General features: G+C 43.5%; 108 protein-coding genes, 1 tRNA gene and 3 pseudogenes (2 of these 112 only partly in view). 49 read left to right on the forward strand and 63 right to left on the reverse strand.

The genetic code is table 11. The features are described 5' to 3' along the window. The 3 genes in view from ACVW0P_RS10780 to ACVW0P_RS10790 are tightly spaced (at most 24 nt apart) and all read left to right on the forward strand, a layout consistent with a single transcriptional unit that may run on beyond the window. Window positions 1-372: the 3' end of a VCBS repeat-containing protein gene (locus ACVW0P_RS10780; RefSeq protein WP_457132098.1), read on the forward strand. Its footprint begins 3,204 nt before the window's first position; 372 of the gene's 3,576 nt are visible here — the last part of the coding sequence; its start codon lies off the left edge, out of view; its stop codon occupies window positions 370-372. 15 nt (window positions 373-387) lie between these two features. Beyond that, window positions 388-1,707, forward strand: a complete 1,320-nt coding sequence (locus ACVW0P_RS10785; RefSeq protein ID WP_457132099.1) for a vanadium-dependent haloperoxidase — start codon at window positions 388-390, stop codon at window positions 1,705-1,707. A gap of 24 nt (window positions 1,708-1,731) precedes the next feature. Continuing rightward, the gene (locus tag ACVW0P_RS10790) at window positions 1,732-3,294 is read left to right on the forward strand and encodes an FG-GAP repeat domain-containing protein (protein WP_457132100.1); all 1,563 of its coding nucleotides are present in this window, start codon (window positions 1,732-1,734) and stop codon (window positions 3,292-3,294) included. A 55-nt stretch (window positions 3,295-3,349) separates the two neighbouring features. Here ACVW0P_RS10790 and ACVW0P_RS10795 read toward each other — a convergent pair whose 3' ends face one another. Next, entirely contained in the window at window positions 3,350-4,570 is a 1,221-nt protein-coding gene (locus ACVW0P_RS10795; RefSeq protein ID WP_457132101.1) for a multiheme c-type cytochrome, read from the reverse strand. Between the two features lie 261 nt (window positions 4,571-4,831). Here ACVW0P_RS10795 and ACVW0P_RS10800 point away from each other — a divergent pair, with 261 nt between their 5' ends. Then, the gene (locus ACVW0P_RS10800; RefSeq protein ID WP_457132102.1) at window positions 4,832-5,203 is read left to right on the forward strand and encodes a hypothetical protein; all 372 of its coding nucleotides are present in this window, start codon (window positions 4,832-4,834) and stop codon (window positions 5,201-5,203) included. 1 nt (window position 5,204) lies between these two features. Here the strand turns inward: ACVW0P_RS10800 and bla are convergent, their stop codons facing one another. Further along, a complete protein-coding gene (gene bla, locus ACVW0P_RS10805) occupies window positions 5,205-5,930 on the reverse strand; it encodes a subclass B1 metallo-beta-lactamase (RefSeq protein WP_457132103.1) in 726 nt (241 codons plus the stop codon). 1 nt (window position 5,931) lies between these two features. After that, window positions 5,932-6,582: a beta-phosphoglucomutase gene (pgmB, locus tag ACVW0P_RS10810; protein WP_457132104.1), complete on the reverse strand. Its 651-nt coding sequence runs from the start codon at window positions 6,580-6,582 to the stop codon at window positions 5,932-5,934. A 99-nt stretch (window positions 6,583-6,681) separates the two neighbouring features. Here pgmB and ACVW0P_RS10815 point away from each other — a divergent pair, with 99 nt between their 5' ends. Both ACVW0P_RS10815 and ACVW0P_RS10820 read left to right on the forward strand, forming a co-directional pair. Further along, entirely contained in the window at window positions 6,682-7,047 is a 366-nt protein-coding gene (locus ACVW0P_RS10815; protein WP_354431224.1) for a hypothetical protein, read from the forward strand. A gap of 125 nt (window positions 7,048-7,172) precedes the next feature. Next, complete coding sequence (locus tag ACVW0P_RS10820; RefSeq protein ID WP_354431223.1) at window positions 7,173-7,703, forward strand: ferritin; 531 nt, start codon at window positions 7,173-7,175, stop codon at window positions 7,701-7,703. Here ACVW0P_RS10820 and ACVW0P_RS10825 read toward each other — a convergent pair. Continuing rightward, on the reverse strand, window positions 7,700-7,954 hold the full coding sequence (locus ACVW0P_RS10825; RefSeq protein WP_354431222.1) for a (2Fe-2S) ferredoxin domain-containing protein: 255 nt from the start codon (window positions 7,952-7,954) through the stop codon (window positions 7,700-7,702). The genes ACVW0P_RS10820 and ACVW0P_RS10825 overlap by 4 nt on opposite strands. Before the next feature lie 89 nt (window positions 7,955-8,043). On the opposite strand from ACVW0P_RS10825, the gene ACVW0P_RS10830 reads away from it, so the two are divergent. The 8 genes from ACVW0P_RS10830 to ACVW0P_RS10865 all read left to right on the forward strand — a co-directional run bounded on the left by ACVW0P_RS10830 (window position 8,044) and on the right by ACVW0P_RS10865 (window position 16,112). Beyond that, complete coding sequence (locus tag ACVW0P_RS10830; RefSeq protein WP_457132105.1) at window positions 8,044-8,397, forward strand: VOC family protein; 354 nt, start codon at window positions 8,044-8,046, stop codon at window positions 8,395-8,397. A gap of 53 nt (window positions 8,398-8,450) precedes the next feature. Further along, window positions 8,451-9,653, forward strand: coding sequence for a carboxypeptidase-like regulatory domain-containing protein (locus ACVW0P_RS10835; RefSeq protein ID WP_457132106.1), 1,203 nt, complete (start codon window positions 8,451-8,453; stop codon window positions 9,651-9,653). Window positions 9,654-9,655: 2 nt separating this feature from the next. Beyond that, window positions 9,656-10,831, forward strand: a complete 1,176-nt coding sequence (locus tag ACVW0P_RS10840; protein ID WP_457132107.1) for a carboxypeptidase-like regulatory domain-containing protein — start codon at window positions 9,656-9,658, stop codon at window positions 10,829-10,831. A gap of 19 nt (window positions 10,832-10,850) precedes the next feature. Beyond that, window positions 10,851-12,014 carry a carboxypeptidase-like regulatory domain-containing protein gene (locus tag ACVW0P_RS10845; protein WP_457132108.1) on the forward strand — a complete coding sequence of 388 codons (1,164 nt, stop codon included), beginning with the start codon at window positions 10,851-10,853 and terminating at the stop codon, window positions 12,012-12,014. 22 nt (window positions 12,015-12,036) lie between these two features. After that, window positions 12,037-12,600 carry a thermonuclease family protein gene (locus ACVW0P_RS10850; RefSeq protein ID WP_457132109.1) on the forward strand — a complete coding sequence of 188 codons (564 nt, stop codon included), beginning with the start codon at window positions 12,037-12,039 and terminating at the stop codon, window positions 12,598-12,600. A gap of 147 nt (window positions 12,601-12,747) precedes the next feature. Then, the gene (locus ACVW0P_RS10855; RefSeq protein ID WP_457132110.1) at window positions 12,748-15,180 is read left to right on the forward strand and encodes a penicillin acylase family protein; all 2,433 of its coding nucleotides are present in this window, start codon (window positions 12,748-12,750) and stop codon (window positions 15,178-15,180) included. Window positions 15,181-15,182: 2 nt separating this feature from the next. Continuing rightward, entirely contained in the window at window positions 15,183-15,521 is a 339-nt protein-coding gene (locus tag ACVW0P_RS10860) for a hypothetical protein (protein WP_457132111.1), read from the forward strand. Window positions 15,522-15,572: 51 nt separating this feature from the next. After that, window positions 15,573-16,112, forward strand: a complete 540-nt coding sequence (locus tag ACVW0P_RS10865; RefSeq protein WP_457132112.1) for a hypothetical protein — start codon at window positions 15,573-15,575, stop codon at window positions 16,110-16,112. Between the two features lie 115 nt (window positions 16,113-16,227). Here ACVW0P_RS10865 and ACVW0P_RS10870 read toward each other — a convergent pair whose 3' ends face one another. Together ACVW0P_RS10870 and ACVW0P_RS10875 are read right to left on the reverse strand one after the other, a co-directional pair. Further along, window positions 16,228-16,902: a lipid-binding SYLF domain-containing protein gene (locus ACVW0P_RS10870; protein WP_354431216.1), complete on the reverse strand. Its 675-nt coding sequence runs from the start codon at window positions 16,900-16,902 to the stop codon at window positions 16,228-16,230. A 76-nt stretch (window positions 16,903-16,978) separates the two neighbouring features. Then, entirely contained in the window at window positions 16,979-17,461 is a 483-nt protein-coding gene (locus tag ACVW0P_RS10875) for a DUF1203 domain-containing protein (protein ID WP_457132113.1), read from the reverse strand. Window positions 17,462-17,590: 129 nt separating this feature from the next. Here ACVW0P_RS10875 and ACVW0P_RS10880 point away from each other — a divergent pair, with 129 nt between their 5' ends. Beyond that, window positions 17,591-18,577: a LuxE/PaaK family acyltransferase gene (locus ACVW0P_RS10880; protein ID WP_457132114.1), complete on the forward strand. Its 987-nt coding sequence runs from the start codon at window positions 17,591-17,593 to the stop codon at window positions 18,575-18,577. A 103-nt stretch (window positions 18,578-18,680) separates the two neighbouring features. After that, window positions 18,681-19,340 carry a PH domain-containing protein gene (locus tag ACVW0P_RS10885; RefSeq protein WP_457132115.1) on the forward strand — a complete coding sequence of 220 codons (660 nt, stop codon included), beginning with the start codon at window positions 18,681-18,683 and terminating at the stop codon, window positions 19,338-19,340. 85 nt (window positions 19,341-19,425) lie between these two features. Here the strand turns inward: ACVW0P_RS10885 and ACVW0P_RS10890 are convergent, their stop codons facing one another. From ACVW0P_RS10890 to tyrS, 3 genes are read right to left on the reverse strand one after another with little or no spacing between them, the layout of a single operon-like run. Further along, window positions 19,426-19,878: an RES family NAD+ phosphorylase gene (locus tag ACVW0P_RS10890; protein WP_457132116.1), complete on the reverse strand. Its 453-nt coding sequence runs from the start codon at window positions 19,876-19,878 to the stop codon at window positions 19,426-19,428. Further along, window positions 19,879-20,373, reverse strand: coding sequence for a type II RES/Xre toxin-antitoxin system antitoxin (gene parS / locus ACVW0P_RS10895; RefSeq protein ID WP_457132117.1), 495 nt, complete (start codon window positions 20,371-20,373; stop codon window positions 19,879-19,881). A 37-nt stretch (window positions 20,374-20,410) separates the two neighbouring features. Next, window positions 20,411-21,694 carry a tyrosine--tRNA ligase gene (gene tyrS, locus ACVW0P_RS10900; protein WP_457132118.1) on the reverse strand — a complete coding sequence of 428 codons (1,284 nt, stop codon included), beginning with the start codon at window positions 21,692-21,694 and terminating at the stop codon, window positions 20,411-20,413. A gap of 240 nt (window positions 21,695-21,934) precedes the next feature. On the opposite strand from tyrS, the gene ACVW0P_RS10905 reads away from it, so the two are divergent. From ACVW0P_RS10905 to ACVW0P_RS10925, 5 genes are all read left to right on the forward strand, one after another. Then, on the forward strand, window positions 21,935-22,612 hold the full coding sequence (locus ACVW0P_RS10905; protein ID WP_457132119.1) for an ACP phosphodiesterase: 678 nt from the start codon (window positions 21,935-21,937) through the stop codon (window positions 22,610-22,612). A gap of 213 nt (window positions 22,613-22,825) precedes the next feature. Next, entirely contained in the window at window positions 22,826-24,835 is a 2,010-nt protein-coding gene (rpsA, locus tag ACVW0P_RS10910; protein ID WP_354431208.1) for a 30S ribosomal protein S1, read from the forward strand. A gap of 69 nt (window positions 24,836-24,904) precedes the next feature. Beyond that, window positions 24,905-25,717 (forward strand): RNA 2'-phosphotransferase, encoded by an 813-nt coding sequence (locus ACVW0P_RS10915; RefSeq protein ID WP_457132120.1) that lies wholly within the window; start codon window positions 24,905-24,907, stop codon window positions 25,715-25,717. A gap of 129 nt (window positions 25,718-25,846) precedes the next feature. Further along, window positions 25,847-26,395, forward strand: coding sequence for a bifunctional pyr operon transcriptional regulator/uracil phosphoribosyltransferase PyrR (pyrR, locus tag ACVW0P_RS10920; RefSeq protein ID WP_457132121.1), 549 nt, complete (start codon window positions 25,847-25,849; stop codon window positions 26,393-26,395). 120 nt (window positions 26,396-26,515) lie between these two features. Then, window positions 26,516-27,439, forward strand: coding sequence for an aspartate carbamoyltransferase catalytic subunit (locus tag ACVW0P_RS10925; protein ID WP_354431206.1), 924 nt, complete (start codon window positions 26,516-26,518; stop codon window positions 27,437-27,439). Between the two features lie 13 nt (window positions 27,440-27,452). Here the strand turns inward: ACVW0P_RS10925 and ACVW0P_RS10930 are convergent, their stop codons facing one another. After that, the gene (locus ACVW0P_RS10930; protein WP_457132122.1) at window positions 27,453-27,806 is read right to left on the reverse strand and encodes a hypothetical protein; all 354 of its coding nucleotides are present in this window, start codon (window positions 27,804-27,806) and stop codon (window positions 27,453-27,455) included. 90 nt (window positions 27,807-27,896) lie between these two features. After that, on the reverse strand, window positions 27,897-29,198 hold the full coding sequence (locus tag ACVW0P_RS10935) for a flavin monoamine oxidase family protein (RefSeq protein ID WP_457132123.1): 1,302 nt from the start codon (window positions 29,196-29,198) through the stop codon (window positions 27,897-27,899). A gap of 298 nt (window positions 29,199-29,496) precedes the next feature. Between ACVW0P_RS10935 and ACVW0P_RS10940 the strand changes: the two genes are divergently transcribed. Further along, on the forward strand, window positions 29,497-31,803 hold the full coding sequence (locus ACVW0P_RS10940) for a family 65 glycosyl hydrolase domain-containing protein (protein WP_457132124.1): 2,307 nt from the start codon (window positions 29,497-29,499) through the stop codon (window positions 31,801-31,803). 140 nt (window positions 31,804-31,943) lie between these two features. Further along, on the forward strand, window positions 31,944-33,653 hold the full coding sequence (locus tag ACVW0P_RS10945) for an alpha-amylase family protein (protein ID WP_457132125.1): 1,710 nt from the start codon (window positions 31,944-31,946) through the stop codon (window positions 33,651-33,653). Here the strand turns inward: ACVW0P_RS10945 and ACVW0P_RS10950 are convergent. Next, window positions 33,650-34,306, reverse strand: a complete 657-nt coding sequence (locus ACVW0P_RS10950; RefSeq protein ID WP_457132126.1) for a hypothetical protein — start codon at window positions 34,304-34,306, stop codon at window positions 33,650-33,652. The two genes, ACVW0P_RS10945 and ACVW0P_RS10950, sit on opposite strands and share 4 nt — an antisense overlap. Window positions 34,307-34,575: 269 nt before the next feature. Here ACVW0P_RS10950 and ACVW0P_RS10955 point away from each other — a divergent pair, with 269 nt between their 5' ends. The 6 genes and pseudogenes from ACVW0P_RS10955 to ACVW0P_RS10980 all read left to right on the forward strand — a co-directional run bounded on the left by ACVW0P_RS10955 (window position 34,576) and on the right by ACVW0P_RS10980 (window position 41,943). After that, a complete protein-coding gene (locus ACVW0P_RS10955) occupies window positions 34,576-37,056 on the forward strand; it encodes a glycoside hydrolase family 31 protein (RefSeq protein ID WP_457132127.1) in 2,481 nt (826 codons plus the stop codon). Window positions 37,057-37,236: 180 nt separating this feature from the next. Beyond that, window positions 37,237-37,653: a hypothetical protein gene (locus tag ACVW0P_RS10960; RefSeq protein ID WP_457132128.1), complete on the forward strand. Its 417-nt coding sequence runs from the start codon at window positions 37,237-37,239 to the stop codon at window positions 37,651-37,653. Window positions 37,654-37,768: 115 nt separating this feature from the next. After that, window positions 37,769-39,919 carry a 1,4-alpha-glucan branching protein GlgB gene (gene glgB / locus ACVW0P_RS10965; RefSeq protein ID WP_457132129.1) on the forward strand — a complete coding sequence of 717 codons (2,151 nt, stop codon included), beginning with the start codon at window positions 37,769-37,771 and terminating at the stop codon, window positions 39,917-39,919. A gap of 14 nt (window positions 39,920-39,933) precedes the next feature. Beyond that, window positions 39,934-40,125, forward strand: coding sequence for a hypothetical protein (locus ACVW0P_RS10970; RefSeq protein ID WP_354431196.1), 192 nt, complete (start codon window positions 39,934-39,936; stop codon window positions 40,123-40,125). Between the two features lie 144 nt (window positions 40,126-40,269). Further along, window positions 40,270-41,169: a helix-turn-helix domain-containing protein gene (locus ACVW0P_RS10975; RefSeq protein ID WP_457132130.1), complete on the forward strand. Its 900-nt coding sequence runs from the start codon at window positions 40,270-40,272 to the stop codon at window positions 41,167-41,169. 51 nt (window positions 41,170-41,220) lie between these two features. Next, window positions 41,221-41,943 (forward strand): annotated as a pseudogene (locus tag ACVW0P_RS10980) (SDR family oxidoreductase). A gap of 108 nt (window positions 41,944-42,051) precedes the next feature. Here ACVW0P_RS10980 and ACVW0P_RS10985 read toward each other — a convergent pair. The 5 genes and pseudogenes from ACVW0P_RS10985 to pfkA form a co-directional block, all read right to left on the reverse strand. Beyond that, complete coding sequence (locus tag ACVW0P_RS10985) at window positions 42,052-42,930, reverse strand: polyphosphate kinase 2 family protein (protein ID WP_457132131.1); 879 nt, start codon at window positions 42,928-42,930, stop codon at window positions 42,052-42,054. 117 nt (window positions 42,931-43,047) lie between these two features. After that, window positions 43,048-45,065: pseudogene (locus ACVW0P_RS10990) on the reverse strand (M13 family metallopeptidase). A 135-nt stretch (window positions 45,066-45,200) separates the two neighbouring features. Next, window positions 45,201-46,196, reverse strand: coding sequence for a type I glyceraldehyde-3-phosphate dehydrogenase (gap, locus tag ACVW0P_RS10995; RefSeq protein ID WP_354431191.1), 996 nt, complete (start codon window positions 46,194-46,196; stop codon window positions 45,201-45,203). 5 nt (window positions 46,197-46,201) lie between these two features. Continuing rightward, window positions 46,202-47,050, reverse strand: a complete 849-nt coding sequence (locus tag ACVW0P_RS11000; protein WP_457132132.1) for a hypothetical protein — start codon at window positions 47,048-47,050, stop codon at window positions 46,202-46,204. Continuing rightward, the gene (gene pfkA, locus ACVW0P_RS11005) at window positions 47,050-48,036 is read right to left on the reverse strand and encodes a 6-phosphofructokinase (protein ID WP_354431189.1); all 987 of its coding nucleotides are present in this window, start codon (window positions 48,034-48,036) and stop codon (window positions 47,050-47,052) included. Before pfkA ends, ACVW0P_RS11000 begins: the two co-directional genes overlap by 1 nt. A 129-nt stretch (window positions 48,037-48,165) precedes the next feature. On the opposite strand from pfkA, the gene ACVW0P_RS11010 reads away from it, so the two are divergent. Continuing rightward, window positions 48,166-48,861: an NUDIX hydrolase gene (locus tag ACVW0P_RS11010; protein WP_322231570.1), complete on the forward strand. Its 696-nt coding sequence runs from the start codon at window positions 48,166-48,168 to the stop codon at window positions 48,859-48,861. A 102-nt stretch (window positions 48,862-48,963) separates the two neighbouring features. Here ACVW0P_RS11010 and ACVW0P_RS11015 read toward each other — a convergent pair whose 3' ends face one another. Continuing rightward, on the reverse strand, window positions 48,964-49,824 hold the full coding sequence (locus ACVW0P_RS11015; RefSeq protein WP_354431188.1) for an N-acetylglucosamine kinase: 861 nt from the start codon (window positions 49,822-49,824) through the stop codon (window positions 48,964-48,966). Between the two features lie 453 nt (window positions 49,825-50,277). Between ACVW0P_RS11015 and ACVW0P_RS11020 the strand changes: the two genes are divergently transcribed. Both ACVW0P_RS11020 and ACVW0P_RS11025 read left to right on the forward strand, forming a co-directional pair. Then, the gene (locus ACVW0P_RS11020; RefSeq protein ID WP_457132231.1) at window positions 50,278-50,457 is read left to right on the forward strand and encodes a BLUF domain-containing protein; all 180 of its coding nucleotides are present in this window, start codon (window positions 50,278-50,280) and stop codon (window positions 50,455-50,457) included. A 293-nt stretch (window positions 50,458-50,750) separates the two neighbouring features. Beyond that, window positions 50,751-50,824, forward strand: a tRNA-Arg gene (locus tag ACVW0P_RS11025). 523 nt (window positions 50,825-51,347) lie between these two features. On the opposite strand, the pseudogene ACVW0P_RS11030 reads toward ACVW0P_RS11025, so the two are convergent. From ACVW0P_RS11030 to ACVW0P_RS11045, 4 genes and pseudogenes are all read right to left on the reverse strand, one after another. After that, window positions 51,348-52,346: pseudogene (locus ACVW0P_RS11030) on the reverse strand (recombinase family protein); the annotation flags it as partial. Then, a complete protein-coding gene (locus tag ACVW0P_RS11035; RefSeq protein WP_457132133.1) occupies window positions 52,343-52,504 on the reverse strand; it encodes a hypothetical protein in 162 nt (53 codons plus the stop codon). The pseudogene ACVW0P_RS11030 and the gene ACVW0P_RS11035, both read right to left, overlap by 4 nt. A gap of 321 nt (window positions 52,505-52,825) precedes the next feature. Continuing rightward, a complete protein-coding gene (locus tag ACVW0P_RS11040; protein WP_457132134.1) occupies window positions 52,826-52,966 on the reverse strand; it encodes a hypothetical protein in 141 nt (46 codons plus the stop codon). 15 nt (window positions 52,967-52,981) lie between these two features. Further along, a complete protein-coding gene (locus tag ACVW0P_RS11045) occupies window positions 52,982-54,337 on the reverse strand; it encodes a HEPN domain-containing protein (protein WP_457132135.1) in 1,356 nt (451 codons plus the stop codon). A 138-nt stretch (window positions 54,338-54,475) separates the two neighbouring features. Between ACVW0P_RS11045 and ACVW0P_RS11050 the strand changes: the two genes are divergently transcribed. After that, window positions 54,476-54,847 carry a helix-turn-helix domain-containing protein gene (locus tag ACVW0P_RS11050; protein ID WP_457132136.1) on the forward strand — a complete coding sequence of 124 codons (372 nt, stop codon included), beginning with the start codon at window positions 54,476-54,478 and terminating at the stop codon, window positions 54,845-54,847. Between the two features lie 15 nt (window positions 54,848-54,862). Here ACVW0P_RS11050 and ACVW0P_RS11055 read toward each other — a convergent pair whose 3' ends face one another. From ACVW0P_RS11055 to ACVW0P_RS11115, 13 genes are all read right to left on the reverse strand, one after another. Continuing rightward, window positions 54,863-55,501 carry a zeta toxin family protein gene (locus ACVW0P_RS11055; RefSeq protein WP_457132137.1) on the reverse strand — a complete coding sequence of 213 codons (639 nt, stop codon included), beginning with the start codon at window positions 55,499-55,501 and terminating at the stop codon, window positions 54,863-54,865. 3 nt (window positions 55,502-55,504) lie between these two features. After that, entirely contained in the window at window positions 55,505-55,846 is a 342-nt protein-coding gene (locus tag ACVW0P_RS11060) for a hypothetical protein (RefSeq protein WP_457132138.1), read from the reverse strand. A gap of 49 nt (window positions 55,847-55,895) precedes the next feature. Further along, window positions 55,896-57,203 (reverse strand): relaxase/mobilization nuclease domain-containing protein, encoded by a 1,308-nt coding sequence (locus ACVW0P_RS11065; protein ID WP_457132139.1) that lies wholly within the window; start codon window positions 57,201-57,203, stop codon window positions 55,896-55,898. Further along, complete coding sequence (locus ACVW0P_RS11070) at window positions 57,190-57,546, reverse strand: plasmid mobilization protein (RefSeq protein ID WP_457132140.1); 357 nt, start codon at window positions 57,544-57,546, stop codon at window positions 57,190-57,192. The genes ACVW0P_RS11065 and ACVW0P_RS11070 overlap by 14 nt, the downstream gene beginning before the upstream one ends. Window positions 57,547-57,641: 95 nt before the next feature. After that, window positions 57,642-57,773 carry a hypothetical protein gene (locus ACVW0P_RS11075; RefSeq protein ID WP_457132141.1) on the reverse strand — a complete coding sequence of 44 codons (132 nt, stop codon included), beginning with the start codon at window positions 57,771-57,773 and terminating at the stop codon, window positions 57,642-57,644. Window positions 57,774-58,431: 658 nt separating this feature from the next. Continuing rightward, window positions 58,432-61,134: a carboxypeptidase regulatory-like domain-containing protein gene (locus tag ACVW0P_RS11080; protein ID WP_457132142.1), complete on the reverse strand. Its 2,703-nt coding sequence runs from the start codon at window positions 61,132-61,134 to the stop codon at window positions 58,432-58,434. Beyond that, window positions 61,121-61,987, reverse strand: a complete 867-nt coding sequence (locus tag ACVW0P_RS11085) for a GLPGLI family protein (RefSeq protein WP_457132143.1) — start codon at window positions 61,985-61,987, stop codon at window positions 61,121-61,123. The genes ACVW0P_RS11080 and ACVW0P_RS11085 overlap by 14 nt, the downstream gene beginning before the upstream one ends. Window positions 61,988-62,003: 16 nt before the next feature. After that, window positions 62,004-62,294, reverse strand: coding sequence for a hypothetical protein (locus tag ACVW0P_RS11090; protein ID WP_457132144.1), 291 nt, complete (start codon window positions 62,292-62,294; stop codon window positions 62,004-62,006). A gap of 610 nt (window positions 62,295-62,904) precedes the next feature. Further along, window positions 62,905-66,441 carry a response regulator gene (locus ACVW0P_RS11095; RefSeq protein WP_457132145.1) on the reverse strand — a complete coding sequence of 1,179 codons (3,537 nt, stop codon included), beginning with the start codon at window positions 66,439-66,441 and terminating at the stop codon, window positions 62,905-62,907. Between the two features lie 981 nt (window positions 66,442-67,422). After that, on the reverse strand, window positions 67,423-67,803 hold the full coding sequence (locus ACVW0P_RS11100) for a hypothetical protein (RefSeq protein ID WP_457132146.1): 381 nt from the start codon (window positions 67,801-67,803) through the stop codon (window positions 67,423-67,425). Window positions 67,804-67,845: 42 nt separating this feature from the next. Then, window positions 67,846-68,547, reverse strand: coding sequence for a hypothetical protein (locus ACVW0P_RS11105; protein WP_457132147.1), 702 nt, complete (start codon window positions 68,545-68,547; stop codon window positions 67,846-67,848). Beyond that, window positions 68,519-69,157, reverse strand: coding sequence for a hypothetical protein (locus ACVW0P_RS11110; RefSeq protein ID WP_457132148.1), 639 nt, complete (start codon window positions 69,155-69,157; stop codon window positions 68,519-68,521). Before ACVW0P_RS11110 ends, ACVW0P_RS11105 begins: the two co-directional genes overlap by 29 nt. A 363-nt stretch (window positions 69,158-69,520) precedes the next feature. Further along, window positions 69,521-70,048: a hypothetical protein gene (locus ACVW0P_RS11115; RefSeq protein WP_457132149.1), complete on the reverse strand. Its 528-nt coding sequence runs from the start codon at window positions 70,046-70,048 to the stop codon at window positions 69,521-69,523. Window positions 70,049-70,299: 251 nt separating this feature from the next. On the opposite strand from ACVW0P_RS11115, the gene ACVW0P_RS11120 reads away from it, so the two are divergent. Next, window positions 70,300-71,040: a hypothetical protein gene (locus ACVW0P_RS11120; RefSeq protein WP_457132150.1), complete on the forward strand. Its 741-nt coding sequence runs from the start codon at window positions 70,300-70,302 to the stop codon at window positions 71,038-71,040. Between the two features lie 20 nt (window positions 71,041-71,060). Further along, the gene (locus ACVW0P_RS11125) at window positions 71,061-71,576 is read left to right on the forward strand and encodes a hypothetical protein (protein WP_457132151.1); all 516 of its coding nucleotides are present in this window, start codon (window positions 71,061-71,063) and stop codon (window positions 71,574-71,576) included. A gap of 112 nt (window positions 71,577-71,688) precedes the next feature. Here ACVW0P_RS11125 and ACVW0P_RS11130 read toward each other — a convergent pair whose 3' ends face one another. The 7 genes from ACVW0P_RS11130 to ACVW0P_RS11160 form a co-directional block, all read right to left on the reverse strand. Beyond that, window positions 71,689-72,135, reverse strand: coding sequence for a hypothetical protein (locus ACVW0P_RS11130; RefSeq protein ID WP_457132152.1), 447 nt, complete (start codon window positions 72,133-72,135; stop codon window positions 71,689-71,691). A 4-nt stretch (window positions 72,136-72,139) separates the two neighbouring features. Continuing rightward, entirely contained in the window at window positions 72,140-72,502 is a 363-nt protein-coding gene (locus ACVW0P_RS11135) for a hypothetical protein (protein WP_457132153.1), read from the reverse strand. 273 nt (window positions 72,503-72,775) lie between these two features. Then, window positions 72,776-73,036 (reverse strand): hypothetical protein, encoded by a 261-nt coding sequence (locus ACVW0P_RS11140; RefSeq protein WP_457132154.1) that lies wholly within the window; start codon window positions 73,034-73,036, stop codon window positions 72,776-72,778. 104 nt (window positions 73,037-73,140) lie between these two features. Continuing rightward, a complete protein-coding gene (locus tag ACVW0P_RS11145) occupies window positions 73,141-73,683 on the reverse strand; it encodes a hypothetical protein (protein ID WP_457132155.1) in 543 nt (180 codons plus the stop codon). A gap of 155 nt (window positions 73,684-73,838) precedes the next feature. Continuing rightward, the gene (locus tag ACVW0P_RS11150; RefSeq protein ID WP_457132156.1) at window positions 73,839-75,170 is read right to left on the reverse strand and encodes a hypothetical protein; all 1,332 of its coding nucleotides are present in this window, start codon (window positions 75,168-75,170) and stop codon (window positions 73,839-73,841) included. Between the two features lie 22 nt (window positions 75,171-75,192). Further along, a complete protein-coding gene (locus ACVW0P_RS11155) occupies window positions 75,193-76,320 on the reverse strand; it encodes a hypothetical protein (RefSeq protein ID WP_457132157.1) in 1,128 nt (375 codons plus the stop codon). A gap of 27 nt (window positions 76,321-76,347) precedes the next feature. Next, window positions 76,348-76,674: a hypothetical protein gene (locus ACVW0P_RS11160; RefSeq protein ID WP_457132158.1), complete on the reverse strand. Its 327-nt coding sequence runs from the start codon at window positions 76,672-76,674 to the stop codon at window positions 76,348-76,350. A gap of 50 nt (window positions 76,675-76,724) precedes the next feature. On the opposite strand from ACVW0P_RS11160, the gene ACVW0P_RS11165 reads away from it, so the two are divergent. The 5 genes from ACVW0P_RS11165 to ACVW0P_RS11185 all read left to right on the forward strand — a co-directional run bounded on the left by ACVW0P_RS11165 (window position 76,725) and on the right by ACVW0P_RS11185 (window position 80,189). Continuing rightward, a complete protein-coding gene (locus ACVW0P_RS11165; protein ID WP_457132159.1) occupies window positions 76,725-77,393 on the forward strand; it encodes a hypothetical protein in 669 nt (222 codons plus the stop codon). Between the two features lie 18 nt (window positions 77,394-77,411). Further along, a complete protein-coding gene (locus ACVW0P_RS11170) occupies window positions 77,412-77,666 on the forward strand; it encodes a hypothetical protein (protein ID WP_457132160.1) in 255 nt (84 codons plus the stop codon). Between the two features lie 6 nt (window positions 77,667-77,672). Then, entirely contained in the window at window positions 77,673-77,804 is a 132-nt protein-coding gene (locus ACVW0P_RS11175; RefSeq protein ID WP_457132161.1) for a hypothetical protein, read from the forward strand. A 477-nt stretch (window positions 77,805-78,281) separates the two neighbouring features. Continuing rightward, window positions 78,282-79,313: a hypothetical protein gene (locus ACVW0P_RS11180; protein ID WP_457132162.1), complete on the forward strand. Its 1,032-nt coding sequence runs from the start codon at window positions 78,282-78,284 to the stop codon at window positions 79,311-79,313. Between the two features lie 24 nt (window positions 79,314-79,337). Then, window positions 79,338-80,189, forward strand: a complete 852-nt coding sequence (locus ACVW0P_RS11185; protein ID WP_457132163.1) for a phosphatase PAP2 family protein — start codon at window positions 79,338-79,340, stop codon at window positions 80,187-80,189. Between the two features lie 14 nt (window positions 80,190-80,203). Here ACVW0P_RS11185 and ACVW0P_RS11190 read toward each other — a convergent pair whose 3' ends face one another. The 7 genes from ACVW0P_RS11190 to ACVW0P_RS11220 all read right to left on the reverse strand — a co-directional run bounded on the left by ACVW0P_RS11190 (window position 80,204) and on the right by ACVW0P_RS11220 (window position 88,665). Further along, window positions 80,204-83,254, reverse strand: a complete 3,051-nt coding sequence (locus ACVW0P_RS11190) for an efflux RND transporter permease subunit (protein ID WP_457132164.1) — start codon at window positions 83,252-83,254, stop codon at window positions 80,204-80,206. Continuing rightward, entirely contained in the window at window positions 83,254-84,186 is a 933-nt protein-coding gene (locus tag ACVW0P_RS11195) for an efflux RND transporter periplasmic adaptor subunit (protein ID WP_457132165.1), read from the reverse strand. The genes ACVW0P_RS11190 and ACVW0P_RS11195 overlap by 1 nt, the downstream gene beginning before the upstream one ends. 3 nt (window positions 84,187-84,189) lie before the next feature. Next, window positions 84,190-85,428: a TolC family protein gene (locus ACVW0P_RS11200; protein ID WP_457132166.1), complete on the reverse strand. Its 1,239-nt coding sequence runs from the start codon at window positions 85,426-85,428 to the stop codon at window positions 84,190-84,192. Window positions 85,429-85,588: 160 nt separating this feature from the next. Then, window positions 85,589-86,029, reverse strand: a complete 441-nt coding sequence (locus tag ACVW0P_RS11205) for a PepSY-like domain-containing protein (RefSeq protein ID WP_457132167.1) — start codon at window positions 86,027-86,029, stop codon at window positions 85,589-85,591. 76 nt (window positions 86,030-86,105) lie between these two features. After that, window positions 86,106-87,353, reverse strand: a complete 1,248-nt coding sequence (locus ACVW0P_RS11210; RefSeq protein ID WP_457132168.1) for a sensor histidine kinase — start codon at window positions 87,351-87,353, stop codon at window positions 86,106-86,108. Beyond that, entirely contained in the window at window positions 87,350-88,027 is a 678-nt protein-coding gene (locus ACVW0P_RS11215; protein ID WP_457132169.1) for a response regulator transcription factor, read from the reverse strand. The genes ACVW0P_RS11210 and ACVW0P_RS11215 overlap by 4 nt, the downstream gene beginning before the upstream one ends. A 53-nt stretch (window positions 88,028-88,080) precedes the next feature. Continuing rightward, window positions 88,081-88,665, reverse strand: a complete 585-nt coding sequence (locus ACVW0P_RS11220) for an HD domain-containing protein (RefSeq protein WP_457132170.1) — start codon at window positions 88,663-88,665, stop codon at window positions 88,081-88,083. Window positions 88,666-88,921: 256 nt separating this feature from the next. Between ACVW0P_RS11220 and ACVW0P_RS11225 the strand changes: the two genes are divergently transcribed. Beyond that, window positions 88,922-89,404: a hypothetical protein gene (locus ACVW0P_RS11225; protein WP_457132171.1), complete on the forward strand. Its 483-nt coding sequence runs from the start codon at window positions 88,922-88,924 to the stop codon at window positions 89,402-89,404. A 140-nt stretch (window positions 89,405-89,544) separates the two neighbouring features. Here ACVW0P_RS11225 and ACVW0P_RS11230 read toward each other — a convergent pair whose 3' ends face one another. The 5 genes from ACVW0P_RS11230 to ACVW0P_RS11250 form a co-directional block, all read right to left on the reverse strand. After that, window positions 89,545-89,961 (reverse strand): hypothetical protein, encoded by a 417-nt coding sequence (locus ACVW0P_RS11230; protein ID WP_457132172.1) that lies wholly within the window; start codon window positions 89,959-89,961, stop codon window positions 89,545-89,547. A 15-nt stretch (window positions 89,962-89,976) separates the two neighbouring features. Continuing rightward, window positions 89,977-90,393, reverse strand: coding sequence for an SH3 domain-containing protein (locus ACVW0P_RS11235; RefSeq protein ID WP_457132173.1), 417 nt, complete (start codon window positions 90,391-90,393; stop codon window positions 89,977-89,979). 2 nt (window positions 90,394-90,395) lie between these two features. After that, window positions 90,396-90,740 carry a hypothetical protein gene (locus ACVW0P_RS11240; protein ID WP_457132174.1) on the reverse strand — a complete coding sequence of 115 codons (345 nt, stop codon included), beginning with the start codon at window positions 90,738-90,740 and terminating at the stop codon, window positions 90,396-90,398. Window positions 90,741-90,823: 83 nt separating this feature from the next. Beyond that, entirely contained in the window at window positions 90,824-91,468 is a 645-nt protein-coding gene (locus ACVW0P_RS11245; RefSeq protein ID WP_457132175.1) for a PRC-barrel domain-containing protein, read from the reverse strand. A 24-nt stretch (window positions 91,469-91,492) separates the two neighbouring features. After that, window positions 91,493-92,125: an OmpA family protein gene (locus ACVW0P_RS11250; protein WP_457132176.1), complete on the reverse strand. Its 633-nt coding sequence runs from the start codon at window positions 92,123-92,125 to the stop codon at window positions 91,493-91,495. 297 nt (window positions 92,126-92,422) lie between these two features. On the opposite strand from ACVW0P_RS11250, the gene ACVW0P_RS11255 reads away from it, so the two are divergent. Beyond that, window positions 92,423-92,965, forward strand: a complete 543-nt coding sequence (locus ACVW0P_RS11255) for a hypothetical protein (RefSeq protein WP_457132177.1) — start codon at window positions 92,423-92,425, stop codon at window positions 92,963-92,965. Between the two features lie 142 nt (window positions 92,966-93,107). Then, window positions 93,108-93,356 (forward strand): hypothetical protein, encoded by a 249-nt coding sequence (locus ACVW0P_RS11260; RefSeq protein WP_457132178.1) that lies wholly within the window; start codon window positions 93,108-93,110, stop codon window positions 93,354-93,356. Between the two features lie 145 nt (window positions 93,357-93,501). Here the strand turns inward: ACVW0P_RS11260 and ACVW0P_RS11265 are convergent, their stop codons facing one another. Further along, a complete protein-coding gene (locus ACVW0P_RS11265) occupies window positions 93,502-94,149 on the reverse strand; it encodes a hypothetical protein (RefSeq protein WP_457132179.1) in 648 nt (215 codons plus the stop codon). 201 nt (window positions 94,150-94,350) lie between these two features. On the opposite strand from ACVW0P_RS11265, the gene ACVW0P_RS11270 reads away from it, so the two are divergent. Next, complete coding sequence (locus ACVW0P_RS11270; protein WP_457132180.1) at window positions 94,351-95,220, forward strand: glycoside hydrolase family 25 protein; 870 nt, start codon at window positions 94,351-94,353, stop codon at window positions 95,218-95,220. On the opposite strand, the gene ACVW0P_RS11275 is transcribed toward ACVW0P_RS11270, so the two are convergent. Beyond that, on the reverse strand, window positions 95,210-96,241 hold the full coding sequence (locus ACVW0P_RS11275; protein WP_457132181.1) for an LLM class flavin-dependent oxidoreductase: 1,032 nt from the start codon (window positions 96,239-96,241) through the stop codon (window positions 95,210-95,212). The two genes, ACVW0P_RS11270 and ACVW0P_RS11275, sit on opposite strands and share 11 nt — an antisense overlap. Before the next feature lie 151 nt (window positions 96,242-96,392). Here ACVW0P_RS11275 and ACVW0P_RS11280 point away from each other — a divergent pair, with 151 nt between their 5' ends. Next, window positions 96,393-96,677 (forward strand): hypothetical protein, encoded by a 285-nt coding sequence (locus tag ACVW0P_RS11280; RefSeq protein WP_354431690.1) that lies wholly within the window; start codon window positions 96,393-96,395, stop codon window positions 96,675-96,677. Between the two features lie 65 nt (window positions 96,678-96,742). Here ACVW0P_RS11280 and ACVW0P_RS11285 read toward each other — a convergent pair whose 3' ends face one another. Beyond that, window positions 96,743-97,573 carry a hypothetical protein gene (locus ACVW0P_RS11285; protein WP_457132182.1) on the reverse strand — a complete coding sequence of 277 codons (831 nt, stop codon included), beginning with the start codon at window positions 97,571-97,573 and terminating at the stop codon, window positions 96,743-96,745. 562 nt (window positions 97,574-98,135) lie between these two features. Between ACVW0P_RS11285 and ACVW0P_RS11290 the strand changes: the two genes are divergently transcribed. From ACVW0P_RS11290 to ACVW0P_RS11300, 3 genes are read left to right on the forward strand one after another with little or no spacing between them, the layout of a single operon-like run. Continuing rightward, a complete protein-coding gene (locus tag ACVW0P_RS11290) occupies window positions 98,136-104,831 on the forward strand; it encodes an amino acid adenylation domain-containing protein (protein ID WP_457132183.1) in 6,696 nt (2,231 codons plus the stop codon). 1 nt (window position 104,832) lies between these two features. Further along, window positions 104,833-108,867, forward strand: coding sequence for a non-ribosomal peptide synthetase (locus ACVW0P_RS11295; protein WP_457132184.1), 4,035 nt, complete (start codon window positions 104,833-104,835; stop codon window positions 108,865-108,867). Window positions 108,868-108,876: 9 nt separating this feature from the next. Beyond that, window positions 108,877-109,608: a 4'-phosphopantetheinyl transferase family protein gene (locus ACVW0P_RS11300; protein ID WP_457132185.1), complete on the forward strand. Its 732-nt coding sequence runs from the start codon at window positions 108,877-108,879 to the stop codon at window positions 109,606-109,608. 187 nt (window positions 109,609-109,795) lie between these two features. On the opposite strand, the gene ACVW0P_RS11305 is transcribed toward ACVW0P_RS11300, so the two are convergent. The 6 genes from ACVW0P_RS11305 to ACVW0P_RS11330 form a co-directional block, all read right to left on the reverse strand. After that, on the reverse strand, window positions 109,796-109,993 hold the full coding sequence (locus tag ACVW0P_RS11305) for a hypothetical protein (protein ID WP_457132186.1): 198 nt from the start codon (window positions 109,991-109,993) through the stop codon (window positions 109,796-109,798). Then, on the reverse strand, window positions 109,980-111,443 hold the full coding sequence (locus ACVW0P_RS11310) for an alpha-L-fucosidase (RefSeq protein WP_457132187.1): 1,464 nt from the start codon (window positions 111,441-111,443) through the stop codon (window positions 109,980-109,982). Before ACVW0P_RS11310 ends, ACVW0P_RS11305 begins: the two co-directional genes overlap by 14 nt. Before the next feature lie 147 nt (window positions 111,444-111,590). Next, window positions 111,591-112,280: a ClpP family protease gene (locus tag ACVW0P_RS11315; protein ID WP_457132188.1), complete on the reverse strand. Its 690-nt coding sequence runs from the start codon at window positions 112,278-112,280 to the stop codon at window positions 111,591-111,593. 20 nt (window positions 112,281-112,300) lie between these two features. Then, complete coding sequence (locus ACVW0P_RS11320; RefSeq protein ID WP_457132189.1) at window positions 112,301-112,570, reverse strand: hypothetical protein; 270 nt, start codon at window positions 112,568-112,570, stop codon at window positions 112,301-112,303. Continuing rightward, window positions 112,551-113,072 (reverse strand): RNA polymerase sigma factor, encoded by a 522-nt coding sequence (locus ACVW0P_RS11325; protein WP_457132190.1) that lies wholly within the window; start codon window positions 113,070-113,072, stop codon window positions 112,551-112,553. The genes ACVW0P_RS11320 and ACVW0P_RS11325 overlap by 20 nt, the downstream gene beginning before the upstream one ends. 220 nt (window positions 113,073-113,292) lie before the next feature. Continuing rightward, window positions 113,293-114,702: a phosphoglucomutase/phosphomannomutase family protein gene (locus tag ACVW0P_RS11330; protein WP_457132191.1), complete on the reverse strand. Its 1,410-nt coding sequence runs from the start codon at window positions 114,700-114,702 to the stop codon at window positions 113,293-113,295. 88 nt (window positions 114,703-114,790) lie between these two features. On the opposite strand from ACVW0P_RS11330, the gene ACVW0P_RS11335 reads away from it, so the two are divergent. After that, window positions 114,791-115,343: the start of an aspartate kinase gene (locus ACVW0P_RS11335; RefSeq protein WP_457132192.1), read on the forward strand. The gene runs 758 nt beyond the window's last position; the window shows 553 of its 1,311 coding nt (coding positions 1-553); its start codon is at window positions 114,791-114,793; the stop codon falls past the right edge of the window.

Below are 115,343 nucleotides of genomic sequence, written 5' to 3' on the forward strand. Positions count from 1 at the left end.
ATTTTGAAAGGGGATGGCAAAGGGGGGTTTAAACCGCAAACCATTATGCAGAGTGGTATTTATATCCCCGGCGATGGTAAGGCACTTGTTAAATTGCGTAGCGCAAAAGGTGGTTACCTGCTTGCTGCCAGCCAGTATAAAGGCGCCTTAAAAGTTTTTGAACTGAAAAAGCCTGTAAAAACCATCAGTCTGTTGCCTTTAGATATGTTTGCCACCATCAAATATAAGAATGGTAAAACCGCCAAACAGGAGTTTTATAATGGAGGATCTTTCTTGTCGCAATCTGGCAGATTTTTTAAACTTGATGCTACAATGCTGTCGGTAACTGTAACCAACAATACGGGCCAGGCCAGAGATATACCCTTAAATTAATTTTATAGCCGAAACATGAAAAAGTATAAGTTTTTAGTTGCAGCCACATTTTGCCTTTTGGCAATAAGCTGCAAGCAAAAGCAAAAAATAGCACTAAAAAGCGATGCAGATGTGCTGCACGAAAACGTTGACCAGCTTACACAAGTAATAATATACGATGTGTTTAGCCCGCCTGTTGCAAGTCGCATTTATGGATATACCAGTTTGGCGCAGTATGAGGCTATGCGTTTTCAAGATCCAAAATATAATTCAATAGCCGGGCAGCTGCACGGTTTTAAAGCCATCCCCCAGCCAAAAAAAGGGGTTAAGTATAATTTTACACTTGCAGCTACCAAGGCGTTTTTTACCGTAGCGCATAAAGTAACATTCTCTGTAGATACGCTTAAAAAGTATGAGGATAAGGTATTTGCCATGTACGCAAGCAACCTTGATGACAGTACCTTTGCCCGCTCTGTGGCCTTTGGCGAGAGTGTTGGTAAAGCGGTATTAACCCGTGCCAAGGCAGATAATTATGCTAAAACACGTGGTAAGCCAAGATTTTTGGGTAGCAATGATAATGGTAAATGGCATGCAACCGCGCCCGATTATTTAGATGGTGTGGAGTTTTGCTGGGGCACTATGGAAACCTTTGTGGTAAAATCATCATCGGATTTTACGTTGCCGCCACCACCGCCGTTTAGCGAGGAAAAAAACAGCGAGTACTTTAAACAAAACCTTGCCGTATATGACAAAAGCAAAAGCCTTACAAAAGAAGAGATCACTATTGCTAAATTTTGGGATGATAACCCTTTTGTGATACAACATAACGGGCATATGATGTTCGTAAACAAAAAGATAACACCCGGCGGGCACTGGATAGGTATTACTGCTATTGCCTGTAAAAAAACTAAGGCTGATGCGGTTAAAACAGCACAGGCTTATGCCTTAACATCAATTGCTTTGTATGATGCCTTTATTTGCGGCTGGCAGGTTAAATACACTACCCAATATATAAGGCCGGTTACGGTGATAAATGATAAGATAGACCACACCTGGCTGCCATTGCTGCAAACCCCGCCATTCCCCGAATACCCAAGCGGGCACAGCGATATTAGCGGCGCATCGGCAGTGATATTAACACATTTGTTTGGCGATAACTTTTCTTACCAGGACACCAGCGACCTGCGTTACATTGGTATGCAGCGCCATTTCGATTCGTTTTTGAAAGCGGCCGACGAAACATCTATTAGTCGTTTTTATGGCGGTATCCACTACAAAAACAGTGTAGACCAGGGCGCGGTTCAGGGCCGACAGATAGGCGAATACATTTGGAATAATTTAAAGTTACAGAATTAAGAAAGCGGCATCAGCAATATATCCATGAAACTAAAGCAGACCTTCGTATTTACTTCTCTTATATTATCAGGGGTTGCATTACTATCATTAAGCACAGTGCTTGAAGGGTGTAAAAGCAAAACGGGCGGCACATACAAGCTTACGGGCAATGTAGTTGCCGATGGCGAACACCTTGTGAAAATACACTGTACCAAATGCCACGAACTTGTACCCGCTAATGCGCTTACAAAAGACGTATGGCGTGTACATTCGTTGCCATCTATGGCGCATTACTTTGGGATAGGCACCTACGGGCAGTCGTTTTACAAAGAAACTGGTAAAGAAACCAAAGATACCACCCTTATAACCATTGTAGAGTGGCAGGCCATGGTAGATTATTATCAGAAAATAGCCCCGGATACCCTAACACCCGCTAAACGCCCAAGCCCGTTATTAAATGATTGGGCGGGTTTTACGCTTAAAAAATCTGCAGCCAATAATGATATTGCCTTTACAACTATGGTTGCTCCAAACCCAACCACCGGTAATATTTACACCAGTGATGTAGTTGCTAACACCCTTACCGAGTGGGATAGCAACCTGAAGGTAAAAGCCGTTACCAGCGTACCATCGGCAGCGGTACATGCCAATTTTACAAAAGACGCAACCGGTGCGGATATGGCCATACTATCGTGCATTGGCCGGATAGACCCCGTTGATTTTGCAAGCGGTAAAATTTACAGCGCGAAACTAAATGATAACCTAAACGCGCAGGAAGTTGCTATCGATATGCCAAGACCGGTGCAAACCCTAAGTGTAGATCTTGACAAAGACGGTAAGAACGAATTGGTTGTTTTAGGCCAGGGTTTTACCAAGGGTGGCGTTTTCCTGGTGAAGTTAGGCGCTAATGGTAAGGCCGAAAAGCAATTCACCATAACCGACAGGCCCGGCGCTGTACAGGCCGTTGCCCAGGATTTTAACAAAGACGGATACCCCGATCTGATGGTGCTGTTTGGCAGTGGCAATGAAGGCCTGTCGTTATTTTTGAATGATAAAAAGGGCGGTTTTACAAGCAGGGAGTTGTTGCGTTTCCCATCGGTGTATGGTTCAACAAGCTTTCAACTGGCAGATGTTGACCATGATGGCAACCCTGATCTGGTATACACCTGTGGGTACAACTTCCGCGATTCGCGGATCTTAAAGCCTTACCATGGGCTGTACATCTATAAAAATACCGGTGACTATAACTTTAAACAAACCTGGTTTTACCCTATAAATGGTGCCACGAAAGCCATAGCTGCCGATTTTGACAAGGACGGCGATCTGGATATTGCTACCATAGCCTTTTTTGCTGATATGAAGAGTAACCCTGCCGAGGAGTTTATTTACTTTGAGCAAAGCAAACCTATGGAGTTTAAAGCCCACGCCATACCCGTTAGCCAATACGGCCGATGGATGAACATGGACGTTAGTGACCTGAATAAGGATGGCAAGCCCGATATTATACTGGGGAATTATGCAAGCGGCTTTTTATTCCAGCCAAACTTTGCACCCAATTGGGACGAGCACCAGCCGTTTATTGTATTGCAGAACGATATAAAGAAGTAACCTTAAGAAGTAGATATAGATGATGCTTATGCTACCCAACAGGGTAGGGTAAGCATCATTTTTTTTTTAGGTAGGCCGCTATTTTAGTAATGTTATCCGGGTAGATGCCAATATGATGGGTATGTATCATTACGGATTGATTATCGTTTATGATAGCCTTAGACGGCAATGCCGGCATATGGCAGGAGATACATTTGGCCTGTAATGTCGTAGCATCAAGCTTGCCTGTTAACTTACAAAGGTTATGATCTGCTGCCTTGTGGCAGGTTTGGCAGCGTTGGGCAAAAAGGGTCATATTACCACGCTCGTTTTGATGCGTATTGTGGCAGGTATTACAATCCATTTTACTGCTGATGTAACACTTGCTTGTTTTAAGCATATCCAGCTGGTCGCCGTGTACATCAAGGTGGGCAAGGTCTAAAGGCCCGGCAGATGGTGCGTGCCTTTTAAAGTCGGTTAGTTTATCACCCGGTTTAAAATCAAATATCGACCCTGTGTTTTGTGTTTGGGTGCCCGAGTGGCAGGTACCGCATAGGTCAACCTTTTGCTCGCGGGTAAGTTCGCTTATGCGGGTAATGTACTTAGCAGTTTTAACTGTAGGGTTTGCTGTTTGGAAATCTACATGCTGTTTAGCCCCGCCATGGCAGCGTTCGCAATCGATACTCATAATGATAGAGTTTTTATCAAACCCGATGGCATCGCCTGCAAAACTTGGTGCTTTCCCCGGCTCCGTTTTTGCAAACGAGGCGTGGCATTCCATACAACGGATGTTGATCATCCTGTCGAAACTGGCCATAGTGGTATCGTAACCGGGGCTCACAATCCAATGGTCTTTGGAATTATCGAACGATACCGGCAGTTGAAAAAGCTCGTTCTCTTTCCAGTACAAATAGCTTTCGCCTTTAACGCCACCCATCGCAATAGCAATTCGCGCTATTTCCACCTTTTCGCCGTTAACGTAATTGGTCTGGAACAGGCCGCTATCGGTTTTGGTCATTAACAGCTTAGTATGATCGTTATAAGTTACGCTATTTTGCCCTGCCGAAAAGCTGCCGTGGATGCTGTTTACCGATGCCCACGACGATGCAATACTATGCGCCATGTGCGGGTATGTATTGGCGATGTTACTATGACAACTTACGCATGTTTTAGCCCCGACATAAGCATCGCCCCGCGGGTCTTCAGCAATTTCTTTTTTGGTATTTAAGCACTGCGTTAATATCATTACCAGCGGGAATAGAAATACGGGTAACAGCAGTAACTTTTTATTAGACATCGAGCTTATTGATTTATCAGCGGCAATAGCAGGCGAGGAGTGCTGCTATTACACTTCTAAAATAGCGTTTTTATTGCAAAGGGCAAGGTTTTAGCAGGAATTGTGTTTGAGTAATGTTGTGATAGATTATAATGAATTTTTTAAAAAAACCCCGAAAAATAAATTTATATAGTTGATTAAAAACTATTTGAATATAATGATAGTACTATGTATTGCATGATACCATGTAATGTTTATATTTGCTTATTCAATTAAAATAACATGAACCGAATAAATAAAACGGTAGCAAACATAGCCATGGCGCTTTTTATGCTTGCAGCAGGTACAGCTTGTGATTTTGATAAGGCCACCACCATCGTTAATAAGACCGATAATCTTTATCAAAGGATAAAATATTCTGGCAAGGTGGTTTTTGCTGAAGATGGAAAAGATATCGACCGTATATCTGACCATGGCTATCTGGAGTTTGAACAAAACAACCGCAGGTTTAAAGCACAAGATAACGGCCACGTGAAAATAGCCTACGAGTTTGACGGCGAAAGCGCAATTACAGAATTAGACCTTCACCAAAAAGAATTTGTAGCCGAGGCCGTAACGGAGATTATTAAAGCGCGGGGCAAATTGCGCAAATAAATTACGGTGCCGCAATAATTTGCAGGGTGTGCTCCATTTGTTTTGTCCCGCCCTGCCATCCCAAGTGGCCCGGGATAACGTATTGTGCTTTGCTGTATAAACGTGCAACGTTATTTACTGCTGTAGGCCAGTTTTTAAGATCGGCATCACCTATAAAGCCCTTTGTATCTGCATCCAGGCTTTTTAAAAGGCATCCGCCCAACAGTGTTTTGTATTGGGGTAACCAAACCACAATATTATCTTTGGTGTGGCCGGCGCCTGGGAAGTAGGTTTGTAATATTAAACCCCCAACGTTAAACGTGGTATCGCGCGTAAAGGTGTATTGCGGCAGGCTGTTTTTTTCCTTTTTTGCAAGGGCAAATGTTTGTTGGCTGCTGTAGGTTTTAGCGCCGTGTTTAATCAGCACATCCATGCCACCAATTTTATCGTCGTGGAAATGAGTGGCTACGCAAAAGATGATCTTTTTATTGAAACGACGCCTAACACTGTCTAATAATTGCTGAGTTTGCTCGTTACCCCAGGGAGTATCAACCAACACTATACCGTTGGCCGTAACTGCAAACAGGCTATTAGCCGGGTAAGCCGGGGAATTTTGATCGGGGTACCCGTAAGACGTGCATACATGCAGATTTTTGGTAAGATGTGTTATGCTGATCTTTAACGCAGGCTTTTGTGCGACTGCTACAGCTGAAAATAACAGACAAATAAGCAAGGTTCTTATTTTCATTCTATAATTCCTCCAACATATCCAACGTCATTTTATCCAATCCGCTAACAACGATTTGCGCCTTGGTAAGGGTATCTGCCGAGCCGATACCTACGGTTTTCATGCCGCCGTTTATGGCAGCTTCTATCCCGGCAACGGCATCTTCAAATACTACGCATTCGGATGGAGCAACACCTACGGCCCCGGCACCTTTCAGGAATACTTCAGGGTCGGGTTTGGGGATGCTAACGCTATTGCCATCTACAATGGCATCAAAAAGTTGAGTTAATTGCAACTTATTTAAGATGGCGGGCGTGTTTTTACTGGCCGATCCTATCGCAGTTTTTAACCCGGCATCGCGGCAGGTTTGTACAAATTCGCGGGCACCGGGCAGGATCTCGGCAGGCGTCATCTTGCCGATCATCTCGGTGTACCAGGTATTTTTCTGTGTAGCCAAAGCTTCTTTTTCTGCTTCGGTTTTGTTGGTAATGTTGCCCCAACCTAAGATAAGGTTAAGCGACGCCATACGGCTTACACCTTTAAGCTGCTCGTTTTGTTGTTCGGTAAAATCGAAACCCATTTCATTAGCAAGGCGTTTCCAGGCTTCGTAATGATACACAGCGGTATCAACAATAACACCGTCGAGGTCAAAAATGCAGGCTTTGATATTCATAAGGGTAAAGGTATAAGTTGCCTTGTTAATAATCATTATAAATAAATTTCTAACATTATTTGGATTAATTATAAATAATGGCGTCTTTTGTATGGTCTGATGATTACAACTCTTACAACTCCGCAAACAAATACCTGGATAGATGTATTTAGCACCGTAAAAGGCGCTGTATATCAAAGCGATGAAGATCGTTGCTGGTATGTCGATTTTGCCGATAAGGTTGCTAAATTTGATTACCGTTGTTTACTTAAACTAAAAAAAGCAGTTTACAACGTCAATATCGAAGCGAAACTGTTAGACGCTAAAGACCCCGACGTAGAAATTATCTTTATCTGCGCCTGCGATCATACTTACATCCTTACCCTTTTACAGATCATCGCCCTTAAAGAGCTGCTTGAAGGCACGTTTGTAATGCTGCAATTGAACAGCATTTTACAAGATCGCCTGTATCGTATTGCAGTTTAGTAATTTAGACTGAATTCATATTGCCATTATATTCTTTACACTGTGTATTATAGCTATATTATTGTATAATTATTTAAGTCGGCACGCTTGTTGTTTTGCTTAAATAGTTCTAAAATAATAACACCATGAAAGATCTTATCCGTATAAGAAGCCTGATCTCTGCCGATGTAGAATCACTTTTAAACCAACAAGTTAAAAAAGAAGCAACTTCCTCATCCATATATTTAGCCATGGCATCATGGTGTAACCGTAACGGTTTCGATTACTCGTCCGATTACTTTTTTAAACAGGCCGAAGAGGAAAGACAACACCAGCTTAAATTTTACAAATATATCCTGGATATGGGCGGTAACGCGATTTCACCCGAAGTAACCGGTATCAAACAGGAGTACAACTCGTTCCGCGAGGTTTTTGAAGATGCGCTTGACCAGGAAGTCAGTGTAACCCAATCTATCAAAAATATATACGCACGTTGCTTAAGCGAGCAGGATTATGTAACCAACGAATTTTTGAACTGGTTCCTGAAAGAGCAGCGCGAAGAAGAATACAAAGCCCGCCGTGCGCTCGAACTATTTGAGGTTATTGGCGAAGACGGCACGGGTAACTGGGAAATTGATAAGCACGTTGGTAAAATAAAATACGACAGCGAAGCTTAATCCTTATCAAGCAACAGCTTTAAAACATCCTTCTCCGAGTATTCTTTTAACCAAACGTTACCCGGAGAGAACGTACAGACCGGTGCCCAATCGCACCGGTCTGTGCATTCAATACGTATCACTTCTATATCTCCTTTGCCGTGCTTGGCAAACTTTTCTGCAGTTTTATACATGGCTTTGCCACCACGTTTAGCACACTTGCTCCCTGTACATACAAACAGCACCTTATCCGGTACAGTAAATTTCCCCATCTATTTTTTTTGAAATTATTTAATACAAATATCAAATTTATTTTTTGATAGCTATATTACAGGCATCAACAAGTAAAACCAATAATTGTATGAACGCTATCGAACTTATTTCCATCCCCGTTACCGATCAACAGGTGGCCAAAGAGTTTTATATTAAATTCGGCTTCACGCTAATGATGGAAAACCCATTTCAGGGCGAATCCAAATGGATCCAGTTGGGGCTGCCGGGCGGCGGCACATCCATTACACTGGTAAACTGGTTCCCTAACCTTACGCCGGGTTGCATCCAGGGCTTCGTCATCAAATGCGACGACCTCGACGCTACCATTTCCGAACTTGCGGCTAAAGGAATTACCGTTGGCAATGCCGATAAAACCCCCTGGGGCAGGTTTGCCACTGTTAAAGACCCCGACGGAAATAGTTGGAGCTTGCATAATAAATAGGCCGTATTGTAATTGAAAAGTTACATAAAGCTTGTTAACTCATAAGCCCACTTATGATAAATTTGGATATGCGCCGCTACCTGCTGTTGTTAACCTTTTTTATCTCTTGCTCCTTATCGGCACAAACTACGATAACCGGTAAAGTAGCCAGCCTTGCCGATAAAAAGCCTATTGGCGATGCCAGTGTTTTCCTGAGTAACACGCGAGTAGGCGCTAAAACAGAAAGTAACGGTATTTATAATATGTATTCTGTTAAGGATGGGCAGTACGAGCTTGTAGTGTCGTGCATTGGCTTCGAGCCTTATCACTTACCGGTATCGGTAAAAGGGAAAGATATCGCCTTGCCCAATATTGAATTAATGCCCAGGATGAGTTTAATGCGAGAGGTAAACATCAGGGCAAAAAGAGGGATGAAAGGCAACAAACGTGATTATAAGCGGGACCGCTATATCCGCATTTTTACTGAACAGTTTTTAGGCCGCACAAAAAACGCCGATAATTGTAAGTTGCTAAACTCCAATCTGCTGGAGTTTGAGTATGATGATAATATCGACAAACTAAATGCTACCTCGTCAGATTTTTTGATAGTAGAGAATAAGTCGTTAGGGTATCGTATTAAATATCTGTTAAGGACGTTCGTTTACAATCCAAGGGTTGCTGTGGCGGCATACACAGGCTGGTCGGTGTTTGAACCTTTGGCTGGCAACGCGGTGCAGCAACTTTCCTGGGCAAATAAACGGGCAGATGCCTACAAAGGCTCCGAAATGCATTTTTTACGTTCGTGCATTGCAGATGCAGTGATATTCGACGAGTTTTTTGTACGCAAGTTGTACCGTAAACCCAACCCGCTGCGTTTGCCCGATAGTGTGATCTATGATAAAATAAAGTATTTGAGTTCGCATCCAACAGAATTTGGTATTAAAGATTCTACAAAATATTGGAGCGCCCAATATAAAATCCCGGCATATCAGGAAACCGCAAGTAAAGACCCGATCAAACTTAAAGAATTTGTAAAGCTTACCGATGGAAAAGGCATTTATGCCATAGGCAACGTTAAACCTTTGATGATAAATTTCCGTCAAAAAGAGAGCAATTCTAACTACCGCACGTCGTACTTTATTTTTAAGGAGCCTTATACCTATTTTGATAGTAACGGTGTGATATTTACGCCAGACAATTTTATTATCGAAGGTTATTGGGCAACCTTACGTGTAGCCGACCTGTTGCCGGTAGATTATGAATTGCCAAATTTATAGCCATGTACAAATACCTTATCCTTTTATTATTTTTTGCCCCCATCGCCTTATCCGCCCAGGTTACCATAAGTGGTAAAGTAACCAGCCTGGTCAATAAAAAAGGTGTGGCTGATGCTACCGTGTTTTTGAGTAATACACGGGCCGGTACCAAAACAGATAACGACGGAAGTTTTAGCCTTTATGGTGTAAAGGATGGTAAATACGATATGGTAGTATCTTGCATAGGGTACGAAAAGTATTACAAGCAAATAACGGTAAAGTATAACGATATCAAATTATCGGATATTGAACTGATTCCCCGTGTAAATCAATTGCATGAGGTAAACATTCGCCCGGCAAAAAAAATAAAACGTGATTACAAACGCGAAAACCAGGTCCGGACATTTACAGACGAATTTTTGGGCCGCACGGCGAACGCAAGCCAGTGTAAAATATTAAATAGCGAAGTGCTCATTTTTGAGGATGACGAGAAAACTTTTAAATTTACAGCCACTACAAACGACTTTTTAATCATCGAAAATAAGGCACTTGGGTACCGCATTAAATACCTGGTGAAGAGCTTTTTGATAGATCGGCTTAACGGCATTATATCCTATACGGGATCGTCGGTATTTGAGGCCTTGCCGGGAAATGAGATCGAACAAGCTGTTTGGCAAAAGAACAGAACTGCCGCTTATAAAGGCTCTACAATGCACTTTTTGCGTTCGTGCATAGCCGACGCTACATCAGGGAATAATTTTTACGCCTTCGGGTTAAACCGCAGGCCTACGGGTGGCAGGCTATCTGACAGCGTTATCAATGCTAAAATAAGGGAGCTTACCACTACAGGTGCTGCGTCGCAAGGCACTAATTCTTTGGCATATTATAAAAAAGAATTGAGCAAGCCGCAGTATGAACAATGGGCGGATGAGAAGCCACTGGTTACCGCCGAGTACACCAAATTAACCGATGAAAAGGGGATTTATGCATTAGAGTATGGAAAAATATTAATGGTAAATTACAAGCACAGGCAAAATGGATCAAACAGCCGTACATCGTATATCGCATTTATAGAACCCGATATTTATTTTGACAGCAACGGCGTGATCTTCACCCCCAAAAGTGCTATGATATCGGGCTACTGGGCAACCCTCCGCGTAGGCGATCTGCTACCGGTAGATTACGAGCCGGGCAAATAAAGTACTTGCAAAAAATATTATGTATAAATACCTGATCGTTTTTTTATTTTTTGTACCGGTTAGCCTTTTTGCACAAGTGAATATCACCGGTAATGTTCTTATCGAGGGAACCAAAAAACCTATCCCTGATGCTACAGTGTTTTTAAGCCAAAGCCGTTCGGGCACAAAAACAAATAGTGATGGCACATTTAAGCTTTACCAGGTAAAGGATGGGGAGTACGATGTTGTGGTATCCTGTATTGGATATGAGCCTTACTTTGGGCATGTATCCGTTAAGTACAGCGATGTTAAAATACCAGATGTTAAGTTAGCCCTTCGCACAAATCAGTTGGCGGAAGTTAAGATCCGCCCCTCGAAAAAGATAAAACGCGATTATAAACGTGAGAATCAGGTAAGAATGTTTACCGACGAGTTTTTGGGCCACACCTCAAACGCCAGCGATTGCAAAATATTAAACACAAACCTGCTCATATTTGATTTTGACGAACAAACCCGCAAACTCACCGCTCATACCAACGATTTTTTAATAATCGAAAATAAGGCACTGGGTTACCGCATCAAGTATCTTGTAAAGACATTTTTGATAGATCAACTAAATGGCATCATATCCTACACCGGTTCATCAGTATTTGAGGAGCTGACAGGAAATGAAGATCAGCAAGCATCGTGGCACCGAAACAGGGAGAGGGTATATAAAACATCTTCTATGCGATTTTTACGTGCCTGTATAGCCGACAATCTCGAAAATAACGATTTTTATGTATTTAAGCTGATTAGGACCCCTACCTCACGCAAGCCCGATAGCCTAATCAATTTAAGGATAAGGCAGCTCGAAAATCTCCGAACCGACTCTTTAAGATACTACCGTAACGAATTGGTGATGCCAAAATTTGAACAAAACACAAGTGGCAAAATACTAAAAACTGAGGAGTTTGTAAAGGTAACAGGCGAAAGGGGGGTGTTTGATCTGAATTTTGAAGGTGGAACACCCTTGGTTGTATTTTACAAAAAGAAAAGCGGTATTTCTGACAAATACACATCTTACATCACTTTTGTAGATCCTCATGTTTACTTTGATAGCAACGGAGTAGTCTTTACACCTAAAAACACCACTATTGAGGGCTACTGGGCAACCCTCCGCGTAGGCGACCTGCTCCCGGTAGATTACGAGCCGGGCAAATAGCTATTCTTACTATCTTCGCCCCATGTTAAAAAGATCGTTCGTTTTTTGCCTGTTTGTTTTTGCGCTTGCTTTAGGGTGTAATAAAAACGAGACGCTTTACAAGGTAGTAGGGGTGAAGGATGGCGATACAGTAGTGCTGCTCTCGTCCGATAACCAAAGCATCACCGTAAGGCTTGCCGAGATAGATTGCCCCGAAAAAAGCCAGGCGTTTGGGCAGGCTGCAAAGCAATTTACATCTAATCTTTGCTTCGGCAAAAAGGTAAAATTGATAGGCAATCAAAAAGACCGGTACGGCCGCACCGTTGCACAGATAGAACTGGAGAGCGGCATAAACGTAAACCACGAAATTGTAAAGCAGGGTTACGCCTGGCAATACCGTGCCTACTCAAAAAGTATGGAGCTTGCGATGTTAGAGCAGCACGCCCGCGAAGGCCACCTTGGCCTGTGGCAGGATGCTAACCCAACCCCGCCATGGAATTTTAGGACAGAAGCCAAAGTTCAAAGTGCGGAAAAGAAACTAACCAAAGCTAAAAGGCCATACAAAAAACGAAAAACACGTAAAAAGCGCGATACGGTAGAATTTTAGATTTTATAACTTTCAAAAGTTGTAAAATCTTTAACTGCTATTTATGTAACTTGCCTTAGATATTTATGCGGCACCAATTAGTTGGGCATCGTTTCAGATAATCAATATCCCGATAGCTATCGGGACACTAAATCACTAATTGTCTACATGAAAGTATTTAAGGCCATCCTTTCCGTCATATTTACAATAGCGCTTATCTGGGCGCTGCAAACCAAATTTGGGGACATCCCGCCGCTTGGCGAGTTCCTGAATCCATCCACAGGTTTTTGGCAAAACGCCGAAAGCAAGAACATTATCCCCACAGAAAACCTGAAACTAAAAGGCTTGCAAGGCAAGGTTACCGTTAAGTTTGACGAGAACATGGTACCCCATATTTTCGCGGAGAACGACCACGACCTGTACTACGTCCAAGGTTATTTAACCGCCAAAGCCCGCCTTTGGGAAATGGATATCCAAACCCGCAGCGCGGCCGGCAGACTATCGGAAATTGTTGGTCCCAAGGCTTTGGATATAGACCGTTACCACCGCCGCATGGGCATGACCTACGGCGCCGAACACACATTGCAAGGCATCATGAAAGACCCTGTAATGAGCAAGGTGATCAATGCCTATAGCGATGGGGTTAACGCATACATCAAGCAACTTAAGCCCGGTGGTTACCCTATTGAATTTAAATTGCTTGCCTATGCGCCCGAGGAGTGGAAGCCCATCAATTCGGCATATCTGTTAAAGTTAATGAGCGAAACACTGGCCGGCGGCTCAAACGAACTGGCCATGACCAACGTGCTGGATAAATATGGCGCGAAGGTAACCAAAGATCTGTTTCCCGATTACCCGATGCACGAAGACCCCATCATCCCTGCAGGCACAAAATGGGATTTTAAACCCTTGCCCATCCCGCAGCCACCTGCCGCTTTTAAAGCGCAGATGCTGGCAAGCATGCGCGATAAGGAAAAGATAGAAGGTATTGGCAGTAACAACTGGGCGGTAAGCGGCTCCAAAACGGCGTCGGGATACCCCATATTAGCAAACGACCCCCACCTGAATTTAACGCTGCCATCTATTTGGTACCAAATGCAAATGACCGCCCCCGGCGTAAACGTGTACGGCGTTACCCTGCCCGGTGCGCCTTGTGTGGTAATAGGCTATAACCAAAAAGTAAGCTGGGGCGTAACTAATGTAGATGCCGATATTTTAGACTGGTACCAGGTTAAATTTAAAGATGCCAGCCGCACCCAATATTGGTACAATAACAAATGGAATAAGGTAGACCGTAAGATAGAAACGATAAAGATTCGCGGAGAAAAGCCATTGATTGATACCGTTTTGTACACACACCACGGCCCTGTTGTTTATGACAATGCCGATATGGCTAAAAAAGGGCGCGGTAATGTGCCCGTAGGTAACGCCCTGCGCTGGATAGCGCATGACGAGAGCGACGAGTTCAAGACATTTTACTTATTAAACCGCGCTAAGAATTACTCCGACTATCGCGAAGCATTAAAATACTACACCGCCCCTGCGCAGAATTTTATTTTCGCATCCGCAGATAACGATATTGCCATTACGCCCAACGGTAAACTGCCGCTGAAGTATAAAGACCAGGGTAAATTTATTATGGATGGCGGCGACCCTGCTAACGACTGGCACGGCTGGATCCCGTCAGAGCAGAACCCAACGGTTAAGAACCCGCAGCGTGGTTTTGTAAGCTCGGCAAATCAATCGTCTACAGATCAAACTTATCCTTATTACATCAACTGGAAATTCGAAGGTTACGAACGCGGTAAACGCATTAACGACCGCCTTGGTGCTATGACAAAGGCTACCGCCGATAGCATGCGCGTTTTACAAACCGACGATTATAGCATCCGCGCGCAGGATATACTGCCAACCATGCTTAAATATCTGGATGCATCTAAACTGGATGACAACCAACTGGCCGCTTTAGATACTTTAAAAAAGTGGGATAAGTTTTGCGGAGCAAAATCGGTAGGGGCAAGCATATTTGGCAAGTGGTGGGTTAGGTTTTATACTTTTACCTGGCGCGATAGTTTCGAGGAGAAAGATAAATTATTGTACTTCCCAACCATGGATAGGACAGAGGCCCTGTTGATAAAAGAGCCAAACTCCAAATGGTTCGATAATGTCACAACCCCCGTAACCGAAACAGCAAGCGATGTGTTGATGGGCTCGTTTACTGCGGCTGTAAACGAATTGGTTAAGGAGCATGGCAATATGGGCAAAGCATGGCAATGGGGGCACGTAAAACCATTTGAGGTGAAGCACCTGGGTAATGTTCCGGGCCTGGGCTCGGGTAATTTTGTAAGCGGCGGCACAGGCTCAACTGTAAACGCGCTTATAGATGGGCACGGCCCGTCGTGGCGGATGGTAGTGCAGCTTGGTCCGCAGGTAAAGGGGTACGGCATAATCCCCGGCGGGCAATCTGGCAACCCCGGCAGTTTTTATTATGACGATATGCTAAAAACCTGGCAAGATGGTCAGCTGAAAGAACTGCTGTTCCTGCAATCGGCCACCCAAAATTCTAACAGAATAAAACGAACGTTAACCTTAAGCAAATAAGTATGTTATTCCCCGTAATATTATTACTCACGTTTATTTGCGGTTACCTGTTCCCCTGGTGGGTAAGCTGCATTATGGCGTTTGGCGCAGCCATCATTTTCGGTAAAAGATCAAGCTGGGCGTTTTGGTGCGGCTTCTGCGGTATTTCGCTGGCATGGGTAGCACTTGCCTTGCTAAAAAGTTTCCCTAACGAGCATATCCTGGCAACCCGCGTAGCCCATGTTTTCCATTTACCAAACTGGGGTTTGCTTCTGGTAGTAACCGCGCTCATCGGTGGCCTGGCAGGGGGGATGTCGGCATTGTCGGGGTGGTTGGTGAGGAGAGTTTTTGAGAAGGGGTGAGTATGGTAGAAAACAACAAAGAGACTTTTAACAGATTTAACCTATTATCTAATGCTTATAATTGAACCAGTAACTGATATAAGCTTTCCTTTCCACTGGGTTGATTTAAATTGTTACCCGGATAGTGATGCAAAAAGGGTAGAAATTTATTTGCCCGACGGCGAAGAACCAATAACCGGGATGGCCGATATGTTTGCAGAATTATTTTCGCCGATAGAAGAAGCAATATTTGTTTACAGCAAGGGATGGTGGGATTTTTGCCTCGATACATGGAATATTCATACAGACGTATACAGTTATGAGTTAGAAGATAAATCGATGCAAACGCAGCAATACCTCTCAATGCTTAACGATTCCAAAGTCCCCATCGGTTACAGCGGAGTTTGTAAGATGCTTAACTGCAAAATTTTTTTAGCGAAGATTTTGCCTTGTATAACAGATCATATTGCACCTTATAGCCCCATCTTTTTCTCCTCCAAATATCAACTGTTTTTTTATTTCCATCACACAGGCAGCATTGGGTTATATTACCGTGAAGAAGAACAGGTATTTCAAATACTTGAAAGGGCAAAACTTAGATATGTTGGGTAGCCCGTTCACTGGACGCAGTTTATAACTTATTCCCAAAATGTTGGGTTTTTCAACTTAAACAAAAAAGCCCAAACCATTATCTGGTCGGGGCTTTCAATTAAATATTATCGTCTAATTACAAAGCGCTTAAAGTAGCTTTCAAGTTTGTAACCGCAGGCGTTTTATCTGCTGCCCTTGCAAAGATATCTGCAGATGCGGTTGCTTCGCCGTAGTAAGCTTCGTTAGCGCTTTTGTTGATAGCCAGGTTTGATCCGTTTATGCTAATCCCTGCAAATAAACCTTTGCTGCGCGAGTAAGAGTAAACTTCGGCCTGTAATTTATAGTCTGTGCTGGCGGTACTGCTGCGGCCAACCGGCCCCGCTGCTGCCGATACATCGCCGCCAATAGTAAAGTCGCCGCTTTCAACCTTGGCTAAAACGCCCTTGTTGCGGAACACCAATACCATATCAACCGATTGTACACCTATCTGGAAACCGATGCTGCCACCGGTAAGAGTAATAAATACCGGGTCGCTCCATTTACCGTCAGCCAATTTAACCATGGCAACGCCTTGTCCGCGTTTGCCGCCAATACCAAAGCCCGCATTGATTAATTTGGGGATGATAACAATGCCCTCGTATTCCTCAATCAGTTCATGCGGGATACTTTCCTTCATCTTACTGAATTCTTTAATAACCTTAGTAGCATCGTTGATTTTCGCTATGCCTTTATCGTCGGCAGGTTTGGCAGATGCCAGTATAAAAAACGCGCTCAGTAAAAGCGGTAATGTTAAAAATTTTAATGTTTTCATTGTCGTGTCTGTTATAGATTTATGTTTCTATAACTCCAATCCGGAATATTTGTTGCAGTATTTCTTACAAAGCCTATTATACACGCTCAATTTTACATATATAACAGCATGCCCTCGAATTGCGGGCGTGCAAATATTCTACATCCGGTCGCTGTTCAAATATTTCGGCTATTAGTTCGTCTACATCTTTGTTACCTACGGGCTCAGTCAGCACCATCATTTGATCCTTGCTGTAGCCGATGAGTGTTAGAGGAAAACTTATAATGTCGGCTTTGATCTCGGGCGGGAAGCGGTAAATGTCACTATACTCCTCTACATCTTTTTTCTGGATAAACACCGGCCCGGGCTGGTTGTAGGCATTTTCAAGTTCGAACGGAGAATGTTTGAAAAGTAGCCGGGTATCAACACCTTTTTCAAATGGTTTTAATGAAACGCGACACGGGCCACGCCCGGTTGCCGGTTGCGCTATCACAGGGTTATTAAAAGCGTCAACCATGGTTTGCCTGATTTTTCGGGCCAAAGACGCATGCAGCGGTACAATTTTAAATATGTTCATCATGTTTTTTATTTAAATCAAAAGTGCAGCTACCCAAACTCAGGGAAAACCCGATACTTGCGCAATTATTTACATTCGTCTGCAAAATGCCAGTCCGCACATGTGCATAATCGCGCTATCTTTGTCCTCAACATGACAAAGCCCGGTAAACAGCAGGTATTCGCAATAAACAATGAGGATCGTTTTAACCAATTTGCTTTACAGATATTCCAATATCAGGCGGCGAATTGTGGCGTTTACAAGGCGTTTATTGGTGGTTTAAAGCTAAATCCGGCTACAATAAAGTCGGTTGAAGATATCCCGTTTTTGCCCGTTGAGTTTTTTAAAGCGCATAATATAGTTACTTCTACCGAGCCCGACGAGGTGGTTTTTACAAGTTCGGGCACCACGGGGATGATTACCAGCAGCCACCACGTAACGGATGTAAGCTGGTATGAACAGAGTTTTCGCCGGGCATTTCAATTGTTTTATGGCGACATAAAGGATTATACCGTGCTTGCCCTGTTACCCGCCTACCTGGAGCGCGAAGGTTCGTCTCTTATTTATATGGCGCAAGATCTGATCACGCAATCTGCAAATGCCAATAGCGGTTTTTACCTGTATAACCACGCAGAACTTTATGCCAAGCTTCAACAACAAAAAGAAGTGGGTAAACCCACTTTGCTTATCGGTGTAACGTTCGCTTTGTTAGATTTTGTTGATACATATAAAATAGACTTTCCCGAACTGATCGTAATGGAAACCGGCGGAATGAAGGGCCGCCGTAAAGAGATGATCCGCGATGAACTGCACAGCAAGCTTTGCGCAGGTTTCGGTGTAAACGCTATCCACTCAGAATACGGCATGACAGAACTTTTATCGCAAGCCTATTCAAAAGGAGAGGGGATCTTTAACTGCCCGCCCTGGATGCGCATCATCACGCGCGATACCAATGATCCGCTTACTTTGATAGGTGGAGGTAAAACAGGCGGCGTAAACATCATCGACCTGGCTAACATCAACTCCTGCTCTTTCATTGCCACGCAAGATCTGGGTAAGGTTTATGACGATGGCTCATTTGAAGTATTGGGGCGTTTTGATAATTCGGATATCCGCGGCTGTAATTTGCTGGTTGGGTAAGGCCTTTAATAAATACTTTACAGAACCTTCTCGTTTGGAGAGGGCATGGTGAGGCTACTCGATAAATATTATTAATTTTGCCCCAATTAAGAGCATTAATATCATGATAGATAAATTCTTACGCGACGAACAAGACCCTAAAACCGTTGAAAAAGTGTACAGCCGTTTGGTTGATCTGCTTACCACCGGCGAAGAAATTATATATATAGCTGTACAAAAAAAGCCGATAGTTAACCTATTCCCGGATTGTATAGCCATCACCAACAAACGCCTTTTATTTTTCACCCCGGCAAACCTTGGCCTGTCCATCAAGTTTGTGGATTTTGTGTGGAAGGATATTGTTGACGTTTTTACCAAAGAGGAGATTATTGGTGCGGTATTTAGTGCCAAAACCACCATCGGTACCGAAATGGGTGTAGATTACCTGCCCAAAGTACAAGCCCGCAAACTATACCAATACGCCCAGGAACGTAAAGAAGCCGAACGTGAAGCCCGCCGCCTGCGCGACCTGGAAGAAAAACGTGCCGAATCGGGTTCGTTAAATATCGACCATGCATCACCAACAGCCTTCCAGCCGGTTGCACAGCAGCCCGTTGCAGCCCTAACCCCGCCGCCTGCTCCGATAGCGCCACCCGTTGCCGAAGAGCCAAAAAAAGATGAACTTACCGAAAAACTAAAAAGACTGAAAACCCTATTCGAGAACGGACTGATCTCGCAGGAAGAATATAACCACAAGAAATTAGAATTGCTGAGGGATTTTTAGGAGGCCCCTGTAAATCTTCCCCGTAAGGGGAGACTTAGAATAAGTTTCTTAAGCCCTCCCTCGGGGAGGGTTTGGGTGGGGCTTGTTACAGCAACCTGTCATCAAAGCTAAAAGGGTGAGTACTAATAATACTCACCTTTTTTATGTCGGGGTGCCAGGGATTTAGTAAGTAATTGTATTCTTCGGGCACTACGGATGATGGTACTTTCATCATCAGGTACTTGGTTTCTTTAATGAACTGGTTACCCAGCGTTTTGAGTTCTGCGGGTGATGATGCATCCTGCCAATTGGCAGGTAGGGCTTTTACATCGAGCGTAAGGATGCTATGTTCAGGTGCTTCAATTTCAGCAATGCAAAAATTATCGGGCAATAAAAGAGGGGGAAGGTGCACCAATACTTCCAGCACTGCCAATGCCCGCGATGATGCCAGGTAAACCATCGATTTTCCTTCGCTGTTCCAGCGGCCACCATATAAGCGCGCGCCGGTGCCGTTAAGATCCTTGATGTAATTGCAGTTAGAGATCCGGTAGAGTATCATTTAAGCGAAAACGCCGTACTCTATGCGGCCAAGCTCTTTAAAAACCATATCAAACCCTGCGGATGTATCTAAAAAAGTAACCGGGGCCTCGCCATTAAATATCAGGCCCGGGGTTTTCATCCAAAGCTTAAACTTATCCATCGAGCCAAATACTTCTTCGCCGCGGGTATATAGCCTAACAAGCTCAACGGCTTTTTCGGCATACTCTGTTTTAATGATGGCATCATCCTCGTAACGTTGCAGTGTACGCTCTGAAATGTGCAGAATAGCGGCTAACTCCTGGATGTTAAGGGATATCTTTTTAGCTAATGCAAGCAAAGCTTTTTTAGGAAAGCCCTGGCGCGCCAGTTTAATGATGTCAAAATCTGAGGAAGTAGTTGCAGTTTTTGCACCACCTAACAAATTATAAAACGGGGTTGATGATACCTGGGTAATGTACATTGCCATAGGTTCATTAACCTCGTTTTTTACTGTATGTTTTATTTTGTACGACATTTATCCAAATATAAATACAATTTGTCGTATCTCAAAATTATTCTACAACAATTAAAAAATAATTCTTCTTGCCTTTTTGTGCTATTAAGTATTTGTTATTGATGAGTTTATCGCTTGCGTAAACATCATCGGCAGTGTTGACTTTTGCTTTGTTGATAGCTACGCCACCGCCCTGTATCATTTTCTTAGCTTCGCCTTTTGATGGGAACACGGTGGTTTTTACAGCTAACAGGTCTGATACGTTCATGCCTGCTTCCAAATCGCTTTTTGCAACGGCAAAGTTTGGCACTCCGCTAAATATGGCTAACAACTCGTCGTCGTTTAATTCGCTTAAAAACTCAATGCCTGTGTTGCCGAACAAAAACTCGGTAGATTTAATTGCCTTCTCAAAGCCTGCCTCCCCATGTACACGCAAGGTAATATCTTTCGCCAAAGCTTTTTGCAATACGCGGGTATGCGGTGCCGCATCGTGCTCTGTTTCCATAGCCTCGATAACCTCGCGCTCAAACAGTGTGAATATGCGGATATACGCCTTGGCGTCGACATCTGTAGTGTTTAGCCAAAACTGGTAAAACTGGTAGGGCGAGGTACGCACAGGGTCAAGCCACACGGCGCCGCTTTCGGTTTTACCGAATTTGGTACCATCTGCTTTTTTAATCAGTTGCGTGGTAAGGGCAAAAGCTTCGCCCTGGTCCTTACGGCGGATCAATTCTGTACCGGTAACAATATTGCCCCACTGGTCGCTGCCGCCCATTTGTAGCACACAGTTGTTGTGCTTCCACAAATAGTAAAAATCGTAACCCTGCACCAGTTGGTAAGTAAACTCTGTAAACGACATCCCGGTATCGCCCTCCAGGCGTTTCTTAACCGAATCCTTAGCCATCATATAATTAACGGTAAGGTGCTTGCCTATGTCGCGGATGAAATTTAAAAACGTGATGTTTTTGAACCAATCGTAATTGTTAACCATCTGGGCGCTATTGGCGCCGCTGTTAAAATCAAGGAATTTCTCCAGCTGCGCCTGTACCGATTTTAGGTTGTGGTTTAGCACATCCTCGCTCAGTAAATTACGCTCGGCAGATTTGCCCGACGGATCGCCCACCATGCCGGTAGCGCCGCCAACCAAAGCATACGGTTTATGCCCCGCGCGCTGAAAGTGAATCAGCGTCATGATCTGGGTGAGGTGGCCTACGTGCAACGAATCGGCAGTAGGGTCAAAACCAATATATCCCGACGCCATGCCTTTATTCAATAGTTCTTCGGTGCCGGGCATAATATCGTGCAGCATGCCCCTCCAGCGTAGTTCTTCAACAAAATTCATATTATAAATGTGCAAATGTGCGAATGTGCAAAGCTATAAATAATGTGCAGATGTGCAGATTTCAGATATGCAAATGTTTTGATTTGGCACACAGCTTTATTGATGATCTGCACATTTTAAATTTGCACATCCGCACATCTGTATTTCGTCATTATATTAATAATATCTGTGGATTGGTTTTACGCTTTAGCCCGATTTTTTGTATTTTGTTCAAATACGCCAGACGTACAAACGCCGTTTATGAATTTTTTATCGCACTATTATTTCGACCGGGACACCAACAACTGCTACTTTACCCTCGGTACTGTACTGCCCGATCTTTTAAAAAATGCCGATAAAGCCATCATCCTGCACCCCGAGAAACTGGTACATGCAAACCCACAAGTAAATGCAATTATAGCGGGCTGGAACAAACACTTGCTGGTTGATAAATACTTCCACTCGGCGAAATTTTTTTTGACACATTCCCACAATCTTAAAAACCTGCTGGCGCCGGTAATAACCGAATCGCCGGTTAAGCCTTTCTTTTTAGGGCATATCGCTATCGAGCTGATATTGGATAACCTGCTCATCACCACCAACGAAATAAACGTGAGCCAGTTTTACGACCATTTGGATAGCTGCGACGAAGCCATAATAGCGGAGTTCCTGCAATTTGCGGGCATGCTTAACCCGGAAGTTTTTTTTAAATTTCACGCCGAATTTAAACGCAGCCGATACCTTAATACCTATGTAAACATCCAGCAGATAACTTATGCCCTCAAGCGTATTTGCATGCGGGTATGGCGAAACCCTTTTACGCTGGAGCAGGAAGCACAGATGACCACCATCCTTTTAGATTACCGCCTCGAGCTGATGGATTTATTTATGAGTATTTATGATGAGATAGCGTATAAGCTTAATTCATCGGAACAATAAACCAGTTTCTTGCTTTACTTTGGAGGGGGTATCTTGCAAACAATCAGCGTATTTAGCTTGCATCTGTCGAAAAAACACCCAAAAGTTCCGCTTTTTATCCAAAAAGTGCTTGAAACCTTATAATTATCAGTAAAAAAGTTTTTACCAATAAAAAATATATACCTACCTTTGCAGTCCCAAACGAGTGTTGGGAAAAAGGAGTAAAATTTATTAATGGCAAAAAAGCAAGAAGCAGAAAAAGAATTACAAGCTAAGGAAGCTGAACTGGGTACAGTTACGGCAACCGCAGAAAAAGAAACAATTGAATCAGAAGCTGATTCAATATCAATCGAAGAGATTAAATCTCAGATCGCAGTAACACCAGACCAAGATTTTGACTGGGATGCAGACGACAAAAAATTTGGTAACTACAGCGATAGCGACCGCGAGCAATTAGAAAAACTTTACGACGGGACATTCAGTTCTATCACTAAAGGCGAAATTATCTCGGGTATTGTTGTAAACATCAATAACAAAGATGTGGTATTAAACATCGGATTTAAATCTGACGGTTTGGTATCTGTTTCTGAGTTCCGTGATACACCTGATCTTAAGATTGGTGATAGCGTTGAAGTATTTGTAGAATCACAAGAAGATGCTAACGGACAGTTGGTATTATCTCGTAAACGTGCAAAAACTCAAAAATCATGGGAGCGTATTAATTCGGCACTGGATAACGATGAGATCATCACAGGTTTTGTAAAAAGCCGTACTAAAGGTGGTTTAATTGTTGATATAATGGGCGTTGAGGCCTTTTTACCAGGTTCACAGATTGATATCAAACCTATCAGGGATTACGATATCTATGTGGGTAAAACAATGGAATTCAAAGTTGTTAAGATAAACCACGAGTTTAAAAACGTTGTGGTATCGCACAAAGTGCTTATCGAAGACGATCTTGAAAACCAAAAAACTGAAATTGTGGCCAAACTTGAAAAAGGCCAGGTATTGGAAGGTACCGTTAAAAACATTACCGACTTTGGTGTATTTATTGACCTTGGTGGTGTTGACGGTTTACTTCACATTACAGATATATCTTGGGGCCGTATCGAGCATCCGAGAGAAGTTCTTGCATTGGATCAGAAGATCAACGTTGTTGTTCTTGATTTTGATGACGAGAAAAAACGTATCGCTTTAGGTTTAAAACAACTTACGCCACACCCTTGGCAGTCGCTTGATACCGAATTGGTTATCGGCTCTAAGGTTAAAGGTAAAATTGTAACTGTTGCAGATTACGGCGCGTTCTTAGAAATTATCCCGGGTGTTGAAGGTTTGATCCACGTATCAGAAATGTCATGGTCTCAAAACTTACGTAACCCACAGGAATTCCTTAAAGTTGGCGACGAAGTTGAAGCTCAGGTATTAACCTTAGATCGCGACGAGCGCAAAATGAGTTTAGGTATCAAACAATTGACTCCTGACCCATGGCAAAACGCAGGCGCTAAATACGCCTCCGGCACTCAGCACATCGCTACTGTTAAAAACATGACCAACTTTGGTGTGTTTGTTGAACTGGAAGATGGTATTGACGGCTTGATCCACATCTCTGATCTATCATGGTCTAAAAAAGTAAACCACCCTAACGAATTTACTAAGGTAGGCGAAAAATTAGACGTAATAGTTCTTGAGCTTGATATCGATAACCGAAAATTAAGCTTAGGCCACAAACAGCTTGAAGAAAACCCTTGGGATACTTTTGAAACTATCTTCACTATCGATTCGATCCACGAAGGTACTGTGATAAAAGTAACTGATAAAGGTGCTATCGTAGCTTTACCTTACGGTGTGGAAGGCTTCTGCCCAACCAAACACCTGGTTAGAGAAGACGGTAAATCTGTAAAAGCTGAAGAAACTGCTGAATTCAAGATTATCGAATTCAACAAAGAAAACAAGCGTATTGTAATTTCACACTCACGTATATGGGAAGAAGCTCGCACTGATGCCCGTGTTCAGGAATTCGAAAACCGTAAAAAAGAAGCAAAATCTGCTAATAATGCGGTTAAGAAAGTGAAAGAATCAGTAGAGAAATCAACTTTAGGTGACCTTAGCGTTCTTGCTCAGTTAAAAGAGCAAATGGAAGGTGCAGAAAGCAAAGCGGCTAAAAAGCCGGCTGCTGCTCCTGCTGCTAAAAAAGCAGAACCAGAAGCTGAAGCTCCTGCTGCTGAAGAAACCGAAGAAGTTTAATCTTTTAAAGTTTATATACAAAAGCCTCCCGATTAATCGGGAGGCTTTTTTTGTACCTTGTGCTATAATATGAGCAAACTGCAGAATGCAAGTAAATTAATTAGCTACTGGCTTAGACATAGCCCCGCTGATGCAAATTTATCTGCCAATGAATTTGGATGGGTTAGCCTGCCCGGCTTGATAAACGCATTAGAAGCTAACGGCGTTAATTTAACTGTTGATGAGATTGTAATACTTAATTTATCGTTTGATAAAATCAGGTGGGAGTTCGATAATGTAAAGCAGCTAATACGCGCAACACATGGCCACTCCATCTCAGTTATTGTTAGCGAAAGTCAGGCTGTTCCCCCCGAAGTGCTCTATCACGGTACTACAGTAGATAGCCTCACTAAAATAATTTTAGAAGGCTTGAAACCAATGGGCAGGCAGTATATACATCTTTCATCAAGTAAAGATGTTGCAATTGATGTTGCCCGTCGCCATGGCAAACCGCTTATTATTGAGATTGCTGCAAAAGATATTCACGATAATGGAGACATATTTTATAAAACCAGCGATAATGTTTGGCTTGCACTTCATGTGCCATTACCAAATATTAGCATAAGCGGCTGGCATGGGGTAACCAGAGATGAAAAAGAGCGATTACTTAAGGAATTAAAGCGCGAACTTAGTTATAACTACAACATATTGAGGGGAGTTAACGATCTTACATTGATTCTTCGTCGTCACGACTTGGATGATTGCTTGTTTTTACACATGCCAACAGGAAAAGTGTACGAATTGCACCTCATCTGGAATATAGAAGAGTCACCTAATTTTCCGAGCACGGTTGAATTTCAATCTTTAGCAGCGTGGATAAACTCCAGTATCTTCGAAGAATAATGGTTCTGTGATCGGTGTTATCACCGTACCAATTCCTGATTGACTTCTACAGCTTATTTACCAACTAATCGCAAAACGCTATTCGCTACTCACTAAAAATTAGTACTTTTGCCCAAATCCACCCATACGATGCAAAACTTAACGCTGCTCGACGGTCAAAAATTCCAAATCACTATTCAGCGTTTATGTCGTCAATTGATCGAAAACCATAATGATTTTTCGAGCTCGGTTTTAATTGGCATACAGCCACGCGGCATATACCTGGCTAAACGGGTAGCCGACGAATTAAGAAAGATTTTACCGGATAGCAAAATTGAACAGGGAGACCTGGATATTACCTTTTACCGCGACGATTTTCGCCGCCAGGGTTCGCCATTAGTGCCCAACCAAACCAAGATAGATTTTATAATAGAAGGTAAAAAGGTAATTATGATGGATGATGTGCTGTGGACAGGCCGCACCATCCGCGCCGCTATGGATGCCATGCAGGCATTTGGCAGGCCCGAAAAGGTGGAACTGCTGGCGCTTGTAGACAGGAGATACTCGCGCCACATACCTGTTTCGGCAGATTATGTTGGGATAGAGGTAGATTCCATCGCATCGCAAAAAGTAGTGGTGAGCTGGAAGGAAACTGACGGCGAAGACAGAATTGTGCTGGTATCGGATAGCCTCACCTAAATCCTCTCCGAGGGAGAGGACTTAAAATCAGGCGTCATTGCGAGGAACGAAGCAATCTCCAGATAGAAGGAAATGAATATTAAGGGAAATAAATTCGAAATTGAACATTCGAAATAATATATGGCATTAAGCACAAGACATCTGTTAGGAATTAAGGACTTAAATAGGTCGGATATCGAACTGATATTTGAAACAGCCGATAATTTTAAAACGGTGCTGAACAGGCCGATCAAAAAAGTGCCGTCGCTGCGCGATGTTACCATTGCCAATATCTTCTTCGAGAACTCGACCCGTACCCGCCTTTCGTTTGAACTGGCCGAAAAGAGGCTATCTGCCGATGTGGTGAACTTTGCTGCTTCCTCCTCATCGGTTAGCAAGGGCGAAACCCTGATTGATACCGTTAATAATATACTCGCCATGAAGGTTGATATGGTGGTAATGCGCCATCCATACGCAGGGGCGGGCATCTTCCTGCAAAAACATGTAAAGGCCCAGATAGTAAACGCCGGCGATGGCGCACACGAGCACCCGACACAGGCACTTCTCGATGCCTTCTCTATCCGGGAACGTTATGGCGATGTAGCCGGTAAAAAGGTAGTGATAGTGGGGGATATATTGCACTCGCGCGTGGCGCTGTCAAACATCCTTTGCCTTAAACAGTTAGGCGCCGAAGTAATGGTTTGCGGGCCAACAACGCTCATCCCTAAATACATTGGTTCGCTTGGGGTTAAGGTGGAGCACAACCTGATCAAAGCCCTAAACTGGTGCGATGTCGCCAACATGCTGCGCATTCAGCTGGAGCGCCAGGATATTAAATATTTCCCGAGCTTGCGAGAATACACCATGATGTTTGGCCTTAACAAACAAATACTGGACAGCCTCGATAAAGAGATAACCGTAATGCACCCCGGGCCCATAAACCGCGGTGTGGAAATTACCAGTGATGTTGCCGACAGCAAACAATCCATCATACTTGACCAGGTAGAGAATGGCGTAGCCATCCGCATGGCAGTGCTTTATCTGTTGGCCGGGCAAACACCGTAAGGTTTGTGCTAAGTTATATCTGGCGGTTTAAGTCCAGATCGAGCCACAGAAAGGTTTCCGGCTTGTCGTCCTGGCCCCAAAATGTGACTATCTCCATCACCGTGTCTACAGTGATTTTGTAGATGTACCGTGCGCCATTGCGTTCCCATTGGCTGGCTACACTGCCATCGCCGTTATAAGCAACAATAACAAAGGCATCGCGGTTGTCCTGGTATCCGTAAATCACGTAAAGGTAGCCTTGCCAAATCAAAACTGGCGACAGGCGATCGTACATTTTGCCGCTTTCGGCCTCAACTACAGTCAGATGCAAACCCTCGTAATGTGCAGGTAATCTTTTAGCAAGTAGGTATTCAGCAACAGGTTCCATAAATTTTGATAAGGTTTAATTTATTGCAATTTAATACACTGCTCTTTTGAGCACAAGTTGTTTTTAGCTTTTTAATACCCCTCTTTTCACCTATTTCAATATTTTCTCTGCCACTTTCAACCCACTCGTGAGTGCCGCCTCAACCGTACCCATCGCTGTGCCATCATAAAGGTATTCGCCGGCGAAGAAGATAGTATCTTCAATAGGTGTGTTCAATACCTTGCGTGCTTCGGGGGCTTCAACAGTATCGTAGGCGTAGGAGCCACGGCTAAAGGGATCAGCAGTCCAGTTCATGATGCGGTAGGCGATGAGTTTTCCTTTCAGTTCCACAAGATCCACCTTAAAAATATTAGCTAACGATCGCAGGCCTTGTTCCATAATTTCTGCATCAGGAGTGTTGATCTTATTAGCTGCTGCGGGGCCTCCTATCCAGCCGGTGAGTACGGTGGAGTGGTTAGGTACTTGGGTCCACCAGGTCGGGATCTCTTCATCGCTGAACAGGTAGCCCATTTTATCAACGTTTTTACCCGCCATCTTCTGCGTTTTAGCATCCAGCCAAAAGGCGGTATCAAACTTAAACAAAAGCTTTATTACTGAACCAAAACCCATTTGCTGTATAGCTTTACTATGTTCAAATATCGGCGGGCTAAAACTTATCGTCCCACTTTCTCTTTCTGCTGCCTTTAATACGCCCAAGGGCATTGCTATCAATAGTTGCCCGGCTTCGTAGATGGCGCCATCGTCAGTAGTGGCTTTAACGCAACCGTTTTCCCATTCGATGGAGTTAACAACCGCGTTTAGGTAAATTTGCCCGTTCTTACTTTTGCATTCGTTAGCCAGGTAGGTTATCATGCTGCAATAGCCGCCCTTCAGCCTGTGCTGGGCATCCATGTCTTCGTGCTCCCATTCTGTACGCAGGGCAAAGGTGCTGGCATCTCGCGGGTCGGCGGTATCGTATCCGGATACATAACTCCATACGGAGTTGCGCAGCTCCTCATATTTATCTCCCGGAAATTCCCTGTTCAAAAACTCCCAGATGTTGGTGTCTTCCTTCAGCTCGTTGAGGCGTTTGATGAGCAGGTCCCAATCTGCTATCACCATACTGTTCTCCTCGAACTTGCCATTTTTATAACGCCACATTTCGGCATTGGCGCTATGGTATTCGATGCCTGCTTCTTTTAACAGGTTTAGGGTTGTTGGCAGGTCGCCGTGTATGAATTCGGCACCAAGCTCGGTATCCTTAAAAAATAGCTCGTCGCTTAAAGTGTGGATGCGGCCACCTGTGCGGTTGCGTGCTTCCAGCACTGTGACTTGTTTGCCGCCATTGCTAAGGGTGCGCGCAGCCATTAAACCGGCAGCGCCTGCCCCAATAATTAAGATGTTGCTTTTCATACGATAGTAACGCAAGGTAAAAATTATGGGTGGAAGAGGCAAGGGGCCGGGTGAGGCCATCTGCGATTTACTCACCCGTCATCGCTACGCTCGACTGCCCTCTCTTCGCTACGCGCAAAGAGGGCTTTATAAAAGAGCAATTTCTTACACTCTCTGCTTCTCAAAGAGGGTAAAAAGGAAAATCCGACTTCCTTTCCTTTGGAGAGGGCTGGGGAGAGGCTACATTTCTACACCTACTTATCTATGTTTCTCTTATTTTAGCGAAAACTATCTGCAGGTTGCTCTGTACCCCTATAACATGAAACAATATTTTAAGGTTGACGAGTGGAAGATCATCGAGGAAGGGTTCGACCCGGCGTATCACAAGGTTGCCGAAAGCGTTTTTAGCCTGGGCAACGGACGTATGGGGCAGCGCGCCAATTTTGAGGAAGCCTACAGCGGCGAAACCCTGCAGGGCAACTATGTGGCGGGCGTTTATTATCCCGATAAAACCCGTGTAGGCTGGTGGAAAAACGGCTACCCCGAATACTTTGCGAAAGTTTTAAATGCCGCCAACTGGATCGGGATCGATGTTTGGATAGGTGACGAACAACTCGACTTGGCCAAATGGGAAGTGCTCGACTTTAAGCGCGAGCTAAACATGCAGGAGGGGTATCTGCACCGAAATACGCTGGTTAAAAGCCCAAAAGGTATAGTAGTACGGATAGAAAGCACCCGCTTTTGTAGCATTGTGGATGACGAGATGGGGGCAATCTCTTATACGGTAACCTGTACTGATAATTCTAACCAGATCAGACTTATACCCTTTATCGATGGCGATATCATCAATGTGGATTCGAACTACGGCGAGAAGTTTTGGGATGAAGTTAAAAAGGAAGCAAGCAATGATACGGGCTTGTTACAGATGCGCACCAAAAAGACGGGATTTGAGGTGGCAACTGCTATGAAAGTTTCGCTTTACAGGGGTGGTAAGCCCGAAGCGTTTTTATCAAAGTCCATCCAAAAAGAAAAATATATTGGCGCGGAAATAACTGTAAATGCGGTGGGAGGGCAACCTATTTCTTTATATAAGTATGTAGCTAACCTATCATCGCAAAACCACAACGCTGAAGAACTTGCCCGGAATGCACTTGCTAAAGTTGAGTCAGTCGGCAAAAAACATTTTGCTACCCTGCTCAACCAACAGCGCCTGGCGTGGGAAGAAAAGTGGAAACAGAACGATATAATAATAGAAGGCGATGCCGCCGCCCAGCAAGGCATCCGCTTTAACATATTCCAGCTTAACCAAACTTATACAGGTGAGGACGACCGGTTGAACATCGGCCCCAAAGGCTTTACCGGCGAAAAATACGGCGGATCTACCTATTGGGATACCGAGGCGTATTGTGTGCCTTTTTACCTTGCCACGGCAGATCAAAAGGTTGCCCGCAATTTGCTTTTGTACCGTTATAAACAATTGGGCAAGGCCATTGATAACGCCAAACTTTTAGGTTTTAAGGATGGCGCGGCGCTATACCCTATGGTTACTATGGATGGCACCGAATGCCATAACGAGTGGGAGATTACCTTCGAAGAGATTCACCGCAACGGGGCTATCGCATTCGCAATTTTTAACTACGTGCGCTATACAGGTGATGAGGCTTACCTAACCGATTACGGGCTGGAAGTGCTGATCGCTATTTCGCGTTTTTGGGCGCAGCGAATCACTTGGTCGGCAGATAAACAGCAGTATGTTATGTTGGGCGTAACCGGGCCAAACGAATATGAGAACAACGTTAACAACAACTGGTACACCAGCACCATCGCCGTATGGTGTTTAAAATATACCATCGACGCAATTGGCAAGGTAAAAGACGCCAACGCCGCAAAGTATAAAGACCTTATAGCTAAGATAACTTTCCGCGAGGAGCAGGAATGCGAAAAATTTGCGGATATCATCGACAAGATGTATTTCGGGCATGATGATAAATTGGGCATCTTTTTACAACAGGACGGCTACCTGGATAAAGAACAGATCCTGGTAAAAGATTTAGCCGCTTCTGAGCAGCCGCTGGTAAAAAAATGGAGTTGGGACAGGATACTGCGCTCGGTTTATATCAAGCAAGCTGATGTGTTGCAGGGTTTATATTTCCTGGAGGATAATTATGACATCGATACCATCCGCAGGAACTATGATTTCTACGAACCACGAACGGTGCACGAGTCGTCGCTCTCGCCCTGCGTGCATGCTATATTAGCCGCCAAACTGGGCGATGTTGAGCGCGCCTACCAGTTTTACCTACGCACCTCAAGGTTGGATATCGACGATTATAATGACGATACCGACGATGGCTGCCACATCACGTCCATGGCAGGCACCTGGATGAGTGTGGTAGAAGGTTTTGGCGGGATGCGCGTTAAAGATGGCATGCTGTCATTCAACCCTTTGCTACCTGCCGAATGGAAAGCGCTGTCGTTTAAGGTTGGGTTTAGGGGCGTGCTACTTGATGTTAAAATAATTAAGGGGAAGGTATCTGTCAAAAATAATTCGGATAGGGACATTGTAATTAAAGTTTTCAATGAAGAGCATGCTATAGGAGCCAACGCTGAAAAATCAATAACATAACGCCCGTTCAAGCGTCCACGCTTGAATGATAGATGATATGAGCGTCCACGCTCACGAAACACAGCAGCATGGACGCTGCAAAAGCCTTAAAGTCAAGCGTGGACGCTTGATTCGGCCAAAAAATCTTTAAAAATACTTTAATGCCCAATCATAAATTAACGATATACCAACTGCTGCCACGATTATTCGGCAATAAAAATACTACCAACAAGTTTTACGGATCGGTTGAAGAGAACGGCGTTGGTAAACTTAACGGTATTACAGATAAAGCCCTTTTCGAGATCAAAGCAATGGGTTTTAGCCACGTTTGGTACACGGGTGTTATCGAGCATGCCACCATGACGGACCATTCCGCTCAAGGCATAAAAGCCGATGACCCCGACGTGGTGAAAGGCCGCGCCGGCTCGCCGTACGCCATTAAAGACTATTACGATATTGCTACAGACCTTGCCGTAAACCCGGAGTTCCGAATTTCAGAATTTAAGGAATTGGTTGGCCGTTCGCATAAAAACGGGCTGAAAGTTATTATCGATTTTGTGCCCAACCACGTTGCCCGTACGTACGCATCAGACGTGAAGCCCGATGGCGTGAGCGATATTGGCGAAGACGATGACAACAGCCTGCACTTTTCGCCAGATAACGATTTTTACTATATCCCCGGTCAGCCGTTTGTAGTGCCGGGTGGCTATAACCCTGGTGGCGATGAATTTACTTCGCCGCTAAAGGATGGTAAGTTTGACGAGTTCCCGGCGAAGGCAACTGGCAACGATGTTTTTAATCCTGCGCCATCCATCAATGATTGGTTCGAGACCATTAAACTTAATTACGGTGTTTATTACCTGGATGGAAAGAAATCCTACTTCGACCATATCCCGCCGCTGTGGCTTAAAATGCTGCACATATTAAGCTATTGGGCAGATATGGGAGTAGATGGTTTCCGTTGCGATATGATAGAGATGGTGCCTGTTGAGTTTTGGGCCTGGCTTATCCCGCAGTTAAAGGGAACTTATTCCGGTCTTATTTTCATCGGCGAAGCTTACGATAAAAACCAATACAATAACTATATCCATAACGGCGGGTTCGATTACCTTTACGATAAGGTTGGTTTATACGATGCCATCCGCAGGTTAACCTGTGCAGAACCCGGTGCATCCACCTGGGAAATCAACGCCGTGTGGAACAATCATTGCAAAGGCATCGATCAGCACATGCTGCGCTTTATGGAAAACCACGATGAGCAGCGCATAGCCGGTAAAGATTTTGCGCATGATGCCAATTACGCCATACCGGGGATGATAGTGAGCGCTACTTTGTCAACCGGCCCGGTGATGATATACAGCGGGCAAGAAGTAGGAGAGCCGGCCGCGGGCGCAATGGGGTTTAGTAGTGACGACAGCCGCACCACCATATTTGATTATTGGGGTGTGCCCGAGCACCAAAAATGGATGAATAACGGCGCGTTTGATGGAGGAGGCTTGTCTACGGAACAAAAAAAAATGCGTGGTTTTTACAGCAAGTTGCTCAATATCATTAAAGACAACGAGGCCTTTGCCGGGGGCGAGTTTTACGAACTGATGATAGCCAACGAGCAGCAACCCGGTTTTGATACCATGCTGTATATTTACCTGCGCTATACATCCAGCCAAAAAATACTGGTTGTAGCTAATTTTAACCGTACCGAACGTGCCATCAGTATAAAAATACCTGTGGAATTGCTTTCACAATTTGGCCTTACGGGCGGGGCAAGTTTTACAGAAATGTTAACCGGCGATATTATAAATACAGCCGATATACATAGCGGCATCCCTGTTTTATTAAAAAGCAGCAGTGGGTTATTATTGCAATTTTAAACTTTACGGAAACAGGCGTGCAGGTACTGGTTGCCATACAGTACCTCGATTTTTTCGGGTTTCCCGGCTAAAAATTCATCACAGGCTAATTTAACGCCGGGGGCTACATTGTGGGCAACGCCATTTTCTACGGGGTCGTTGTAGTCCATCAAGATACAAACGGCGCCCTGGGTCATTCGTGGGTATATGCTTTCAAGGCAGTGCAACATCACCTTTTTATGTGCTTGTGGGTCGCCGCCAAAACCGCAGTCGATATGTATAAACGATAGTTTTTCGGGCAACTTCACGGGTAGCGTGTCAAAAAAATCACCCTTATGTATTATTGGTAGCTGCAGGCCGGCGTTGCCGAAATTCTCTTTCAGTTTATCTTCAATATCGCCCTTAAATTTAAACGATACACCAAAGGTATCATACACATGCAGCTTTTTATCAGACCCGCGTAACTCGATAACCTTTTCAAAAAGCACTGCGCACTGGCCCGTAAATGTGCCCAATTCTATCACGTCGCCAGAGATATTGTTCAAAATTACGTTGTTAAGCAAATGATAGTAGTTTATCCGTTGCTCAACTGTATTCATGTCAACGCTGGTATCAAGCTGTTGTACATTATAGCCGGTTTTTAAATACCTTAATCCCTTGTTAACGAAATTCATTAACGGCGAATTTTTTCGCCTGTTAACAGAGTAGGGTGGCTGAGTGATAAAATAATTATTCATTTGGCAACTGGTTGGGTTGTTTAGCCTAAGTTATTAAAATATTCCTAAAAACATTAACTGACAGCAAAAAGCTGATAATTGGCGCAATTATGGCATACAATTTCAGGAAATAATCGTTTATTAGCTGTTACCAAAATTAATTAGCTGATATATTAATCGTGCTTTGCAGGGCTTTTAGGCCCGGCGGCATATTGAATACATAGAACATGGCAGAAAACGTACCTGACCCAAACCCGGAACTTTTAACGGCGAAATTGCTGCAGGTGGAGGATTTGATAGAAGAGGATGAAGAGTTTCACCACTTAAATAACCCCGCCGATGGTATAAAACCCATTGTTAAAAAGTACCTGGGCATCCCCAACCACGCAGAACAATCAGGCAACAAAATATTTTTTACCGATGGCGATGCCAGGGTAGAGGTTACCATAGTGACCAGCGAGATCATCCGTGTGCGTTTAGCGCCACACAGCGTTTTTCTTGAAGAATTTTCGTATGCCGTGCCCGAGCTTCCAAGTAAGCCGGTGGAGTTTACCTTGCTGGAAAACGAGCATGAATTTAGGGTTGCTACACCGGCCGTGAATTGTCACATCCGCAAGCAGGATTTCTTTATCTCGTTTTCGGATAAGAATGACCACGTAACCAGCGCCGATGCGGTGCCGATGCACTGGGAAGAGAATACCCAGTTTGGCGGTTACTACGTGTTTTGTACCAAAACCTGCGAGCAGGAGGAAAGCTTTTTTGGCCTTGGCGATAAGGCTACCGAATTTAACCTGCGTGGCAAACGCTTAAAAAACTGGAATACCGATGCCTATTCGTTCGGTTTTAACCAGGATCCTTTGTACCGCTCTATTCCGTTTTACATCAGCGTAAGCGATAATATTGCCCACGGCATTTTCTTTGATAATACCTTTAAGGCACACTTTGATTTTGGCGCCGAAGACCCAACCAAGGTGAGTTTTTGGGCTGATGGAGGCGAGTTGCAATACTACTACATCCACGGCCCGCACATGATGGATGTGGTGAAAAATTACCACCTGCTTACCGGTACGCACCCTATGCCGCCGCTTTGGGCGCTGGGTTACCACCAATGCCGCTGGAGCTATTATCCCGAAAATAAAGTAAGGGTAATTGCCAACGGGTTCCGCCAAAACAGGATCCCTTGCGATGGTATTTACCTGGATATCGACTACATGGACGGCTACCGCTGTTTTACATGGAGCCCTAAATATTTTCCTAATCCTAAAAAAATGATAGCCGACCTGGCTGCCAACGGGTTTAAAACGGTTGTTATTATTGACCCCGGCATTCGTGTGGATGATAATTATTCGGTTTTTAAAGAGGGTAAGGAGAAGAAATATTTCTGCCGCCGTTGCGACGATTACTTTATGGAGGGCCACGTTTGGCCGGGCCGCTGCCAGTTCCCCGATTTTACCAATCCAGAGGTACGCGCCTGGTGGGGCGACTTGTTCGACGAATTGGTTGAAACAGGCGTTGCCGGTGTTTGGAATGATATGAACGAGCCGGCCGTATTCGGGTCGGGTACATTCCCGGATGATGTACGCCACCAGTATGACGGCTATCGTGGGTCGCACCGTAAGGCGCACAATGTTTACGGGATGCAAATGGTACGCGCCACTTACGAAGGTTTGCGCAAGCAAATGAAAAACAAGCGCCCGTTCACCATTACCCGCGCGGGTTACTCGGGCGTTCAGCGTTACTCATCCGTTTGGACGGGGGATAACGTAGCATCGTGGGAGCATTTGAAACTGGGTAATATCCAGCTGCAAAGGCTTTCGATATCTGGTATCTCTTTCTGCGGAACAGATATTGGCGGTTTTAGCGGCGAGCCGGATGGCGAACTATTTACCCGCTGGATCCAGATGGGGACTTTCTCGCCGTTTATGCGCGCACACTCGGCAGGTGATACCAAGGAACGCGAACCATGGAGCTTTGGCGAACCATTTACTGCCATCAACCGTAAATACATTGAGCTGCGTTACAAGTTGCTGCCATATTTATATTCGGCATTTTGGGAGCACCACCGTTACGGTTTTCCTATATTAAGGCCTGTGGTAATGCAGGAGCAGGAAGTGGCATCAAACCATTTCCGCCAGGATGAATTTACTTACGGCGATAAGATCCTGATCTGCCCTGTACTGGAGCCGGGCCAAAAAAGCCGCAAGGTGTACCTGCCAAAAGGTAAGTGGTACGATTTCTGGAGCCTGGAGATGGTAGATGGCGGCACCGAAGTGAGTGTTGCCACCCCGCTGGATATTATGCCGATCTTTGTGAAGGCAGGGTCGGTTATCCCAGAATATCCCGTAATGCAATACACCGGCGAAAAGGAAATTGAGGAAGTAAAACTGAATATCTACTACAGCGATTACGAGGTAAACTCGTTCCTGTTTGAAGATTATGGCGAAACCTTTGCCTACGAGCAGGATATTTACCTGGAGAAGAAATTTGTAGTAAATGGTGATGCAGGCAAGATGACCATTAAGCAAAGTATGGAGGGTTTATACACCCCACGCTACGAGGGCTATCATATTAAACTGAATGGCTTGCCGTTTAGTCCATCAAAAATTGTGGCCGATGGCAAAGAAGTTGCGACCATCAACTTTAATCCCGATAAAACCTACGAGTTTAAATTCAGTAAGAATTTTAAACAGATTGAGATATTTAAATAGGCACTTAGCAGGTTTGCAACAGAAAACTTTGGAGATGTTAGTGGAATGACTATCGAGAGTAAGCTTTATATTGTTGACATACCTAATAAAACAGGTGTAATTTTTTTTATAGTAGAAGGGCAAAAATATATTTAGTCAGGAATATTAAGTTGTTAGCTTTTGATTTTATTCATGAGAAATATGAGCCAGATACACCAACGATATAATTTATTGTTTGCTAATGGAATTTTTAGAAGTCATGTTTATAAAACTTGTGAGCTAATAAATATTAACGCCAATCCTACATACGTTAATTTAAGTACATATCTGCTTTATTTGCAATTTATTGAAAATATAAATGAATTTGCACTACCTGAAATTGAAAAATTCTTAAATGGACTTCCTTACGATAACATTAGTCAGGAGACAGTCGAAATTGTATTAGGGCAAAAGAATGTCGAGATACGATGGAATAGTACAACTGAAACTGTTCCTATGAACGATTTTAAAGATGTATTAAAAGAGTATGCTGATTTTTTACAGGCACCCCCATTAGATGGCTCGGCTGTATGTTTTTGGCGTGCACTTTTTGGTCAAATCTTAAATAGCCAAGGGTAATTGTTTTTATATAAACATCTGCGGTTATTGTACGTTCAATAATGATATATTTGGATGCAGGGGAATTACCAATTCCCTTACCTAATTTAAACCGGCGAACCAACGGCTATCTACTATGGCAAAAAAAACTGTAAAACCCGATACTGAAATAACGGAACCAAAACCTGTTAAGGCAAAAAAAGAAACCAAGCCAAAAGCCGTTAAAACAACCGCCCCAAAAGCGGATGAAGCTCCGTTAGCCAAAAAAGCATTAGCGACAAAACCGGCGGAAAAAAAAGCAGTAACAACAAAAAAGTCAACAACTTTAGCGATCATCGCGAATACCGAGGTTAAAGCCGTTGAGCCATACAGCCGTTTTACCGATTTTGATATCGACCTGTTTAAATCCGGCAAGCATTATAAGCTTTACGAAAAACTGGGATCGCACGTGGTGGAGCATAAGGGTGTTGTGGGTACTTACTTTGCCGTATGGGCGCCAAACGCGCAATACGTAGCCGTAATAGGTAACTTTAACGGCTGGAACAAAGCTTCACACTCGCTGAATTATCGATGGGATGCCTCAGGTATCTGGGAAGGTTTTATCCCGAACATCGGCGTAGGCGAAACCTATAAATATTACATCAAATCATCAACGGGTGAAGACCTTGAAAAAAGCGACCCGTTTGCCCTGCGTTGGGAATTGCCCCCGCGTACCGCATCCATAGTTGCCGATACCTTTTACGAGTGGAAGGACCAGGACTGGATGGCAAACCGTTACCAGTACACCGCGTTAGATAAACCATATTCTGTTTACGAGATGCACCTTGGCTCTTGGGCACGTAGTCCCGAAAGCCCCGAAGAATTTCTAAGTTATCGCCAACTGGCAGATACTTTGGTGCCTTATGTGAAGGAAATGGGTTTTACGCACGTGGAGTTTATGCCTTTGATGGAGCACCCGTATTACCCGAGTTGGGGCTACCAGATCACGGGTTTTTTTGCGGCATCGTGCCGTTACGGTACCCCGCAGGACCTTATGTTCTTGATAGAGGAGTTCCACAAAGCAGGCATCGGTGTGATACTGGACTGGGTGCCGTCGCATTTCCCCGGCGATGCGCATGGGCTTTATAACTTTGATGGTACGCACCTTTACGAGCATGCCGACCTGAAGAAAGGCTTCCACCCGGATTGGAAATCATACATATTCAACTATGGCCGTAACGAGATCCGCGCGTTTTTAATAAGCAACGCGCTGTTTTGGCTGGAGCGTTACCATATAGATGGGTTACGTGTGGACGCCGTAGCATCTATGCTTTACCTGGATTACTCGCGCAACCACGGCGAGTGGGACCCTAACGAATTTGGCGGTAACGAAAACCTGGAGGCGATTTCTTTCCTGAAAGAACTTAATGCCACTGTTTATAGCAACTTCCCGGATGTGCAAACTATCGCGGAGGAATCTACCTCGTTTAAAGGTGTTAGCCGCCCGGTTTACACAGGCGGCCTGGGCTTTGGTATGAAATGGATGATGGGCTGGATGCATGATACGTTGGATTATTTCGCGCACGATCCCATCCACCGCAAATACCACCAAAACCAGCTAACGTTTAGTATGGTATATGCCTTTACGGAAAACTTTATGTTGCCATTCTCGCACGATGAGGTGGTTTATGGTAAGGGGTCTATGCTGAACAAAATGCCCGGCGATGATTGGCAGAAATTTGCCAACCTGCGCCTGCTTTACAGCTTTATGTACACGCACCCCGGCACTAAACTGCTGTTTATGGGCAGCGAATTTGGGCAGGTTGCCGAGTGGGATTACAAAAAATCGTTAGACTGGCACTTGCTGGAGCATACAAGCCACAACGGGATTAAAGAAGCGGTTAAAGCTATTAATAAACTCTATAGATCTGAACCTGCGCTTTATGAAAAAGCCTTTGACTGGAACGGGTTTGAGTGGATAGATGCCGGGAATATGGATGATTCAGTCATCGTTTACACGCGTAAAGGTGTAGAAAGGGATAACGATCTGGTGATTGTGCTAAACATGACCCCGGTTGTGCATCATGATTACCGCATAGGTGTACCCGCAGCCGGCCAATGGCAAGAAGTATTTAACTCGGACGCCGAAAAATTCTGGGGGACGGGCCTCATCAACTTCGACCCGATAACTACTGAAGAAAAATACTGGCACGGCAAAGATAACTCGATGCTGGTGAAAACGCCGCCGTTGGGTTCCGCGATATTTAAGCTCATAACAGCGCCTGCATCAACAGAAACAAAAATCTAAAAAGCTGAAATAATATGGCCGGTAAGTTTTTTTATTTATACCTGATAGGGGGTACCGTTGCCCTTGCTTTACTGATCTATAGCATCATAGCCGCCTATCCGGATTTTAACCGCAACGGCGCGTTCTTTTACGTGATACCAACGCTGCTGCTTTATTACATGGCCTATAAAACCTGGCATGTGAAGAATGATAGCGAGTTGATGTAAGTAGTCGCGGCTGCGTTAAGTGTCCACACTTAACGCAATGTTCGGGTAACGTCCACGCTTACGTTAGAAACAGCGTAGGACGCTGAAATTGTTTAGGTTTAAGCGTGGACGCTTTAACCGGCGTTGCTCAAAAATATCGTCATCGTGCCCACATTAACCGCACCGGAAAAACATATCATCACCAGTTACCCCTTAATAACCATTGATGGCGGCAAGCCCACCATGATAGAGGTCCACGAGGCTAATGGGGTTGACGTCATCATAGAGGATGCTTTCCTGCTTCCTCACCGCAAGGATTATTATTTTTTCGCTTTTGTAGAAGAAGGCCACAGCCGCCATTGGATCGATTTTACATCGTACACCGTAAAGCCGGGGCATTTCTATTTCACTGTTCCGCAACAGATCCACTTAAAGGAAGAAAGCACTCCCGTTAAAGGCTACATCGCCGGTTTTACCGAGAAGTTTTTATCGCTGGAAGAGAACCGCATGCTGCGACAATTACCTGTTATACAAAACCCTGCCGGCGCGCACGAACTGGCGTTAAACGAAGCCCACGTAGGCTACATAAGCGACGTTATGCGCAAGATGACGGATGAATATAAGACGGGTGGCGCTTGGCAAAATCAAATGCTGGCTTCATGGCTTAGGGTGCTTGTTATTTACCTCAGCAGGATCTATACCGAGCAGTTCGGCGAAAGTAAAATAACAAAAAACCATTGCCTGCTCAAAAACTTCCAGGAACTGATAGGGGAGAACCATACCCAACTACATGATGTTGCCGCTTATGCCAACTTGCTTAACCTTACGCCCGGATACCTTAACGATGTGGTTAAACAACAAAGCGGCAAAACCGCCATCAGCCATATTCATAACCGTTTGGTGGTAGAGGCGAAACGTAAACTGCTTCACACCGATCTATCTGTTAAACAGGTTGCCGATGAGTTGGGTTTTGAGGACGCGGCATACTTCAATCGCTTTTTTAAACGACTAACAGAGAGTACCCCGATAGCGTTTCGGCAGCAAATCCGTGAAATGTACAGTTAATGCCCTGCTATGTGCAATGGTTGTGGGCTACCACCGCCGTACATTTGTGCTATGGAAAAACAGACAGTATTAATAACCGGCGCCAATAAAGGTATTGGCCTGGAAACCGCCCGCCAACTGGCAACCGCAGGTTACCATGTTTTTTTGGGTTGCCGCGATAAACAACGTGGCGAGGAAGCTGTGTCGCTACTGCACAGTGAAGGTTTAAATGATGTTGAATTTGTTCAGATTGATGTGGTAAGCTAAGAATCTGTAAAGCAGGCATTTGATAGTTTGTCTAAAAAGATCGATCATCTGGATGTGCTGATCAATAATGCAGGCATCCCCGGCAGTTTCCCGCAACCTGCTACAAATACCGCTACCGATATTTTCAGGGAAGTATTTGAAGTGAACGTTTTTGGTGTTGCCCGTGTGTCCAGGATTTTTGTTCCGATGATGCAAAGCGCGCCAAACCCAAGGATAGTGAATGTAACGTCAGACCTTGGCTCGCTTGGCCTGCATACCGATAAAACATGGAAGCATTATGATGTGAAAACAGCTGCTTATGGCCCGTCTAAAAGCGCATTAAATGGTTATACCATTGCTTTAGCTTATGAGTTGAAAAACTTTAGGGTAAACGCTGTTAATCCGGGTTACACCGCAACAGATTTTAACAACAACCAGGGCTATAAAACAGTGGCGGAAGGTGCCGCGCCAATTGTGCAGTACGCCATGATAGATAAAGATGGCCCAACCGGTGGCTACTTTAGTGATTATGGTGTTACGCCGTGGTAAGGTAAATTAACCATAACCGTCATTGCGGGGCACGAAGCAATTCCCTACTGACAGAGCCGCTCTGCATAGCAAATAGATTGCTTCGTGCCTCGCAATGACGTTTTTTTACTACTCGTCTTCTAACAATCTTTTCGTTTCCTCCAGCCTGGCTATCTCTTCTTTTGGCAAAACGGGGTATTGCAGCTTAAGGTCCTTAAGTGTTTGCAATATTATTTTAGATATGGCTATCCTGGTAAACCATTTTTTATCGGCAGGTAAAACATACCATGGGCTATCGTTAGTGCTGGTTTCTTTAATAGCAGTTTCATAGGCCTTCATGTAATCATCCCATAATTGGCGCTCCTTGATATCGCCAGATGAGAATTTCCAATTCTTTTCAGGGTCTTCTATACGTGCCAAAAAGCGTTCTTTTTGTTCGCTTTTAGACAGGTGTAAGAAAAACTTAATAATCACGGTTCCGTTGGTGCTTACATGCTTTTCAAAATCGCGGATGCTATCATATCGTCGTTCCCAAAATTTTTTGTCAATACTTTTCACATCTGCAACACCCGGGATGTTCTCTTTCAGGATAAATTCGGGATGAACTTTGGTAACCAATACATTTTCGTAATGCGAGCGGTTATGGATGCCAATTCTACCACGCTCTGGCAGGGCCTTATAATGCCGCCATAAAAAATTATGTTCGTAATCCTCCGTGGTTGGTTGCTTAAAGCTGTACACCTGGCAACCCTGGGGATTTAAGCCCGACATGGTGTGTGCTATCGCGCTATCTTTACCCGCAGCATCCATCGCCTGGAAAATCACCAGCAGGGAGTGGCTGTTGGCTGCATATAATTCATTTTGTAATTTAGCTGTCTCTTTAATAAGCTCCGTTAATAACTCCTCGGCTTCGTCCTTGTCGTAACCAGCCGTATCATCAGTGTCAAAATCTTTTAGCTGAAATTTTTTGGTGTTGGTTATTTTAAAGCGGTTTACAATATCTTTCATAGGTAAGGTTATAAGCAAAAAATCGGGAAGAATGTTTGAACTCGGTTAGTGTTGAAAAATCAACCCCTCAAAACCATTTGTTTTGAGGGGTTAGAAGCAAGGCTTGTGATCTTCAAATTACCAGATCCTTATCCGCTCGTTTTCGGCTTTATAGTTTTTATCGCCGGGCTTAATATCAAATGCCTTGTAAAAAGGGGCAAAATTCATCAAAGGTCCGTTTACACGCCATGTGGCCGGTGAGTGGGGATTGGTGTTTACGTAGGTGCGCAAAAAGGCATCCCTTGTTTTAACCCGCCAGATCCGGGCTATCGACAAAAAGAAACGCTGATCTGGCGTAAAGCCATCTATCTTATCACCGCTTTTACCTTGCTCTGTCATTTTAAACGCATCGTACGCGATAGCTACCCCGCCGTTATCTGCCGTGTTTTCACCCAATGTTAACGGCCCTTTGATGTGTACCGTGTCTAATACAGTGAACGAGCTGTACAAGTTAGAAAGCTGGGTGTTTTTTCTTTAAACTTTCGGAGATCTTCTTTAGTCCACCAGTTTTTTACGTTGCCATCTTTATCAAATTGGGCGCCCTGGTCGTCAAATGCATGTGTCATCTCATGGCCGATCACCATACCGATCCCGCCGTAATTGATAGCATCATCTGCCGTGAAATCGAAATAAGGATATTGAAGGATGCCCGCCGGGAATACAATTTCGTTTACAGGTGGGTTATAATAAGCCGTTACTGTTGATGGCGTTGTTCCCCATTCTGTTTTATCAACCGGCTTATTTAGTTTTGCCAGCTCAAATTGATAATCATTTTTATTAAGCGATAATATATTCTCAAAGAATTTTGTCCTGCTAATCTGTACCTTATCGTAGTTGCGCCACTTATCCGGGTAACCTATCTTCTTCGTAAAAGTATATAGTTTCTCTATGGCTTTTTTCTTTGTACTATCACTCATCCAGTCTAACTGGTTGATCCTGTTTTCGAAGGCCTTTTGCAAATTGTTAACCAATGCGAGCACGCGCTTTTTGGCATCTTCATTAAAATAGCGCTTTACATACAGTTGCCCTAAAGCCTGCCCTAAAAGATTATCTACGTTGGCCGTCATGATCTGTCTGCGGGATTTTTGTGTATCCTCTCCGGACAAAACCTTATTGAATGCAAATGACGCGTTAACAAAAGGCTGGCTAAGCTTGTCGGCATAGTTTTGAAGTGTGGCGGCTTTTAAATAAGCTTTCCAGTTGGCAATGCTTACAGTTCTGAGCATTGCATTCAGCTTATTATAATAAGCGGGTTGGGCCATATCCATAGAATCTGTTTTTGCCCCCAACTTCGCCAGTAAAATCGGCCAGCCTATATTAGGCTGGGTTTTCGTTATAGCAGTTATGGCTACTTTATTGAAATTCGCATTTATATCCCTTAGTTCGACATTGGTTTTACTGCCCAAAGCCAATTGTTTTTCAATGCCGTAAACGATACTTGAATTTTTGATCGCTAAGGCACGGGCACTTCCCGTTAATTGAAACAAAGTTTGAAGATAAGTTTTATAGGCTTTTTGAACCTGAAGCGTTGCCGAATCGGTTTTTAAATAATAACCCTTTTCAGGTAAACCGGTACCGCCCTGGTAAACGTGGGCAATATTTATCGAGCTGTTTTTATTATCGGGAGATATGCCGAAGCTGATCACCGACCGGTTGCCCGAAGCCATCTCCACAGCTACAAACTTAAGAAGTGCCGGTATGCTGTTTATAGCATCGATACGCGCCAGTATGGATTTGACGGGCTCGTAGCCCCTGCGGTTAATAGTTGCCATATCCATACCCGAAGCGTAAAAATCTCCTACCTTTTGTTCTATGCTGCCTGATGTGTTCTTAGCTTTTGAGGCGCTATCCAGAATGTTTTGCAATAAGCGCTTTTGGGGAATGTTCAGAAAGGAGTAGGAGCCCACACCTGCCTGGTCATTATCTATCTTTACGGTATCGTACCAGCGCCCGTTTACGTATCTAAAGAAATTGTCGCCCGGCTTAATAGCGGGGTCCAGGCCGGGTACATCTACAAAAGCTTTGTGCTGGGCCATTGCATATTGGCTTACGCTAAAAAGCGTTGATATTAAACATAACGTAAATAGTTTTTTCATAAAAAAGATTTGCTTAAAGGTAATGAATGTAGATGAAGCCGCAAATAGTGACCCATAAGGTACACGAATATTATAAACAAAAGAGCCCTCACAACAAACGTTGGGAGGGCTCTTTAATATTAGGGTTGGCTAAACTTACAGTTTACCAATTTCCTGAACAAGGTCAATCAGTTTGTTTGAGTAACCCCATTCGTTATCGTACCAAGATACAACCTTCACAAATTTATCGTTAAGCGCGATACCTGCTTTTGCATCAAAAATTGATGTGCGTGCATCACCTTTAAAGTCTTCAGATACAACTTCATCTTCGGTGTAACCAAGTATGCCTTTAAGCTCGCCTTCTGAGGCTTCTTTCATTGCATTTTTAATATCCTCGTAAGTAGCAGAAGTTTTTAAACGTACAACCAAGTCAACTACAGAAACGTCAGCAACCGGAACACGGAATGACATACCTGTTAATTTGCCTTTTAATTGTGGCAACACTAAACCAACCGCTTTAGCAGCACCAGTTGATGAAGGGATGATGTTTTGGTAAGCACCACGGCCACCTCTCCAGTCTTTTGCAGACGGGCCATCTACTGTTTTTTGAGTAGCTGTAACCGCGTGTACGGTAGTCATCAAACCTTCTTCGATACCAAATTTATCATCCAATACTTTAGCGATAGGCGCTAAACAGTTGGTAGTACATGATGCATTTGAAACGATAGTTTGATCTGCTTTCAATAATTTATGATTAACACCCATTACAAAAGTAGGCGTGTCATCTTTTGCGGGTGCGCTCATAACCACTTTTTTAGCGCCGGCATCAATATGTTTTTGTGCTGTATCTATGGTTAAGAATAAACCGGTAGATTCGATAATAACTTCTGCACCTACTTCATTCCATTTAAGGTTTGCAGGGTCTTTTTCGGCAGTTACACGGATGGTTTTACCGTTTACTACCAAATGGCCGCCTTCTACAGCGATAGTGCCTTTGAACTGGCCGTGGGTTGAGTCATACTTCAACATGTAAGCCATGTAATCTGGCTCAACTAAATCGTTGATACCTACAACTTCAACATCTGGTCTTTCAATTGCGGCCCTAAAAGCTAAGCGACCGATACGGCCAAAGCCGTTGATTCCTATTTTCATGATTTTTAATTTTTATTAGAATAATACGTCAATAAATGGTTTATGGGTTCTTTTATTATATCCGTTACCGTTATCCCGGTACCCTCGGCAGCCTCATACAGGTATTCCTGAAAGTTGGCTGCTACCGATCCTGCAAAATGTACTGAAGCTCCCGGGTGCTGTTTATTCAGAGGTACCAGGTAAGTTTGTATCAGTTTGCTAAAGCCTGTAGTTATAACGTTTTTTATGTAAAGGTCTTGTTTGTTCTCCAGGAAAAAATCGCTGAACGAGCTCAGGAACAATGCCGGCTGTTTTTGGCGATATACTTTTTCCAGTAGGGTTTTACGGTCGGCATCGTACTTCTGCACAAACTTTTTGCGGATGTTTGCCGGCAGGGTCTCGTTCATAAAACCTTTTATGAGCTGCCTGCCCAGCCAGTTTCCGGATCCTTCGTCGGCCAATATATAGCCTAAACCGTAATTGTTTGGTTTTACCTTTTTGCCATCGTACCAGGCGGCGTTGCTTCCGCTTGCGCAGATGCTTACAATGCCCGGCGCATTGCGGCAGCAGGCTATGGCCGCGGCTTCAATATCGTGCCCAACGGTAATTTTGGCAAACTTAAAAAATGCCGCGAACGCGTTGTGCACCACCTGCTTCAACTCGTCAGACGAGGCGCCTGCACCAAAAAAATAAATCCGTTTTATTTCTTCGGCGTGGTGTATAAGGTTTATGTTTTTGTTGAAGAGTTGTACGATGTACTTTTCGTCGTTAAAATAGGGATTAATGGCATTGGTATTGAACGATGCAACCGTCCTTCCCTTGTAGGCTAATCGCCAGCCGGCATTGTTAGATCCACTATAAACAACTGCAATCATTAAATTGATAATATATCTGCCATTTGCATCAGGTCGTCTTCTAACTTAAACTGATGCTGGGTTAAGGCCTCTTCAAGGCTTGTTAATTTTATGTGATTGGCTTCAAGGCCAACCATTTTTTGTGTTTCGCCATTTATCATAGCGTTAACAGCGGCAAAGCCTAAACGGCTGCCCAGTATGCGGTCAAATGCCGATGGGCTACCCCCCCGTTGCAAGTGGCCTAATATAGTAACTTTTATATCGTAAAACTTGATTTGTTTTCTAACAACCTCGGCAAGGTCATAAGCGCCACCGCTCTTATCTCCCTCGGCCACAATTACAATACTCGATGATTTTTTGTTATACTGGCCGGCCTTTAAGTTCTCTATCAGGTTCTCTATAGCGGTATCGCGCTCGGGTAATAAAATAGCCTCTGCTCCGCATGAAATTCCGGCGCGCAGGGCAATAGCTCCAGAATCGCGGCCCATAACTTCGATAAAGAACAGGCGGTCGTGTGCGTCGGCAGTATCACGAATTTTGTCGATAGCTTCTATCACCGTATTAGTAGCGGTATCAAAACCTAAGGTGTAAGTAGAACCGTAAAGGTCATTATCTATAGTGCCGGGTACGCCAATAACGGCAATGTCCGGGTATTTTTTAGAGAAACGCAATGCACCGGTAAAAGTACCGTCGCCACCAATAACAACTATGCCATCGATGCCGTTAGCTTTAGCATTCTGATAAGCCAATTCCATACCTTCATCGGTACGAAAGGGTAAGCAACGTGCTGTTTTAAGTATAGTGCCACCAAGATTTAAGATATTACTTACCGAACGGGTGTTCATATCGTACATGTTATTGTCGATAAGGCCCTGGTAACCCTGGCGGATACCTGCAACCTGCAGGCCATTGTATATAGCGGTACGCACAACAGCTCTTATACAGGGGTTCATGCCTGGTGCATCGCCGCCCGAAGTAAGAACTGCTATTTTAGAAATTTTTTGCATTATTTACTTAGGTAAATTTGTAGGTGCGAATATAGTGTGTCAAATTTACACCATTAAATTTATTTATTTATTTTTACATTAAAAATTAAGCAATATATTTAAGCACAATTATAATTAAATACATTTCCCTTGGAAGTAAAGTTACCTACATTTAACTCAGTTTTTTCTATAGACTGTGTCATATTTGGTTTTGAAGCCGGTGAGCTGAAGATATTACTTATAGAACGTAACGAAGAGCCCTTTAAGGATTGGCTTGCGCTGCCCGGATATATTGTTGAGCAAGATGAGAGTATTGACGACGCCGCCGAGCGTATTTTATACGAACTAACCGGCCTGCGCGACCTGCACATGCAGCAGTTTCATACCTTTGGCGAAGTTAACCGCCACCCGCAAGGCCGCGTAATTACCGTTGCTTACTACGCGCTTATCCGTATTAACGGGCAAAAAGAAGTAAAACCTGTTACTCAATATGCTAAAACCGCGTTTTGGCACCCGGTAAACGAATTGCCTAAGCTGGCTTTTGACCACAGCGAAATCTTTGAAACTGGCTTTAACAAAATTCGACGCAGGCTTAATTATCAGCCTATCGCGTTTGAGTTATTGCCGGAGAAATTTACCCTAACCCAACTACAATCGCTTTACGAAGCAGTGCTTAACAAAAAGCTGGACAAGCGTAACTTTCGCAAGAAAATGCTGAGCTATGGATTTTTGAAAGAACTGGACGAGAAGCAAAAAGGCGTATCATACCGTGCCGCCAAACTCTACAAATTCGACAGAAGGAAATATACCAAGATCTTCCAGAACGATCTGAATTTGGATAAATAGTTTGCAGTTGCCGGTTGGCAGTTTGCAGTAAAAAAAGCCGGTAAGTTAATTACCGGCTTTCTTTTTGTTTTTTAAGCGTGCAAACTGCAAACTCAAAACTGCCTATAACTGGCTTGGCGCCAATTCTAAGTGGTATTTAACCAGGTTATCTATAGGTGAGCGGATAATGTTACCAACCGTCATTCCGTTTTCGGTACAAACCTCTTCCAACACATTACGGAAATTGTAACCAACAGATCCTATACAGTTGAAGGTGTATTTTTGATAATCAGGGTAGTGCACAACCAGGTTTTTAAAGAAATCTTCGAAAGATGTACGAACCAGGTTGCGTGAATATTCGATATTTACAATGTTGTCATAAACAAACTTGCTGAAACTTGCGCAGAAACGGTTTGCACGTGGTTGTGTGTAAACAATCTCGTTGATATCATCGGGAGTAAGTTTAAAGGTTTCCCAAAAGTTTTTACGCACAGCCTCCGGCATGTAACCACGCAGGTAATCAACCAATAGTTTTTTACCAATATGGCAACCGCTGCCTTCATCGCCAAGGATGTAAGCACCCGAGTCGATGTTATTGATCACTTCTTTACCATCGTAAAGGCAGGTGTTTGTACCTGTGCCTAAAATAGCGGCAAAGCCTTCGTTGTTGCCAAGCAAAGCTCGGGCAGCAGCAAGTAGGTCGTGGCCAATGTTGATTTTAGATTTTGTGAAAACTGCCGACATGGCATCCTCTACGATCTTTCGCATCTCGGGGGTAGAACAGCCTGCGCCGTAATAATTCACCTCTGTAATGTTGTCTTTCTCAAGATCGGTTGGCAGGCTCTCATTCAACGATTGAATGATGTACTCAGTGCCCGAAAAATAAGGGTTGTAACCCTCGGTGTTGAAATACACCTTTTTACCTTCTTCGGTAACCAAACACCAGTTTGTTTTGGTGGAGCCACCGTCAGCAATTATGATCATAAAATAAGTTTTAGAAAAAAAATTGGGTTAAAAGTATGATTAACTTATTGTAAAAAAAACACTTCCTAACTTTAAAAAGTAAAATGGTTGTAAAGCCTAAGTTAAATCTATGTATATGTGCACAATACTTAACTTTTTTACCAAAAAATAAATTATGGTAAACGGCCTTATTAATAAGTTAAATCATAAAAAAATACTTGTCAGTTTTACATATAAAGCACTGTGTTAATTGCACAACGCCGGTTTATAATTGAATGCAATTATATGTAATATTTAACAAAAAATAATGGGTGGTTTTTTTTGTGACGATAAATATATATAATAATGGAAACAGGTATAGTGCTACTTACCCGTCTTACATAAAACAATGCGTTGCGACCATTTGATTTTTGGCGTGGAGTAAATAGGTTTGGTTACAGTTTTTGTACCTAACTGCCATTGTTATGCAGTACATTGTTTAATAAGCGCTACCCTAAAGCCATTTACAGACAAGGAGTTATAAGATTTGATAAAGGAAGGCAGGATAACAACACACGCGTTGGTACAACCGGCCTGCTGCTGTATTGCGATGGTGTTTTTATGCAATTTTTAGAAGTATTAGAAGGCCCCTTGCACAAGGTTACAGGAGAATAGAGATAGATAAACGATATAGCTATGTGCTAAAAATTGCGGAGGGGGTAGCATGAAAAGGCGCATTTTCCCCGACTGGGCGATGGCGTTCGAACGCAGAAAGGATGTCGATTTTGCAAAAGTTAAGCCTTTATAAGCCCGCGCAATATTAATTATGATGCTAACGACCGCCTCGAACCTCGAAATAATGTTAAAGGCCTTTCTAAACAGCCGCAAACCATAAGGTGCTAAATTGAATTTAGCTATTGCCTTTCCCAACCATTTTTAGCATATTTGCACCGCGAAAAAAACGCGATGGTCCCATAGCTCAGCTGGATAGAGCAACAGATTTCTAATCTGTAGGTCATAGGTTCGAATCCTATTGGGATCACCTCTTGGGACAAGCGATAAAATTTATCACTTGTCCCATTTTTTTTGCCATATAACTCCTTGTTTATCAGGTAAATAAAACTGAATATCTCCCCAGTTTTAGCGGTTCGAACTTTCAAATCCTCAAATGTGAACTTTTCGGGGTATATCGAACCAATCAATTTCCGTTTTCCGTAATGGTCAGACTCACAGTATATTGTATTGATGCAGGTTAGCTTTAATAACGCTGCATCCAACGTTTTATCGACCTCGCTCACGCTCATCTGATTATCCCGCAGATCACTTATCTTACTTTCCAGCACCATGATCTCCCGATCTGCTTCCACTTTTACTGCCCGGAAATCCGAGGCTTCTATATCATCATTCAATAACAATTCCCTGGCCTTGGTTACCTTGTTGTTTAATGCGGTTATCCGGTCGATGTACTGCTTTCTGCTGCTGCCTGTAGTTTGATGTTCGTTCTTATAAACGTCCAGTATAACTGATTTAAACAGCTCTGCGGCATCAGGATTTAATACGTACTGTTTTAAATGCTCCTCGAAGATGCTGTTTGCTTCTTCTGCCCTTGTCCTATAACCGCAAGTGGAATTGCAATGGTAATAATGATAATGAGCGGTTCTACCTTTTGATGCGCTCCCTGTCAAAACCTTTCCGCATTTAGGGCAAGTAATAAAGCCTTTTAAAGCCAGCATATCCTGGGTCACTATCTTGGTCTTTAATCTTCTTTTACGGCCTTCCAGCACATCCTGAACCTCGTAAAAAACACTTGGTTTGATTAGTGGCTCATGTAAGCCGTCTACCATATAGCTTTCTTCTTCTTTCAGCTGAGGGATAACGATCTTACCGATGTAAACGGGGTTCCGTAAAGCATGCCAGAAGTTATTCTTGCTGCAAGGCAATCCTTTGGCCTTTGCCTGCCGGTAGATTTCCACTACGGTGTTTTGACCGATGCTTAACTCATCAAATGCCCATTGCAGCACCGATGCTGCCGGTTCATAGGGTACGATTGTTTTCCTGCCGCCATCTAAAGTCCGGTTCTTGTAACCTATGGGTGCAGTGGCCATGTAACGGCCTTCTTTCCTCGCCCTGCGCATCCCGTAGAAGACGTTCAAGGCCCGCCTGTCGTTCTCAATTTCAGGAGCTGGTAAATAGATCGCCAGCATCATTTTATTCTCGGGAACTTCCATATCGAGCGGCTGCTCGATAGCCTGCGGTTCTACACCCAACTTCTTGAGAGTGGCGATCATTTGGTAGGCATCAGGCGCGTTACGGCTAAATCGGTCCCATTTGGTGAATAGCACCAGGTTCGTCTTATTCTTCTGCTGGCGCAGGAAACCCAACAACTTTGTCCATTCCGGGCGGATGAACGTTTTGGCAGAATGATCCTCAAAAATGATCTTTCGTACCTGTATCTTGTTGATCTCACAGTATTTCAACAATACTTCTTCCTGGTTACGTTGTGAGTAACCTTTGTCAGCCTGTTCATCGGTGCTGACACGTATATATAAATCTGCTATTTTCATGTCTTAAAGTTCTGATTTACAAGTAATTTAGCTAAAAAATACATCATATCCAAGACTTCTTCCGCTTTTTTTTCATCAATATCGAGCCCTGATTTTTTCAGGATCTTTACCGCTTCAGTTGAAGTTATTTTCCGCTTTTCCTTTGTTGCTCTCTCCATTGCTTCCCGTTAAAAGGAACAATGATGGCGGATTTAGGATATGCGGTATGACAAGCTTTTCGGTACTACCGATTAATAAAGTTTGGTTACGGCCTTTTAACACAGGTAGCCATTACTCCGCTTAAACAACCGGGAGTGCTAAGCCGCTAAATTGTCAAGGGTGGCCGCCATACCCCAAAATAACAATCGCCATTTACATGCCCTTTACGATTTTGGGGCTGAGCTAACTTTGTGAGTGCGGTGTAATGCAACGATAGGGATTCATAGCAGCTTTCTTTATTAGTTTAGCTTATAATTTATAAGCTTGGGTTATAGGATTTGTCACTCTTTTCTTTTCAGCCAGCTTTCGGGGTTTGCAGGGGTAACGAGGTAGGAGTTACTCCTGCTTTCGCAGCGAGGCTGGCGGCGAATGAATATAGCGTGGATACGCGTGATGTAATAAGCCGCTTGCCGCAGCTGCATTACTCCAAAGAATAACTACAAAGTATTCATCGACAAATGTTTTTCATAAACTTGCTCTACCACGACCAATAGCCGTTTAATATAAGGCAATAGCGTAGCTACAGAATGATCGTCTATCTCGTAGCTGTCTTTATACCTCACATTGATGTAGGCATGTTTTAAAACATTAAAAAGTTGCAGGCCCTCCTGGTTGCCCAAATCAAAAACAGCTGCTATATCCTGCGTAAACATCCTTGTAATGTTCACTAATGTAGAGAGGTTATGGATGTTAGTCGTGTAACCGTTTACGACCCTGATAATGGCAATCAAAAAACATTCGGCGGCTTGTTCTAATGAGAAAAGTGCAGGCTTATCAGCTCCGATTGACAGGTAGTATTCCGCACCTTTCAAAAAACCTTTGCCCTGCTCCATCCACCGCTGCCAGATGAATAGTTCTTTTTCCCTTAAGCCGCGAGCCATTACTGTTACAGAAGGTAAAAGCAATTCACCTGAAAGGTAAATTACAGGACATCGTAAAGCATTGCTAAAAAACAAATTATCGCCACTGTATCTATTCAGTCTTGAAGGGCGATGCACTAAAGCGCTAACAGATGTGATTTGACGGCAGCTTTCCTCAATGGTGCTTGCTATGCATTGTAATTGCCTTTGCTCGTTATCATCGATTAACACCAAAAGAAAGATGCTTCCTTGTGCCACCGGCGGCTGGCCTAAATAGATGATCGCCTGAACAGAGGAAATTTTATGCTTAATTTTTGCCACAAGGCTGCTCATCGTTTCCTGCTGATGGCTTCCAATAGCTCTATTTAGATGGTAAAGGTTTACACCATTATTGTCTATTAGATTATCATCGCCCTGGCCAATAGAATCTTTAATTTGTAGTGAAGATACACCAGCAGATTGCTGATGGATTTGCCATGCCGCATTGTAAAGCTTTTGCAGGTTTTCATATACCCTGATTAAATCTTTTGTATCTATGAACTCATTGGCGGCATTAGCAGATAATCCAAATTCAAGCCATTGGTACAAGATCGCCCGGTAGGTTGAAAGGTTGTAATCTTCATAAACTTGTTTAAAGTCAAGGTAAGGATTGTCCGCTTTTTTAAAAAATGGGTAACTTTTGTCTTTTAGCAGATAAGCCGCTTCGAGCAGGCAAATATTTAGCTTGTAGAAATGAAGTAATTCAGAGGGGCTTCCCTTGTCACCCTTAAAGTATTGGTCTTCTAATATGCACTTACGCCATGTCTCCAACCTTTCCAGGTGGCCGGGCAAACCGTCCACATCGAAGAAATCAGCGAGTACAGTAAAAGGGTTGATTATTTCAGCAGGCTTAAGATTAAGGGTTTCATTACCGCTATTTTCATTGCATACCATGATTACAAGATTAAACAGGCCAGTATTAACCTGTCAATCAAAGTACGTGCATGATCTCACCGTACCGAACCATAGCAAATTGTATTTTACAATGGCACTGTTGTTTGTTACATTTACATTTTAAAATACATTTGACCTATGGCAGAAGCAACTATACATATCGGCAGAAAGATCAGTAAAATCCGGGAATTGCGCGGAATGAAGCAGGAAGCTCTTGCCGCTGAATTGGGTATCAGCCAACAGGCTATATCTAAAATTGAGCAAAGTGCTGAAGTAGAGGATAGTGCGTTAGAAAAGATAGCTAAAGTATTGGGGGTTATGCCGGATGCGATTAAGAATTTCAGCGAAGAAGCAGCTCTTAACTATTTTAATACATTCAATGATAACAGCACAGGTGCTTTTAATAATTTCAATTGTACATTTAATCCGATTGATAAGGTTGTGGAATTATATGAGCGTTTACTTGCCAGCGAACGTGAAAAAATCGAGCTGCTGAAAAAACGACAATAGATACTCCTGGTTCTATTATCTCTTTCGTCCTTTAGATACCTGTTTATGTGCGGTGGCGGCCTCCATGGCGTCAACTACCTCTGCGCACCAGTCAGGGATTTCTTCCGCTGTATGAATGGTTATTCCATTGGCAATATTTATCAGTACCTGCGGCTGTGTCTCTAATTGCGGTTTATTATTTATACCAGAAATGAGCATCACCCGGTCGAAACGATCTGCTATTTTAAGTAGATTTTTGGGGCCTTCTTCAAAATTGAACTTGATATTTTCTGTGTCTACAAAGTGCCCTTTTTGTTTTACCCGTAATGCTACCCTATCTATCGAAGTAGCTATATTAGGTAGAAGCATATAGATCAAACGCGTTTCGTAACCGGCCTGCTTGAATATTCCCACGCTACCAAGCAAATAATCAGTTTGCAGGTTTGTCTCCACGGTTAGGTGCAGCATTTTTCCAAGTGCTTTACCTTGAAAGTTGATGTATTCCTTAGTAAGTACAGACCCGATTGCATCATCCGAAATATCAGGATATTGCTTTTCTATTTTATATTTCTGTACGTCAGGGTCGAAGATTAACGCGCCAGGGCGCGAAAAAATCGCAGAAAACGTGCTTTTACCGGCACCATTCGGGCCCGCTACTACAGTGAAAATTGGCATTAACTATCGTTTATTAATCAAATGCTCTTTGCCGGTTTGTAAATCATATTGTACTACTTCCTGGCTGCCGTCTTTATACTGATGAACAAAAGTGTTTGGAGTTCCTGCGGGATAAGATAGATACAGCCCATTGTCCAGTGCATTTTTTACTACCTGTTGTGCAGGCGATGCCAAATATTGTGAAAACTGTGCAGGGCTCATTTCGAAAACATCCGGGTGGCTGAGATCATCCATTAGCTTATAAAGCTCACTGGCTTTATTAATGCCATATTTTAGTGTTTCCCATTCTTCTAACGGAAGGAACACGCCTCGTGGCTTTTTCCCATTATCAAGTATTACTTCCATATGAGTGTTTTTAGATAATAGTCAAATATAATCATAATTAACAAATGCTTTAACGTCTGTTCGTTCGTGCCTGCTTTTGTTTTCTACGATTCCGGCCCAGAATTGCCTCATCATCAATATCGTCACTTATTTGAATGCCGCCTGTAATATGCTGATCGAAATCCATATCAGCACCAGTATGGTCAATATCCAGATGACCCTCATTTGCTTTTGATTCATCAGTTCTACGCTCGATAGTTTCCTCTTTACCTCCGCTAAGGCCTGTTGGTCGTCCAGCGACAGTTGATGTATCTGGTGCAAGGTTTTCAGGAAGTCCGTCACCTCGTCGTTCATTACCGGCGGATGGTTGGGTTTCCCCGTATCTTGCTTTTGTTCTGTCGTTTGCAAGGCTAACCGCCTGGCTATCTCGGTCTTGCTCATAGTCGATATATTTGATCAGTTCCGCCCATTTAAAGCGGTTGCCTAATGCTTGTCCCTTGATCTTAAAGTCATTGATAAAATAAGTGATACCGCTAATCCTTCCGGTACTTGCCTGGTTAAATAAAAGGTAGATGCCACGCTTTTCACATTCTTCGATAAAGCGATGTAACGGTACGCCGTGGGTGCCTACTAATGGATTAAGTAAAGCCTGCAATACACTTTTATCAGATGGATGGCCTGTCCTGATCGACTTTTCAATTTCGTTTTTGGTTAATGAACGCTGGGTTGCCAGTACGGGCTTGCCATTTGTTACATGGTTACTGTGTCCTATTGCTTTGTTGTTACCTTGTTGCTTTGATCTGTTGGTATTAGTGTCTAATGATCTATTGTTAGGGTGATCTTTGGGTATATTGTTACTCCGTTCTGAGGATATGTTGGTATGGCTATACTTTGTTATACCGTTATGCTGATCAAATGGTATAAGGTTATATTGCTTTTCTAACCTGCGTAAAGTTGACTGGCTTTTATGATAGTTATTACTGTCGGATACCACTTTGCCGTCGTAGGTGATCCGGTTAACCAACAGGTGGACGTGAGGGTGGTCTGCATCATGGTGCCGCACGATCAGGTATTGGTTATCTTCATAACCCATTGCTTTCATATACGCCAAAGCCATATCCAGTAGGCATTCATTAGTTAATTTATCCGGGCGTTCTTCTTTGGAAAAATTAAGGCTGGTATGCCACACGTATTTGGATAATGCCGGGCGTAATTCCCGGATCAGTTCAACTTCCTTTTTAATCATACCCGGAGACAGAGAAGAAAAGCTGGTTGCCAATAGTTCGGCACGTTGCCTCATGTCAGGGTGATCCATTTTCTTTAAGTTATAGCCTAACGCGCCCATAAAGTTGGAACCGAACTTTTCAACTGCGACCATCTAACAAATGGCCAATGATAGATTGTTGTTGAACCAATAACCGGTTGAGCAGATCTAATAGTAACTGCGTGTGGCCTTTGTACATGAACCCGCTGTTGGCTCTACGGGCGAGCTGGTTAAGATTATTCCCAATACGGTTTAATTCTGCATAAAGCTGTAGGTCTGATTTCGGCATCAGCTGCCTGGGAAAGTTTCCTGTGAATAATTTATCCCTGACCATGACACCAATGGGTTTGCCACTGCTTTCGCTATACGCCTCCAGTTTTTTATGTTCCGTCTCCGTCAACCGGAAGACGATTACTTTTGACAGCTTATGTTCTTTATCTTTCCTCGGCCTACTCATTACTAAATGATTTAGGCCAAAGCTGCGGGATTGAGCAAGGTATAGTTGACAAGGTGTTAGGTAGTACCGATAAATAAATTACGGCAGAACACAAATTAAAGTGCTTCTATATGGAATGCTGAACCTGGTGAAGTATTTTCCAACCCGATGATAAGTGAAGCGAACCCATCGGCAAGTCGTTTTGGTATCACCAAAACATAACTTGCTTTGCCTTTGAAGGTTAGCATTTTACCGTATTTGCAATATTGTAAAATTGACTGTGATTGTTTAATTTTTAAAAAATAAAAACCTTGTCCATCAGCTTTCACAATCCAGTTAGACAATCCAATTTTCAAGGCAGACTTTATCACAGGACAAAAAACGCGTTGAATTTTTCATTTCAGCAAGGTGTCCTTAGGCCCGTCGAAAGTTGAATACATCGACAACACCCCGTGTCAGACTTTTCATTGATGATAGCTTAGGATTGAAAGAAGAAATTTGGCATCTGGTTTATTGAGAGTATAAAAATTCAAATCCGATCATTTTGCACTGTTACAAATTGGTCGACACGAGCGAAAATCTTGTTCATTATCAACCCAAGGAGGGGTAATAATAAAGTTTTAACTCATATCTATTTGTTGACTTATACGCCGATTTTTGATTTAATCTTTAATATGGCAGGAATTGGTAAATTATAAAAAGACATTGCTTCTGGGCTTGTTAGAATAAGGGAGAATTTAGACAACAAGTATTTTAACGATGCGAGGGTTTTCTCGTTTTTATGATTCCTAAAAGCCAAACACGTGTCCAGGACGTAAGCCAAAAATGTGCTTTGGATTGCCACTCGCCGCCCTTAAGACCTGTAAAGTTAAGTTACAATGCGGTAAAATGGTTTCTATTAAAAAGTCAAAATTTATAATTTACTTCAAATAAGATGAAGCGTCCCAAAAGGCGATATTGTTCAACCTGTTTTGAGTAAGCATTAATATTTGCACTGACATAACGATCACTGTTTAATAAATTTTTTCCTTGCAAACCTAATGTCAATTTACCTCTCATTACTTCATACTGTCCCTTCGCGTTTATAAAGAAGTTTTCATGAGTTTGCGCTTGATCTGAAACAAAATGGTAGTTTTCCAGATTGACTTGACCCGTAAAAGACGAAGATAAGTTGAAATAGCAATTCATAAAGCTTCGAAACGTATGGGCTTTTTGAAAATTATTATTCAACTCTACGGATGTACTGTTGTATCTGCTGTACACCAACCCTATCTCGGAATTAAAAAATCCTTTGAAGGCTGTTTTTAATGAAATGTCGCTTATTAAAATATTTGAACGGTTATGATAAATATCTCCGTTTGCTTGATAAGCACTATTGGTTGTTGTATAATTTTCTCTCAATTTGATGGTTGAAGAAAGTAAAGGCAGGAATTTATTAACTCCTATAGCATAAATATAATTAGATAGATCATTTTCTAGTGGTGAGCGACTAATTACATCGAAGATATTGCTTAACTGTACTTCTGTCAGATAACCGCCCTTTGTGCGTAAATAAACAAGCGTAGAAAATGCCGTAAACCCATTTAGAACATCGTTATAGTTATATGTGAACGTACTGGTTAGTGTATGTATAGGAGATAATGGAGCCTCGCTGCTCTTTAAAGTTCGATAATCAGTCAATACATAACCGTTAAACAATGATGTTATTTCTTGAAGCGTTGCATTGTAACCAATCAATGTTGAAATTGAATGGTACCCTCCTTTCCAGGCGAGGCCTAATCGCGGCGTTAAAAAAAAGTAATTTTTGTTAATCTGATTTTTTTCGCCTTGATTAAAATTAATGTTTTCCATTGTTGCTTCCGCTTTTCCAACAATTTTGAAGTTTTGCCAAATAGACTTTATCGTAGAAAGTGAACCATAATAACTAGTACGATCAAGTATTATATTATTTTGAAATGGATTTAATAGGGGCGTTGGACTAGTCTGTGTTCCGTTTGTATCTGCAAAAAGATTGGATAGCAGCTTTGAACTTTTATACCTAGTTCCAACTTCTATCCCATAGTTGTCTGCGTCGCCACCAGAGATAAGCCTGGCGACTGCATTACCCATTTTAACAGGGTATGAGGCAAATTGCTGCAATCCAATCTCGCGTAAATTTGATAGCGGTAGCGATCGGGTGGCTGTATGAATAACGTCGAATTGTTGTGAATCTTTTACAGTATAAAATGAACCCGCAAAAGAAAAAACTTTTGTGTCTGAAATTCTATCGGTAAGTTCCAACCGGTGGCTTAACGTTTGGTTTAAATCATATAATGAATTACTGAATTGATTTGAATTTGATGCAATTATACTTTCACCATTTGTTCGGTTGTATTTAGCATTAAAGGCATAGTTAAAAAGAAAATTGCTTTTAGGCTGATAGGTTACATTAAGATAGCCATTTGCCCGTAATGGCAAAAGCTGAGTTTTGCTGTTTTCAAAATAGTGTATAACCGAATCATTAAGAACGTAAAATTGGTCGCTAGTCCGATCAAACGAATTTTTATCTCCAATAAGATACATCAATCCCTTTACGGTTATTTTGGTGCTTAATCTCGAAAGGAAAGTAATGGAACCTAATTTAGTCCTGTTGAGGTTGGTCTGATCATCTTGAAGGCCTTGGGGCTTGGAAATTCCTGATTGGCTAATTAGTTTCTCTGTGCCACGGTCTTGTTGATTAAAGTTATCAGCGTTTGTTTGTCCGTTAACGATAAATGGTAGGGGATCACGCCCGATATTGTTAGAGTTTAGAAAAAGAAATGCCTTAGTTTTTTTATAAAAAGATATACCATTTGCGTTAATCTCGTGTCTTTTACTCGTTCCACCAGCAATATCTAAATCTCCGAATATTACTTTTTTTCGATCTTTTTTAATGGTTACATTAATAACTTTGTCATTTGAATTTACAATGCCTTTTAGAAGTGGATTTTCAGTATAGCGATCAATTATTTCTACTCTGTCAATTACGTCCGCAGACATATTTCTTGACAGCAATGTATAATTATTATCAAACATATTGTCACCTTCCACCAATATAGTTTTTATTGATTGGCCATTTACTGTTATTTGACCATCTCTCGAAACATCAACACCAGGTATGCGCTTGAGAAGGTCTTCTGTAAGTCTTTCATTTTTATTTCTAAAAGAATCGGCTTTAAAAGATATCGTATCTCGACGTAAAGATACTTTTGGCGGTGGCGCAGTTATTCTTACCTCCCGAAGCTTAAACGAATTGGATAGTAGAATGAAGTTTTTTTGAAAATTGTTCATACGACTAAGCCCCATTACGGTAAAGCTACTTTTGTTGTAGCCCAAATAAGTGACGCTAACTATGATCGTATCTTGATTTTTTGGAACATCAAGAGAATACGAGCCGTTTGCATCCGTATTACCGTAGAGAATTATTGAATGATCGTCATGTCTGCTTACAGTTACTGTTGCACGGCTTAGCCCTTTTCCGGCAGAATCAGCAACAGTACCAGTTATCTTAAGGATGCCTTGTGCGCTACTTCCAAAGCTAAAGAGGCATAATATAACAAGATATAAGTATGGCTTTTTACTTGTTTTCAAAAACAGTTTCAATCGGGTGATAATTAGAGTTGACTTCGGTCTGTATGCCGTTATTGCCGGAAGATTGCATGAACTTTGCTACTTTTTTGCCTTGAACGTCCCAAGCATTGCGATATTCATCTAAGGGAATACGTTTGCCCTTTGCTTCAGATAGTGGCGGTATGACTGGCTGCTGAATAAGTGGAATTTCAACCGATTGAAATAAGAATCGTACTTGCTTGGTGCTGTCGTTTGCTTCAATAATTAAACCAGGCAACCCCTGTAACTTCCATGGGCCGGCGGATACGGGTATTTCTTCGCAGAACCAAGCCTCATAATTACGACCTCTAAAATTACAAATAGCTTTGATACAATTTAATTTACCAATGTCTTTTTTATCTTTTGTTATTTTCCATGAAATTCTTGGAAGATTCTCTTCGCTCATTAGAGGTCGACTAAAGACAAATTCTCGCATGTAAAGTTGCCTTTTTACGAAATCAGTATAAAATACTTCCCCCGTTAAATCAGTATGCGGCGGTAAGGTTATTGTGCCCCGTTGAACCTTTTCTGTTGTCAAAGCTTTAGGATTAGGCTTTGGCATTGTAAAAGGAGAAAACTTATTGTCAGAATTCAATAAAGAGCTGCGGTAAACAAAATAGGATTGCTCCTGATTAAAATATAGTAGGGATTCTTTACCGACAGTATCAATTTCTCTCACTGCCGTGTCTAAGTTAAGTACAAACTTGTAGGTTATTTTACCGCTCCAGGTTTGTGCAAAAGTTTCTTTAAAAGAAGAGCAGAGTGCAATAACAAAAATTAAATAATATTTAGGTACGAACTTTTTCATCAAAATATAAAGTAAAACAGCAGCCATCACTCTAAGGCGTTAATTACGCAAGACTAGCAGCGAATTTAAGTGCATCGATAACCTGTCCTGCTGTGGTAATAGCGTTTTGTTCGGCAGCTGCACAAGTATCGCCATATCCTCTAACAGTTATGCTGAAAGTGTCAGTCATTCTAACTGTTAAAATAAAGATGCAATCTTGAACAACTTGCTTTGATTTTACTTCGCTCTTTGGAGCAACATATTTAATGTTATGTTTGGTAGATGTGGTTGATTTAGCAAAAGATGTACCCAATCCAACTAATAAGAATGATACTAAAAGAATAATTTTTTTCATAAGATTTGTTTTAAAGTTTAAGTGAATTTCGCTTTTGAGCGATGGCTGTCGCTGAAAGCAAATATAATAATTAAATTTTAAATTATAGGCAATTTCAACTAATTATAGATCAGTTTTTTAACTGCCAAAATAAAATACACCTAAAAATATATACGTTCGATTATATTCTATATTTTGTTATTAAGAGATTAATTAATGAAAAGTTGTAGCCCTAACTAACATAGGTTAGGTTACCTGATCTTCAATTTCACCGCAATTTATCAAATCTTCATAAACAATGTGTTACAACAATAACCATATAAGAAGTGCACGGATTCGATACAGTTATGTTCGTAATTATTACACCCTGATTAAACTGTGAGCCCTAAAATTTAAAAACTGATCCTGCTTGAAATTTTTTTAGGCGATAGAAAAATGGAATCTCAATTTTACAGCATTAAAAATCGTATAATAATTTTAATTGTTTAACGAAATGGTTCGAATTATGTCCAGTCTGGGGATGAAACCTTAGCTTGTCGAATATAAAATCTTACTATATATCATAACATTGAGCCCTCTTTTCCCGATATTGTAAATAACTGCTGTTTCTTCGCCCTGCAAGCCTATCATGTCATGCCATTAAATTTAATATGATCGAAATTTCATGCTTGCATGCTGAAAAAACTGAATTTGCCTGCTCGCTATCAAATTCTTCTAATTTTTCCAATTGCATAGCGATCCCGCCAAGTATCTGGAGCCCTGCCGATACGGCAGTTCCGTATAGTTTGTGGCCCATATTCTTGATACCTTTCATGTCTCTTGCACTGATCTGCTTTCCCATGACCTCCAGCGATTGAGCCAGTTCCACTCTAGTCAGATCAATGACCTCTTTCATCATTGCCTGGTCGTCTCCTATATATTTCCGGATCTGTTCCCGGTCGAAATGAACTTCTTCTTTAACTGATCCGTCAGCCCGTTGAGGTGATAATTTGTTTTGTCCAAAGTTCAGCCATTTATTCATGACCGTTGCGATCATTTCTTCCACCACCGGCTTTACAATGAAATCATCCATACCTGAGGCAAAACATTTTTCCTTTTCACTTTTAACATTGCCTGCAGTAAGCGCAATAATGGGCACGTGCGTGCCGCGTTCCATCAGCCTGATCTTTTCCGTAGCCTCGTAACCATTCATTTCCGGCATCTGTACATCCATCAAGATAAGGTCGGGCAACTGTTTTTTACAAAAGTTCAATGCTTCTATCCCATTATGGGCCTCCAGCAAAACGGCGTTAGGTGCGATCCTTCTGACAATTGTACGGGCCAGCAGCATATTGACCGCGTTATCCTCTGCCACCAGGATGGTGATGCGGTTTTGGGTTGTCTCCATTTTTGGTTGGTTAGGTTCTGTTTCGGAGAGCGCCCCTGCTTTTTTATACAGGCGGGATAGGGTACTGTACAAGTCCTGCATTTTGATTGGTTTTACCATCCGGTGGCTGACCTGAAACTCTTCGCATGCCCTGATCACTTTCTCGTCGTCTGAAGAGCTATATAACAGCATGATCGGCTGTTCATCAGCAGTAGCATAAAAGTTCTCCCTGATTTTTCTGATCGTTTCCAGGCCGTCCATATAAGGCATGTGGTAATCCATTAAGATCACATCATAATGTCCGCCTGCTGCGATCATCTGTAAGGCTTCCAGCCCGTTTGTCGCTGGGGTGCTTTCAATGCCTTTTAATAAAAGCATTTCCTGGAGGATCAGCCGGTTATTGGCATTGTCATCTACGATGAGCACGTTTTTGATGAGTTCCAGGTTTTCCCAATGTTCCGGCTCGCCTTGCTCTGCTTTAAGGTTAATATCAAAATAAAATATACTGCCTTTTCCTTGCGTACTTTCCAGTTGCAGCCTACTGCCCATTAGGCCCAAAAGTTTGTTGGAGATCGTCAACCCCAGCCCTGTACCGCCATGTTTCTTGGTCGTAGAACCATCTTCCTGAGAGAAGGCATCGAATATCTTCAGTTGCTTGTCCGGTTTAATCCCGATCCCGGTATCGCGTACAGCAAATCGCATGGTAACCTGATCGGTCTCCATAGAGAGTGCGGCTATTTTTAATTCGATCTCGCCGTGTTCTGTAAATTTAGAGGCATTGCTTAATAAGTTGATCAAAATTTGCTTGAGCCGCACAATATCTGTCCAGATGAACCGCGGCAGATCTGGCGGAATATTCAGCAACATTTCCAGGCCCTTGGTCTGGATCTGATAGGTGATGATATCGGTTGCCTGTGCGCCAAGTTCATACAGATCACACTTTTCAATTTCCAGTTCCAGCTTACCGGCTTCGATCTTTGAAAAATCGAGGATATCATTAATGATGCTTAATAAGGCATTGGCTGATTGGTTTACAATGGTAAGATACTGTTGCTGGATCTCGTTCAACTGCGTTTTTAACATCAGGTCGGTAAAACCAATCACGCCATTCAGCGGTGTCCGGATCTCATGGCTCATGTTTGCCAGGAACTCCGATTTCGCCACGCTGGCTTGTTCTGCCAATATTTTTGCGTTCTTAAGTTCTTCCTGCTGCTCGACCATCTTGGTAATGTTTTGCGTATACACCATCGCACCACCTATAGCGCCGCCAGCCTTGTACCAAGGTCGCATTTCCCAGGTAATGTACCGGTTTTGATCTGTTCCGGCAGTCGTAAAGAATTCTCCTTCTTTTTTTTCAATCGCGCCGTTCAGGATTCTTTGATGCCTTTGCCTGGATTCGGGGCCCAGATTAGGGAACGCTTCATAATAAGACATGCCTATAATATCGCGATCCTGAAGTTTATAATCTTCCAGCCAACAATTACTGACCGCGACGAACCGCATGTCGTTATCCAGCATGGCCACCGCAGCGGGAGCATGCTTTACGAAAGCAGCCAACCTGGATTTTTCGGTCAGCAATTCGTTTTCGATCTTTTGCCTTTCGGTAATGTCTATGGCATTGCCGATCACATAAGGGTCCCGTCCGGGGTTGTTTTCTAAAACATTATTGAACATCCAGGTATGCAGCGCGCCGTCTTTATGACGTGTAATCATTTGCGCTTCCAGGTGACCTTTAGCTTGAATAGCCAGAAGATAACCTTCTAAAAGATGATGCCGCTCTTTTGGAATAATATCGAATAGGCTCATCTGCATAATTTCTGACGTTGTATAACCGAGCATAGCTGCGCCGGAAAGATTAACGGTCAGGAAATTGCCTCGTATGTCGTGTGTACACATCAGTCCCTGGGAATTCTCAAAAAAAGCCCGTAGCTTTTCTTCGCTGATCGCCAATTCCTTTTCTCTCGCCTTTTCATCGGTTATATCCCGCCCGATCGCAAACAGGTTGTCCTTACTCCGTTCCGGAGTCACCGTCCATGCCAGTAACCGGTAACCGTTATCTTTGCTCTGTATACGAAGGAGAAAATTGATCGTGCTTATTCCGGTAGTGAGCTTAAGGAGCTCGGCCCTGGTTAATTCCAAATCATCCGGATGAATGAATTCAAAAAAAGATGTTTCAAGTAAAAACTGCCGGTCCCAACCCAAAATTTTAGTGAAGGCGGGATTTACTTTTTTCAAGTTACCGTCCGCTCCGGTGATACAGATCAGATCGTCAGAGAACAGGAATAATTTTTCAAAGTTTCGCAACTCTTCCTTTCGCCGCCTTTCGATGATCAGCATCATTACTTCCTCCGCAAGAAGTTGTAACGATCTTCTTTGTTTAGCTTTTAATTTATTGGGGTTGCGGTCGATCACGCAGAGCGTACCCAATGCAAAGCCATCGGGATCAATCAGCGGATACCCGGCATAAAACTGAAGCTTAGGCCCGGCAGTAACCAGTTCGTTTTCTTCGAACCGCTCGTCTTTAGCAGCATCTTCCACTTCAAATAAGCCCTCACCCATAATCGTATATTGGCAAAATGCCAGTTCCCGGGGTGTTTCGTCGATATCAAGGCCGATTTTGGATTTAAACCATTGCCTGTTTTCGTCAACCAATGACACGAGGGCTATCGGAACGTCACAGATCAGAGATGCCAGTTCTGTGATCCGGTCAAATTCTTCTTCGCTCAGGGAATTAAGTAGCTCATAACTGTGAAGCGCCTTTAATCTTTCCTTTTCGTTATGGGGTATCGGTCTTTTATTCACAGTATGTGTTTTAATTAGTAGGTGTTTCAGGAACTGTTAGCGGAAGATAAATCCGCCGTAAGGTTTAAAGTACTTTAAATGCTGATCTATCCTCCAGCGTACCCATTCTTAAACAATACCTGATTTCTATAAATGTAATAAAGAAATTTAGCTATCTGTTAAGAATGACTAAGAGCCTGTTTAAATTTTGTTCAATAGCAATTTTATAGCGGATATTTTAACTATGTTTTCAGACGTTTCCATCAGGAGTTCATGGCTGCTGCATAGTCTTCGGTCATTGTCGAACCAAGCAAACGTTCTTTCGATCACCCATCTTTTATGGACGGGCTAAAATCAGTCGATCTTCTCATCAGTTCGCATAACAACCTGAATTATGTACCCGAACTTGTTCTTTATCTGGTCGGCAATCTCCCCCCGATATCCACCGTCAGCAATAATAACCCGGATACTACACAGCATGTCTTTCAATATTCGCATTAGAAATATTACTGCTTTACTATCGTGGACATGGGCTACAGTAAAGCAGTTCCAGCCGTTTGATGTTATCCTGGCATGCCAAAGAAAGATCATTTGACGAGGAATCTCTATCTATGTAATTTACTTTTAATGGCTCATGTACTTTTTCAAAAAATCTAAATGAAAAAATTCAGCCTTCATATAATGTGATTTATAATCTTTAATAACCAAGTACTTTCCGAGTAGATAAAAAAATCAAATGCAAAATTCAGTTTAATGACATAGTAATTAATAAAATAACTACATTTTTATAAACTTAATAACTCAAGTACTTTTCAATAATTAGTGAAAATTTAAATTCGGCTTTGGTTATTATCAAAACGCAAGCAATTCTTTTAAAAAAATTTGATAAACTGAATATGCATGGTCTAATGCCGTCAAAGGCTGTAATCCACTGTCAAAAGTAAGATAGATCTGATTACCTGCCCAAAATGTCTTTTTGCAGCTAATATCCCTTATGCTTGTTTAGGGTACAAAACTAAGGGGGCCCGCGTCCATGCCCAGCTTACTTGCGCCGCTGCCTTTTGGTATTTCCCGATTATGAAGTCCTTTGTTATCCAACCTGGCGCGTTCTACACCAGCTGAGTATTTGATAAAAAAGTAGCCTCCAGCTACAAAGCCAATGTCAAAAGCAAGCTTCAGGAGCGAGAAAAGAAAATCACCAATACTTTTAAAACTGATAAAAATCCATTGCAGATTATCCAAGAGGGAATTTTTAAGGTCGAAACCGATAAAATTTAGCGCAATGCCAAAAGCTATCAAAATAATGCCTACAGTCATAGAGCGCCATCGTGCAAGATAATAGCTCTTGGTTGTTTCCGAAATACTGGCGTTTGGGTGTTTCATAAAAGGTTGTGTCGGCAAAAACAGGATCAATTATTCGAAAACTTACAGTGGCTCAGAGTTATCTTTAAGATACCAATCTAATTGCCTGAAAGAGATCCAATCTTTTCCAAATTGCGTTGCCTTTTTTACCACTATGAGTTCGATGTTCAAAGCTTTTCCCGATCCGTTTTCGGTGAGGTAATATTTAATTCCGGTGCTTTTATTTTCCCATACGCGATAGGTTAGCCTTAAACTATTTTCAGGTTTGACTTCGTTACCGTTCACATCTAGTTCAATAGAACCTTCGGGAACGTGTGTTCGTTTGAAAACCAAACTACCAATTTTCCCCACCAGCTCAATCAATTGATTGGTCTGTTTTTGATCATAAATGGTCAACTCGTAACCAACCAGGGTCTTTTTATTTTCAGCATAATGGAACACAACATGATCTTTATGCTGACCAGAATTACCCGAAAAATCTGTATTTTCAAAACGGAGCGCTTTCGGGTCGCTCGTTTTAAAAACTTCGTAGTTCAACAAAGTCAGATCTGAAGAATCTTTGGGTTCTCGTTTTATACCTTGTACTTTCATTAATTCCGGCAGGTTTTCCGTAAATAATAATTTGGCAAGATCAATCGGCCCGGTATAAGTATTAAATGCCTTCGTCGGGTTTTGCGTTTGTGCACTGCTCTGAGGGTTTTGCCCGCAGGCTGTTATCATCAGGAGGATACTTAAGCTAATCAATGTGTTCTTTAGTGTAGACATTGTTCGTTGGTTTAAATAGGTTTAAAATTTCCGCTTCAGTAGGGTTCATGTTTCGGAACATACCCAGATCATTCCAGGTAAAGCTGGTTGATGTATCCGACTCGCGGTTTTTACCGGTCACTAATACATGTTCCTGCCATTTAATTAGGTTACGGTTATTACGATAATAACTGACCGTTTTATCAGTTACCTGCCGGTCTTCTATATTCAGATAGCATTGCATGGCGGCAGCCGCGTCGCCGCGATAAGTGATCTTTTTACTAAAGCGGATAAGTTTACCGTCGGCGGCACTCGCCGCAGTAAGCTTACCTTTTTTGTTATAACGATACGTACATTTCCAGGTGTCGGTCATGTCGGCCTGGCTGCGCTGCGTGACTATGGTAGCACGTTTAACATATTGATTAACCTGAGGGGTATAACCTACTAAGGGTAAGGCATCCGCTATCGGGTAATCACCAATCGCATCGCCCAGTAAATTTAGTAAGGCCATTACAGAATGATTGGATGTGATTTCCTGTTTGAAAGTTTTGTAATAGCCAGGATAAAGGATATATCTGTCGTGTTGGTTAATCATTACAGCGTGCTCTGCATCTTTGAAATTGATCTGCAAAGTATCAGTGCTTAACTCGCCTGTACGCGTGGTGCGCGAATAAAAATAAAAGCCATCCTTTGCAGCCCTGATACTGTATGCCGTACCTGCCGAAACTCTACCTCCTCCAATGGTATAAACCGAGAGCAGGCTTCCGCTTATTGTTCTGCAATAAAGGAGCTTGGTGGTGTCGCTTGACGAGCCTTTGTTGGAATTTTGGTAATAACCATGCCATAATAAGTATCTTTAGTTTGGGCCACGCTTACGCTGTTTAGGCAGATTAGGAGTAATAAGCTATAGCAGGTTTTGATCATGGTTGTCAATATAACCACCTTTACACTTATTAGTTTTACCGCACCGCTTCAAACAAATAACCCTTGTATTTCAGATCTGCGTTCTTGCTGCCTCTACCGCGCCCCTGATGACATCTAAGCAGCGTATCTTTTCGCTTTCAGACAGCATCAGAATGATCCGGTGCGTTTCTGATAAGGTCTGAATAGTAACGACCCCATTCGTGAAAAATTCCTGTTTCATGTTCATGTCCTTAATATCATGGTAGTTTATGCTGCGATAAGTGTCAGAAAATAACACCCCGCCGCGTACGCCGCCACTCAGATAGCGCAGGCTCGAGCGGCCGATTTCTAACTGTATCTTTTTATAAAAGTCCTTTCGTATCCAATAATAAGCGAAAACCGCGAGTGCGATCGCTCCGACTAAGGCCCCCAACATTAACTCCGCCGTTTGGCTCCAATGCTGCCAAAAGTCTGCGGGCCGTTCCTTGTATAAATTCACGACAATAGATAGGAGCTCATAAAACGCTAAGGCGAATAACAACCCGAAAAATAAATAGCGCCATAAAGCGATGTAAACAACAGTCGTACCGTCAGCTCTTTTTTCGATCAAATCACTCATAGGGTATGACGGTGTAGTTTGTGAAGTTGAATAGCCATAACAGATGGTACTGCGCATTGTTCATAAAAGCCGCGTGTGAAATTTTAAATAAAAGAGCTGCTGATATTAGCGGTCTTTTCCCTAGCGAGGTGGCCGCCCGGTATCGGCTGTTTAGTTTGTACGTCGTACAAACCTTCCAAACTATAATACCTTTCATTGGTTATAGAAATACTTATAACAAATGATCGACCTTTAAAATCTATTACTTAACGATGCGTAAAGCAATTTTGTTCTTAATAAGCCTGGCCGTGCTAAACGCTTGCACCAGCAACGGTAAGCATTCGGGCAGTAATAAGGATACCACCGCCGTGCTCGCCAGTGTTCCAGCCCCGGACAAAGCAGCCGATACAGTAAGCAGACCATGCGAAGCCGGGCAAACACTGGTATACGAAGAGCCTGATGTTTTTAGCACCTACACGGAGGATAAGATGCGCGGATTCGGGATTGTCTCCTTCCAATTCGAGATAAATGACCGGCTTGATATTTTCTATCCCGATCTGTCAACCTTTGGCTTCCTGGTATATAATGAGGACGGAAGTTATTATACTATGGATATGCCAAAAAAAATACTGGCCCGCCGTGTGGTGCCTCAAGCTGATTTCGCTCAGTTTGACTTTGATGCGGAGGCTATTGATACCGATAAAGATTACTTGATTATATACGCTAATAAAAAAAAACTGATGGTAAAAAAAGCTGGTATCAAGTATACTTATCAAAAATGGGACGATTATGTTCGCTCCCAAACCATCGAGCTAAAAGACTGCAATTTACTGAACGGGTCAGCGCAGTATAAGGATATGGCATTTGATGTTACCCAAGTGGATGGCGACCGAATCAAGATAAAATCTAATAAAGACTGCGATGGGCCAGACGGTAAATTCACGCCAGCGGAGGGATGGGTGACGTGGAAGAAAGATGGAAACTTGCTGATTGATTTCGGCACCTGCGATTAAGTAAATGATAAATGCACACAATGCGAAAAAGATCAGTTAAAATTTATGCGGCAATTGCATTGCTATCTTTAATTTATAGTTGTAACCCAAAAGCAGGCTTGGTTATACAACCCATCGATGAAGAGTTTAATCATGAATATATCACCGGTAAAGGGTTGAATACAAAATTTTTCAGCACGAACGATGTGATGCAGTACTATCAGATATCAAACTATGATGATTTAGCAGATAATGAGCTGCTAACAAAGTTGGACAGCTTTGCAACGTCCAGTTTTTCAACACGCAGTATAGATCATATCCAAAATCTTACTTATCTGTTTTATGAAAAAAAGATGTTTGTCAATTACAGGGATCATTTGTATGAGTCCGCCAGAGAGGAAGAAAACAGGCATCTTATAGATTATAACGACGAGTTATTAGCCACTATAATCTTTGAACGGATAAAGGAAGACCCGAAAAAAATGTCGGTAAGGAAACTGCTATACACTAAGAATGGGCTTAAGCTGAAGACAACCGATACCATCATCGTGCGGTAATTTAAGTCTTCGGGTTAATTAAAAACAGAATGCTCTATCGAAAGTTGAGACCCTTTATTGACAATTTCGATCTTATTTTTGTTAGGCTGTTAAGGCGCTAATCTATTGCCTCCTATGCTGTTGTTAGTGGGTCACCGAGCCAAATGCCATAGAGCATTAGTGCAGAACCTAAGAACCAGATCACCGTAGCAAACTGCTTTAACCGGATTTGATGATCAATGAAGAATTTAATTGGTTGCCTGCCCACATTGGCGGCATTATTTTTTTGATGAAAGTTTATTATTGCATCTACCATATAAAAAGAGAACTGGTTGGCAAAGTTGATCATAGAAATGACGATTAGTGACATCATAGCCGAAATTAATCGCTCACTGGTAGCGTACTTCATGGGAATATGCAGCAACTTGACCACCAAGCCCAATCCCAAGAATAAAATGATGATCACGGGTATTAAGGCCGGAAAAGCTTTCAGCAGGAACGGACGTTCATATTTCTTTGACGCGAAAAACAATAAATATCCGTTTAAGCAGATCAATATCAACAAGATTAAATACCTCATTTACTTAGTTTTGCTGTTTAAAGACCACCGCCTTTTTCATTTTTCCATCCCAATAAACCGCGCTGATCTGCAAGGGGTACTCCGGCCCATTTAAATTTTTCAGGAGCATCCAAGATCCTTTGTTGTCCTTTAATCTACCGCCTCCCTTAACAAAACTCAATTGCAGGTTACCTTGGTTATCAGGCTCATTAGCTTGAGGTGAAAAAACCTGATCGCCAAATTTTGAATGAATAGTTACTTTACTGGCAAGCAGATAGCCATCTGCTAATTGCAAGGTCGTTTTGTTGCCATATACGGAAGCTTGGTATTTAATGAGGTCATAGGCTTTCTGCGCACTTGCCGGATTTAGGTAGCCAAGCGTAAACAAAAAGGTAACTAAGGTAAAAGTCTTCATGCTGAATGTATTGTCAAATTTACGGTCTGCCCGCTGATGCACAACAAGCCGGCACAACTAAAGTTGTAAGGAAATGGAGAAAGGGGTGTTTTAACGGTCGATTACCGATTGTGGGCAGCTGACCCTAAGGATTAAACACGTCGGAAATCCTTCGGAAGGATTCAAATGCCTGCGTCTTTCTGGGGTTGTCGCGGCAAATGGCATAGCCGGATGTGGTCGTTTTTCTTTATTTTTTAATCCTATGATTTAGCGCGTGGCCTCGTTAAAGCGTCCTTTATAAACCCGGATCAATCTTTCCAGCCGGCCTTTACTGATATCGAAATCGCTGATATCAATATTGACGAGTCCACCCGGATGCTGAAAGCTCAAGGTATATTTTACGCCTCTTTTACCCTGGTCTGTCCTTGTCACCTGCTCGTTAAAGATCAGGTCCCAATTTAAGAAACCGGTCTGCGCTGTGGTAATTCCCTGATTATGAAACACCAGTTCGGGATCTTTTTTAAACATCCATTTAAGTGCTATGAAAATCATGTAAAGCGGAGCAATAGCTATTACTATTGCTATAAGTTTCAAACTTAATTCTGCATTATTTTTTATAGCGAAGTAACCAATTACACAACCAATGGCAACGAATAGTAACCAAACAGGATATTAATGATCATATGCAATTTAGAATAGAATATTTGGGTAATAGCTGGGATATTAGGATCATCTTTAAAATCCGCCCGAAAACTAAAACGGTCTTGCAATGCTCGCCATTGCTCGCGTTCTTCTCGTGACTGGATCTGCAATTTATCCATTATGTTGCCATAAACGGGGCACAAATGGGCTTGTGCGGCCATAATCCTCAGCTCGTGTACATCGTCAACATTGTCAAAGGCCCATAACTTCCAGCGCGTTGTTGTTTTGCTCCAATATAAGAATGGCAGATAAAAGCACACCAATAAGCAAAATAATATTGCGCCAGCGCAGACCAGCCAGGCATTAGTAGTAAAAGGCGGCCCTTCAACTATTGCTATGCCGATCATTGCTAAAAAGAACATGCCGAAAAACAGACCCGCCATCATCAGGATGCGTGGTAGAAAGAGCATCTTCCGTCCTATAGAAAGGGCTTCATCAACGGAAATCAGGCTGGTTTTTTGATAGGTTGTCATAGCTGACCATATAACTCGTGTTAGACAAAACTGTTTGATTGAAAAGACCGCAATAAAAAGTTAGTTGATAGCAAATCCCTGCAATGTTTTCACCATCAGCAAGTCCATTTGCCTGTTTTTGCTTTGGGATGGAACGTTGGTTTTCTGCACTCCTATTATCTGATCAGCGTTAAAGGTTCAGCATTACTCTTTTTAAAAAAGAGCAGGGGTATCTGGTAGTCTTCGCCTTCTTTGGCATTCATCGCATGTAAAGCGGGTTCAAAGTTTGGTTGCACCAGAGCAACGATCTTTCCATTGCCATAAGTACATAATTGGGCGGTTCTGGTATCAAACTTTAAGGCTGTACCGGGCCGGGAAAGATACAACACGATATTCTGGTACTCTTTATGCGAATCAGCCGCCGTGGTGTAGGTCGCCTTTTCTATCTCACGTAACTTCAAGGCCATTGACTGCTCGAAAGCGCTAAAATTCTTCTTTTGCAGCTGGCTCATAACACGCTGATAAGCAGAAATTACTTCCGATGCAGGTAGGTGGCTCAGGTCGGCACCCTTTTGCCACCCTGCCAGGGTATAAGGCACTTGGGCATTAAACGTAAATTTTTGGCTGTTTTTTACAGCAGGAAAACTGGCGATGGGAACTCCTGTTTCGTCGGGCGCATCGTCAAACATTCTGGTGACCTTGAGTTGTAAGGAAGCCGCCGAGCTTAGTTTGGTTTGGCCTTTAAGGGGTAACAACATCGCGCTTAATGTTTGTGGGCCGCTGTGTAAAATCAGATGGTTGATAGGTGCCTCGCTGTCCGCATCTCCTTTGTCGGTATGGCTGAATGCCGGTACATCATTAACGAGTATCACAAACCGGCAGGCCTTACTGCTGAAAGCCACATGGTAGTCCGGTTGTAAATGGCTGACTGAAGCTTTAGGCTTTGAAATTTTTACCGGCTCATCGTTGCCGGTAATAAAGTGGTAGACTCGGGTAATATCCGCATCGGCGAAAGCGGTGAAGGCTTTGATAGCGCCAACCTGGATCAAGGAAAAGATTTCTTTTTTGCCGCTATGCGATTGTTCGCCGGACATAAATTTGATAAATAGCGTAGGCGAGATCCAGTAATAAGCGCGGGTATTACCATCGTCGCGCATTTTTTTGGTTGGCGCTTTATATGTGGCAAGCAGGTAATTGAGCACTTTGTTGGTTGTCACGGTGTTGTCGATTGCGATATCGTAATAAGCGATGATATCATTTTGAGCACCTATTTCTACGCTATGGTCAATTACGGCTCCGGCGATTGTAACTTTACCGGGGTTGGTGATCCGGTAACTGATCAGGCCTTTTCCTTCGCTGTTTTTTTCGGCGGCAATTCCTTTTAAAAAAGAACTGGCGTGTTCGGTGAATTTAATGTTCGCCAGATCGGGTTTCTGGGCGCAGGCGGCTTGGGCAATCAACAAAAGTAAGAAAGAATAAGCTTTTAACAGGTTCATAGGCTTTAGCATTGTTCTGTAATTAACAACAGCGTTAATGAGAACCTGTTTGGTTTTTAATTTTAACGAGTCTAATATATTTTTCGGAGCAGTCGCCCAGCGCCACATAATAATTCATCGAATTGCCATAATTCTGGATAGTGATGGTATCGCCGCTCAGTTGGCCACCCAGGCCTACTCGCTTTTCGTCCCCGTCAGATTCGGCATAAGTAATGCCCCCGAACAAGATATCGCTTACTTTATCCGCGCTTTGATCGAGCGAGAATTTGCCTTCATAGGTATGCTCAGGTGTAGTCAATTGGTATTGGTATCCTGCGCCCTTCTTAGTAATGATGACCACTATGCCGCAACCTTCTGTTTCTACATAAGTTCCAGAAATATCCGCGACTGGTGCGGTTTTTTCGTAGCGTAGAAACCGGCCGATGACACTATTTTGCGGGTTACTGATGACCATGTTAAATTTGCCGCCTGATCTTTGAAGCAAACCAATCGCCGTAAAAGTGTTTCCTAAAGGCGATTCGACCATCGAATCGATGTGGCTGTAAATTGCATGTTGTTTCTTTGCGCTGTCTGCAGCCGGTCCTGTAATGCTCACAGCTAAAAGCGGCACCCGGTCTTCAGCTCCTAGGCGGATCATGATCTGTTTGTTTTTATCTTCGAACGTGCACAGGTAACCCGAAATCATAATGAATTGCCCGATATGGTTTTCCAGCTTTTGTTTGGTAATGTCTTCAAGATCTAACGGTGTGATCAGCGCCTGTTTACTGTGTTCCCAATATTCACGCGTCTTAATGGCTGTGGCGCTGTAAGTAATCTTCTTGGTCTCGATAGATTCGATCTTCCAGCCTTTCGTAGTTTGTGTCAACCTTGCCATTTGCCAGATCTGCGTTCCGTCATTTAATGCGATTTTATAGCTGATAGCGCCGCTGCCGTTATTTTCAATGACGGTATATTTCCATTCCTGCCCGTTAAAAAGCGCAGCATTGTCTTGCCGGATGATGGCGATCTGCTCACGGATCTGCGGTGACACCAATTTTTCTGCATTGTCGTACTGCCGGGCCTGCAGCGCATCAAGAAAAGTTGTGGTCAACGTTCTCGGGTCGGGCGAGCATGCAGCGAAGAAGATCGCAAAGAGAGGATAAATGATAATTGATTTTTTCATGGTTTTGAATATACTTGGCTAATCCCTTTATAACCTATCAACTAAATCACTGATCAACCTTTCGATCTCTGCTGTGGAGTATCCATAACGATCATTGGTTCCTTCGGCCGGCAGTACACGTTGGTCAAAATGAATCTTGCCATCATTAGACCTGCAAACCATTACACCATCACTAAAATCAAGATGATGTGTAGAAAAAAATAAAAGATAATTCTCCCCGTTTTTATTGAGTTTTACCAATAACCGGTCACTTGCTAAAAGTAATTCGAACTTGATACCAGCTGACCGGAGCTTTTCTCTTCCTAATTCTTGAAAAGTTTCCCAGTACGAAGTCGGTGTAATGTATGTCATCATTGATTAAAACAGATTGAAACTAAATATGTTCTTTCTAAGTTATAAGAGGGATGAACGACGATCCATTGTATATCATTTCTAAATCGGCCGTATACGGCGACAAACAAACGCTGCGTATATATAACGGGCTGGATAAGATCGAAAACCAGTTTTATCATACCTTTAAGTTTGATGACCGGCAGGTGGTGATTACCCAATACGACGGGCAATGGGTGGATCTGGGCGGCAAAAATCCTAAGGAAGCCCACCGGCTAGGTCTCCTGTTAGAGCAACTTGACTCGGTTTACCACCCTGAAAAGGATTGGTTATACCTTAAAGCGTCAGACTTTAATAAGGAAATAGGCAATGAGAACCAATTACTTTATGATGGTGTAATCGGCGTTTATGGTGTAGAAAAGCAAGTAAGCCTCACCGTAAATGGAACCTTACTGACTTTTGATCTCCAGCGTATCATTAACGCCAGAAATTCGGGCCTTCAAAAAATACCGGCAAACCATTTGTACGAAATCCTGATCAACTACAATTTGGAGTTAAAAAAGCCGCCCTTGCACCTCATTGTCAGATCGCCTGATTTTAAACCGCTTTACGAATGCTATTTTGATTATGTGGTCACTAAGGACAGGCAAGTCTTCCTGGTAGGCGTTACCTTCGGCGAGTTTCAGCTTGGCCGGTATATGTCACAGTTGGTGGCGTTAATACAACTCCCATCGTTTTATTAAAACAATCTCCCAAAGACTATGGAACACAACGCCATGCAAGCCATACGCGCCGCCGAAAAGGTACTTAGTGACAAAAAGGTTAAATATGTCAACATCGATCCGCCGATGTTTAAAGAAAATATTTTTGAACAAGGTATGTCTGAGCGTACAGACGTTTGGGTAGTTCCTTACGTTTACATAGTTTTTCAGGATGAGTCCGCTTTTATTTATTTTAAGGATGTAGATCTTTCTTTGATTCACATTTTAACAGGACATGGTTACATTATGCCTTAATAATTTATGAAATACTGGTTTACCACATTTGCATTGTTCATCGGTCTGATAACCGTGAACGCGCTACAGGATGAACAAACCAAAGCGATTAGCGGCGCGGCCCGCGCAACCATTGACGGATCTGTATCCAATCAATAAGCTTCTGACCCACTTAAAAGTTTATTACCAGTTGATATCGAGGTATTAAAATTACACCTGTTTTTTCTTATATTGAATGTAACACGAAGTTACCCTATGCAAGAAACCGTAACAGAACTGTAACAGTCTCGCGTTTGCCATTTATAAGTGATTATTAATAAGCCATTATGCAGATTTAGGCTCTCCCTGTTAATCAGAGGGTCCCTGGTTCGAGTCCAGGCTCAGGAGCAACGATTTCGTCCCCAGACTGGGCTCGAACCATCTATAAAACGCCTGCGATTTGCTTTAGATCTTCAAGAAAGTGGTTCGAAAAAAATCCAATAGGGTTCACAGGAAAATGCCCCTTTAAGAAATTAGAGGGGCTTTTTTGTGGCCTGTTTTCGTTTCACCGGGTAATCGTTTACGGTTTGTTGTTGCTAGGCCCAATATCCAAGATTTCTACAGAATGCACTCTTATTATAGCATCAAAAAGTTATAATGCAGCATATCCGTCAAATTACAAATTCTATGGTCATCATAATGGTGATTTTTTCATCAGCCGTTAGCGCCCAAACTAAAACCGGGATGCAAATCCTGAAAAACCATAGTATAAAAAGCAGTGGCGGTTGGGATTACGTTATGGTTGATGCCGCCGAGAAAAAGATCTACGTATCACATGGTACGCAGGTTAATATTTTGAGTACTGCCACCGGCGATTCGGTTGGGGTCATTTTAAACACAAACGGTGTGCATGGTATTGCATTGGTAAAAGCACTAGGAAAAGGTTATACAAGCAATGGCCGCGATAATAGCTGTACTATATTCGATCTGAAAACCAATGCAGAGCTGGGCAAGATAGCGGTAGGCACCAATCCAGACGCGATATTTTATGATGATTTTTCTAAAAAAGTTTACGCGTTTAACGGCCGTAGCAGCGATGCATCGGTAATAGACCCGGCTACTGATAAAGTGGTGGCAACTATCCCGCTTGGCGGCAAGCCGGAAACAGGTGTCTCCGACGGAAAGGGTAAAATCTTTGTTAATTCGGAAACTACGAATGAGGTGGTAGTTATTAACGCTAATACGTATAAAGTTGTAGCCCGATATAAAATAAATGAAGGTGATGAACCATCTGGTTTGGCTATCGACAGAATTACCAATCGCTTATTTATCGGTTGTGGTGGTAACGCTACTATGGTTATTATGGATGCCGCCAACGGTAAAAACCTTGCTAAATTTAAAATTGGCGATTGCGATGGTGTAGCTTTCGACCCGGAACTCCAAATGGCTTATGCATCAAACGGTGATGGCAACATGTCGGTTGTTAAAGAGGTTAACGCCAAGAAATTTGTGTTTGTAGAGAATATTGTAACTGAAAAAAGCGCGCGTACTATAGGCATAGATACCGTTACCCATCACTTGTTTTTGCCTGCCGCGCAAATGGAAGCTACCCCACCAACGGCAGAGAATGCTCACCCAAGGCCGCACATGGTAGCAGGCACTTTCCATGTAATTGAGATAGGTAAATAGTTAAGAATTTTAATACCCCGCCCTTTGAAAAGAATAACAACCCTGTTGCTTTGCTGCATTGTTGGCTTTAATGCTCTTGCCCAGCAAACACCAACCGATACCACTAAGAAAGTAAACATAGTGGATACGCTAAAAAGAGACCTTTTTACCGCGCCAGATACAGTTAAACATCTGCGCAGTAAAGCATGGGCATTAGCACCACCAATCGCTTTGATCGTTTACGGTTCAAGCAATTTCTATTTTAAGCCGGTAAGGAGATTGGACGTAAGTATCAATAACGATATTAAAGAGGATGCCCCCAATTTTAAGCACCACCCCGAAAACTATTTCCAATTTACACCGGTGGCTTTGGTTTATGCCTTGAACCTGGCAGGTATCCACGGTAAAAATACTTTTGTAGACCGCACACTTATTTTTGTAATGGCCGAGGGGATGATGGGCCTGACTACGTTTGGCCTAAAAAAAGTTACCCATAGGCTTCGCCCGGATGGCTCTGACTATTATTCTTTCCCGTCCGGCCATACAGCCAATGCATTTTTGGGCGCCGAATTTATGGCGCAGGAGCTTGGAGATAAATCTATAGGGTATAGCGCCTTAGGCTATGGTTTTGCCACAGCTACAGGTATTTTACGTATGTATAACCGCGACCATTGGTTTAGCGATGTTGTGGCAGGAGCAGGGATTGGTATCTTATCTGCAAAAGCAGCTTATTTGCTTTACCCATATATCCGTAACCGAATATTTAAGGCAGGCCGAGAGAAAGAAGATAACCGCGATGTGCCTGCCGAGTTGAAGAAACAACCCAAAACAACCTCAATTGTAATGCCATCGTATAGCGAAGGTATAGTGGGGTTAAATTTTGCCATGCAGTTTTAAAAAACCATTTACCTTTATTTTTTGGCGAATACATGATCGCGGTAAAATACCCGAAGCATGCTTGGCAGCACAATTAGCAATAACGGCAATGCAGCTAAAAAACCACCTATTACGGCTATGGCTAATGGCTGGTGCAATTGGGCCCCGGCACCTATGCCCAACGCCAATGGCATTAGCGCTATAATAGCCCCCAGTGCCGTCATTAGCTTTGGGCGAAGGCGGGTTGATATGGAGTACACAATGGCGTCATCAATACTGCTGTCTTTTGCGCTTTCGCGAAATTGCCAAAAGGTAAAAATGGCATTCTCGCCAATTATCCCCACTATCATGATAAGCCCGGTGTAGCTGCCTACGTTAAGCGGTGTATTGGTCAGGAACAAGGCAAGCAAGCTGCCGCCGATCCCCAAAACCGCCACCACCAGTATCAGTAACGCTATCCTGAATTGCTTGAACAGAAACAATATCACCCCAAATACTAACAGGCTGGCGGTAATCAGGATCATTAATAATTCCTTAAAGCTTTGTTGCTGCTCGGCATAAGCGCCGCCGTATTCTACATGGTAGCCGGCTGGCAGGTTTACTTTTTCTGCAATGCCTTTTTGTATAGCGGGTATAACGCTGCCCAGGTCGCTGTTCTCTAAACGGGCACTAATAACGCCCATGGCCTGCAGGTTCTCACGCTCTACCTCGGCGTCACCTTCACGTAAGTTGACATTGGCTAACTGGGTAATGGGGATTAACCTGCCATCGGGTAAAAATAGGTTAAGGCGTTTTATACCTGCCACATCCTGCATACGGTTGCCGGGGTAAACCATTCGAATAGGCGATTGCTGTTCGCGCTCAAACAGGTTGCCAATTACGTTCCCCTCTAATGCCGATTGTACCTGTGTTTGTAAAGCAGCAGGCGTGAGGTTGTATTGCGCCAGCTTTGCGTAATCGGGAACAATATCCACCGATGGGCCGGCGATAATAATACCGTCGAATACATCGGCAGTGCCTTTAACATTCGTTACAATGGCGGCTACTTGTTTAGATAATGCCTGTAGTTTTGTCTGGTTGTCCCCAAAAACCTTTATTTCTATGGGCTGGGTAGATGTCATCAGGTCGCCTAGCATATCGCCAATTACCTGCCCAAAATCAACCCGGAGGGCTGGCTGTGTTGCTTCTATATGGGTGCGCAGGTCGCTGATGACTTCTTCGGATGTTTTACTGTGCCCTTTTTTAAGTTGAATAAGGTAATCGCCCGTGTTTGGTTCGGTGATGAAGAAACCCATTTGCGTACCTGTACGGCGCGAGTATGCGGCAACATCGGGTTCCTTGATAATTATTTTTTCTATCTCGCGCAGCATGCGGTCGGTTTCTTCGAGGGAGGTTCCGGGAGGGGAGGTGTAGTCAAGTACAATGCTCCCTTCGTCCATATCGGGCAAAAAACCTGTTTCCAGCCTGCCGGGAATAATGATGATCACAGCAACGAGCAGCGCAATTATAATGATACTCATAACAGGGCGCAATATGAAAAATGATACCCAGCGTTGCCTTTTTACTTCATGTGCCTCTGCTTTTTTACCAAGGGTATTTGCTTCCGAGTTTTTGGTAAGCAGCAGGTAAATAACAGGCAGGCCTATCCAGGTTACAAAAAAGGACGATACGAGGGTAATGATCATGGTGTCGGTCATTACTTTAAAGTAAGCGCCTGCAACACCCGTCATCAATAAAAAAGGAATGAATATCACAATGGTACTCACCGATGAGCCCACCATGGCCGGGAATAAATAATTAATAGCCTTTTGCAACAGCGTTACGGTTTGTTCTTCCGGGTGCTCCTCATGCGTTCGGTGGATCTGCTCAACCACCACAATGGCATCATCAATTATTAAACCTATGGCAGCTGCAATGGCCCCCAGCGTCATGATGTTGAGGGTGTAGCCTACAGCATATAAAATTATCAGCGTAAGCCCTAATGTAACCGGGATGGTTATCAAAATTGTAGCACTTGCTTTTAACGACCGCAAAAAAATAATAGCCACAATAATAGCCAGCGCTAAACCTATCCACAGGCTATCACTTACGCTTTTTACAGATTCGTTCACAAAATCGGCCTGCACGTAATATGGTTTTATAGATACACCTTTGGGCAGCACTTTTTGTAACTCGGCCACTTTGCTTGTCATGGCGGCAGACAGGTCCACCAGGTTGGAATTGGGTTGCTTGATGACAGCTATCAGCACACCTTCGTGCCCGTTGGCGTTTATTTTGGTGTATTCGATACCAGGGTTTATCTGGATCTCGGCAACATCTTTTAGCTGGATAACCCTTTTGCGATTGTTGTTAACCACCAGGTTTTGCAATTGCTGGCTGGTGTTTACGCTGGCATCGGTAACGGTGAGGTACAGCATCTTAAAATCTGACAAGTAACCGTTGGATTTAATGAACGCCGTTTGCGCCAGCGTATTGGTGATCATATCGGGTGTTAAGCCCAGCGCGCTCATTTTTTGACGGTTCAGCACCAGCCAATATTCTTTAGTTTTTCCACCTATCACGCGGATCTCTGATACGCCATCCACTTGTGACAAGAACGGTTTTACCGTATAAGTTGCAAGTTGCTTCAACTCAATAGGCGATAGGTTATGGCTCTCCAGCGTGTATCCGCTTACGGGTAGGATAGAGGGGTTCATCTTCTCTACAGTGACATTTGCCTCGGGTGGCAACTGGTTTTTTATTTGCGCTATGCGCGATTCTATGCGTTGTTGGCTCAGGTCGATATCCGCATCCCAATTCATATAGGCCGAGATTTCGCAACTGCCGCGGCTGGTGATGCTGCGTACGTAATGCAAATCGGGGACTTGTTTAATAGCATTCTCCAGCGGCTTGGTAACCGTAACCATCATTTTGTTTACCGGCTGCAGGCCAGCATCGGCAATGATCTTTATTTTGGGGAAAGTAATTTCGGGGAATAGCGAGGTTTGCAGCCTGGAATAGGCAAACCCACCGCCCAGCAGTATAATGAATAGCATTAAGCTGATGGGCTTTTTGTGGCTGATGAAAAAGTTGTTAAGGCTATCCATTATTTTACAATTTTAACTTTGGCCGTATCAGCCAAACCATAATTGCCGGTTACCGCTATACGGTCGGTTGGGTTAAATGTGGGGGATAAGATCTCTATCTTCCCGCCCGATTCGATGCCTTTTTTTATAGGGGTTTTTACCGCGGTTGTATCATTTATCAGCTTCATTACCCAAAACTCGTTTTGCGTTTCGTTTGATAACACTGCCGATTTTGGCAAAGATGGCGCACTGCTTTTTGCTGTTTTAATGATGAGCGCTTTAGCTACGAGGTTTTCGGGAATTGGGTGGCTGTTGTTTACTTTAATAACGATGCCCTGCGTTTGCGAAAGTGTATCTACCGATGGCATCAACGAGGCAATGTGGCCGTTCAGTTTTTCACCGTCGGGCAGGGTGAGGGTCATGTTTTGGTTATTGGCGATAACGCCCCTCAACTCGTAGGGTAGCTGCAGCACAAAGGCAAAGCTTTCACGGTCGCTGATGATGGCAAGTTGTTCGCCATCCTGCACGTAATCGCCAACCTGGTGCAGTAGTTGGGTAACAAAACCACTGCGCGATGCCCGGATGTTGTTAATGCCCGAGAACTTAAAGGTGGTATCGAGTACGTTAATGGTATTGCCAATGCTTTGCGCCTCCTTGGTTTTTAGGGTGAACATCAACTGGCCTTTTTCTACATAATGCCCCGGCTGCACATTTACCTTTTGAATATAACCGATGGCATTGGCGCTCACATAATTTTTTTGTAGGAACGATGAGGTGGCGTTCAACTCAATGGTATCTGCCAGGGCACTGTTGCCAATAGTGGTGACTGTTACAGGTGTTTGCGATTCTACAGCAGCTTCTTCGCCGGCAGGGGTAGTGCCACCGCAGGAATAAAACGCTGTTATAATTAAACAGGCAAATATTATAGTAAGTGGCTTGTAATATCGGTTCATATATTATCGGCTCCAGTAGTTAAGTTGGTTAATAAGTTGCAGCCTGCTAATGGTGTTTTGTGTAAGCAGGTTTTTTATAGTGAGGTAGTTATTCACAGCCAGTATCAGGTCGGCAATTTTAAGGTCGCCGGTTTGCAGCAGCTTGGTATCTACCTTTATCAGGCTTTCCGAGTATTTGAACTGGTCATTTATCTCGGCTATCAGTTTATCATACTCGCCAATTTGCTGGTTAAGTTGGTTTATTTGCTGTGTATATTGGTTGTTAAAAAAAGCCTTGTAGCTGCGACTGGTTTCCTGCTCAAGGGTTAGCTTTTTATAAAGTAGTTTGCGTTGCCCGCCGTCATACAAAGGCATGCTCACGCTAAAGCCTACACTGGTGCCAAAGTTTTTATAATACTGCGCTGTCAAATCAGAGTTATAACCACCATCGGCAAAAACGCTCAGCCTGGGGCGATAGCTGTAATCGATGAGTTTACGGCTATTGTTTAACCTGATGCTATCCAACTGAAACTGTTTGAAAAAGATGCTGGCGCTGCGGTCGGTCGCGTTTACTGTTTTTTGCAGGTCTGGTTTAGCTATCTCAAAAATGGTGGTGTCGGCTACGCCGGATAAATAATTGAGCGTGGCGTAATCCGTTTTATATTGCAAACGGGTTTGCGATAGTTGCAACTGCGCCTGTTTTAAGGTCACCAAAAAGGTAAGATAATCGCTTTGGCGGTAAACGTTGCCGCGGGTAAGGCGTTTCAGCAAGTCTTCTTCTTTGCTTAGCAGACTAACCACTTCCTGGTTAAAGCGTTGTTGTTGTAGGCTGCCGTAAGCGGTAATATATTGGCCGATGATGGTTCGGCGAAGGTCTTGTTCAGAAAGCCGGATGCTGTTCCGTAACGAATCGTTTTGGATACCAAGCCCTGCAAACTGGGCGTTCAAATATCCTTTGCCAATAAATGCTTTGCTTACTGTTACCAACCCGTTTAATGATTGCCCGTTGGAAATGGCAGATGAATAACCGTACCCGCGTATTACAGGTGCGTATAAACCCGCGCTGCTTGCGGTAACCTGTGGCTTAAACCCCGCACGGATGCGCACGCTATCTAATTTTGCCGATAGGATCTGGTTGTTAAGATCTTTAATTAGCGGACTATTTTTTACCGCCTGCTGCAGGTAATCATCCAAAGTTTTGCTTTGCGAAAAACAGGTTGTGGTGAGTAATAGGAGCAGAAGCAGGTTGATAAAATATTTCATCCAGGATACGGCTATTGGCTATTAAATTATGTAGTTTCCATCGTAAATCTGCTAATTAAATCTGTAAACATTTTGTGGGATAAAGAAAATGCTGCGGATGTTTATATCCGCAGCATTTGACCCGGCCACCATATCCCGCTGAAAGGCCGGGGTTTGTCATTTAATCTTGCGCTATTTTTATAAATTTGCCTGCACTGTCGAAAAGTAGGTCCTTGCCTTTTACTTCGGCCTCGTAGTTTACCTCGCCCGTGGCTGTTTTAGTAATTTTTGCAGCCTCTTTTATAACCGCGCCTTTGTAATGTTGTTTTACATATACAATTACGGTAGCAGGCAGGGTGGCTGCATTTATTTCCATTTCAGATTCTACCTGCGTGCCATCAGCCTTAAATACTGCCGACATTTCTTTGCTGCCTTGTTTAAAGCCTGCTTCAAAATCGCCTTTTTCTTTTTCCCATTTAACAGATTTAATGCCGGGGTAAGCTTTTTCAAATGCTACCTTTGCCGCTGCCGGTACATGGGTTGAATTGATCTTTTGGGCTGTAGCTGTTAGGCCTACAGTTGTTGCTATTAAAATAGCCGCTGTTGTTTTAATGATTTTCATGTTTAGTTGTTTTTATACTAAACTATTTGTCTAATCTGTACTTAATTTGGACTAAAACTGTAGGGATTTAGGATAATTAAAATATTACAGAGAACGAGTGTAATTTACCCTCTTGTATATACCGAAAAGTAAAGCCGTAATTGTCGCAGATTTGTTTACAAAGGGTTAAACCAAGGCCGATACCTTCTGACCCGTCAGATTTATAGAAGCGTTTCAACACCTTATCAAAATCAAAAGAGCCTTTACCGGTATTTGTGATGGTAAGCTTTTCTGCATCCAGTTCAATAGATAATTCCCCGTTTTGGTAATTATGCCTGATAGCGTTACTTAGCAGGTTGTTTAATAAGATCTCGATGAGCGATTTATTGGCCAGTAATTGTTTTTCACCCAAGGTTGTTTTTAGGTTGATGCCCAGTTGATGGATCATCTCCTCGTGCTGATAAATGCATTCTTCCAGTATCAATTTAACATTTACATCGGTATTATCCTTTATAAGCCCGTTCTCTATTTTGGCTAGTAATAACATGGATTTGTTCAGTCGTGTTAAACGGGTTACCGTGCCATAAATATCATTCAGTAGTTTGCTTTGCTTATCGGTAAACTCATCTGTTTGCACCAGGGTATCCAGTTTTGAGTTGATGATAGAGATGGGTGTCATCAACTCGTGCGAGGCATTTTCGGTGAACACTTTTAGGTTTTGATAATCGCTCTTCACCCGGTCGGCCATGTTGATAACGGCCTGGTTCAGTTCGGTAAACTCATCTATAGTAGAGGGAGTGCTGCTAACCGTTGGGTGGCTTGCCAGGCTAAATTCTTTTAACTGGAATAGTACTTTATAAAAGGGTTTCCAGATGCTTTTTAAGATTACCCGGTTTAGGATTATCAAAATAGCCAGCAGGGCAACTATTACACCGATTGTAATCAGAAAGATGATCTGGATCAGGTCCTCCGTTTCTACCTTCGACTGGGTCACTATTATCCTGTAATTTTGTCCCGACACCGTTACCGAACTGATGAGCGCACGTGCGGCCTCCATGTCTTTTTCATCATCGTCGCGGTAAACAGTATCTAAAAAACGGCGCTGCGCCTTTTGCTGCTTAAGCGGGGCAAAAACTATTTGCTGATGGTTGCTTTCGTAAACATCGGGCAGGCGATGGTTTTTGTTTACGTAGCTAAATACCTCATTTTCTTCAAGAACAAGGTCCTTATCAATTTGACCGGTTAAAATATGGCTGATAGTGTAGTAATAAACTATACCTGTAACCAGCATTATTATGATGGTTACGCCGATATTAACGCGGTTGTATTTGTCAAATAACTTCATGCATCGGTAAATTTATAACCCATACCGTAGGCGGCCTGTATGTAGTCGTTCGCGCCGGCTTCAACCAGTTTTTTGCGGATGTTTTTGATGTGAGAGTATATGAAATCGAAGTTATCGGCAATATCGATGCTATCGCCCCAAAGGTGCTCTGCAATGGCGCTCTTCGATACCACTTTGCCCTTGTTGGCTATGAAGTAAAGCAAAAGCGAATACTCCTTTCGGGTAAATTTTACAATTGCGTCATTTACCTTTACAGTTTTTGCGTCCAGATCGATATTGATCTCGTTAAACTTAAGAATACTACTGCCGTTGAATGTACGCCGCCTTACAATAGCTGTAACCCGCGACCTTAGTTCGGAAAGGTGAAAGGGTTTGGTCAGATAATCATCGGCACCCAGATCGAGCCCGGTTAGGCGGTCGTCTAATGAGTTTTTGGCAGATATGATAAGCACCCCATCGTTATGCCCGTTCTCTTTTAAGTGTTTAACGATATCCAGCCCGGTACCTTGTGGCAGGGTAAGGTCAAGTATCACACAATCGTAGCGGTAAACGCTTACCTTAGCCAGGGCCGTTGTAAAGTCGCCCGCTGTTTCGCAGATGCTGTCGCTGCCTGTAAAATAGGACTCGATGCTGTCGCGCAGCCCGGCCTCGTCTTCTACTATTAAAATCTTCACCCTATAAAATTAACACTTAAAATTGGAGAAATGCCATGCCAATGGCAACAGTATTAGCGCAGTAACTTATCAATATTGGCAAGCTTATGTTGTTGTAATGTGGTTTTTCCGTAATCGGTGAAATACTTATGCTGTATCAGCATGTTTAAGTTTGTTTGTCGCCATTGCTCGTCGCTGTATCGCTGGCTTAAAACAAGTTCCCATTCGGTGCGTAAGCGGGATGCATAAGCCGGGTAATCATCATCTGCCAGGTGAAACATATCTGCATCGCACATAATTTGCTGTAACAAGTTTTGCGGCGACTGCGGCATTTTGGTAGCTGTGATACAAGCTACAACTTCATCGGTGAAACTACCTTCGGCATCTTCATGCTTTAAAAAGGTTGCGGCAATGCCGATACTGTTATCCTCGTGTCCCAAATATGCATAGCAATAACCCGAGTCATGAAACCATGCAGCGGTTTGCACTACAGCCATATCGCGGTCATTTAGTTTGCAATTAAAGCCAATTTCGGTAACCGCGTTTACCACATATTGGGTATGCAGTAAATTATGAAAACGCATGTTTGGTGGCAACTGGTTACTCAATAAGTTCGTTGAGAATTTTGCAGCCTGCCGCACCAGTTTGTATAACGCCATTAAGAAACTTTTTGGCGAGTTAAGGAAAGATGTTGGAGGAATTCTGGATATAGGAATTGGTAAATCCCTTTCTGTTTAGAAATGACTGCCGGATAAACTGATTATCAAATTTAATTTCGAAAACGGCTTGCCGTCAAATAGACGCTAAAAGGACGTTCGCTCATTGTAAGTAGCTGCTCACTCAATGTTAAAAAAAGGGAAGTGGTACGCTCCTATATTTATTTCATTAAACAATTAACGTAATAAAACAAAAGCCATGAAAACTTTAAAAACATCCCTTTACCTGCTTGTAATGCTTACCGTATTTGCTGCAGGTTGCAAAAAAGACAACAGTGACACCCCCGGGGCAAGCGGTAACAACAAGTACGTTTACCAGGGTAAAGAAGAAAAAATTGCCAGCAGCAATTACACCGTACAAAATATTGCTGGTGCTAATACGTTAAGCCTCGTTTTGGAAGGTAGCGAAACCAGCCAGTGGATCCAGCTTTTCTTTTACAAAACCGGCGAAACTATCCCCGAAGGTAGCTTTACCTTTAAAGAGAATGCCGACCCTACCTATAGTCCGGCAACAAATTTTGCAGGCGGTAATGTAAATCTTGGCATAGCTGATGCGCATGTGCTTACCGGCGGAAAGATCGACGTTGTAAAAGACGGCGACAGTTATAAGATTACAGTTGACGCTACAACCAGCCGTGGCCCCGTTACAGGCAGTTACACCGGCAGTATTTCGCGTCAATAAATAGAAAGGTAAGTGTAATTTCTATCTGAAATTTAAAACAACGCCCCTCAATAGTCATTAGAGGGGCGTTGTTACTATTTAGTCAGCTAATAAATATGCCCGCTAATAATGTTAGCGGGCATATTTATCAAATACTCAGCTTAATTCCCAAATAAGCTTCCTAAGCCGCCACCCGAAATGCTTTTAGTGATACTATCAGCGGTAATGCTGCTGTCGTTAGGATCGTTGGCTTTGTGGGCAAACTTTTGCAAAAGCCCCGGCAATGCAGCAGCAATGGCGCCGGTTACCGCGGGTGGCAAACCAAACTTACTACCTAAGCTACCAACCAAGCCGCCTTCAATTGCGCTGGTAATTGGGCTGCCCGAGCTAAGCCCTCCGGCCAAGGATGATAACATATCGCCGATGCCGCCCTGAGAAGCCTGCTCTTTGATGCCGCTGTCAATATGGGTTGCAACTTCGCGGTGTACTTCGTCTGCTTTATCGGCAGGGATTTGTTCTGCAACCTGAGGATTGCCGCCCAGGTGGCTTTTTACAAGGTCTAATATTTGATCGAACATGTTATGTTTTTTTAGTTATAGTTGAGTTAAATACTGCGTGTAAGCGTACCCTTCTTCTCCCTTATCGGTACGTACCAGGCTCCATTGTTCATTGGCACGGCTTACTACCGTTACTGTTGAGTTATGCGCCGCTTTACCAACAATTGGCTGGTCGGTGCCCGGGCCTTTTCTGATATTTAAGTTGGAAGATTCTGTAGTTACCCTGGCCTGGCTGCCTGCTGCTGCAGATGCATCAATGTTCAGGATAAGGTCGCCGGCGCGAAAGTCCGGATCTATTTTGTTGTAAACATCCCATAACGAATCTTTCACAGCGCCATTGCCGGTTTTACCGTCAATGTAAAGCACACTGTCCTGCTCACGAACTTGCAAGTCTGTTACGCCCGCATTTTTTGCGGCTTGTATAAGTTCCGCATATTTTTCCTGTAGTGCCATAGTTATTTGTTTATGGTTAAATTATTGTTGATTTTTTTTGGGTGCAACGAGTTTAACGCCATCATTAACGTGGGTAATTTATCGCGTGTAATATTACCTGTCAAGGTAATCTCTCCTTTATCTACCGTTGCGGTAACACCGGGGAAATCTTTGGTCGCGTCTTTAACGCCTGTAGCTAACTGGTCGTCGGTTGCCATGGTTACCGGGGCTGTAGTTGCAGGGGTGTCCATTTTTACAGTTGCCGTGTCGGCACCTTCGTTACTCTGTTTGCTTTTACATGATGTGAATTGTATAGCTGCGATCAATGCGGCGGCCGATACAAAAGATAATAAGTGTGTTTTTTTCATTTTTATAATATTGGTTGTTTGAAATAATAGGCATAAAAAGGGCCGGCAAAATTCAATCGGCCGGCCCTCATTATAAGATCAGATTAGAATGTTGACTTGTTGCGATCGCTGCTTTCGGCATCTGTATCGCTATCAAAATCCGAGCGGCCTAATTCGTCAGAAACCTGAGAATCATTCCTTGGATAGATCTTGTTATTGAAATGTTCGTGCGTATAAAAGGTATCTGCCTGGTACACCACAATAGCATCAGTGGTGGTTGGTTCGAAAACATTCCTTATCGCAGTCTCCTTATCCGGCGATAGATTGCCTTTTTCGTATCCCTGCAAAGCAAGTAATTGCCCGGCAGTTACCGAAGGCAGGTAAACCACTTCGTTATCAAAAGTGTCTTCATCATCGTCGGTTTCCTCGCCAGTGCGGTTAACTTCTGTAATCGTATCGATTTCAGTGTTGTCTTCATTATATTGGTTGCGCAGTTCGGCAATGCCTATAGGTACCAATACTTTTTTCTCTTCCTCAATGTCTAACTCGTTTTCGGCCAGATCGATGATCATGTAACGCACATCGCGTGTTTTTGGATCGAACAGCACGTCGTCAACTTCTCCAATTTTGCGGCCCTGGCGGTCAATTACGTTCCAGCCGGTAATATCCGGTTCGCCGTCCACTATCTGGTAATCACTTCCATTAAGATCTTCCAGGTGGTTGTATTTATTTTCTTCTTCAAATGCCATAATAGTATTTTTAAATGTGGTTAATTATTTAGCGGGGAACGCTACAATTGATACATTCCTGTTTTGCTGCCTGCCTGTTTTTGTATCGTTGGTAGCTACCGGTTCGGTTTCGCCAAGCGATTGTACAGAGATTTTATCGGTACTGATGCCATTTTTAACAAGCCAGTCTTTAACCGCGTTTGCGCGGTCGGCACCTAATTGTTTGTTATGTGCTGCATCGCCTGTTGCATCGGTACTGCCATAAACGCCTATTACTGCACCTTCAAAACGTTTTTTTAACGATGCTGTAACTTGCATCAATTTAGCATCAGCGCTCCCTTGCAGTGTATTTTTATCGGTAGCAAATAAGATGTTTTCGCCAAGGCTGTAAATTGTGTATTGGTCATTTCCACGCACGCTAACGTCCTTATCGGTAATATCCGCATCCGGAGTTTCAGGGGCGTTGAAATCTACTTTGCTCCAATCGGATTGAGTAGCCGCCACAGCATTGCCTGCCGAGGTGTCTGTAACTGCGGTGGTCGAATCGGTTGCTACTTTGTTTGCTGTGCCGTTGCCGCATCCCTTTAATAGGAAAAATAAGACAGCTAACACAACCAGCCCTAAAAGGATCCAGATCCACGGGGTTGATTTTTTTGGTTCTACTTCTAAATGTGCCATTTTTGTTGTTTGAGTTTATGATTTAGTTAACCCCCATAATGCAATGGAGATAAATTATAAACACATTAGTAGTTAAATGTTTTTATAATAAGTAACATTTATTTACTTATATGAAATGTTATGAGGTTTGGAGAAGTTTAACACCAACCAATGATTGATTTGGCTGGTTGTCGATTCGCAAAAATCTTAAAAGAGCTTCTTTGTTTTAGAACGTTTATGCTTAGTATTTGCAGTTAACTTATCACATAAGCCAAACCGCAGGGCCAGATGTTGGTTATATAATGTAAGTTGCTTTAAATGACTCATAATATGATCAGGACGAAGAGAATAACATTATTTATTACACTGTGTATGGCGGCAATGGGTCTTCAAGCCCAGCCGAAACAAGAAGTTCTAAAGATTTTTTGGCCAACCGAGTATCAATGGAAGATGGGCTCTAACCAGCAGGGTGCCACGCAACAAATGGTTGAGATAATCCCCGGTAACCAAACCTTCCAAAACTGGTCCATACTTGGTACTATGTTGGTACTGAAAAACGCCAAGAGGCCGCTTGCTCAAATCCCTCCTGTATTTCTTGCCCAAATGCAAAAACGTGCTAAGGATGCTAAGCTAATGGTAATTGAGCAAAGCCAAACGAACGAGTACAACTGGATCATGTTCAAGCTTCAGGCTTCTTCTTTTATAAATAGCGCCAAGCCCGAGTCGCAATTGTATTATGTAATTCAGGGTAAATCTGCCCTGTTTATAAATCTCGTTGCTGTTAAGGAAGCCACACTCTCGCCATTGTTTTTAGAAAAATGGGCGGTGATTTTTAAAAGAAGTAAGATTATAGTAAAGTAAATGGCGCTTTATGTTTCAGACTGATCACTTTTGTTAACCTCGCAATTTGCGGTTCATCTAAATAAGGTGAAACAAGAAGCACGTGTTCAAAAGCGAACCTCATTTATAATAAACATTTGAAATTTTGAATCGTTATAAACCAATGGAAAGTTATCAAGTAGCAGTTACAAAAGATGCCAAAACCTATCAGTTTGAGATAGGGGAGTACCCGCATCATGACGACGGGCGTTGCAAGTACCGCGTGTTTGAAAATGGTGTATTTATAGCCAGTTTTGAGCCGGATGCACAACATCTTTTACAGATCTGCCAAAACCCAGGCCACGTTAACGAGAATATATTGCATCTGCTGGCCGATAAGATAGAGGCTTATCATCTTAAAGGGTCGATTTAGGGTTTTTAAATGATCTTGTCCCCGTCCTCGGGCGGTATCTCATCTGGTAATTCGTCAGCGCTTTAACGGTAGTATCCGCGACTTTCCGGAATAAGAATTTATATTTTGAAATTAATAAGCTTTTGGCAATTTAATTTCATCTCAATTATAATATATAGAGTTGATCTGCTTTAGCATATAATTCGTCATTTTCGGGTAGGTCATACACCATGCAATTGAATAGAGCCAAGCCAAAGAGCAATTTGTGTTTATCGGGTTCAATAGTATTACCAAGCAAATCAGTTTTCCAATTATTGTTGGGATATTTTTGTTTATATTGCAATTCAAGAGAGCCTAACATGTTTTTCAGTTCAGCGTAATCTAACCAATGAGGTAGCGCGAAGTAACCTATAAGCTGCCCAATTTTGTTTCGTAATACAATGTCTGTGGTAGTAGCTTTTCCGTAATAAAAATAAAAATAAACACAAAGCGCACTGCTTATAACACCTAATAACAAAAATATAATTGCGTTTGTTAAATGGCTATCGCCATAATCCATAAAACCAACATAGGCAATAAACAAAAACCAGGCGGCAAACCCCATAGTAAGCAACCTGCCGTAAACGGCTTTTACACTTTTAGAATTTACTGCGATTTGAAAACCACTGCGGCTCCTAAATTCAGAACCGGTTACAAACATTGAACTAACTGGGAATATAGGTACGAACATAATTGAGAAAAACTTCGACTCGACCCATTGATTATTAACACTGGCCACTTTACCGCAAAAGCGTGTTCCGAAAACTATAAGCATGGTGAGAGGTTTTGATAAAAATATATCTTTTTTGCCGAAATTCTTGAAGTATATTTTCTATTCCTTTAGCGATATCTTCATCTGGCAATCTTAAAGGGCGTATTTCGGAGTCTGCAATGTTTAAGCATCATACGGTTAATTACTAACCGGAAATCTTTATATCAGCCTCTTGCCGGGCTGCCAAATTAATTACTTTTGCACGTGCCTGTTAGAAAGAAAACTGCCCCGCCTGTTAAAAGGAAAACCATCAGTAGGAAGAAAAAAGCCAAAGCGCCTTTACGCTTAAAATATTACCTGATTTCGCTTGCTATGTTGGTGTTGCTGTCTCCATTTTATTACCCCTACATTATTAAAACGGCATCATATACCTGGCGATGGATCAGGGATATAGGCCAGGATTCAAATTATCGCACCTACAAAAGTTTTGGTATCAAAATTCCTTCTAATTATGAGATCCATGGTATTGATGTATCATATGCACAGGGCAAAATAAACTGGCCGAAAGTGGTTGCCATGGAAGAAGACGGTGTACGCGTCCGCTTTGCATTCATTAAAGCTACCGAGGGCCTGCTTACTGTAGACCCCTACTTTAAACGTAATTGGCGCGAAGCAAAAAAAGCAGGAATTCCGTGCGGTGCTTACCATTTCTTTCGCCCTAAAAAAAGTGGTTTGTGGCAGGGGAGGTTTTTTGTACAAAATTCATCTATTGAAAGCGGTGGCCTGCCGCCCGTAGCCGATGTGGAACGCCTTGATGGTAAAACGCCCGCCGCCATGCGTAAAGAATTGCGCGATTTTCTTCTCTACGTAGAAAATAAAACCGGCGAAGTGCCCATCATTTATACCGGCATCAGCTTTTACCGCGATTACCTTGCCGGTTATTTTGATGATTACCCGTTGTGGATTGCGCACTACAACCAGGATAAGTTAAACGTAAGCGTACGCACCAATTGGAAATTTTGGCAACACTCCGAAACCGGCCATGTGAACGGCATAGGCCACACAGTAGATTTTGACGTGTTTAAAGGGGATAGCCTTGCCTTTAAGCATTTTATATCCGGTGCTAATCGTTAATTTCTTTCCGTACCACGGGCGCTACTTTGGTACCCAGCAATTCTATTGCTTTTAGTATTTTATGGTGCGGGGTGTGGCCGGTAACCAACTGTGCCAAAAAACGGGTATTGCCAAATAACTCGTACTGTGCCATTATTTTATCTATAGCTTCCTGCGCATCGCCCACAATCAGCGGGCCATCAGTACGCAGGTACTCAAACTGGTCTGTACTCATGGGCGACCAGCCCCTGTCGCGGCCAACCCGGTTCATTAATGCTTCGTACGACGGATAAAAAGCATCCTTAGCTTCTTGTGCGGTATCGGCAGCCAAAAATTGGGACGAGATACCCACCTGTAATTTGCTAACATCATGCCCGGCCTTCTCTGCCGTCTCGCGGTACAATTCAACAAACGGTACAAAATGTTTTGGGGCGCTTCCCAGTATAGCTATCATCAATGGTGAGCCAAGCCTGCCCGCGCGCATGGCAGATGCTGGTGTACCGCCAACGCCTATCCATATGGGCAGTTGCTCCTGCAATGGCCTGGGGTAAATGCCTTGGTTATTTATAGGCGCACGGAACTTGCCCTTCCAGGTAAGGTTTACGGTTTTGTTTATCTGCATCAGCAGGTCAAGCTTTTCTTCAAACAGTTCGTCATAATCGTCAAGGTCGTAACCAAACAGCGGGAAGGATTCGATGAACGAGCCACGGCCTGCTATCATCTCGGCCCGGCCGCCGGATATGAGGTCGGCAGTGGCAAAGTTTTGGAATGTGCGCACAGGGTCGGTAGAACTTAAAACCGTTACCGAGCTGGATAGGCGGATATTTTTGGTAATAGCGCCTGCTGCTGCGATAAAAATTTCGGGCGATGAAATCACAAAATCGGGCCGGTGGTGTTCGCCAAAGGCAAAAATATCCAGGCCAACCTCATCGGCCAGTTTTACTTCGTCCAACAATTGCTGTACCCGTTCGTATGCCGAGCGGTCGTTACCCGCAGTGCCTGCGGGGTTAACTTCTCCAAAAGTGCTGATGCCAATTTCCATAAGTGCAAATAAGCTAAAAAATAAAATAAAGTGTGTCAGCTTTAAGTATAGTTAGGCTAACCTAAAGGTTACTTTGTGGTACCGCGCTATGCTATACATACTAATAACCTATATTGCACCGTATTATATAAAACTTAAAATACCATAACATATGAAATACGTAGCATCGCGCCTGTCGGAAGGGAATAAAATGTTTCCGGCAGAGATAATGACCGAAGAGAACGGTATCACTATAAAGATCCCCGGCCTGTTTAGCGGCGATACCACCACCATCGCTTATGACAGCATTTCGGCAGTGGAGATAGATACACCACTTATCGGCTATTCTACCATCCGTTTTTACCATAGCGGTAACAAGGTGGAAGTACATGGCTTCAGCAAAAACGACGTAAATGAAATTAAAGCCTTTATTGAGCAGGGCAGGTCTAAAAAGTAGAAATTAAAGTAAAGCGAAAGCCCTTCTAAATATTTAGAATGGCTTTCTTTATGGGAAAATTTTCATCAATAGTAACTGATAGCGTAAGTTTCCTTTTGTCCCTGGAAGTAATTGGCTTCGATACGGGTTATGCGCCCATTGCTATCTTTTTGATAATTGTACGTATAAAGAGTTTGCTCAACCGTTTTTGGCGAGTCGTCGCTTTTAAGGTAATCGCGGGTGGTGTATTTGCCGGGCATCAGGTTACCGCCAAACATATAAAAGGTAGCGCCGCTGTGGCCGCTGCCGCCTGCATCCATAAAAAACGAAGGGTAAGATGCTGTGCCAAAATGGTTAAAGCCGAAATTTTTGGTGCTTAACGAGTTTTTAAACTCAGCTTTAAAGTCGCTAAAAGTGGTAACCGTGTAGTAATTATACTGCATGTAGCCGCGTTTTATTTTGCTCAGGTTATTGTCCGCATCATAAATAAAATCGGTCTGGCTTTCGTCTCGATAGTTAGTAGTGGTGAATTTTGATTTAGTCAAAATAGATTTAACACGGCCCTGGTCATCATAAGAATACAATAAGCGGTAGTCGTTTCCCACCCCGTTAAGGCCTTTGGTGTCTACCTGCGTTACGCGCCCCTGGGCGTCTATCTGCATGCTGGATGTGTACTGTGGCCCGCCGAACGATTTTTCTATTTTAAGCTCGGAGTATGCCCAGCTTTTGTCGCGTTGTTGGTCGTCGTAATCGAAGTGGGCATTATCCAGGCTGTTTGTATAGGTGATTACCATATCTTTAACCAGGGAGTTTTCAATAGCGCCGCCGGGCCCTGCGCCATCCTTTTTGCATGATTGTGTTGTTGTTGCAATAGCCGCTATCAGCAGGCATAGCACGGTGGTAAATTTTGTTTTCATTTTGGTTTGATGTTTTGTGATAAGTAAAAGTAGCAGGCTGCTACCGGCTATTTTGGCATAACGAGCGGGCGGGGGCTTTGAATGAGTTGAATTAGAACAACTAATTAGGCAACTGTTGTTATACAATCATCAAAACCCCCGTTCGTGCATTGCAATTATTCATATATCTTAATGCCTGAAAAACTATTCACGCTGTTTGTCAATTCGGCTGCCTTCTTCTGCGAAGCATCGGCACAAAAATCTAATGTAGAGGTAATTATAGCTAACCTTGGCAAAGCCAAAACGATGTAGTGCCGTCGAAAAATTTTAGCGATACGCTTACCCTCACCAAATGGGTGGCAATCATCCAAACCCAAAACATACCATCGCCGTAAAAGACAATAAAATAACGTTGGACTGGGCAAACTTAAAAGGAACGATGATGTGTGGTATCTGCGTTCAGTGGATTTCTTCGCCAACGATTACGTCCTAAAGGATAAAATTTATAACTTAAACCCGGTTAAACCCGGCATAAAAAGCAGAACCAGGTTATCGGTACAGATTGACCTACTTATTTAGCTTAATGGATATTCTTACTGATAATAAGTATAACGATATTTCCGCGACTGATGTGTTTATTCATCATTTGTTTGAGGAACAGGTGCAGCAGAACCCGCAGGTTATAGCGGTGCAATTTGGTGCTGATAAAATTACTTATGCCGAACTGGACGCTAAATCAGATGAGCTTGCTAAAGTTATTGTTGCTACTTCTCCTACCTCGCTCGTTATTGGTGTAAGTTCTACCAGGTCAATAGATACCATTGTAAGCCTTTTTGCCATCCTTAAAACAGGTAAGGGTTATCTGCCCTTAGACCCAACTTTCCCAACCGAACGCCTGCAGGATATTGTGACCGATTGCGGCATGGACACCATACTTACTGTTACTAAAGATGAGGCTGTTTTCTCAGCTATTGTTAAAAATGTAATTACGTCAGATAAAACAATTAATCCATCAGCAAATACAGGTGATTGGGCTAAAACAAAGGTTGCCTATATCATTTACACATCCGGCTCCACAGGTAAACCAAAAGGGGTTTGCGTTGGGCACGAGGGGGTCGTAAACCTTATTAACTGGCATAACCGTATCTCGCCTTATTTAAGTGTAGGGCATAAAACGCTTCAGTTTTCTCCGCTGATATTTGATGCGTCGGTAATGGAGATATTCTGCACACTTTGCATTGGCGGCACCTTGGTTTTGGTTGACGACGACACCCGAATAGACCCTTTAAAACTTTTAAACTACGTAGACGCGCAAAAAGTAAACCGTATTAACGTGCCCTTTGTTGCCCTGCAATATTTTACCGAAGCTGCCGATGCCGAGCAGTATTTCCCGCAATCATTACAGGAAGTGATCAGTGCGGGCGAGCAATTGAAGATAACGCCGCAGGTTTTACGATTTTTTGAGGCGTTGCCGGGTTGTGTGTTTTACAATATGTATGGCCCAACCGAAGCCAGCGTATGCAGCACAGCCCTTAAAATGGAAGGCCCTGCCCAAAACTGGCCGCTGTTGCCAACTATTGGCAAAGCAATGGATAATGTAACCATCCATATGCTGGATGAGGACATGAAACAGGTTGCCCATGTTGAACAAGGCGAACTTTGCATCAGCGGTATCAACTTAGCTTACGGCTACCTGAACCGCCCCGACCTTACCGACGAGAAATTCGTCAACTGGACAGACGCCAGTGGAAACCCCACCCGCATCTACCGCAGTGGCGACCTTGGCCGCTACCTGCCCGATGGCAATATAGAATACCTTGGCCGCCGCGATACACAAGTGAAAATTCGTGGTAACAGGGTGGAAGTTGGCGAAATAGAAGTTTTGCTGAACCAACTGGAAGGCGTCCAGCAATCTGTTGTGGTGGCCCGTGAGGATGTGCCGGGGCAGAAACGTTTGGTGGCCTACCTGGTCCCATCGGGCATAAAAAAAGATATTGCCTACCTGCGCGATGTCATCGAAAAAAAACTACCGGATTACATGATGCCGTCGGCATTTGTTTGGGTGGATGGCTTTGCTAAAACGACCAGCGGCAAAGTTGACCGTAACGCCCTGCCAACGCCCGATACGCAAAGGCCGGAGCTATCGGTACTATACAAATCCCCCGCTACCGTTGCCGAAAAACACATTGCAGTGCTATGGGCCGAGCTATTGCAGCTGGATAAGATAGGCGCTTACGATAACTTTTTTGAATTGGGTGGTAACTCCATACTGGCGCTTAAAACCGTTGCCGGCTTAAAGAAGCTGCACAACTATAAGTTGCCTATTACCAAATTATACCAATACCCGACGGTGAATGGTATTGCCGCATACATCGAAGGGAATAAAAACTTAACTAAAACTGCTGCTAAACCTAAAAAGGACAGGCAGAATACTGATATAGCTGTAGTTGGTATGGCGGCCCGTTTCCCGGGCGCCAATACCATTGCCGAACTTTGGCAGGTGCTTAGCGAAGGCCGCGAAACCACGTCATTTTTTACTGATGAGGAGATAGACCCGAGTGTGCCTTATGAAATAAAAACAGCGCCAAACTATGTAAAGGCCCGCGGAATAATAGAAAATTGCGAAGGCTTTGATGCTGCATTCTTCGGTATAAGCCCAAAGGTTGCCGAACTGATGGACCCGCAGCACCGTGCGTTTCTTGAACTGGCTTGGGAGGCTTTAGAAACCAGCGGCCACCTACCCGGTAAGTACAATGGCCTGGTTGGGGTTTTCGCGGGTGTGGGCAACAATACCTATTACACCAATAACGTAATATCAAATATCGATAAAATTGAAAATATTGGCCGCTTTATGGTGGCCACCGTTAACGAGAAAGACTACATAGCTACACGTACCGCCTACGAGCTGAACCTAACAGGCCCGGCGGTAAGTGTGCATTCGGCATGTTCTACATCGTTGCTGGCAATTGCACAGGCTGCAGGTAGTATCCGCAACGGGCAATGCAGCGTGGCACTTGCGGGTGGTGCGTCCATCAACTCGCCTGTAAAAAGCGGGCATTTGTACCAGCAGGGCACTATGCTAAGTGCCGACGGGCATTGCCGTTCGTTTGATGCGGATGCCGATGGTACCGTGTTTAGCGATGGCGCAGGGGTAGTGGTTTTAAAAACCCTGGATGAAGCCGAGCGCGATGGTGATACCATCTATGCCGTATTAAAAGGCGTTGGCCTTAATAACGATGGTGGTGGCAAAGGAAGCTTTACCGCGCCAAGCGCAGCAGGCCAGGCAGGCGCTATTGCCATGGCTATTGCCGATGCAGGTATCGACCCGGCAACCATATCATACATAGAAGGCCACGGAACCGCAACCGCATTAGGCGACCCGATAGAAATAGAAGGACTTAACCTTGCCTTTGGCAAACATGACAAAAACCAATATTGCGCACTTGGTTCTATAAAAAGCAATATGGGTCATTTGGTGGCCGCGGCAGGTGTGGCGGGTTTTATAAAAACTACGCTGGCGCTGTACCATAAACAGATCCCCGCTACGCTTCACTTTAAAAAGGCCAACCCAAATATTGATTTCGAGGACAGTCCGTTTTTTGTGAACACCCAACTTACCGATTGGCAAAGCGAAGGTAAACGCAGGGCAGGAGTAAGCTCGTTTGGTGTGGGTGGTACCAACGTGCACACCGTTTTAGAAGAATACCTAAAAGCCGGAAAACCAACAGGCGCAATCAAACCGGTAAGCTTAATAAGCTGGTCGGCAAAAACGGCGACAAGCGCATCAAAATGGGCGGATAGGCTGTATTATTACCTGCAAGCAAACCCGGATATCAGTGTAGCCGATATTGCATACACCCTGCAAACCACCCGTGCCGATTTCAAGGAACGCAACTTTATTTTAGCTACCGACAGGGCTGACCTGCTGGAAAAACTAACGAAATTTAAACGCGACCTATCCAATTCCAAAACGTTAAAAGAAAAGGCAAGCGAGGTGGTATTCATGTTCCCCGGCCAGGGAGCACAGTACCTGAACATGGGCCGCGAACTTTACACGCAGGAACTCGTTTTTAAAACAGCGGTAGATGAGTGCATCGCCTTACTGAACGGTACAGGCCACGAAAACCTGTTGGATATTATCTATACCAATGCATCCGCGGAAGCGACAGAGAAATTAACGAATACCTATTATACCCAACCAGCAATTTTCATTACCTCGTACGCCATGGCTAAGCTGTGGATGAGTTGGGGAGTAGAACCGTCGGTATTTGTTGGGCATAGCATTGGCGAGTTTGTTGCCGCGCATTTCGCAGGCGTTTTTAGTCTTGCCGATGCACTGAAACTAATCACCGAACGCGCGCGTTTGGTAAGCGGAGTTGCCGGGGGCGATATGCTATCGGTGCGTACCAACGCTGCTGATTTAGAAAAAATACTGCCCGCTAACCTTTCCCTTGCGGTTGTTAATAGTAATAAACTTTCTGTTGTAGCAGGGGAGAAGGATGCCATTGCTTCCTTCGCAAAAGTATTAGAAGAAAAAGGCATCCCCGGCAGGTTACTTCAAACCAGCCACGCCTTCCATTCGGCCATGATGGATGATATTGTAGTGCCGTTTGAGCAGATCGTAAAAACAGTGAAGCTGAACGCGCCTGTTAAACCAATCGTATCAACCGCTACCGGAAAATGGCTAAGCGCCGCCGAGGCAACCGACCCTGCCTACTGGGCATCGCACCTGCGTAAAACCGTACGCTTTGCCGATGCTGTTAACACCCTTACAGAAGAAAGCGGTCGCTTGTACTTAGAGGTTGGTCCCGGCCGCACGTTAGCTACAATTACCGCACAGCAAACGGCCGATAACCCTGTTGCTATAATTGCAGGTATCCACCTGGCGAATGATCAACCCGAATATCAATCGCTCATAAAGGCACTTGGGCAATTATGGCTTAACGGGGTAGAGCCAAACTGGAAAGCAATTTACAGCGGCGAACGCACCAGGTTAAGCCTGCCTGCCTATGCCTTCGATCATAAAAAATACTGGGTAGAACCTGTGATATATAACCAAGCAGGAACCGTAAATTACCAACCGGAAGAAATTATGCCGGACGAACAACAAATAACCACAGCCCCAAATATTATACAGAATAACGTGATGAGAAAAGATTTGCTGGCCGAGAAACTGTACGGCATCTTTGAAGATGCTTCGGGTATCGAGATACAAAAAGATGCCGCAGACCTGAGCTTCCCCGAAATTGGTTTCGACTCGTTATTGCTCACGCAGATAGCTACCAATGTCAAGAAAACGTTTAACGTACCGGTAACCTTTAGGAAGCTGTTTGAAGAATATAATTCCATCAACCTGTTATCAGATTACCTGGATAAGAACCTGCCCGGCGGCGCTTTTGAACCTGTGCCTGCCGTGCAGCCTGTTTATAACCAGGCCGCTGCACCACGCCCGGTACAAATGCCAAATATGCAGTTTGCACAAGGTGGCAGCAGCGATGTTGCCTTGAATATGATCAGTCAGCAGCTACAGTTATTGGCCAGCCAGATTGCGCACTTGCAGGGTGGTGAAGTGAAAACTACTCAGGTTATTCTGCAACCACCGCCATTTTCAAATGGCGTTCCTTTAAACCAGCTAAAAGGTGAGCCTGTTGCCTCGCCTGCTTTAGACCAGGAGCCTGATATCAGCCCTGAAGAAATGGTGGAAATTAAAAAACCATTTGGTGCTACCGCACGGATAGAACGCAAAGTGCAGGAGCTTGATGATAAGCAGATGGCTTTCCTTGCCGACCTGACCGAAAAATACAACGAGAAAACTAAAAAGAGTAAAGCGCAAACCCAGCAACATCGCGCCTACATGGCCGACCCGCGCGTGGTGAGCGGTTTTAGGCCGTTGACAAAAGAGGTGGTTTACCCCATCGTGATCAACAGATCAAAAGGCAGCCGCCTATGGGATGTTGACGGTAACGAATATATAGATGCCCTAAATGGGTTTGGTTCGAACATGCTGGGTTATCAGCCCGATATTTTAAAAGAAGCGATTTTAGCACAGATAGAACTTGGATACGAGATTGGCCCACAGCATGAACTTGCCGGCGAGGTGTGTAAAATGTTGTGCGAGTTTACCAATCATGACCGCGCCGCATTATGTAACACAGGCTCTGAGGCCGTACTGGGCGCTATGCGTGTAGCGCGCACGGTAACAGGTCGTTCGATCATCGTAGCGTTCAGCGGCTCGTACCATGGCATTATGGACGAGGTGATTGTCCGCGGCACAAAAAAGTTAAAAACCGTGCCTGCTGCATCCGGCATCTTGCCCGAGAATGTGCAGAATATGCTGATACTTGATTACGGTACCGATGAAGCCTTGCGCATTATCGAAGAACGCGTAGACGAAATTGCCGCCGTATTGGTAGAGCCGGTGCAAAGCCGCCGACCAGAGTATCAGCCTATCGATTTTCTTAAAAAACTAAGAACGATTACCGAAGATGCAAAAGTGTGTTTGGTATTTGATGAGGTGATTAGCGGCTTCCGTTTCCACTTGGGTGGCGCGCAGGCTATTTTTGGCATCAAGGCCGATCTGGGTACTTACGGAAAAGTTATAGGCGGTGGCATGCCGGTAGGCGCCATCTGCGGTAAAGCCGAATATATGGATGCGCTTGATGGTGGTTTTTGGGAGTACGGCGATGAATCTGTACCCGAAGTTGGGGTAACTTACTTTGCCGGCACATTTGTGCGCCACCCGCTTGCACTGGCTGCTACAAAGGCATCCCTGCAATATATAAAAGATCGCGGGCCCGCCCTCCAGGAAAAACTGGCAGGTTTGGCTACCCGTTTAAAATCCGGTGTCGAAGCAATTTGTACAAAAGAGAACCTACCGCTTACTGTTGTTGGTTATAGTTCACTATGGCGCTTGAAATTCCTGATGGATATCCCTTACAGCGAATTGTTATTCACCCTTATGAGGTGGAGAGGGATCCATATTTTAGATGGTTTCCCTTGCTTTATGACGGATGCGCATACCAACGATGATATCGACATGATGATCGCCGCATTTGATGCAAGCATAGCCGATATGATAGAGACTGGATTTTTTAAAGTGCACACCGGCACGGCGGTTGTACCTTTAGCTATCCCGGCCGCCCCGTCTATTACCAATGCCAGTGCCCCGCCTGTACCAGGCGCTAAGCTTGGCCGCGATAAAAATGGCAACCCTGCATGGTTTGTACAGAACGAGAGTAACCCGGGCAAATATTTACAGATAGATATAAACGGCAAGTAATTTGGACCAAAGTCTTACCTATATTCCTGAAATTACCGCTGACGAGTTTGACCCATTCGCAGGGCCCGAGATACTATTGGTTGCCCCTGCCACCGAGCCGCAGATTGAGATCTGGACATCGTGCTTAATAGGGGGGGATGACGCAAATTGTGCCTATAACGACTCCGCCTCTATCGTACTTACGGGTGATTTTGATACAGATGCCATGACTAAAGCCCCGCAGGCTTTGTCTGACAGGCACGAGGCTTTACGTACCGTTTTTAGTGCCGATGGCACTAATATTATTGTTTATAACAACCCCGAAATAAGCGTTGACTATCACGATCTGTTGGGGAGGGATGATGAGCAAAATAAGCTTTTTGTCAAAAATTATAATCGCCAGCTGGCTATTACCCCGCTCGATCTGGTGAACGGCCCGTTGTTTAAAGTGGCTATCTTAAAGCTAAATTACGACGAGCATATGGTGATCATGCTGATACATCATATTGTTTGCGATGGCTGGTCGGTGGGTATCATCATGCAGGATTTGAGTAAAATTTACTCGGCCTTTGCCCAAAATCAACAACCTGCATTACCGCCTGCACCACAATTTAGCGAATACGCGATAACGGAAATTGAAGCATCATATGGTGCGGAATATAAAGAAACAGAGCAGTATTGGGTGGATCAGTTTAAAGGCAGCAACCATTTGCTGGATGTGCCTACAGACCACCAAAGGCCATCGCCACGTACCTATAAAAGCAACCGCGCCGACTACAGCCTCGACGCCGAATTAGTAAACGACCTTAAACTGCTTGCCCGAAAAGCAGGCAGTAGTTTTGTAACTACTATACTGGCATCGTTCGAGGTGTTTTTGCACCGGATAACCGGGCAGGAAGAGATCATTATCGGGCTACCTGCCGCAGGGCAGTCGGCCACAGGTAACTATGGCCTGGTTGGGCATTGTGTAAATCTGCTGCCGTTACGGAGTTTCCCAAAAGGCGAACAATCTTTTGTAGCGTATCTTAAAACGCGCACCGGGCTGATACTGGATGCTTACGACCATCAGCAATACACATTTGGCAGCTTGCTTAAAAAGTTAAACATCCCCAGGGATGCCACACGTTTGCCGCTGGTGCCTGTTGTTTTCAATATCGATATTGGGATGGCTGATGGTATCGCTTTCCATAACCTTAAGCACCGTTACATCAACAACCCCAGGGAATACGAAACCTTCGAGATCTTCCTGAATATTACTGATCATAAAGGTACGCTCACGTTCGAGTGGTCGTACAATTCGCGGTTATTTGAGCCGGCTACCATCACCCGGTTTATGGATGAACTGGAGCATTTGCTGTGCGAGATCGTAAAAACGCCGGATACCCCGATAGGTAACCTGGAAATGATGAATGCTGCCGAGATCCGGGAGCAGCTAAATAAATGGAACGATACCAAAGTTGATTATCCTAAGGAGAAACCACTTCACCAGATCATTAGCGAAACTGCGGCGCGATACCCAAATAGCATCGCCCTGAAATTTAATAATAAGGAACTTACTTATACGCAGCTTAACCGGCAAGCTAATCAACTTGCGGCTGTGCTGATAGAAAATGGCGTTAAGCCGAACGATAAAGTTGCCATATCGTTAGATAGGTCGGCGGAGTTGGTGGTCGCCTTACTGGCTATCATCAAGGCAGGTGCAACCTACATCCCGCTCGATCCGATATTCCCAATCAACCGCATCAATTATATGCTGGAGGATTCTGCCCCGGTAGTATTGCTTACGTCGGCAACCTACAAAGGGCAATACATCTCTAACGCGAAAGAAATTATCCTCGATGACATCTGGGCGGGCTTAAGTAACTACCCAACAACCGACCCGGCTGTAGAGGTAAAAGGCGAAGACCTCATCTACATCCTCTATACATCCGGCTCAACCGGGCAACCGAAAGGGGTACAGATAAAGCACCATAACGTGGTTAACTTTTTATACAGCATGCAAAAGCAGCCGGGCCTTACCGCAGCCGACAAATTGCTTGCCGTAACCACCATAAGCTTTGATATCGCCGGGTTGGAGCTTTGGCTACCGCTTATAACAGGTGCGCAAATTGTACTGGCAAATGCTGCCACCGCCAAAGATGGTGTTGCCTTGTTAGACATCATCAAAAAAGAAAAAATTACTGTGATGCAGGCTACGCCATACACCTGGCGTATTATGCTGGAAGCAGGTTGGGATAAAGAAAAGGTAAAAGTAATTTGTGGTGGCGAAGCCTTACCTATGGACCTTGCCCAACGCATCCTGGGCAAAGCAACGTCATTGTGGAATGTTTACGGCCCAACGGAAACTACCGTCTGGTCGACATTAAAAGAAATTACCGCGGATGACGGGTTTGTCAGTATTGGTAAACCTATCGATAATACGCAGATCTACATTTTAGATAAATACCAAAAGCCACTGATTGCAGGTGCCGCGGGCGAAATTTATATTGGTGGCGAGGGGATAGCGCATGGCTACCTAAATCAACCCGAATTGACAGCTGAGAAGTTCGTTTCAAATCCCTTTTCGGACGAACCAGAGGCGAAAATGTACCGCACTGGCGACCTGGGAACTTTTACCCCAGATGGTAACCTGATGTACCTTTCGCGAATTGATGCGCAAGTGAAAATTCGCGGTTACAGGATTGAAACGGGCGAGATAGAATTTAACCTGGCTAAAGAAGATAACATAAAGCAAGCTGTTGTTATAGCCCGTGCTGATAACAACGGCGTGGGTAAATTAGTGGCCTATATCATCCTGAAAGATGATGTGATATTGATTGATGATCAGGGCGAAATGACCCGGCAATGGCGCTGCAATCTGCGCAATTCGGTACCCGATTATATGGTACCCGATAATTTTGTAGTGATAGACGCCATGCCGATGACCCCTAACGGCAAGGTTGATAAAAAGGCGCTGGCTGCCCGGGACATCGCGACAGCAGAAACCGTAACTTACGTTGCCCCGCGCACTGATGTTGAGCAACTGGTGGCCGATATCTGGACGGACCTTTTAGGCATTGAGCAGGTAGGCATCCACGATAACTTTTTTGAGCTTGGCGGCCACTCGCTGATAGCCGTGCGGGTAATGACAAGGATAGAGAAGGAGACGGGTAAACGCCTGCCGCTGGCTATTCTGTTCGAGAATTCCACGGTAGAGAAACTTTCGCTAATGCTGGAGATGGATGGTAAATCCATGATTTGGGATTCATTGGTTCCAATCAAACCAAAGGGGAATAAGATCCCTATTTATATTGTGCATGGTGCAGGTTTAAATGTATTATTGTTCAATACACTTGCCAAACACATGGATGCCGGGCAGCCCGTTTATGGCCTACAGGCTAAAGGGTTAAACGGGGTGGACGAGCCGCTAAGCAAGATGGAAGATATTGCGGCGCATTATGTATCGTCCATCATGGCGCAAAACCCTACCGGGCCTTATGCTTTGGCGGGGTACTCATTTGGTGGCATTATAGCTTACGAAATGGCGCGCCAGTTTGAAGCGCTAAACAAAGAGGTACGGATGTTAGGCATGTTTGACACCTATGCTTATCGTACCCCGCATTACGACCCCTGGCTGGTAAAAAATATTAAACGTGGTATGTATTTTGGCCGTAAAATATGGCATGCCCTATTGTTTAAGGATGGCTTTTTGAAGACCATAACCACGCGCGCCAAGGCTATTGAACGCGGCGCGGTTAGGCTTTTATGGAAGCTTAAATTTGGCACCGGGCAAAAACAAACCGGCTTTTTTGGCTATTCGAACAAGATAGATGACATGAATAATGAGGCGCAAAAGCACTATAAAATAATGCCTTATGATATCGCTATAGAGCTGTTCCGTGCGGAAACGCGCTCGTTTTACCTTGACGATTACGTTTACATGGGCTGGAAGCCGTATGCCATAAAAGGCGTGAACATCCACAATGTACCGGGCGAACATAACACCATATTTAAAGAGCCTAACGATAAGGAATTTGCCCGCGTTTTGCAGGCTTGCCTTGATAAAATCAATTATTAAGCAAGGGCTTTGGGCACTATCACAAACCGGTATTTAAATGATGTATCGTGGCAAAACGCCGCGGAGGGTTCGCTTTTTATTAATGATGGCGAGGTACACATCTGGCGCGTCAACATCAGCCAAAACATAAAACGTTTAGAGCAATTTGAAGCTTTGCTTACCGCTGATGAAACATTGCGCGCTGGCAAATACAGGCAGCAAAAAGATAATTATAGGTTTATTGTAAGCCGTGGTGCACAACGGATCATTTTAGGAAGATACCTAAACCAATTGCCCGCCGATTTGCTGTTTGTTTTAGGCGATAATAAGAAGCCACATTTAGTAGGAGAGGGGGGGCAGATTATCCGCTACAATTTATCACACTCGGCCAATTGGATAGTGCTTGCCGTTGCAATAGCGCAAGTTGGTGCCGATCTGGAGTTTATTGACAAGGCTTTTCCGTTCCATGATATTTTAGAAGATAATTTTAGTAAACAAGAAGCCGAATATATTCATAATTCGCCCGAAAGATTTTTCGCCCTTTGGACACGTAAGGAGGCGATCCTAAAAGCAACGGCCCAGGGCCTCGGCGATCACCTGCCCATCACCCCGGCGCTTAATGGCGAACATGTAATGGATGCATCACTAAATGGTGCTGACAAAAACTGGCAGCTCATGAGCTTTCAATTGTTTGAAAATTATGCCACTACTGTAGTTGTAAAAGGTGAATTGCCACAATACAAGTTTTTCGACTGGATTTAATACTTGCAAGTACAAGCGTCCAAGCTCAAATTAGAATCAAATAAATTATTCTGATAGAACAAAAGACTTTAAAGTGTCTTGCTGTATGGGTTTGTATGCCGATATTTCCTTTATCCTTAAGCTGTTTTCTGGCGATTTTTTTAATGCTTTTTTAGATAGGGCGGTACTATCTGCTGTGCTGTAAAAATCAAGGATGCTTTTTTAAGTTGTGGGTTACATTTTTGTATTGCTGTTCCTGCAATTCTTCAAGCAGTTCATCGTAAGCATTGTCGGCCAGTTTATATTCGCCCCATGGGGTTAGTAAAATACGCGAAGTATCGCGTTCTTGCAAAAAAACAATGCAGAGATACGAAACTTCGCGTCTTAACTTTTTACCTTCTCTCATTATAAACCCCAAACTCAGCTATTGAAACCTGGCTTTGAGCTTTATCGACAGTAACACGAATCTTGGTTCCCCAAACGCGGTTAAAGCGATGGATCTTGACGTGGGAGCCGGTATTGCCTTCCAATATCGGTTTCCACACGCCGTTTTGCATGTACTCTAAATGGTAAGCGGTAATGTTTGGTTTTGCCTCTGTTAGCGCTATAGTGTTAAACGCTGTATCGTGGCCAAAGTCAACTTCGTACCATGGTTTTTCAACAGTTTTGCTGGATACCCACGAGGTGGTAAAGTCATCATCGTTGGCAAAGTCCATTATTTCCGAGTCGTCGCTCCAACTGGCGTTTGACGGTATGTTTTTGGCGATGTTGCTTGAAATGATCGGTGCGCCGGTAGCTGCAAGTTTTGGTGCAGGGCCATCGTTTTTCCAAAGTTTACCAATCTCTTTAAGTGCAACTAAAGCATTCTCATCAAATAAGCCATCGCGGTTTGGCGCAACGTTAAGGATGAAATTACAATCGGCTTTGTTAAGGGTTGTTAACTCGGTAACCATTTTGGCGGCATCCTTAACAGGGGTAGTGGGAAAACTGGTTTTCCAGAACCAGTTTTGCTGTAAAGGCAAGCAAGCCAACGATGGCATAATGTTATTCTCTTTTGAAATGCGCTGACCGGCACCCATTTCGTAGGTTTTAATGTCGCTGTAAAAAAGGCCTTCGGCAGGATATTTAGCACCGTTAAGGTCCATCAGCACACAATCCGGCTGGATAGATTTTACCAGGTGGTAAATGTCCTCAAAATTGATATCATCATAACTTATTCGCGACCATGGCGCATCCCATCCATCAATAATGATGGCCTCGATCTTGCCGTATTTGGTAAGCAGCTCAGTTAGCTGGGCCTTCACCATCTCGAAATGTTTTTGCGTGATGTTATGCGGGCGAAGCTTGTGGTGTGTATCAAGAATGCTGTAATAAAGCATCACTTTAAGGTCGTTCTTGCGGAACGCGTCTACATATTCTTTAACTACATCGCGTTTCAGCGGACTATTCATCACGTTGTAGTCGGTGGTTTTGGTGTCCCAGATACAGAAACCGCTGTGGTGTTTAGTGGTTAAGCAGCCGTAAGTCATGTTTGCGCTTTTGGCGGCTTTCGCCCACTGGTCGGCATTGAGTTTTTTAGGGTTAAAGGCAGACGCGGGTGTTTCCGGATCAGGCCAGTCGGCATCCATATAGGTAGGGATGTTAAAGTGAATAAACATCCCAAACTTAAGGTCCACAAACTTTTGCTGCAGGGCGGTATAATTGGCCGTGGTGTTAGACACCTCGATGTTTTGTGCCGGTACTTTAAAGATAATGCAGCTAATCAGGAAGCTGACGTCAGTAATTTCTTCATGGGATGAACGCTTGATGTTAAACCCAAAGTAAGCAATTATATCAGTAAGATAAAGTAAGGGCAATTGTTAAGTTATTCAGGGAAATTGGCATGGGGATACGTGCCTATGTTGTCGTCCTGAACGTAGTGAAGGACCTATTCGTAAACTATTCATGTCGGCGAATAGATGCTTCACTGTCGCTCAGCATGACAACTTTTTTTGACTTAAGTATTAACCCTTCTCCCTCGCAGTCAAAATCTCATCTATCATTCCAAATTCCTGTGCTTCGGCGGCTATCATCCAGTGGTCGCGGTCGGATAGGCGATAAACGGTTTCGTAATCTTGCCCGGTGTGTTTGGCGGTGATCTGGGCGAGTTCCTGTTTCATCTTGGCAATTTGCAGGGCCGCAATTTCAATGTCTGATGCCATACCCTGCGCACCGCCCGACGGCTGGTGCATCATAATACGCGAGTGGGGCAGGGCAGCACGTTTGCCTTTAGCGCCTGCGCAAAGCAATACCTGCGCCATAGATGCCGCCATTCCGGTGCAAATTGTTGCCACATCCGGCGAGATGAATTGCATAGTATCGTAAATACCCAAACCGGCATACACCGAGCCGCCCGGCGAATTGATATAGATCTGGATATCGCGCTTTGCATCAGTTGATTGGAGGAACAGCAACTGTGCCTGGATGATATTGGCCACATGGTCGTCAACCGCCGAGCCGAGGAAAATAATGCGGTCCATCATCAGGCGCGAGAACACGTCCATTTGGGTGATGTTCATTTGGCGCTCTTCCATAATGGCGGGCGTTTGACTGGTAATGCAGCTATTATTTACTTGTGCAATAAACCTATCCACGTGTAAACTTTGGACATGGCGGTGCCTTACCGCATATTTGCGGAACTCGTTGTTGTTCATCTTTCTAAGAAATTTAAAGGTTAGCGTTTAAAAAAGCGCAGTATACTTTGCCGGAAACTCAAATGCTCCGGCCGTGTAAAAAGTTGGTTGTGTACATTTTCTATTTCGGCGAGTAACTGCTTGCGGCTGTATTGATGCACAAGGCTTAGCGTTTGTTTGTGCCAATAGATATCGTCGGTTAAAGCGGGGTTCAATATTACTTTTGCCTGTAATAGTAAATTATCCTGCGGGGTAGCAAGGCCAAGCAAATGGTCGTCTACCAGTTTTAGGTTATTCAATGAAGTCCGCATAGCTTAATGATTGTTGTTTAACGGTGTCACGTACTTTTTCGAGGCATTTGTATTTCTGCACGGTTACAGACCGTTCGCCGGCGTATTCAAACTGCCCGGCAATATCTTTCATTGGCAACTTATGGTAATAAAAGGCGCTAAGTAAATCCATACAGCGTTTGCCCGCGGTTTCCAGGTAGTGCATCACTTTATTTGTTGAGATGTGTTCATTAGCCTCATCAGCAATGTTCAGCAGGTCGTCATATAAGGGTTGGGTACTATTATTATCCCGGAATTTTTTAAACCAAAGGTGTTTGGCGATACCAAGCAAATAAGCTTTACTATCGGTAGCAACCATATTGCCGGTTATTGCCTTCTCGTAATAAATAACAATTGCATCCTGGAAAACATCCCTGGCATCATCAAGCGATCCACCCAGCCGTGCCACATATTTAGCAACCGCGGGGAAGGCGCTTTTGTAAAGCTCCATCAGCAATTGCTCCCTGTTAACCGTTTTTACCATGATAACTGCATTTAATTATAAGTGCGCGGATTGGGTAATATATCACCGGGAAATTAGGAATTATTTTCCGTTTCAATAGAAACGTCATTGTAACGACATGAGATAGATTTTTCTACTCCTTCTCCGAAGGAGAGGGCCGGGGAGAGGCACAAAAAAGGCCTGCCAAAGCAAGCCTTCTATTTAAAAATTTGACAACTTTTTAAAAGTTGTCAAATCTAACTTATTTCAACAAGTCCGCTTTAACCGTATCCAATATCTTGAAAGATTCTGCAGTAGTTGGGGCTTCTGCGTAAACGCGAAGCACAGGCTCGGTGCCCGATGGGCGGATCATCACCCAGGTTTCGTCTTCAAAGAAGAATTTGAAACCGTCAAGGTCTTCGGTGCGGGTAACTTTTAGGTTGCCAAACGCGCTGAAACCGCTTTTGCAGTTGCTGATGATCTGTTGTTTCTTCTCTTCGGTAACGTGCAGGTCGTAACGTTCTACAGCAAATTTACCTACTACATCATAAATTTCCTGTACAAGGTCTTTTAAGCTGCGGCCGCTTTTTGCCATAAACTCCCATATCATCAACCCTATCCAAACACCATCACGCTCTGGGATGTGGCCGTTAACCGCGATGCCGCCGGATTCTTCACCACCCACCATAAATGGTTTGCCGCTGTTCACGATCAGGTCGCAAATATATTTGAAGCCAATTTTAGTAACCGTGTTATTTAAGCCATAAGCATCACAAAGTTTCTGAATTTTGCTGGTACACGAAAAGGTGGAATATACTTCGCCGGTTTCACCTTTTACCTTATACATATAATGTATCAGCAGTAAAAGGATATGGTGCGAATCCACAAAAGTTCCATCGCCATCATATAAACCTATCCGGTCGGCATCACCATCGGTAACCAAACCAGAAGCAATTTCTCCTTCAGATAATTTGATCAGTTGTTCAAATTCCTGCAGGTTACGCTGTATAGGCTCTGGTGCCTGGCCATCAAAACTTGGATTATAATCTGCATGCAAAAAAGTAATATCCGGGAACAGGCGGCGCATAACGTTTTGGCCTGCACCGTACATGGCGTCATAAGCCCATTGCAAACCACTATCGCGGATGGCAGGGATATCAAAGTTAGCTTCGGCATGCTTTACATACATATCCTCCAGGTCTACGTATTCTACCAAACCCTCGGTAACGTAATCGGTAACAGATTTTAGCTCGAGGCTGATGGTATCCGGGATCTGCGATTCTACCTTTTCGATATCATCTGGCGTAGCCGGGCCACCGTAAAATGCTTTAATCTTATATCCGTTATAAGCCGGCGGGTTGTGGCTGGCCGTAATAATGATACCTGCTGATGTTTTTAAACGTACAGTACCCAAGGATATCATCGGCGTAGAAATGAAAGTATTTTCGGCACGGAAAACCTTAATGCCTTGTGATGCAAGCACCGTGGTGGTTACATCGGCAAACATCGGCCCCGCAAAACGCGGGTCGCAACCTACAAGCGCACTTGGGTTCTCAAAGTTTTGTTTTAGCCACAATGCTGTAGCATATGCCACTCGTTTTACGTTCTCAACTGTAAAGTCGTCTGCAATGATCGCTCTCCAGCCATCTGTTCCAAATTTTATTTTGCTCATTTTAGATATAAGTGGTTTAAAATCCTATTTTTAGCGCCTCAATATTCATACAAGAATATTAATGTTTTATGGTAAACGGAAACAAATAATGAAAGTTTTAAAATTTGGCGGAACATCTGTTGGGAGTGCCGCCCGTATGCAAAAACTGCTGGACATTGTAAACCCGCAGGAAAGGCAAATTGTGGTGCTGTCGGCCATGTCTGGCACTACCAATAATTTAGTAGAAATAGGCCAGGCCTACCTTGCCAATGATAAGGAAAAGGCAGCTAAATTAATTGCTACACTAAAGGATAAGTACGAAAGTGTTATAAAGGAACTTTTAAAGGAGCCGGAAACATTTAACCAAGGTAAAGAGGTTATTGATTATCACTTTAGGTTGCTAAGCAGCTTTGCTAACGACCTTTTCACCCCCATAGAAGATAAAGTTATTTTAGCGCAGGGCGAATTACTGTCTACCACGCTATACCATATATATCTGAAAGAGATTGGTGTGCCATCGGTTTTGTTGCCCGCATTGGATTTTATGAAAACCGATGAAGATAACGAGCCTATTGTAGACCATATTACTGAAGAGCTTACACCATTGCTGGAGAAGCACCCGGATGTAAACCTGTTCATCACACAGGGTTTTATTTGTCGCA

It is taken from the genome of Mucilaginibacter sp. UYNi724, assembly GCF_054057495.1.

Excerpts from the sequence above, each read along its gene's own strand:
- ACVW0P_RS11240 (WP_457132174.1), bottom strand. The coding sequence starts at position 90,740 with ATGAAAAAAACACACTTATTATCTTTTGTATCGGCCGCCGCATTGATC.
- ACVW0P_RS10950 (WP_457132126.1), bottom strand. The coding sequence starts at position 34,306 with ATGAATTTCGTTAACAAGGGATTAAGGTATTTAAAAACCGGCTATAAT.
- ACVW0P_RS10840 (WP_457132107.1), top strand. The coding sequence starts at position 9,656 with ATGTACAAATACCTTATCCTTTTATTATTTTTTGCCCCCATCGCCTTA.
- ACVW0P_RS11085 (WP_457132143.1), bottom strand. The coding sequence starts at position 61,987 with ATGGCTGCTGTTTTACTTTATATTTTGATGAAAAAGTTCGTACCTAAA.
- ACVW0P_RS11260 (WP_457132178.1), top strand. The coding sequence starts at position 93,108 with ATGGAAAGTTATCAAGTAGCAGTTACAAAAGATGCCAAAACCTATCAG.
- ACVW0P_RS10945 (WP_457132125.1), top strand. The coding sequence starts at position 31,944 with ATGCCCAATCATAAATTAACGATATACCAACTGCTGCCACGATTATTC.
- rpsA (WP_354431208.1), top strand. The coding sequence starts at position 22,826 with ATGGCAAAAAAGCAAGAAGCAGAAAAAGAATTACAAGCTAAGGAAGCT.
- ACVW0P_RS11265 (WP_457132179.1), bottom strand. The coding sequence starts at position 94,149 with ATGCTTATAGTTTTCGGAACACGCTTTTGCGGTAAAGTGGCCAGTGTT.
- ACVW0P_RS11325 (WP_457132190.1), bottom strand. The coding sequence starts at position 113,072 with ATGGTAAAAACGGTTAACAGGGAGCAATTGCTGATGGAGCTTTACAAA.
- ACVW0P_RS10815 (WP_354431224.1), top strand. The coding sequence starts at position 6,682 with ATGATTACAACTCTTACAACTCCGCAAACAAATACCTGGATAGATGTA.
- ACVW0P_RS11220 (WP_457132170.1), bottom strand. The coding sequence starts at position 88,665 with ATGGCGTTATACAAACTGGTGCGGCAGGCTGCAAAATTCTCAACGAAC.
- ACVW0P_RS10930 (WP_457132122.1), bottom strand. The coding sequence starts at position 27,806 with ATGGAACCTGTTGCTGAATACCTACTTGCTAAAAGATTACCTGCACAT.
- ACVW0P_RS11115 (WP_457132149.1), bottom strand. The coding sequence starts at position 70,048 with ATGAGTGATTTGATCGAAAAAAGAGCTGACGGTACGACTGTTGTTTAC.
- ACVW0P_RS10970 (WP_354431196.1), top strand. The coding sequence starts at position 39,934 with ATGGCCGGTAAGTTTTTTTATTTATACCTGATAGGGGGTACCGTTGCC.
- ACVW0P_RS11045 (WP_457132135.1), bottom strand. The coding sequence starts at position 54,337 with ATGGTATGCAATGAAAATAGCGGTAATGAAACCCTTAATCTTAAGCCT.
- ACVW0P_RS11100 (WP_457132146.1), bottom strand. The coding sequence starts at position 67,803 with ATGAAACACCCAAACGCCAGTATTTCGGAAACAACCAAGAGCTATTAT.
- ACVW0P_RS11230 (WP_457132172.1), bottom strand. The coding sequence starts at position 89,961 with ATGTTCGATCAAATATTAGACCTTGTAAAAAGCCACCTGGGCGGCAAT.
- ACVW0P_RS10785 (WP_457132099.1), top strand. The coding sequence starts at position 388 with ATGAAAAAGTATAAGTTTTTAGTTGCAGCCACATTTTGCCTTTTGGCA.
- ACVW0P_RS11140 (WP_457132154.1), bottom strand. The coding sequence starts at position 73,036 with ATGTTTAAAAAAGATCCCGAACTGGTGTTTCATAATCAGGGAATTACC.
- ACVW0P_RS11090 (WP_457132144.1), bottom strand. The coding sequence starts at position 62,294 with ATGAAAAAAATTATTCTTTTAGTATCATTCTTATTAGTTGGATTGGGT.
- ACVW0P_RS11280 (WP_354431690.1), top strand. The coding sequence starts at position 96,393 with ATGAAATACGTAGCATCGCGCCTGTCGGAAGGGAATAAAATGTTTCCG.
- ACVW0P_RS11180 (WP_457132162.1), top strand. The coding sequence starts at position 78,282 with ATGCAGCATATCCGTCAAATTACAAATTCTATGGTCATCATAATGGTG.
- ACVW0P_RS11200 (WP_457132166.1), bottom strand. The coding sequence starts at position 85,428 with ATGAAATATTTTATCAACCTGCTTCTGCTCCTATTACTCACCACAACC.
- ACVW0P_RS11245 (WP_457132175.1), bottom strand. The coding sequence starts at position 91,468 with ATGGCATTTGAAGAAGAAAATAAATACAACCACCTGGAAGATCTTAAT.
- ACVW0P_RS11155 (WP_457132157.1), bottom strand. The coding sequence starts at position 76,320 with ATGAAAAAATCAATTATCATTTATCCTCTCTTTGCGATCTTCTTCGCT.
- ACVW0P_RS10925 (WP_354431206.1), top strand. The coding sequence starts at position 26,516 with ATGGCATTAAGCACAAGACATCTGTTAGGAATTAAGGACTTAAATAGG.
- ACVW0P_RS10865 (WP_457132112.1), top strand. The coding sequence starts at position 15,573 with ATGCTTATAATTGAACCAGTAACTGATATAAGCTTTCCTTTCCACTGG.
- ACVW0P_RS10825 (WP_354431222.1), bottom strand. The coding sequence starts at position 7,954 with ATGGGGAAATTTACTGTACCGGATAAGGTGCTGTTTGTATGTACAGGG.
- ACVW0P_RS11320 (WP_457132189.1), bottom strand. The coding sequence starts at position 112,570 with ATGCGGACTTCATTGAATAACCTAAAACTGGTAGACGACCATTTGCTT.
- ACVW0P_RS10960 (WP_457132128.1), top strand. The coding sequence starts at position 37,237 with ATGAGCCAGATACACCAACGATATAATTTATTGTTTGCTAATGGAATT.
- ACVW0P_RS11040 (WP_457132134.1), bottom strand. The coding sequence starts at position 52,966 with ATGCAGCTGCGGCAAGCGGCTTATTACATCACGCGTATCCACGCTATA.
- ACVW0P_RS11000 (WP_457132132.1), bottom strand. The coding sequence starts at position 47,050 with ATGATTGCAGTTGTTTATAGTGGATCTAACAATGCCGGCTGGCGATTA.
- ACVW0P_RS11305 (WP_457132186.1), bottom strand. The coding sequence starts at position 109,993 with ATGAGAGAAGGTAAAAAGTTAAGACGCGAAGTTTCGTATCTCTGCATT.
- ACVW0P_RS11255 (WP_457132177.1), top strand. The coding sequence starts at position 92,423 with ATGACTCATAATATGATCAGGACGAAGAGAATAACATTATTTATTACA.
- ACVW0P_RS10935 (WP_457132123.1), bottom strand. The coding sequence starts at position 29,198 with ATGAAAAGCAACATCTTAATTATTGGGGCAGGCGCTGCCGGTTTAATG.
- ACVW0P_RS11330 (WP_457132191.1), bottom strand. The coding sequence starts at position 114,702 with ATGAGCAAAATAAAATTTGGAACAGATGGCTGGAGAGCGATCATTGCA.
- ACVW0P_RS10985 (WP_457132131.1), bottom strand. The coding sequence starts at position 42,930 with ATGAAAGATATTGTAAACCGCTTTAAAATAACCAACACCAAAAAATTT.
- ACVW0P_RS11170 (WP_457132160.1), top strand. The coding sequence starts at position 77,412 with ATGGAACACAACGCCATGCAAGCCATACGCGCCGCCGAAAAGGTACTT.
- ACVW0P_RS11055 (WP_457132137.1), bottom strand. The coding sequence starts at position 55,501 with ATGCCAATTTTCACTGTAGTAGCGGGCCCGAATGGTGCCGGTAAAAGC.
- ACVW0P_RS10850 (WP_457132109.1), top strand. The coding sequence starts at position 12,037 with ATGTTAAAAAGATCGTTCGTTTTTTGCCTGTTTGTTTTTGCGCTTGCT.
- ACVW0P_RS10860 (WP_457132111.1), top strand. The coding sequence starts at position 15,183 with ATGTTATTCCCCGTAATATTATTACTCACGTTTATTTGCGGTTACCTG.
- ACVW0P_RS10820 (WP_354431223.1), top strand. The coding sequence starts at position 7,173 with ATGAAAGATCTTATCCGTATAAGAAGCCTGATCTCTGCCGATGTAGAA.
- ACVW0P_RS11035 (WP_457132133.1), bottom strand. The coding sequence starts at position 52,504 with ATGGAGAGAGCAACAAAGGAAAAGCGGAAAATAACTTCAACTGAAGCG.
- ACVW0P_RS10830 (WP_457132105.1), top strand. The coding sequence starts at position 8,044 with ATGAACGCTATCGAACTTATTTCCATCCCCGTTACCGATCAACAGGTG.
- ACVW0P_RS10870 (WP_354431216.1), bottom strand. The coding sequence starts at position 16,902 with ATGAAAACATTAAAATTTTTAACATTACCGCTTTTACTGAGCGCGTTT.
- ACVW0P_RS10905 (WP_457132119.1), top strand. The coding sequence starts at position 21,935 with ATGAATTTTTTATCGCACTATTATTTCGACCGGGACACCAACAACTGC.
- ACVW0P_RS11145 (WP_457132155.1), bottom strand. The coding sequence starts at position 73,683 with ATGACAACCTATCAAAAAACCAGCCTGATTTCCGTTGATGAAGCCCTT.
- ACVW0P_RS11125 (WP_457132151.1), top strand. The coding sequence starts at position 71,061 with ATGCGAAAAAGATCAGTTAAAATTTATGCGGCAATTGCATTGCTATCT.
- ACVW0P_RS11130 (WP_457132152.1), bottom strand. The coding sequence starts at position 72,135 with ATGAGGTATTTAATCTTGTTGATATTGATCTGCTTAAACGGATATTTA.
- ACVW0P_RS11250 (WP_457132176.1), bottom strand. The coding sequence starts at position 92,125 with ATGGCACATTTAGAAGTAGAACCAAAAAAATCAACCCCGTGGATCTGG.
- ACVW0P_RS11190 (WP_457132164.1), bottom strand. The coding sequence starts at position 83,254 with ATGGATAGCCTTAACAACTTTTTCATCAGCCACAAAAAGCCCATCAGC.
- gap (WP_354431191.1), bottom strand. The coding sequence starts at position 46,196 with ATGAAAATAGGAATCAACGGCTTTGGCCGTATCGGTCGCTTAGCTTTT.
- ACVW0P_RS10880 (WP_457132114.1), top strand. The coding sequence starts at position 17,591 with ATGACAAAGCCCGGTAAACAGCAGGTATTCGCAATAAACAATGAGGAT.
- ACVW0P_RS11315 (WP_457132188.1), bottom strand. The coding sequence starts at position 112,280 with ATGAACAACAACGAGTTCCGCAAATATGCGGTAAGGCACCGCCATGTC.
- ACVW0P_RS11150 (WP_457132156.1), bottom strand. The coding sequence starts at position 75,170 with ATGCTAAAGCCTATGAACCTGTTAAAAGCTTATTCTTTCTTACTTTTG.
- glgB (WP_457132129.1), top strand. The coding sequence starts at position 37,769 with ATGGCAAAAAAAACTGTAAAACCCGATACTGAAATAACGGAACCAAAA.
- ACVW0P_RS11060 (WP_457132138.1), bottom strand. The coding sequence starts at position 55,846 with ATGGAAGTAATACTTGATAATGGGAAAAAGCCACGAGGCGTGTTCCTT.
- ACVW0P_RS10795 (WP_457132101.1), bottom strand. The coding sequence starts at position 4,570 with ATGTCTAATAAAAAGTTACTGCTGTTACCCGTATTTCTATTCCCGCTG.
- ACVW0P_RS10790 (WP_457132100.1), top strand. The coding sequence starts at position 1,732 with ATGAAACTAAAGCAGACCTTCGTATTTACTTCTCTTATATTATCAGGG.
- parS (WP_457132117.1), bottom strand. The coding sequence starts at position 20,373 with ATGTCGTACAAAATAAAACATACAGTAAAAAACGAGGTTAATGAACCT.
- ACVW0P_RS11070 (WP_457132140.1), bottom strand. The coding sequence starts at position 57,546 with ATGAGTAGGCCGAGGAAAGATAAAGAACATAAGCTGTCAAAAGTAATC.
- ACVW0P_RS11165 (WP_457132159.1), top strand. The coding sequence starts at position 76,725 with ATGAACGACGATCCATTGTATATCATTTCTAAATCGGCCGTATACGGC.
- ACVW0P_RS10885 (WP_457132115.1), top strand. The coding sequence starts at position 18,681 with ATGATAGATAAATTCTTACGCGACGAACAAGACCCTAAAACCGTTGAA.
- ACVW0P_RS11290 (WP_457132183.1), top strand. The coding sequence starts at position 98,136 with ATGGATATTCTTACTGATAATAAGTATAACGATATTTCCGCGACTGAT.
- ACVW0P_RS11195 (WP_457132165.1), bottom strand. The coding sequence starts at position 84,186 with ATGAACCGATATTACAAGCCACTTACTATAATATTTGCCTGTTTAATT.
- ACVW0P_RS10855 (WP_457132110.1), top strand. The coding sequence starts at position 12,748 with ATGAAAGTATTTAAGGCCATCCTTTCCGTCATATTTACAATAGCGCTT.
- ACVW0P_RS11065 (WP_457132139.1), bottom strand. The coding sequence starts at position 57,203 with ATGGTCGCAGTTGAAAAGTTCGGTTCCAACTTTATGGGCGCGTTAGGC.
- ACVW0P_RS11105 (WP_457132147.1), bottom strand. The coding sequence starts at position 68,547 with ATGTCTACACTAAAGAACACATTGATTAGCTTAAGTATCCTCCTGATG.
- ACVW0P_RS10800 (WP_457132102.1), top strand. The coding sequence starts at position 4,832 with ATGAACCGAATAAATAAAACGGTAGCAAACATAGCCATGGCGCTTTTT.
- tyrS (WP_457132118.1), bottom strand. The coding sequence starts at position 21,694 with ATGAATTTTGTTGAAGAACTACGCTGGAGGGGCATGCTGCACGATATT.
- ACVW0P_RS10940 (WP_457132124.1), top strand. The coding sequence starts at position 29,497 with ATGAAACAATATTTTAAGGTTGACGAGTGGAAGATCATCGAGGAAGGG.
- pfkA (WP_354431189.1), bottom strand. The coding sequence starts at position 48,036 with ATGCAAAAAATTTCTAAAATAGCAGTTCTTACTTCGGGCGGCGATGCA.
- ACVW0P_RS10890 (WP_457132116.1), bottom strand. The coding sequence starts at position 19,878 with ATGATACTCTACCGGATCTCTAACTGCAATTACATCAAGGATCTTAAC.
- ACVW0P_RS11285 (WP_457132182.1), bottom strand. The coding sequence starts at position 97,573 with ATGAAAACAAAATTTACCACCGTGCTATGCCTGCTGATAGCGGCTATT.
- ACVW0P_RS11160 (WP_457132158.1), bottom strand. The coding sequence starts at position 76,674 with ATGATGACATACATTACACCGACTTCGTACTGGGAAACTTTTCAAGAA.
- ACVW0P_RS10835 (WP_457132106.1), top strand. The coding sequence starts at position 8,451 with ATGATAAATTTGGATATGCGCCGCTACCTGCTGTTGTTAACCTTTTTT.
- ACVW0P_RS11275 (WP_457132181.1), bottom strand. The coding sequence starts at position 96,241 with ATGGAAATTGGCATCAGCACTTTTGGAGAAGTTAACCCCGCAGGCACT.
- pyrR (WP_457132121.1), top strand. The coding sequence starts at position 25,847 with ATGCAAAACTTAACGCTGCTCGACGGTCAAAAATTCCAAATCACTATT.
- ACVW0P_RS11210 (WP_457132168.1), bottom strand. The coding sequence starts at position 87,353 with ATGAAGTTATTTGACAAATACAACCGCGTTAATATCGGCGTAACCATC.
- ACVW0P_RS11075 (WP_457132141.1), bottom strand. The coding sequence starts at position 57,773 with ATGCTAACCTTCAAAGGCAAAGCAAGTTATGTTTTGGTGATACCAAAA.
- ACVW0P_RS11120 (WP_457132150.1), top strand. The coding sequence starts at position 70,300 with ATGCGTAAAGCAATTTTGTTCTTAATAAGCCTGGCCGTGCTAAACGCT.
- ACVW0P_RS11205 (WP_457132167.1), bottom strand. The coding sequence starts at position 86,029 with ATGAAAATCATTAAAACAACAGCGGCTATTTTAATAGCAACAACTGTA.
- ACVW0P_RS11015 (WP_354431188.1), bottom strand. The coding sequence starts at position 49,824 with ATGATCATAATTGCTGACGGTGGCTCCACCAAAACAAACTGGTGTTTG.
- ACVW0P_RS10915 (WP_457132120.1), top strand. The coding sequence starts at position 24,905 with ATGAGCAAACTGCAGAATGCAAGTAAATTAATTAGCTACTGGCTTAGA.
- pgmB (WP_457132104.1), bottom strand. The coding sequence starts at position 6,582 with ATGAATATCAAAGCCTGCATTTTTGACCTCGACGGTGTTATTGTTGAT.
- ACVW0P_RS11175 (WP_457132161.1), top strand. The coding sequence starts at position 77,673 with ATGAAATACTGGTTTACCACATTTGCATTGTTCATCGGTCTGATAACC.
- ACVW0P_RS11050 (WP_457132136.1), top strand. The coding sequence starts at position 54,476 with ATGGCAGAAGCAACTATACATATCGGCAGAAAGATCAGTAAAATCCGG.
- ACVW0P_RS10875 (WP_457132113.1), bottom strand. The coding sequence starts at position 17,461 with ATGATGAACATATTTAAAATTGTACCGCTGCATGCGTCTTTGGCCCGA.
- ACVW0P_RS10955 (WP_457132127.1), top strand. The coding sequence starts at position 34,576 with ATGGCAGAAAACGTACCTGACCCAAACCCGGAACTTTTAACGGCGAAA.
- ACVW0P_RS11235 (WP_457132173.1), bottom strand. The coding sequence starts at position 90,393 with ATGGCACTACAGGAAAAATATGCGGAACTTATACAAGCCGCAAAAAAT.
- bla (WP_457132103.1), bottom strand. The coding sequence starts at position 5,930 with ATGAAAATAAGAACCTTGCTTATTTGTCTGTTATTTTCAGCTGTAGCA.
- ACVW0P_RS10845 (WP_457132108.1), top strand. The coding sequence starts at position 10,851 with ATGTATAAATACCTGATCGTTTTTTTATTTTTTGTACCGGTTAGCCTT.
- ACVW0P_RS11225 (WP_457132171.1), top strand. The coding sequence starts at position 88,922 with ATGAAAACTTTAAAAACATCCCTTTACCTGCTTGTAATGCTTACCGTA.